This is a genomic window from Streptomyces sp. NPDC051207 (assembly GCF_040682395.1).
In the GTDB taxonomy this organism is placed as follows: Bacteria; Actinomycetota; Actinomycetes; order Streptomycetales; family Streptomycetaceae; genus Streptomyces.
The window spans coordinates 1-112,127 of sequence record NZ_JBFBAX010000010.1 but is presented as its reverse complement, the minus strand read 5'-3'; the positions used below and the strand labels follow the sequence as shown (position 1 = coordinate 112,127).

The window sequence follows — 112,127 nt, the reverse complement described above, 5'->3', positions numbered from 1 at the left end:
GGTCCCCACCACCACAGTGTGCATATCCATATTCAGGAGCGTACGCAGTGAATTCAGTACTGTCACCACCGAGGGCGGGGCTCGCCCCTTACCGGTGCGTCACACACCCCGGCTCACGCGGGGGGCACGCGGCGGCCCCGGAAGCGCCGGCGTTCGCCGCTCCCCTCCCGGGGCGGCGAGTCGGCGAGCCGGACCACCGGATCGTCGGGTCCCTCCCGCCCGGCGACGACCGGCCCGGTGGCCTGCAGGGCCTTGGCCCGGTACTGGGCGGCGTCCGCGAGCCGGAACAGCCGGCGGGCGGAGTGCACCGGCCCGATCGGGTCCCCGGTGGAGGCGACCCCGCAGGCCACGCCCTCGCCGAGTTCCAGCTCGGCGGCGCGGCGGCACAGTTCGCCGGCCACCCTGACGACCTCGTCGGCGGGCGGCCCGACCGCGAGGAGGCAGAACTCGTCGCCGCCGAGCCGGGCCGCGAGCGCGCCCGGCAGTATGGCGCCGCACAGCGACAGCACGGACCCGAAACGTTCCAGCAGGCGGTCGCCGACGGCGTGCCCCTGGGTGTCGTTGACGCGCTTGAGCCCGTTCAGGTCGCAGACGACGAGGCTGACGACCACGCCGTCCGCGCGGTGCCGCTCGACCGCCTCCTCCAGCCGTACGTCGACGGCGCGGCGGTTGGCGAGCCCGGTGAGCGCGTCGGTGAACGCCAGCCGCCTGGCCTCCTCGATCCGCTCGGTCTGCGCGATCCCGGCGGCCACGACGGACGCCAGGACGGTGGCGAAGTCGGCGTCGGACCGGCCGAAGACCGGCCGGCCCGTCGGGCGCGCCACGTACAGCTCGCCCCAGGCCCGGCCGTGCAGCACGATCGGCGCGACCACGCAGCAGCCCCGGCCGCGGCGGCGCAGCGCGGCGACCCGCTCATGGACGTAGCCGGGGCGCCGGTCGGCCGCGGGCCCCTCGACCGTCTCCACCCAGGCGTCGGGCTCGCCGCCCTGCGCCCACCGCTCGTGCAGGAACTCGGTGATCTCCGGGAACTGGTGCACGGGGTAGGTCTCGCCCTCCGGGAACTCCTCCTCGCCCGCCGCGCGCTGCCCAACGTTGACGAGGACGCGCAGCCGGCCCAGCTCCCGTTCCCACACCGACAGCGCCGCGAAGTTCCCGCCCAGCGCGTCGCACGCGCCGAGGGCCGCCGCCCGCCACGCCTCACGCGCGTTGTGCGCGGCGGCCATGCTCTGCGCCAGCGCCACGACGGCCGCGAGCCGCCTGTCCTCACCCATCACTCCAGGCTAGGGACAATCAGGACGGATCGGGATGTCGGCGTTCGCGGGTTGGGCCGTTAGTGCGGGCCGGCCCCGCGCTACTCCCCCGGCCATTGGGGCGCGCGCTTCTCGTTGAACGCGGCCACGCCCTCCGCGCGGTCCCCGGAGAACGCCACCGAGCGCCAGGCCGCGTCCTCGACCTCCAGGCCCGCCCGCAGGTCCAGGCCGTGCCCGAGCCGCAGCGCCCGCTTGGCGGCGCGCAGGCCCACCGGCGAGTTCGCCGCGATACGGGACGCCAGCGCCAGCGCCCGCGTACGGTCCTCGCCCTCCTCCACCAGCTCGTCGACCAGCCCCAGCTCCCGGGCCTCGGCGGCCTCCAGGCGCCGCGCCGAGAAGATCAGCTCCGCCGCGCGGGCCGCGCCCACCCGGCGCGGCAGCAGCTGCGTGCCGCCGCCGCCCGGGATGACGCCCACGGACACCTCGGGCAGCCCCACCACGGCCGTACGGTCGGCCACGATCAGGTCGCAGGACAGCGCCAGCTCGAAGCCGCCGCCCAGCGCGAAGCCGTGCACCGCCGCGAGCGTCGGCATCGGCAGCTCCAGCACGCCGGTGTACGCGGCGCGCGCGACCGGGCGCTGCCGCAGCAGGTCGGCGTCGGTGAAGGAGTTGCGCTCCTTCAGGTCCGCCCCGACGCAGAACGCCCGCTCGTGCGTCGAGGTCAGGACGACGACGCGTACGCTCCTGTCCTCGCCGAGCGCCGCGCACGCCGCGGTGAGGGACCGGGCCATGCCGGTCGAGACGGCGTTCATGGCCTTGGGCCGGTCGAGGGCCAGCTCCGCGACGTACTCGTGCCGCCGCACCAGCACGAACTCCCCGAACCGCTCCTCACTCATGACACCCTCCCGGTTAACGCGGGTTAACAAGTTTCCCCCGATCATCGCAGCCCACCCGGCCGGGCGGAACCCCGGCCCCTTTCGGCGCGGTTGTCACCCCCCGCCCACCCGTTCGAGTGACATCGCAGGGACCTCCGTCCACACCTCCCACCCCCTCCCATAGCGTGCGTCCACCACGGCGCATTGGGGGGCGCGTGAGGTTGGGGAGGGAGCGCGATGACAGTGAATACGCCGGACGGGCCGGGGGCGGCAGCGTCGGACACGCCGGGTGCGGTGAAGCGTCCGGGGACAACAGGGGTCGGACGGGTCGCCGAGGCTGTGAAGGCCCGAAGGGCCGGTGCGAAAGCTGCGAAGGTTGGGGAGACGGGAAGGGCTCCGAGGCCTGATGCGTCCCGGAAGGCCGCGAGGCCTGCGGAAGCGCGGGCGGCTGAGGCGGTGGGGCCTGCGCAGGTCCGGCAGCCGGCGCAGGCCCCACAGCCCGCCGAGGCGGGACAGGCACCACCGCCTGTTGAGGCGCGGGAGACGGCGAAGGCCGCGGGGGCCCCGGAGCCACGGAGGACGACGGAGGCCGCGAAGCCCGCGGAGACCGGGGCGCCGGCAAAGACCCCGAAGCCGTCGACGACACGGAAGGACGCACAGCCTGCGGGAACCCGAGCCGCGACGAAAGCCCCGAGGCCCGCCGGGGCGAGGGAGGCCACCGCCCCCACCGAGGTCCGGCAGACGGCGGAGGCCGCACAGGCAAGCGAGTCGCAGGAGGCCGCAGAAGCCGCCGGGGCCGCCGACCCATCGGAGGCAACCGAGGCCGCCGAGCCTGTCGAGGCCAGGGAAGCCACCGCACCCACCGAGGCCCAGCAAGCCCCGGAGACCGCACGGACACCCGAGCCACCGAAGTCCACACGGGCCGTCAACTCCCCGCAGGCAGCGGAAGCCGCAGAGGCAGCCGAGTCTCGTGAGGCCGAGGAGCCACACGAGGCCAGCGAGTTACACGAAGCCAAGGAGTCCCACGAGACCACTGAAGTCACCCACTCCCAGGCCGCGCAGGCCGCCGATCCGCCAGAGGCAACCGCGGCCGTCCCACTGGAGGCACCCGCGGCCCGCCCACCAGCGAAGCCACCCGCCGCCGCCACCCCCCAGCGGACCCGCGCCGCAGTCACAGCCCCGTCGTCCCAAGACGCCTCCGCCCTCCGAGGCCGTCACCGTCGTCCCCGGCGCCGCACCCGCATGGTGCTCCTCGCCGTCGGGAGTCTCGTCCTGGCGGCCGGTGCGTTGAGCCTCGTACGCCCGGGGGCCGAGTCCGGGGTCGGGGGTGCGGATGTCGCCGAGGCCGCGCCGGGGAGGGGTTCCGTGCCCGCCACCGGCCGGGCCACGCATCCCGTCGGCGCCGCGTCGGACATCCCCCGCGTGGCTCCGTCCGCCCCCTCGGCCCCACTCGGCGGCGCCGGCCCGCGCCCGTTGCCCGACGCGGCCACCACCGCACCCGGCGACACCCCGGCCACCCCGGCCACCCGGTCCGCGGCGGCCCCGCAGGCCTCCCCCACCCCGGACGTGGCTGCTTCCCCCGCCCCGCCCCCGCCCCCGTCCGCGACCGCCGAGCCCTCGCGCCCGAGCCCGAGTCCGACGCCCGAACCTTCCCGGAACACTCCGGCGCCCGAACCGGACCGGCCCGGCCTCTGCGTACCGCTCATCGGTGTCTGCCTGGACCTGGACCTGGACCTGGACCTCGGCGGCGGCTGACCGCGAGAACGCCCGCTATCCCGCCGAAGGCGTCCCGTTCCGCCTGGTCAGGAGCCAGGGCTCGACCACGCCGAGGCCGCGCACCGGGCGCTGCCACATCGGCTGGAGCGCGCAGCGGTAGGCCGGGGGCTCCTTGCCCTCCTTCTCCGCGGCGGCGGCCTCCTCCGCTGCCGCCGCCTCCGAGGCGGGCGCCTCGCCGGTGCGGACGAGTTCCTCGGCGAAGGCGCTGTCGACGAGCACCGCGTCCCGGGGCGCTATCGACGTCAGCCGGGAGGCGAGGTTCACGGTCGTACCGAAGACGTCACCCATCCGGGTGGTGACCGTGCCGAACGCCATGCCCACGCGCAGCTCCGGCATGGTCTCGTCGTGCGCCATGGTCTCGATGAGACGCAGCGCGATCTCCGCGGCCGTGCCGGCGTCGTCGGCGACGTAGAGCACCTCGTCGCCGAGCGTCTTGATGAGCCGTCCGCCGCGGGCGGCCACGAGGTCGGCGGCGGTCGTCTCGAAGGCCTCGACCAGCTCGCCGAGCTCCTCCTCCTCCATGCGGCGGGTCAGCCGCGTGAACCCGACGAGGTCGGCGAAGGCGACGGCGAGCCGCCGGTCGACCATCTCCTCGTCGTCGGCGGCCTGCACGACGCGCCCGGCCGACGCGGCGAGCTGGCGCCGCCACACGTAGACGAGGAACTCCTCCAGCTCGGGCAGGAGCAGCTCGACGATCGGGTACGTCACCTCGGTGCGGGTCATGCCCGGCTCGGGGGGCTCGGTCAGGCCCTCCAGGAAGGAGTCGATCTGCCACTCGGCGAGCCGGCCGGTGGTCTGCCCGGTGGACCGGGCCACCTGCACGGCCATGGCCTCGCTGAGCAGTCCGGCCTCCACGAGACCGGCCAGCCGCCGCAGCGCCAGTACGTCCGCCTCGGTGAGCGCCTTGGCCTGCCCGACGTCGGCGAAGCCCATGGCCCGCCAGAAGCGGGTGGCCAGCTCCATGGTGACGCCCGCGCTGCGCGCCGCCTGGAAGGGGGTGTAGCGGCGCTCGGCGCCCAGGATGAGCTGTTCGAGGCGCAGCGCGAGGGGGTTGTCCTCACCGGAGTCGGCGGGGTCGGGGTCGACCCGGCCGTGTGCGCCGGTGTCGGAGCCCGAGTCGTCGACGGTCACGCCTGTTGCCCTTCCGATCTGCCGCGGTCAGGTATCGACCGGGCTCAACTGTACGGCAGGTGTGGGCCACCTCACTCCTTCGACGACGTCGCCGGTGGGAGGCGTGGTGGCCCTCCCGTCACGCCGGCCGCAGGTGCACGATGTCGCCCGCTCCCACGGGTTCCTGCACGCCGTTCTCGGTGGCCAGCACCAGCCGCCCGTCGCCGTCCACGGCGACGGCCTCGCCGCTGACCGAGCGGTCCCCGGGGAGGTCCGCGCGGACCACCCGTCCGAGGGTCGCGCAGCCGGCCGCGTACGTCTCCTGCAGGCCGCTGGCCGCCGGGTCCCCGCCCGAGCGGCGCCACTTCCCGTACCACTGTTCGAGCGAGCGGAGCACGGCCCTGAGGAGCGGGTCGCGGTCGGTGCCGGTGGCGCCGGCGAGGGCCAGCGACCCGGCCTGCGGCACCGGCAGCTCGTCCGCGCGGAGGGTGACGTTGATGCCGACGCCGATCACCACGCCCTGGTCGCCGGCCCGCTCGGCGAGGATGCCCCCCGCCTTGCGTTCCTCGCCGCCGACGGTCACCAGGAGGTCGTTGGGCCACTTGAGTGCCGTGTCGACGCCCGCCGCCCGGGACAGGCCGGTCGCCACGGCGACGCCGGTGAGCAGCGGCAGCCAGCCCCAGCGGGCCACCGGCACCTCGGCGGGGTTCAGCAGGACGGAGAAGAAGAGGCCGGAGCGGGGCGGCGCGGTCCACTGCCGGTCGAGCCGGCCCCGGCCGGAGGTCTGTTCCTCGGCGATCAGGACGGCGCCCTCGCTGGCCTCGCCCTTCACCGCCCGGTCCACCAGGTCGGAGTTGGTGGAGCCGGTCCGCTGCACCACGTCCACCTGCGACCACAGTCCGCCCTCGCGCATCAGCGCCCGTCGCAGGGCGGCGGCGCCGAGCGGCGGGCGGTCGAGGTCCGACCACCGGTTGTCGTTCGCGTCTGAAGCATCTTGCGGCGTCATGCAAGCCACCCTAGGTGTGGTAAACGCCGCACTGCCGATCGGTAGGGCCCCCGATACGCTACGGATCAGTAACCGTCCCCCTTTTGAGCAGGCAGGGAGCCGCATCCCGATGTCCGAGCCGGAAGAGCTGCAGCAGCCTGACATCCACACGACCGCGGGCAAGCTCGCGGATCTCCAGCGCCGCATCCAGGAGGCCACGCACGCCGGTTCGGAACGCGCTGTCGAGAAGCAGCACGCCAAGGGCAAGCTGACGGCGCGTGAGCGGATCGAACTCCTCATGGACGAGGGCTCCTTCGTCGAACTGGACGAGTTCGCCCGGCACCGGTCCACCAACTTCGGCCTGGACGGCAACCGCCCCTACGGCGACGGCGTGGTCACCGGCTACGGCACGGTCGACGGCCGCCCGGTCGCGGTGTTCTCCCAGGACTTCACCGTCTTCGGCGGCGCGCTGGGCGAGGTGTACGGCCAGAAGATCGTCAAGGTGATGGACTTCGCGCTGAAGACCGGCTGCCCGGTCATCGGCATCAACGACTCCGGGGGCGCCCGCATCCAGGAAGGCGTCGCCTCCCTCGGCGCGTACGGCGAGATCTTCCGCCGCAACACGCACGCGTCGGGCGTCATCCCGCAGATCAGCCTGATCGTCGGCCCGTGCGCGGGCGGCGCGGTCTACTCCCCGGCCATCACCGACTTCACGGTCATGGTCGACCAGACCTCGCACATGTTCATCACCGGCCCGGACGTGATCAAGACCGTCACGGGTGAGGACGTCGGCTTCGAGGAGCTGGGCGGCGCCCGCACGCACAACTCCACCTCGGGCGTGGCGCACCACATGGCCGGCGACGAGAAGGACGCGATCGAGTACGTCAAGCAGCTGCTGTCGTACCTGCCGTCCAACAACCTCTCCGAGCCTCCCGCGTTCCCCGAGGAGGCCGCCCTGGAGGTGACGGACGAGGACCGCGAGCTCGACGTGATCGTGCCGGACTCGGCGAACCAGCCCTACGACATGCACACCGTGGTCGAGCACGTCCTGGACGACGCGGAGTTCTTCGAGACGCAGCCGCTGTTCGCGCCGAACATCCTCACCGGCTTCGGCCGCGTGGAGGGCACCCCGGTCGGTGTCGTCGCCAACCAGCCGATGCAGTTCGCCGGCTGCCTGGACATCAAGGCCTCCGAGAAGGCGGCCCGCTTCGTGCGCACCTGCGACGCGTTCAACATCCCGGTGCTGACCTTCGTCGACGTACCCGGCTTCCTGCCCGGCGTGGACCAGGAGCACGACGGCATCATCCGCCGCGGCGCCAAGCTGATCTACGCCTACGCCGAGGCCACCGTCCCGCTGATCACGGTGATCACCCGCAAGGCGTTCGGCGGCGCCTACGACGTGATGGGCTCCAAGCACCTCGGCGCCGACCTGAACCTGGCGTGGCCCACCGCCCAGATCGCGGTGATGGGCGCGCAGGGCGCGGTCAACATCCTGCACCGCCGCGCCATCGCCGAATCGGACGACCCCGAGGCGGCCCGCGCCCGGCTGATGCAGGAGTACGAGGACGCCCTCCTCAACCCCTACGTCGCCGCCGAGCGCGGCTACGTCGACGCCGTGATCATGCCGTCCGACACCCGCCGGCACGTCGTCCGCGGCCTGCGCCAGCTGCGCACCAAGCGGGAGACCCTCCCGCCCAAGAAGCACGGCAACATCCCCCTGTAGGTCCCGAGCACCTGGGAGCGGACATGACGATCAAGGTCGTACGGGGCAACCCGACGCCGGAGGAGCTGGCCGCCGCACTGGCGGTGGTCCAGGCGCGCGCCGCGGCGGCGACAGCGATACCGCGCACCGCGTCCACGGTCCGTGACTCCTGGTCCGACCCGGCGCGCATCGCGGCCCGCCGCCTGCCCCGGCCGGGCCCGGTGTCGTGGTCGCGGACGTACTGGCCGGGTTAGAGGAGCTTCGCCACAGCCCCGGCCATCACCTCGTACCCCGCGTCGTTGGGGTGCAGGTGGTCGCCGGAGTCGTACGCCGGGTGCAGCCGGTCCGGGTCGTCCGGGCCGGCCATCACCCGCTGGAGGTCGACGACCTCGGCGTACTCCCCGGAGCCGCGGATCCACTCGTTCAGCTCGTGGCTCGTCCTCGCCGCGTGCGCGCCCCAGTGGTCGGAGCCGCCGAACGGCAGCAGGGTCGCGCCGATCACCCGCAGGCCCCGGGCCTGCCGCAGCAGCTCGCGGTGGCCCGCGATGAGGTCGGCGGCCTCCACGACCGGCGCCGGATGGTACGTCGGCTGTTGGGACGTCTCGCTGAAGCCGATGTCGTTGAGGCCGAGCAGGACGACCAGGGTGTCCACGCCGACGTGGTCGAGGACGTCGCGGCGCAGCCGGTGCACGGCCTTCTCGCCGTACCAGGCGGAGTCGTTGAGCAGCAGGTTGCCGCCGATCCCGGCGTTGAGGACGGGCCGCCCGGTGCGGGCGGCGAGCGCGTCGGACCAGCGGCGGTCGGCGCCCGGCGTGGAGCCGAAGCCGTCGGTGATCGAGTCGCCGAGGAGGGCGACGGCGTCGGCGCGCCCGGTGTCCACCTCCAGGGCCGACAGGAAGTACCAGGACTCGCTCGTCGCGTCGAAGCCGTCTCCCGACAGGTCCGTGAGCAGGTCGCCGGGGCCCCGGTGGCTGGTCGTGAAGGCCTGCGCGTGGAAGGTGGCGGGACCGGTGACGGCCTCGAAGTGCAGGGTGACGGTGAGCGGTTCCCGGGCGTGGACGGCGAGTTCGGCCGGGTCGCTCAGCAGCTGCCCGCGCGGCGGTATGTCGGCGCCGTGGTTTCCCCGGAAGGTGAGCCTGCGCAGTGACCGCGGCTCCACGCAGGCGCCTTGCCGCGACCGGGCCACGGTGGCGCCCGCGAGGCGGACGGGCGAGGTGCCGTAGGCGTTCGAGAGGCGGATGCGGAGCCGGTCGCCGCCCGCGCCGGGGCGGACGGTCTGGCGCAGCGACTGGCGCCAGAAGCCCTCGCGCGACCAGTTCGGGGTGAAGCCCTCACTGGGGCGCTGGGGTGACGCGGTCCAGACGGTGGTGAACATGGCACACCTCTCCAAACGGGACTGAAGTCCCTTTAACTGTAGACACACCAGCGCGCCTAATGGAACCCCAGACCCTTTTACCGGAAAGTTGAGTACGCGTACTCAGGCGCCGCACCGGACCCGCGATCGACCATGGAAGGCATGCTGTGGTCCGACCCCGAGAACGAGCCGCCCCAGGAACTGCGGGACACGCAGGAGATGTTGCGGCGGCTGGGCGTTCTCGTGGCGCTCGCCATGGTGCTGGCGATGCTCGTCATCGGGGTGAGATGAGCCCGCCCGGGACCGCCGATACCCTGGCCGCATGACAGATCAGCCGCGCCGCCGACTCGTGCTCGCCTCCCAGTCCCCCGCCCGGCTCGGACTGCTCCGCCAGGCCGGACTCGACCCCGAGGTGATCGTGAGCGGCGTCGACGAGGACGCCGTCACCGCCCCCACCCCCGCCGAGCTGGCGCTCGCCCTCGCCGAGGCCAAGGCCTCCGTGGTCGCGGCGAAGCCCGAGGTCAAGGGCGCGCTGGTGATCGGCTGCGACTCGGTGCTCGAACTGGACGGCCGGGCCCTCGGCAAGCCCGCCGACGCCGAGGAGGCCGCCGCGCGCTGGAAGGCGATGCGCGGCCGGGCCGGCATCCTCCAGACGGGCCACTGCGTCTACGACACGCTCGGCGGGCGGTACGTCTCGGCGACCGCGTCCACCGTGGTCCGCTTCGGCGAGCCCACCGACGAGGAGATCGCCGCGTACGTCGCCTCGGGCGAGCCGCTCCACGTGGCCGGCGCGTTCACCCTGGACGGCCGGTCGGCGCCGTTCATCGACGGCATTGAGGGCGACCACGGCAATGTGATCGGCCTCAGCCTGCCCCTCGTCCGGCGGCTGCTGGCCCGACTGGGCGTCGGCATCACCCAGTTGTGGGCGCCGGCGAAGGGGTGACGGGGGAGCCGTCCGGCCCGCCGTCACCGGGCACGGCGTCGGCGGGCTCCGCGGGCCGGGCGGGACGGTCGTACGTCATCAGCAGCAGGACGACGAGCCCCAGCACCAGGACCATGAACAGGAACGCGTGCCGGCCCACCAGGCCCCAGGTGAAGGCGCCGAGCAGGGCGTGCACCACGGCCACGCTGATCAGCAGGACCCGGCCGAGACCGGCGGGCGGGCGGTCGCGCAGCGCCACGAGCAGGGCGACCAGGCCGCACAGGGCGAAGTAGAGCCCGAAGACCACTGCGCCGATCTTCGACGACGTCGACATCATGTGCGGGTCGAGACCGGCCAGCGACATGTCCTGACGGTCCACGACGACCCCGAGGAACCAGTTCAGCGCCGCGATGCCGACCGCTTCGGCGAAGAGCACGACAGCCACGATCCACGCCACCGGCCTGCGCACCACGAACCCCACCCTCTTTCCACCACCGCTCCAGCGCACCGGATAAGACTGGCGTTACCAGAAGTACGTTCGAGCCGTCCCGAACGCTACTAACGGGTAAACGCCGGGACAAGGGTTCTGTGGAGGGCAAAGAATCGTTGGGCCATTCGTAGGGACTCCACAAAGAAACGGAGTGGGCCGCAGCACGCCCTCACAGAGACCTTGGCCACATCGGAGGGCTAGGGTTTGCCGAAGGAGTCCTGCGTACCGAGGTGCTGCACGGGATCTCGCAGGTCGAGCGAGCCCTGTATCACGCTCCGTGTGGGGAAGCTCACCACTGCGGACGGGTCGAAGTGACGTGTCGGCAGTCCCTAAACTCGGCTTGTTTCAAGGAGGGAGCCTCAATCGTGCGCAAGGTGCTCATCGCCAATCGTGGCGAAATCGCTGTCCGCGTTGCCCGGGCCTGCCGGGACGCCGGGATCGCGAGCGTGGCCGTCTACGCCGACCCGGACCGGGACGCTCTGCATGTCCGCGCCGCGGATGAGGCGTTCGCACTGGGCGGTGACACCCCGGCCACCAGCTATCTGGACATCGGCAAGGTCCTGAAGGCGGCCCGTGAATCCGGCGCGGACGCCATCCACCCCGGCTACGGCTTCCTCTCCGAGAACGCCGACTTCGCCCAGGCCGTCCTCGACGCCGGCCTGATCTGGATCGGCCCCCCGCCGCAGGCCATCCGCGACCTCGGCGACAAGGTCGCCGCCCGGCACATCGCCCAGCGCGCCGGCGCGCCGCTGGTGGCCGGCACGCCCGACCCGGTGTCCGGCGCCGACGAGGTCGTCGCGTTCGCCAAGGAGCACGGCCTGCCCATCGCCATCAAGGCCGCGTTCGGCGGCGGCGGGCGCGGTCTGAAGGTCGCGCGCACCCTCGAAGAGGTCCCCGAGCTGTACGACTCCGCGGTCCGCGAGGCGGTGGCCGCGTTCGGCCGCGGCGAGTGCTTCGTCGAGCGCTACCTCGACAAGCCCCGCCACGTCGAGACCCAGTGCCTGGCCGACCAGCACGGCAACGTCGTCGTCGTCTCCACGCGTGACTGCTCCCTGCAGCGCCGCCACCAGAAGCTGGTCGAGGAGGCCCCGGCGCCGTTCCTGTCCGAGGCGCAGCTCGCCGAGCTGTACTCCGCGTCCAAGGCCATCCTCAAGGAGGCCGGCTACGTCGGCGCCGGCACCGTGGAGTTCCTGGTCGGCGTGGACGGCACGATCTCCTTCCTGGAGGTCAACACCCGCCTCCAGGTCGAGCACCCGGTCACCGAGGAGGTCGCCGGCATCGACCTGGTCCGCGAGATGTTCCGCATCGCCGACGGCGAGGAACTCGGCTACGACGACCCGCCGCTGCGGGGTCACTCCTTCGAGTTCCGCATCAACGGCGAGGACCCCGGCCGCAACTTCCTCCCGGCCCCCGGCACGGTCACCAGGTTCGACCCGCCGTCCGGCCCGGGCGTCCGCCTGGACGCCGGTGTGGAGGCCGGCAGCGTGATCGGCCCGGCGTGGGACTCCCTGCTGGCCAAGCTGATCGTCACCGGCCGCACCCGCGCCGAGGCCCTCCAGCGTGCCGCGCGCGCCCTGGACGAGTTCCAGGTCGAGGGCATGGCCACCGCGATCCCGTTCCACCGCGCGGTCGTCCGTGACCCGGCGTTCGCCCCCGAACTCACCGGCTCCACCGACCCGTTCACGGTCCACACCCGCTGGATCGAGACCGAGTTCGTCAACGAGATCAAGCCCTTCGCCGCCCCCGCCGACGCGGAGGCCGAGGACGAGGCCGGCCGTGAGACGGTCGTCGTCGAGGTCGGCGGCAAGCGTCTGGAGGTCTCCCTGCCCTCCTCGCTCGGCATGAGCCTGGCCCGCACCGGCCTCGCCGCGGGGGCCAAGCCCAAGCGCCGCGCGGCCAAGAAGTCCGGCCCCGCCGCCTCCGGCGACACCCTCACCTCCCCGATGCAGGGCACCATCGTCAAGGTCGCCGTCGAGGAGGGCCAGGAGGTCAAGGAAGGCGACCTGGTCGTCGTCCTGGAGGCCATGAAGATGGAGCAGCCGCTCAACGCGCACAAGTCCGGCACCATCAAGGGCCTGTCCGCCGAGGTCGGCGCCTCCCTCACGTCGGGCGCCGCGATCTGCGAGATCAAGGACTGACACCCGTACGGCGCGGCCACCGCACCGGCACCACGACAGCGCCCGGCGTCCGGCAGGACGACCGGGCGCTGTCGCACGACCGGCGGCCGTGCGACCGGGACAGCCGCAGGCCGGCCGGGGGAAGCCGCACGACCGGCAAGGCCCCCGGACAGCAACCGGCCCGCTGTCCCAGAGCCCTACCGCCGCCGCAGGTCGGCCACCCTCGCGCGGTCCTGCCCGGCGGGCTGCTCACCGAGGACGGTGGCCGCGCTCCGCAGCCCCGCGCCCGGCACCTGGCGGCGTGGCGCGGGGACCGGCGCGTCCCGGCGCTGCTGGCGCGCCGCATCACCCCCCGGGCCCCCGGAACCCGCCGCACCGCCCGGGCCCGAGGCGCCGGTCACGGCGATCTGCACGCCCTGGTCGGCGAGCGCCTGGAGTTCGGTGGCCGCACGGTCGTCGTGGGCGGGCGGTTCGTCGGTGACGAGCCGGGTGATGAGTTCCGTCGGCACGGTCTGGAACATGGTGTCCGTGCCGAGCTTGGTGTGGTCGGCGAGGACGACGACCTCGGCGGCGGCCTGCACCAGCGCTCGGTCCACGGACGCCGACAGCATGTTGGAGGTGGACAGCCCGCGCTCGGCGGTGAGCCCGCTGCCCGACAGGAAGGCCCGCGAGACCCGCAGCCCCTGGAGGGACTGCTCGGCGCCCGAGCCGACGAGGGCGTAGTTCGACCCGCGGAGGGTCCCGCCGGTCATCACGACCTCGACGCGGTTGGCGTGGGCGAGGGCCTGGGCGACGAGGAGGGAGTTGGTGACGACGGTCAGCCCGGGCACCCGGGCCAGTCTGCGCGCCAGCTCCTGGGTGGTGGTGCCCGCCCCTACGACGATGGCCTCGCCCTCTTCGACCATGCCCGCGGCGAGGTCGGCGATGGCCGTCTTCTCGGCGGTCGCGAGATGTGACTTCTGCGGAAAGCCGGACTCCCGCGTGAACCCGCCCGGCAGTACCGCACCGCCGTGCCGGCGGTCGAGGAGTCCTTCTGCCTCCAGTGCGCGCACGTCCCGCCGTACGGTCACTTCGGAGGTCTGGACGACGCGGGCGAGTTCACGGAGCGACACGGCCCCGTTCGCTCGCACCATTTCGAGGATCAATTGGCGACGTTCTGCAGCGAACACGAAACTGACAGTAACCCCAACGACCGTCTGGTTTCAGCAGTTTGCGCCGAATAACAGAAGTTGTTCGCAGTGCCATACCGGAGGTGGTATAAGGCCTACCCATCCCGACTATGCCAGTCGCATGCGCCGTGACGGGCCGTGACCGGTGCCTGGTGGGCGCCGCCGTGCTCAGCCCTCGCCGTTCACCTGACGGGTCTGCAACTGCCGGGCCACCTCGGCGATCGAGCCCGACAGCGAGGGGTAGACGGTGAAGGCGTTGGCGATCTGCTCGACCGTCAGGTTGTTGTCGACGGCGAGCGAGATGGGGTGGATCAGCTCGGAGGCGCGCGGCGCGACGACGCAGCCGCCGACCACGATGCCGGTGCCCGGCCGGCAGAAGATCTTGACGAAGCCGTCCCGGATGCCCTGCATCTTCGCGCGCGGGTTGCGCAGCAGCGGCAGCTTCACCACGCGGGCGTCGATCCTGCCGCTGTCGACGTCGGCCTGGGTGTAGCCGACGGTGGCGATCTCGGGGTCGGTGAAGACGTTCGAGGAGACCGTCTTGAGGTTCAGCGGGGCGACGGCGTCGCCGAGGAAGTGGTACATGGCGATACGGCCCTGCATGGCGGCGACCGAGGCGAGCGCGAAGACGCCGGTCACGTCACCGGCGGCGTACACGCCGGGGGCGGTCGTGCGGGAGACCCTGTCGGTCCAGATGTGCCCGGAGTCGCGCAGTTTCACCCCGGCGTCCTCCAGGCCCATGCCCGCGGTGTTGGGAATGGCGCCGACGGCCATCAGGCAGTGGCTGCCGCTGATGACCCGCCCGTCGGCCAGCGTGACCTCCACCCGGTCGCCGACCCGCTTGGCGGACTGGGCCCGGGAGCGCGCCATGACGTTCATGCCGCGCCGCCGGAAGACGTCCTCCAGCACGGCGGCGGCGTCCGGGTCCTCGCCGGGCAGCACGCGGTCGCGCGAGGACACCAGGGTGACCTTGGAGCCGAGCGCCTGGTAGGCACCGGCGAACTCGGCGCCGGTGACACCGGAACCGACCACGATGAGCTCCTCGGGAAGCTCGTTCAGGTCGTAGACCTGGGTCCAGTTCAGGATGCGCTCGCCGTCGGGCCTGGCGTCGGGCAGCTCGCGGGGGTGGCCGCCGGTCGCGATCAGCACGGCGTCGGCGACGAGCGTCTCCTCGCTGCCGTCGGCGGCGGTCACCACGACCTTGCGCGAGCCGTCGAGGGCCTGCATGCCCTCCAGCCGCCCGCGCCCGCGCAGCACGCGCGCACCGGCGCGCGTCACGGAAGCGGTGATGTCGTGGGACTGCGCCAGCGCGAGGCGCTTCACCCGCCGGTTGACCTTCCCCAGGTCCACACCGACGACGCGGGCGGGCGTGTCGATGTGCGGGGTGTCGTCGGCGACGATGATGCCCAGTTCCTCGTACGACGAGTCGAAGGTGGTCATCACCTCGGCCGTCGCGATGAGGGTCTTGGACGGGACGCAGTCGGTCAGCACCGACGCCCCGCCCAGGCCGTCGCGGTCGACGACGGTCACCTCCGCGCCGAGTTGGGCGCCCACCAGCGCCGCTTCGTATCCGCCGGGTCCGCCACCGATGATCACGATCCGAGTCACGTACTCCATTGTCCCGCACGCCTCGGCGCCGCACCGCCCCGGGGCCCCGACCGACGTACCCCTGTTACCGGAGTGACGCCGCTGCCGCCTGCCGTACGCTCTGAACCATGTCGCTCTACGCCGCGTACGCCGGCAACCTCGACGCGCGGCTGATGTCCCGCCGCGCCCCGCACTCGCCGCTGCGCGCCACCGGCTGGATGAACGGGTGGCGGCTGACGTTCGGCGGCGAGCACCTGGGCTGGGAGGGCGCGCTCGCCACGATCGTCGAGGACCCGATGTCGCAGGTCTTCGTCGCGCTCTACGACATCGCCCCCATGGACGAGGACTCCCTGGACCGCTGGGAGGGCGTCGGCCTGGACATCTACCGCCGCACCCGGGTCCGCGTGCACACCCTGGAGGGCGAGGAACGGGCCTGGTCGTACGTGCTGAACGCCTACGAGGGCGGCCTCCCCTCGGCCCGCTACCTGGGCGAGATGGCCGACGCGGCGGAGTCCGCCGGGGCCCCGCACGACTACGTGATGGAACTGCGCAAGCGCCCCTGCTGACGGCCCCTGCCGTGCGGCCTTTTCGTCGGAAACGACAAGACAACGATCGCCATCCCGTCGGCTCGTTCATCTACGCGCGTAGGCCCTGACCGGTTACTCTCGTCCGCGTGAACGCATCTCTTCTTCCGGACGACATCCAGGGCGACCCCTACGCCGCCGCCGACGCCGCCGCCGCGCGCCTGCGCGAACTCACCGGCGCCGAGACCCACGACGTCGCCCTCGTGATGGGCTCCGGCTGGGCCCCGGCCGTCGACGCCCTCGGCGCTCCCGACGCCGAGTTCCAGGTCACCGAGCTGCCCGGCTTCCCGCCGCCTGCGGCACAGGGCCACGGAGGCAAGATCCGCTCGTACCGGATCGGCGCGAAGCGCGCCCTGGTGTTCCTGGGCCGCACGCACTACTACGAGGGCCGCGGCGTGGCCCCGGTCGCACACGGCGTCCGTACGGCCGTGGCGGCCGGTGCCAAGACGATCGTCCTCACCAACGGCTGCGGCGGCCTCCGCGAGGGCATGCGCCCCGGCCAGGCGGTCCTGATCAGCGACCACATCAACCTCACGGCCACCTCCCCCATCGTCGGCGCCCACTTCGTCGACCTCACGGACCTGTACTCACCCCGCCTGCGCGCCCTGTGCAAGGAGGTCGACCCCACGCTGGAGGAGGGCGTCTACGCCCAGTTCCCCGGCCCGCACTACGAGACGCCGGCCGAGATCCGCATGGCCCGGGCGATCGGGGCGGACCTGGTGGGCATGTCCACGGTCCTGGAGGCGATCGCCGCGCGTGAGGCGGGCGCCGAGGTCCTGGGCATCTCCCTGGTGACGAACCTGGCGGCAGGCATGACGGGCGAGCCCCTCAACCACGAGGAGGTCCTCCAGGCGGGCCGCGACAGCGCCACCCGCATGGGCAGCCTGCTGGCACAGGTACTGGGCCGCCTGTAGGCGAGCCGCGCGAGGGGGAACCCGCGATCCGCAGGGAAGCGGGACCGCAGCCGCGACGGCGGGAGAGCCGCTGCCCGGACGGAAGCGGGGCGTGGTGGTGCGGCGCAGCCCGCCGCTCGGCCGGCTGCCACCCCCGGATCATGTGCAGGCAGGCCCACGGGCCGGACCCGCGGCGGGCTCGCCGCACCACCACGCCCCCGACGCAAGAGACAACGGCCGGCGCACCACACCCCGCCGCCCCACCCGGCACAAGAACGACACGAGAGGTGACACCGACGTGCAAGACGACGCCCTCCTCGCACGGGCCCGCGCGTGGCTGGCCGAGGACCCCGACACGGAGACCCGTACGGAACTCGCCCGCCTCATCGACACCGCGGACGTCACCGAACTCACCGCCCGCTTCAGCGGCACCCTCCAGTTCGGCACCGCCGGGCTCCGCGGCGAACTGGGCGCCGGCCCGATGCGGATGAACCGCTCCGTCGTCATCCGCGCCGCCGCCGGTCTCGCCGCGTACCTCAAGAAGAACGGCCACACCGACGGCCTCGTCGTCATCGGCTACGACGCCCGCCACAAGTCGGCCGACTTCGCCCGCGACACCGCCGCCGTCATGACGGGCGCCGGCCTGCGCGCCGCGGTCCTCCCCCGCCCCCTCCCCACCCCCGTCCTCGCCTTCGCCATCAGGCACCTCGGCGCGGTCGCCGGCGTGGAGGTCACCGCCAGCCACAACCCGCCCCGCGACAACGGCTACAAGGTCTACCTCGGCGACGGCTCCCAGATCGTGCCCCCGGCCGACACCGGCATCGCCGCGGAGATCGACGCCGTCCGCTCCCTCGACGACGTCCTGCGCCCCGACAGCGGCTGGGAGACCCTGGACGACTCCGTCCTGGACGCCTACCTCGCCCGCACGGACGCGGTCCTCGGCGAGGACTCCCCGCGCACCGCCCGCACCGTCTACACGGCGATGCACGGCGTCGGCAAGGACGTCCTCCTCGCCGCCTTCGCCCGCGCGGGCTTCCCGGAACCGGTCCTCGTCGCCGAGCAGGCCGACCCGGACCCGGACTTCCCGACCGTGGCGTTCCCCAACCCGGAGGAGCCCGGCGCGATGGACCTGGCCTTCGCCAAGGCCCGCGAGACGGACCCGGACCTGATCATCGCGAACGACCCGGACGCGGACCGCTGCGCCGCCGCGGTCAAGGACGGCGGCGACTGGCGCATGCTCAGCGGCGACGAGGTGGGAGCCCTCCTCGCCGCCCACCTGGTGAACCGCGGGGCAACGGGCACCTTCGCGGAGTCGATCGTCTCCTCGTCCCTCCTGGGCCGCATCGCGGAGAAGGCCGGCGTCCCCCACGAGGAGACCCTCACCGGCTTCAAGTGGATCGCCCGCGTGGACGGCCTGCGCTACGGCTACGAGGAGGCCCTCGGCTACTGCGTGGACCCGGACGGCGTACGCGACAAGGACGGCATCACGGCGGCGCTCCTGATCACGGAACTGGCCTCCGAACTGAAGGCGCAGCGCCGCACGCTGCTCGACCTGCTGGACGACCTCGCCGTGGAGCACGGCCTGCACGCCACCGATCAGCTGTCGGTCCGGGTGGAGGACCTGTCGGTGATCGCCGCGGCGATGCGCCGCCTGCGCGAGCAGCCCCCGACGGAGCTGGCAGGCCTGCGCATCACGCGCTCCGAGGACCTCACGCGGGGCACGGACCGCCTCCCGCCCACGGACGGCCTGCGCTACACGCTCGACGGCGCCCGGATCGTCGTCCGCCCGAGCGGCACGGAGCCGAAGCTGAAGTGCTACCTGGAGGTGGTGGTCCCGGTGGCCTCGCACGAGGCACTGCCGGAGGCACGGGCGGAGGCGGCGAACCTGCTGTCGGTGCTCAAGCGGGACCTGTCGGCGGCGGCGGGCATCTGACCGAACGCGACGGGGTGCCCGCCCCGGGCACCCCGTCACACCTCGAAGGCGGCCCACCCGCCCTCATCCGATCCCCAGCAGCACCCCCAACAGCACAGCCCCCGCAGCCGCAGGCGCCAGCACCTCGTAGGCCCACCGCACGGTGACCTCCCCCTGCGCGCCCGGGGCATCGGCGCGCGCCTCGTGCAGCTCACGCAGCTCGTCCATGATCCGGTCGGTCGCGGCCCGCACGGGCACCCGTGACGCACCCCCGCCACCACCGCCCCGGGCGGCCTCCCCGGCGGCCCGCATCTCCTCCCGCGCCGCCCGCTTCCGGGCCCGCAGGGAGACGGGAAGGGCCCACAGCTGGTACTTGGCACCGGTGCGGTCGACGACCTCGTTGGAGTATCCGGACCGCAGCGACGCGACCTGCCCCCAGGGCAGCACCACGACGCGGAAGGGATTGCGGACGCGCAGCCGGTCGTCGTTGACGTGGACGGCGGGACGCACGGTGAAGGCGACGACCAGCGGCACGAGGAAAAGCAGCGCGGCGAGGGCGATCCAGGGCGTGCGCCCCGCCCCGGCGACCACGGCGTCGATCCCCAGCCACCCGGCGACGGCGAGCAGCAGGACACCGCCCACGACGGCCGCGTTGGACCGGTGCACCCGGTCCTGGGGTGCGGGCTGCGAGGCGTGCGGGCCTCCCGAGGGCTGGGGCTCTGATGGCTCCGGGATCGTCATGCCTTGATTCTGCACGAACGGCTCCGCACGCATGACTGCGCCCGAACGGCTCTGCACTGCGCCTGCACCTACGGCTCCGCACTGCGCCCGCACGCGCCAGCACCTACGGCTCCGCACGGAGCCCGGCCGGGAGCCGCACCCAGTCCTCTGGGACCGACCCCCAGTCCTCTGGACCCGCCCCGGTCCCCGCCCTCCGATTCCCGCCAGGCCCTGTACAGCCGCTACGCGCGTAGATATGCTCGTCTGGTGACCATGCCCACCAACGCACCCACCGCCGCACGTGCCCTCCCGGACGTCACCGCGTCCGACAGCACGCTGCGCCGCTTCCTCCACGGGCTGCCCGGCGTCGACGCGGTCGGCCTGGAGGCGCGTGCCGCCTCGCTCGGCACCCGTTCCATCAAGACGACCGCCAAGGCGTACGCCATCGACCTCGCCATCTCGATGGTCGACCTGACGACGCTGGAAGGCGCGGACACCCCGGGCAAGGTCCGGGCGCTCGGCGCGAAGGCGGTCCACCCCGACCCGACCGACCGTACGACGCCCGCCACGGCCGCGGTCTGCGTCTACCCCGACATGGTGCCCACCGCCAAGGAGGCCGTCGCCGGCTCCTCCGTGAAGGTCGCCTCGGTCGCCACCGCCTTCCCGGCGGGCCGCGCACCGCTCGCCGTGAAGCTGGCGGACGTGCGCGAGGCGGTCGCCGCGGGCGCCGACGAGATCGACATGGTCATCGACCGCGGGGCGTTCCTCGCGGGCCAGTACATGAAGGTGTACGACGAGATCGCCGCCGTGAAGGAGACCTGCGGCGCGAGCGCGCGCCTGAAGGTCATCTTCGAGACGGGCGAGCTGTCGACGTACGACAACATCCGCCGCGCCAGCTGGCTCGGCATGCTCGCCGGGGCGGACTTCATCAAGACGTCGACGGGCAAGGTCGCGGTGAACGCGACCCCGGCGAACACCCTGCTGATGCTGGAGGCGGTCCGCGACTTCCGCGCGCAGACCGGCGTCCAGGTCGGCGTGAAGCCGGCCGGCGGCATCCGCACCAGCAAGGACGCGATCAAGTTCCTGGTCCTGGTGAACGAGACGGCCGGGCCGGACTGGCTGGACAACCACTGGTTCCGCTTCGGCGCCTCCTCGCTGCTGAACGACCTGCTGATGCAGCGTCAGAAGATGGCCACCGGCCGCTACTCCGGCCCCGACTACGTGACGGTGGACTGATCACCATGGCACCCGCATCCGCATCCGTACCCGCATCCTCCTCCGCGTCCCCGTTCGAGTACGCGCCGGCGCCGGAGTCCCGCGCGGTCGTCGAGCTCGCGCCGTCGTACGGCCTGTTCATCGACGGCGAGTTCACCGAGGCGGCCGACGGCCGGGTCTTCAAGACGGTCTCGCCGTCCACCGAGGAGGTGCTCTCCGAGGTCGCGCAGGCCGGTGAGGCCGACGTCGAGCGCGCCGTGAAGGCCGCCCGCAGGGCGTTCGAGAGGTGGTCCGCCCTGCCCGGCGCGGAGCGCGCGAAGTACCTCTTCCGCATCGCCCGCATCATCCAGGAGCGCAGCCGCGAGCTGGCCGTCCTGGAGACGCTGGACAACGGCAAGCCGATCAGGGAGACAAGGGACGCCGACCTCCCGCTGGTCGCGGCGCACTTCTTCTACTACGCGGGCTGGGCCGACAAGCTCGACCACGCGGGCTTCGGTGCGAACCCTCGACCGCTGGGCGTGGCCGGCCAGGTCATCCCCTGGAACTTCCCGCTGCTGATGCTGGCGTGGAAGATCGCCCCGGCGCTCGCGACGGGCAACACGGTCGTCCTGAAGCCGGCCGAGACGACCCCGCTGTCCGCGCTGTTCTTCGCGGACATCTGCCGCCAGGCCGGACTGCCGAAGGGTGTCGTCAACATCCTTCCGGGCTACGGCGACGCGGGCGCCGCGCTGGTCGCCCACCCGGACGTGAACAAGGTGGCGTTCACCGGTTCGACGGCGGTCGGCAAGGAGATCGCGCGCACGGTCGCGGGCACGCGCAAGAAGCTCACGCTGGAACTGGGCGGCAAGGGCGCCAACATCGTCTTCGACGACGCCCCGATCGACCAGGCCGTCGAGGGCGTCGTGACCGGCATCTTCTTCAACCAGGGCCAGGTCTGCTGCGCGGGCTCGCGTCTGCTGGTGCAGGAGTCGATCCACGACGAGCTGCTGGACTCCCTCAAGCGCCGCCTGTCGACGCTGCGCCTGGGCGACCCGCTCGACAAGAACACCGACATCGGCGCGATCAACTCCGCCGAGCAGCTGGCCCGGATCAGCTCCCTCGCCGAGCAGGGCGAGGCGGAGGGCGCCGAGCGCTGGTCCCCGTCCTGCGAACTGCCCTCGTCGGGCTACTGGTTCGCGCCGACCCTGTTCACCAACGTCACCCAGGCACACACCATCGCCCGTGACGAGATCTTCGGCCCGGTCCTGTCGGTCCTCACCTTCCGCACCCCGGACGAGGCCGTCGCCAAGGCCAACAACACTCCGTACGGCCTGTCCGCCGGCATCTGGACGGAGAAGGGCTCCCGGATCCTGGCCGTGGCGAACAAGCTCCGCGCGGGCGTCGTCTGGTCCAACACGTTCAACAAGTTCGACCCCACCTCGCCGTTCGGCGGTTACAAGGAGTCGGGCTTCGGCCGCGAGGGCGGCCGTCACGGCCTGGAGGCGTACCTCGATGTCTGAGAAGACGGGCAAGTCAGAGAAGACGGAAAAGACGGATCGCATGGACCGCCTGTCGGTCTTCAAGACATACAAGCTGTACGTCGGCGGGAAGTTCCCGCGTTCCGAGAGCGGCCGGGTGTACGAGGTGACCGACTCCGAGGGCAACTGGCTGGCGAACGCACCCCTGTCCTCCCGCAAGGACGCCCGCGACGCGGTGGCCGCCGCCCGCAAGGCGTTCGGCGCCTGGTCGGGCGCGACGGCGTACAACCGCGGTCAGGTCCTGTACCGCGTCGCGGAGATGCTGGAGGGCCGCCGGGACCAGTTCGTCCGCGAGGTCGCCGGCGCGGAGGGCCTGTCGAAGGCGAAGGCCGCCGCGCAGGTGGACGCGGCGATCGACCGGTGGGTCTGGTACGCGGGCTGGACCGACAAGATCGCCCAGGTGGTGGGCGGCGGGAACCCGGTGGCGGGGCCGTTCTTCAACCTCTCCTCCCCCGAACCGACCGGCGTGGTGGCCGTACTGGCCCCGCAGGAGTCGTCGTTCCTGGGCCTGGTGTCGGTTCTCGCCCCGGTGATCGCCACCGGCAACACGGCGGTCGTGGTGGCGAGCGAGAGGTCCCCGCTCCCGGCCCTGTCCCTGGCCGAGGTGCTGGCCACGTCCGACGTCCCGGGCGGCGTGGTCAACGTCCTGTCCGGCCGTACGGCGGAGATTGCGGCGCCGCTCGCCGCGCACCAGGACGTCAACGCGATCGACCTCGCCGGCGCCGACGAGGCCCTGGCGCGGGAGCTGGAGATCGCGGCGGCGGACAACCTCAAGCGCGTGCTCCGTCCACAGCCTGTGGACAACGCCGGCTGGGCGGCGACGCCGGGCATCGACCGCATGACGGCGTTCCTGGAGACGAAGACGGTCTGGCACCCGACGGGCTCCCTGGGCGCGTCCGGCTCGTCGTACTGACGGGAAGGGCCCGGAAGGGCCCCGCCCCGCAAGCTGAAGGGCCGCGCGTTCCCTCCGTCCGGGGAAGGCGCGGCCCTTCGCCTGCGACGCGCGGCTCAGCCGCCGAGCAGCCCCGCCACCTGTCCGACGACCGGGATGCCGTCGACGGACTGCGCCTGCGCGACCGGCCCGGTCAGGGCCGTCGAGGTCAGCGGCTGGAAGTCGGCGAGCTGGGTGCCCACCCCGTTGTCGAGGGGGTCGACCCCGGTACCGGCGAGCGGGTTGGGCTTCAGCCCGGCGACCGGCCCGGTGATGTACCCCACCATGCCGGTGAGCGCCTGGAGACCGGCCTGCGGGTCGATCTTCCCGAGCGAGGTGGGCCGGGTGTGCAGCGTGTCGAGGACGGGCTCGGCGTCCGCCGCGGAGGCCGTCGCCGCACCTGCGCCCAGGGTGACGCCCGCGGTCGCGAGGGCGACCAGGGCGCGCTGTGCTGTCGTGCTCCGGGGGGACACGTGTCGGGCCATCTCTGCTGCCACCTCTGCTTGCGTTCTCAACTGCTCCGGGTAATGCGACAGACACGAAGGGTAATTGAAGTGTGACGCGCGCTTCAAAGCCGACCCGCGGGGTCGTGGGACAGCACAGGGATGCCTCACACTGGTGTCCCGTGAGCTTCCCACCGGCCATACCCGCGCGAGTCGTGCTGCTCTGCGGCCCTTCCGGCTCCGGCAAGTCCCTGCTCGCCGCCCGCTCCGGCCTCCCGGTGCTGCGGCTCGACGACTTCTACAAGGAGCGCGACGACCCGACGCTGCCGCTGGTGGCCGGGAGCCGCGACATCGACTGGGACCACCCGGACTCGTGGGACGCGGACACGGCCGTCGCCGCGATCGAGGAACTGTGCCGCACGGGCCGCACGAACGTTCCCACGTACGACATCGCGCTCAGCGCGCGCACCGGCGAGGAGACCGTCGGCATCGGCCCGGCGCCGGTGTTCATCGCGGAAGGCGTCTTCGCGGCGGACATCGTCGACCGCTGCCGCGAACTGGGCGTCCTGGCGGACGCGCTGTGCCTGAGCCGGGGCCCCCTGCGGACGTTCCGCCGCCGCTTCCTGCGTGACCTCCGAGAGGGCCGCAAGTCGGTCCCCTTCCTCCTGCGCCGGGGCTGGCGCCTGATGCGCCTGGAACGCACGATCATCACCCGTCAAACCTCCCTCGGCGCCCACGCCTGCAACCGGGACGAGGCTTTGAATCGCCTGGCGGCGGCAGCGGACCACGCCACAACCAGGACACCGGCGTAAGCCCCCCGGACCGCGGGACGAGTCCCGGTCCGGCACGCCCGGCGGCGGACCGGACGCCGCCTGCGTTGCGTGCGGAAATGGGCCGGAGGGACGCGCACACGGGCGCAACGGAAAGCGGGACTGGACGGACCCCCGCCCTCCAGTCCCGCTTCCTTTGGTGCTTCCCCCTGCGGTGCCCCCGGGACCCACCCCCATGGGTCCCGGGTTCCTCCCCCGTTTTTCCCCGGTCCCCCCGCTTTCCCCCGTCTCCCCGCGACCCCTCGGGACCCCGTTTCCCCCGTGATCCCCCGCGATCCCCTCGGGGCTCCCTGGTGAGGAGCACCGAAGTCCCCCCTGACGCACCCGGGTTCTGTGAACGTCCCCCGTTCCCGGGCCCCCTGCCCTCAGGCGACCAACTCGCCGAAGGCGTTCTCCTCGTCACGGCCGAAGCTGAGGACCTCGTCCTCGCGCAGCCGGCGGAGGGACCGCCAGATGCTGGACTTCACCGTGCCGACACTGATGCCGAGGATGTCCGCGATCTCCGGGTCCGTGCGGCCCTCGTAGTAGCGCAGGACCAGCATGGTGCGCTGGAGCTCGGGCAGCCGGGCCAGCGCCTGCCACAGGACCGCGCGCAGTTCGGTGCCGCGCATCGCGTCCGTGTCGCCGGCGGTCTCCGGCAGTTCCTCGGTCGGGTACTCGTTGAGCTTGCGGCGCCGCCAGGCGCTGATGTGCAGGTTGGTCATGGTCCGGCGGAGGTAGCCGCCGACCGCCGCCTTGTCGCTGATGCGGTCCCAGGCCCTGTACGTCGAGAACAGCGCGCTCTGCAGCAGGTCCTCGGCCTCGAAGCGGTCACCGGTCAGGTGGTACGCGGTGGCGTACAGGGAGGCGCGGCGCTCCTGGACGTAGGCGGTGAACTCCGCCTCCGTCAGGGAGCGGCGCTCCCCCGGTTCCCCCCCGTACGCGTCCTTGCCGTGCGTCCCCCCCGTGGGCGCGTCGACCACCGCCATGATCACGGTGTGCTGACGCCCGGTGCCGCGGGCGCACCCCCGCCCCCCGCGCTCGAACGCGCTCGCGCGGGAGGGCCCCCCGTCGGCCCCGGACTTCTCGGTGTTCCGGTGCACGTCGTGCAGACGCGTGATCACTGCGCTGGTGCTGATGCCGTGCAGCGTGTTCATCTCGCGCCCCCCGTCGTGGACTTCCGGTCTTCGGCCTGCTGGTGGTGCTGTGGTGCTGTGTCGAAAAGCTTGCCGCCGTCACTTCATGGCGGTGTCCGCCGACTGTCACAGACCTGTCACAGGGGTCCCTCGCGGGAGAGGGGCACGGGGAGGGGCGGCGCGCGGGCGGATCCGATCACTCTGGGGCGCCCCCCGGCTACGCAGACGTACGACGGGCGTTGGTCGGTTGCGGTAAATGTGTGGGAGCGCTCCAGGAGTCGAAACCCCAGCCCGCCATGGGCCAGAATGAGCCCCGTGCCTTCCCTGTTGCTGATCGAGGACGACGACGCCATCCGTACGGCCCTGGAGCTCTCACTGACGCGCCAGGGACACCGGGTGGCGACCGCTGCGAGCGGTGAGGACGGTCTGAAGCTGCTGCGCGAGCAGCGGCCGGATCTGATCGTGCTGGACGTCATGCTGCCCGGCATCGACGGTTTCGAGGTGTGCCGCCGCATCCGGCGCACGGACCAGCTGCCGATCATCCTGCTGACCGCGCGCAGCGACGACATCGACGTGGTCGTCGGTCTGGAGTCCGGTGCGGACGACTACGTCGTCAAGCCGGTGCAGGGCCGGGTGCTGGACGCCCGGATCCGGGCCGTGCTGCGGCGCGGCGAGCGGGAGTCGAGCGACTCGGCGACGTTCGGCAGCCTCGTCATCGACCGCTCCGCGATGACCGTCACGAAGAACGGCGAGGATCTGCAGCTCACGCCGACCGAGCTGCGGCTGCTGCTGGAGCTGAGCCGGCGGCCGGGTCAGGCGCTGTCGCGGCAGCAGTTGCTGCGCCTGGTGTGGGAGCACGACTACCTCGGTGACTCGCGGCTGGTGGACGCCTGTGTCCAGCGGCTGCGCGCCAAGGTCGAGGACGTGCCGTCGTCCCCGACGCTGATCCGTACCGTGCGGGGTGTCGGCTACCGCCTGGATCCGCCTCAGTGACGAAGCGACACGGGGGGTTCCGCGGCTGGGCCGCGGCGCGGAAGGGAGTCTGGTCGCGGCTGCGCTTCACCAGCCTGCGGCTGCGGCTGGTGGTGGTGTTCGCGCTGGTGGCGCTGACGGCGGCGGTGTCGGCGTCGGCGATCGCGTACTGGCTGAACCGGGAGGCGGTGCTCACCCGCACCCAGGACGCGGTGCTGCGCGACTTCCAGCAGGAGATGCAGAACCGGGCGGGGGCGCTGCCGGAGCGGCCGACGCAGGACGAACTACAGCACACCGCGGGGCAGATGGCGAACAGCAGTGAGCGGTTCGGCGTGCTGCTCGTCGCGCGGGACGCCGACGGCCGGACGGTGTACGGCAGTTCGGGCGGGCTCAGCGGCTTCTCGCTGAACGACGTGCCGAAGTCGCTGCGCGAGGCCGTGAACAAGAAGCAGCGGGTCACGTCGGCCAACAAGCACGCCTACCACCTGTTCTGGCAGCGGGTCGTCGAGGACGACACGCCGTATCTGGTGGCCGGGACCCGGGTGATCGGCGGGAACGCGACCGGCTACATGCTCAAGTCGCTCGAACCGGAGGCGAAGGACCTGAACTCGCTGGCCTGGTCGCTGGGCATCGCCACGGCCCTCGCGCTGATCGGTTCGGCGCTGCTCGCGCAGGCCCTGGCGACGACGGTGCTGAAGCCGGTGCACCGGCTCGGGGTGGCCGCGCGGCGGCTCGGCGAGGGCAGGCTGGACACCCGCCTGGAGGTGTCCGGCACCGACGAACTGGCCGATCTGTCCCGCACGTTCAACAGCGCCGCGGAGGCCCTGGAGAAGCGGGTCGAGGACATGGCGGCGCGGGAGTCGGCGTCCCGGCGGTTCGTGGCGGACATGTCGCACGAGCTGCGCACCCCGCTGACCGCGATCACCGCGGTGACCGAGGTGCTGGAGGAGGAGCTGGACTCCGGGAGCGGCAGCGTCGACCCGATGATCGAGCCGGCGGTGCGGCTGGTGGTCAGCGAGACGCGGCGGCTGAACGACCTCGTGGAGAACCTGATGGAGGTCACCCGCTTCGACGCGGGGACGGCCCGGCTGGTGCAGGACGACGTCGACGTCGCCGACCAGATCACCGCGTGCATCGACGCGCGCGCGTGGCTCGACGCCGTGGAGCTGGACGCCGAGCGCGGCATCGTGGCCCGTCTGGACCCCCGCCGCCTGGACGTGATCATGGCGAACCTGATCGGCAACGCCCTCAAGCACGGCGGTTCCCCGGTGCGGGTGTCGGTGCGGGAGGCGGACGACTCGGTGGTCATCGCCGTACGGGACCACGGGCCCGGCATTCCGGAGGACGTCCTGCCGCACGTCTTCGACCGGTTCTACAAGGCGAGCGCGTCCCGGCCGCGCTCCGAGGGCAGCGGCCTCGGCCTGTCCATCGCCCGGGAGAACGCGCACATCCACGGCGGCGAGATCACCGCCGAGAACTGCCCGGAGGGCGGCGCGGTGTTCACGCTGCTGCTGCCCCGGGACACGGCGGACCCGGCGGGCGGCGACGGCAACGGCGGGAGCCACGGGTCCGCCGGGCCCGACGGGAGCAAGGGCGAGGGCCCTGAGGGGGACGCCTGATGAACGTACGCCGGCTGCTCGCGCTGCCCCTGCTCGCCGGGGTACTCGCCGGGTGCGGCATCCGGGCCACGGAGGTGCCGACGGACTTCGGTCCCGCGCCGTCGCGGGCGCGCTGTTCGCTGGCCGAGCCGGACGTCGTGACGCAGAGTTCGCACGGCATGGCGGTGCAGGTGTTCCTGCTGTGCGGCTCGTCGCTGGTGGCCGTGGACCGGGCCGTGCGGGTGCGGGACGGCGCGGCGGACTCCGAGCGGCGCGTGCTGGTGGCGCAGGGCCTGCTCGACCAGCTCGCGGCGACGCCGTCGCGGGCCGAGAAGGAGGCCGGGTACACCACGGACGTGCGGGACGGCATGAAGGTGGCCGGGCCGCGCCCCGGGGACCCGGAGGACACGCTGCGGATCAGCGTCGCGCCCGGCGACCTCACGTCGTACGCCCTCGCCCAGATCGTCTGCACGTTCTCCGACTCGGCCGCGGCCGAGGGCGACGGCTCGGTCATCCTGGGCGGCCCCGGCGCCGAGCGGCCACGCCGCTACGAGTGCACGGACGAGGTGCGGATGCGACCGGGCAGCGCGGAACCCCCGTCGGGCGAGATCGTGAAGGGCTGACGCGGGGGGCGCGGCGCGGGTGGCTGGGGGCGCCTCATGCCCATGCCGGAGGGGGTGGTGCCGGGTCCGCCTCATGCCCGTACCGGGCGGGAGTGCGGTCGGGGGCTCAGGCCGTCCGGACGAGGGTCCGGCCGGGGCCATGGCCGTACCGGCGAGCGTGTGGACCGGGCCTCATACCGGTGACGGACGGGGTGCGGCCGAGACCTCACGGCCCTACCGGCGAGCACGTGTCGCCCGCGCCTCACGGCCGTACCCGACGAGGGGCGGACCCGAGCCCCACGGCCGTACCGGACGCAGGCACGGCCGAGAGGTCATGCCGGTACCGGCGAACACGTGTCGCCCTGGTCTCACGGTGTGCCGGACGCAGGTGTGGCCGAGGCCTCATGGCCGTCCGGGTGGCGGGCCGGAACCGATTCGGCCGGATGCCGCGTCTAGGGGGGCGTGCAGCGTGAAGGATTCGTCGGCGGCAGCGCCGAGCTCCGCATCCGTGCGACGGGAGGTGTCCTCCTCGTCGCGCACCTCGCGTTCGTCGCCTGGTTCGCGCTGCGGCCCCTGGACGTCCCCTGGGTGATGCCCGCCAATCTGCGGCCCTTCGCCGGGATCCGGGCGGACCTGGCGCTCGGCTGGCCGGAGGCGGCCCGCCGGATCGGCGAGGGCCTGGCCCTGCTGGCGCCGCTCGGTGTCCTGCTGCCGATGGCGAACGGCAGGGTGGCCGTGTCGCCGCTGGGTTCCCTGGCCCGTACGGTCGCCGCGGGCGCCCTGCTGTCGCTGGGCATCGAGCTGCTGCAGACCGGGGTGCCGGGGCAGGTCGTGGACGTCGACTCGCTGCTGCTGAACGCGACGGGCGTGGCGCTGGCACATGTGGCGGTGGTGCCCGCCGGGCGGCTGTGGGTCCGCCGCAGGGCGGAGCGGTACGGCGTCACCGCCGTCCGGCAGGACGAGGCGCCTCAGGGTCGGACCCCGACGATTCCCAGGGTCGGGATCGCACCGTAGAGCGATGCTTCATCCCTTTCGTCTCCGTACTGTGGAAGTCATGGGAGGCGGCCGTTCAGGAGCCGCCGCCCGACGCACCGCCGGGTGCGCAACCACGAAGGAGCCGCGATGAACCGCCCCGCCCGCCCGACCGAAGGCCGCGTGATCGGTGGAGTGTGCGCCGCGCTGGCCCGCCGCTTCCACACCTCCCCGACGACCGTGCGGGTCGTCTTCCTGCTGTCCTGCCTGCTGCCCGGCCCGCAGTTCGTGCTGTACATCGCGCTGTGGATCCTGCTGCCGTCGGAGCAGAAGACCCGCACGGCCTGGTGACCTGCCGATACGTACGCCGATGGGCGCACCCCCGCAGCCGGGAGTGCGCCCATCGGCGCGTGACGGTGGTGGCGTGGGCTAGAGCGGCAGACCGTTGAGGCCCGTGCCCTGGCCGGGCAGCGCCTGGCCGACCGGCAGGCCGCCGAAGAGGCCCGCGACCGGCTCGGTCGGGCCGCCGGTGAGGATCTGCTCGACGACCGGCCGGGCGGCGGCGAGGCCGGTGCCGACGGCGCCCTGTCCCTGCGCCAGCGTCTCGCCCACGCCCGGCGCCGGCTGGGCGAGGTCCTGCGCCGGCAGCGTCTTGGTGACGGTGCCCAGCGCCTGGCCCGCGTCCGGAACGGCCGGGGCGGCGTTGGCCGCACCCATGCCGGCGGCGGCGAAGGCGGCGCCGAGCGCGGCGACACCGAGGGTCTTGGCAGCAGACTGCTTCATGAAAGTGCGTCCTCGAAATGGGGTTGCGGGGAACGGAGCGGTAGTCCACGACCGTAAACACGGGACGCCGCCCGCCGCAAACATCGAAATGCGGACGGCCTGTGAAAACCGTCCGCGCTTTCGATCCCGGAAAGGACGCGGATCAGCCGCCCGATCCCGAAGGGTCGCTGGTGGAGGCGGTCTGCTGGAACAGCCATTCGGATTTCAGTTCGGCGTATCCCGGCTTGATCACGTCATTGATCATGGCCAGTCGTTCATCGAAAGGAATGAACGCTGATTTCATCGCATTGACGGAGAACCACTGCATGTCGTCGAGTGTGTAGCCGAATGCCTCGACAAGGTGCTCGAATTCCCGCGACATACTGGTGTGGGACATGAGGCGATTGTCCGTGTTGACCGTGGCACGGAAGTGCAGCCGGCGCAGCAGCCCGATGGGGTGCTCGGCGTACGAGGAGGCGGCCCCGGTCTGGAGGTTGGAGCTGGGGCACAGCTCCAGCGGGATCCGCTTGTCCCGGACGTAGGACGCGAGCCGGCCGAGCTTCACCGAGCCGTCGGCGTGCACCTGGATGTCGTCGATGATCCGCACGCCGTGCCCGAGCCGGTCGGCGCCGCACCACTGCAGGGCCTGCCAGATCGACGGCAGCCCGAAGGCCTCGCCGGCGTGGATGGTGAAGTGGTTGTTCTCCCGCTTGAGGTACTCGAACGCGTCGAGGTGCCGGGTGGGCGGGTAGCCGGCCTCGGCGCCCGCGATGTCGAAGCCGACGACGCCGAGGTCGCGGTAGCGGTTGGCGAGTTCGGCGATCTCCAGGGCACGGGCGGCGTGCCGCATCGCGGTGAGCAGGGCGCCGACGCGGATGCGGCGGCCGTTCTCCCGCGCGCGCCGCTCGCCCTCCCTGAAGCCCTCGTTGACGGCCTCGACGACCTCTTCGAGGCCGAGGCCGCCTTCGAGGTGCTGCTCGGGGGCGTAGCGCACCTCGGCGTAGACGACGCCGTCCTCGGCGAGGTCCTCGGCGCACTCGGCGGCGACCCGGACGAGGGCGTCGCGGGTCTGCATGACGCCGACGGTGTGCGAGAAGGTCTCCAGGTACCGTTCGAGGGAGCCGGAGTCGGCGGCCTCCCTGAACCAGACGCCGAGCGCCTCGGGGTCGGTCTCGGGGAGCTGGGAGTAGCCCGTGGCGCGGGCGAGTTCGACGATCGTGCCGGGGCGCAGCCCGCCGTCGAGGTGGTCGTGCAGCAGAACCTTGGGTGCCCGGCGGATCTGGTCCGGTGTCGGGGTCTTCGCGGTGGTCTGGCTCGTCATTCGCGCACTCTACCTCCTACGCGCGTAGATCGCGCGGGGTGGGAAGGTGTACGAAGTCCGTCGATACGTAACAGTGACCGGGCGGACCGGTGGCGTACACGCCGTCTTCTGACACTGTTCTGTCATGGCACAGCAAGTGACGCCGGTTCGCAGGGCCCGGCTGGGAAGGGCACTTGGCCCGGAGCCGACGGCGGTGGGCGGGGTGGTGCTGCTGCTCCCGGGCGGCGACGAGGTCTCCAGCCGCAGGCCGTCCCCGCTCCTGGCCACCGCGTCCGTACGCGCGCTGGGGCGCCGCCTGGCCCGCGCGGGCCGGGAGGAGGGCCTCGCCGCGCACGTGGTGCACTACCGCTACCGCGGCTGGAACGGCAGTTCGGCGCATCTGGCGAGCGACGCGGAGTGGGCCGCCGACGAGGCCGTACGGCGCTACGGGGACGTCCCCGTGTGCCTGGCCGGCGTGGACATGGGCGGGCGGGCCGCGCTGCGCGCGGGCGGGCACGAGGCGGTCACGTCCGTGCTGGCGATGGCGCCGTGGCTGCCGGACGAGGACGTGGCCGCGCCCGCCGAGCCGGTGAAGCAGCTCGTGGGGCGGCGGGTGCTGATCGTGCACGGCACGAACGACGAGCGCATCGACCCGGAGTTGTCGTTCCGGCTGGCGGCGCGGGCGAAGAAGGCCAACCGGGACGTGTGCCGGTTCGAGGCGCACTCCGACCGGCACGGGCTGCACCAGTACCGGGACGAAGTGCTGGCGCTGGCCGAGGACTTCGTGATGGGGGCGCTGTTCGGGCGGCCGTTCTCCCGGCCGGTCGAGGACGCGCTGGCGGCTCCGCCGCCGCTGGGGCTGCGGATGCCGCTGGCCGTGGGGTTCGGGTCGACGCTGCGGCGGTAGGCCCGTGCGGTCCGCGGGTGCGGGCCGGCCGCCGCCTGCCGCGCCGCCCGGTGGCGTGGTCCCCTAGTCCGGCAGCAGGTTGCCCCTCCTGGACAGGAGGAACTTCTTGAACGCCGCCACCGGGGGCGTGTCCGGGTGGCCGTCCAGCCAGGCCACGCCGATCTCCCGTGCCGCCCGCGGGGCCGTGACCGTCAGTTCGGCAACTCCCGGGCGGGGCACGGCCGGTGGGGGCAGGAGGGCGACGCCCAGGCCGGCCGCCACCAGGCCGCGCAGGGTTTCCGCCTCCTCGCCCTCGAAGGCCACCCGGGGTGTGAAGCCCGCCTCCTTGCAGAGGTCGTCGGTGATGCGGCGCAGGCCGTAGCCGGGCTCCAGGGTCACGAAGGCCTCCTCGGCGGCCTCCGCGAGCCGGACGCGCCTGCGGGAGGCGAGGCGGTGGTCCGCGGGGACGACCAGGCGCAGCTTCTGCTCGTCCAGGCGGCGGGCGACGAGGTCGGGGGCGTCCGGGACCGGGGAGGTCAGGCACAGGTCGAGTTCGCCCGCGCGCAGGCGCTCCAGCATCGCCTCGCCGTAGTTCTGGACGAGGCTGAAGCGGACGCGGGGGTGGTCGGCGCGGAAGGCGTGGATGAGGCCGGGGACCGTTTCGGCGCCCATGGTGTGCAGGAAGCCGAACGCGACCTTGCCGGTGGTGGGGTCGGCGTCGGCGCGGACCTTCTCGGCGGCGCGTTCGATCTCGGCGAGGGCCCGCTCGACGGAGGTGAGGAAGGTGCGTCCGGCGGGCGTCAGGGAGACGGTGCGGCCGCGGCGGGCGAACAGGTCGACGCCCAGGTCCTGTTCCAGGCGGACCATGGCGCGCGACAGCGTGGACTGCGGGACCTGCATCTGGCGGGCGGCACGCGTGACGTGCTCGGTGCGGGCCACGCCCGCGAAGTAGGCGAGGCGCGGCGCCAGCAGCCGCGACATGTCCGTCGTGTCTTCTGTGTCACTGGACTGTGACAGGCGGGGCCGTGACCTCTGCTGATGCACCATGGGAACGATTATGACCAATTCATGCATTGGACGGATCAGTGGAGGGCTTCGTACGTTCGATGCATGACTCCCGCCAGTACCGGGGCGTCCACCACCGTGGGCGCCGTGCCTTCCGTCCCCTCCTCCCCCTCGTCCGATTCCCGTGTGACCCCCGGCGGGCCCGGCTACCGCCGGATGAGCCTCGCCCTCTTCCTGGCGGGCGTGGCGACCTTCGCCCTGCTGTACTCCACCCAGGCGCTGCTGCCGCTGATCTCCGGCGGGTTCGGCGTGAGCGCGAGCGACGCGAGCTGGACGGTGGCGGCGGCCACGGGCGGCCTCGCGGTGTTCGTCCTGCCGATGAGCGCCCTGTCCGAGCGGTACGGACGGCGTACGGTCATGACGGCGTCCCTCGCGGTCGCGGTGACCGTCGGGCTGCTGGTGCCGTTCGCGCCCTCGCTCACCGCGCTGGTGGCGCTGCGGGCGGTGCAGGGCGCGGCGCTGGCCGGGCTGCCGGCGTCGGCGACCGCGTACCTCGCGGAGGAGGTCACGCCGAAGGCCCTGGTCACCGCCATCGGCCTGTTCGTGGCCGGCAACAGCGTCGGCGGGATGAGCGGCCGGGTCGTCACCGGCTGGGTGGCGCAGGAGTGGGGCTGGCGGGTCGCCCTCGGCGTGATCGGCGCCGTCGCGGTGGTGTGCGCGGTGGCCTTCCGCGTGCTGCTGCCCGCCCCGCGGCACTTCCGGCCGGGCTCGCCGCGCCCGCGCGTGCTGGCCCGCACGGTCCGCGGGCACCTGTCGAACCCGCTGCTGCGCCGCCTGTACGCGATCGGCGCCCTGTTCATGACGGTGTTCGGCGGCGTCTACACGGTGATCGGCTACCGCCTGACCGGGGCCCCGTTCGGGCTGGGGCAGGGCATCGTCGGCTCGATCTTCCTGGTGTACCTGGTCGGCACGGTGTCGGCCTCGACCGCGGGACGCCTGGTGGGCCGCCTGGGCCGCCGGGGCGCGCTGTACGCGGCGGGCGGCACCACGGCGGCGGGTCTGCTGCTGTCCCTGGCGGACTCGCTGCCGCTGGTCCTGGCGGGGCTGGTGCTCATCACGGCCGGCTTCTTCGCGGGCCACGCGGTGGCGTCGTCGGCGGTCAGCAAGACGGCCACCCACGGCCGCGCCCAGGCGTCGGCGCTGTACCAGTCGGCGTACTACGTCGGCTCCAGCGCGGGCAGCACGGCCGGCGCGGTGGCCTTCCACGGCGGCGGCTGGGCCGGGACGGTCGGCGTCGGCCTGCTGGCGGTGCTCGGCGTCGTGGCGATCACGGTGTGCGGGACGCGGGCGGCGCGGCTGCGGAGCCGGCTGGCGACGGCCGCCTGAGTCCGCCGCTCTCGGCGCGGACCGGCGCAGGCCGGCGCAGGGATGGGACGTACTGTGCCGCCCGCGCCCGCGCGCGGACCGGGCCTGCCGGGCCGACCTGGCCGACCGCGTCCGGATCGGGCGTGCCCTGCCTGCCGTGCCCGAACCGGGCGTGCCCTGCCTGCCGCGCCTGATCCGGCTGTGCGTGCCGTGCCGGCCAGGTCTGATCCGGGCGGGCCGTGTCGGCCTCCCCGCCCCTGACCAGGCGCTTTCTGCGGAGCGGAGGCCGTTGTCAGTGCCCTGCGGTAGCTTCCGAAGTGCTGGGCGCGAAGACGCGACAGAACGGCCAGGGGTGGGTGGACCATGACGAACAGCACGGCGACACCAGAGCTCGACGTGGCGCTGGAACAACACCGGACCGAACTCACCGGGTACTGCTACCGCATGCTCGGCTCGTCCTTCGAGGCCGAGGACGCGGTGCAGGACACCCTGGTGCGGGCCTGGCGGAGCTACGACACGTTCGAGGGCCGCTCCAGCCTGCGCTCCTGGCTCTACCGCATCGCGACGAACGTGTGCCTGGACATGCTGAGCGCGGGCAACAAGCGCGCCAGGCCCATGGACCTCACCGAGGCGTCGCCGCTCGCCCGGGCCGCCCTCACCCCCCGCCCCGACCACACCTGGCTGGAACCCATGCCCGACGCGCGCGTGCTGCCCACGGTCGAGGACCCGGCGGAGGCCACGGTCGCCAAGGAGTCCGTCCGGCTCGCCTTCATGGCCGCCCTCCAGCAGCTGCCGCCCAAGCAGCGGGCCGTGCTGATCCTGCGCGAGGTGCTGGCCTGGCGGGCGAGCGAGGTGGCCGAGCTGCTCGGCACGACGGTCGCGTCGGTCAACAGCGCCCTCCAGCGCGCCCGCGCCACGCTCGCCGAGCGGGAGCGCGACCAGGGCGCCGACGCGGCCGTGTCCGACCCGCTCGACGACGAGCAGCGCAAGCTCCTGGAGCGCTATGTCGCCGCCTTCGAGGGCTACGACATGACGGCGCTGACGGCGCTGCTGCACGAGGACGCGGTCATGACGATGCCGCCGTTCGACCTGTGGCTGACCGGCCCGGCGGACATCACCGGTTTCATGACGACGATGGGCGCCCCCTGCGCCGGGTCGCGGCTGCTGCCCGTGGAGGTCAACGGCCTGCCGGGCTTCGCGCAGTACAAGCCGGACCCGGACAAGGGCGGCTTCGCGCCGTGGGCGGTCCAGGTGCTGGAGATCTCAGACGGGCGGATCACCGGTTTCCACTGCTTCCTCGACACCCAGCGGTGGTTCCCGCTGTTCGGGCTGCCCCTCCACCTCGAAGGAGAGGCCGACGAGCTGGAGGAGAGCCGGTAGCGCGGGGTCGGGAGAGCGCAGCCTGATCCGCCCGCCGGCCCGCCGGGCGGCGAGCTGGAGCCGCGCCAGCAGGTCGACGTGGGCGAGCCCCGGCGGACCGAGCCCGCCGACGTCGCAGACCACGACACCGGCCCCGGTGTCCTCCAGCCGCGCGCGCACCTCGGCACACAGCCGGGGCAGCTCCGTCCGGGAGACGGGGCCGGGCAGCACGAGTACGGGGGGTGTCATGGCGTCCACGTACCGTAGACCGGCGCCGCACCCGTAACTCATCGCGCCCGGTCGGCCCCGCGCCTCCGTCCCCGGCCGCCGTGCGCGTCGGTCCCGCCCCGGCCGTCCGCTGCCGGCCCAGCCCGTCGTCTCACCTGCCCGCCCCCGCCGTGAGGATCACATTGACCCGTGTCCGGGGTTGCCCGGAGGGTTGGGTGTATGGCCCATAGATCATGTCCGTCCGCGTCAGGCCGCGTCACCCCGCTCCCCGCCGAGGGGGCGCCGTGCAGGGCGTGCTGAGCGGGTTCGCGGTCATCGCCGTCGTGATCGGTGTCGGCCTCGCCATCGGGCGGCGGGGATATCTCGGCGTCCACGGCCACGAGGTGCTGACGAAGCTCGCCTTCCACGTGGCGTCCCCCGCGCTGCTGTTCACGATGCTCGCCGGGGCGGACCTGTCGGTGATCTTCTCCAGCCGGCTGCTGGTGACGGCGATCAGCACGGCAGCGGCGGCGGGCGTGTTCGTCGCGGTCGGTGCCGTACGCGGCTGGGGCGTGGGCCGCACCACCATCGGCGCGCTGTGCTCCAGCTACGTCAACTCCGGCAACCTCGGCATCCCGATCGCCGTGTACGTGCTCGGCGACGCGTCCCTCGTGGCGCCCGTGCTGCTGTTCCAGCTGATCGTCGTGACGCCCGTCGCGCTCACGGTGCTGGACCTGTCGGGCAGGGGCGGCGAGGGCCCGCTGTGGCGCCGGTTGCTCACCCCGCTCGGCAACCCGATAGCCGTCGCGTCGCTGGCCGGTGTGGTGGTCTCGGCGACCGGCGTGGAGATACCGGGTCCGGTGATGGACCCGCTGACCCTGATCGGCAACATGTCCGTCCCGGCGGTGCTCCTGGCCTTCGGGATCTCCCTGCACGGCAGCACCGCACCCGGCCGGGGCGCCGACCGCGGACCCGTGCTCCTGTCGGTCGCCCTGAAGGCGGTCGGCCAGCCCCTTGCCGCCTGGGCCCTGGCGGCCCACGCGTTCGGCCTGCACGGCGCGGCCCTGCTCGACGTGGTGGTCACCTCGGCGCTCCCCGCCGCGCAGAACATCTACACGTACGCCGTCCGCCACCGCGTCGCGGAAACGCTGGCCCGCGACGCGATCCTGCTGTCGACGGCGGCCTCGGTACCGGTCCTGGTGGTCGTGGCGACGCTGCTGGGGTGAAGCACACCCCTCACCGGCTCCGCGGCGCCGCCCTCCGCGCGCGGCTCAGGCGATGCGCTCCAGTACGACCGGCGACGCCGTGAACTCCGTGCCCGGTGCGGCGATGTCGTACGAGCCCTCGAGCGCCTCCAGCGCGTAGTCGAAACGCTCGGGGGTGTCCGTGTGCAGGGTCAGGAGCGGCCGGCCCTCGGTCACCGTGTCGCCCGGCTTGGCGTGCAGTTCGACACCGGCCGCCGCCTGCACCGGGTCCTCCTTGCGGGCGCGGCCCGCACCGAGGCGCCAGGCGGCGATGCCGATGTCGTAGGCGTCGAGGCGGGTCAGGACGCCGGAGGCGCCCGCCTTGACGACGTGCTGTTCCTTCGACGTCGGCAGGGGCGCGTCCGGGTCGCCGCCCTGGGCCGCGATCATGCGGCGCCAGACGTCCATCGCCGAGCCGTCGGCCAGGGCCCTGGCCGGGTCGGCGTCCTTCACTCCCGCCGCGTCCAGCATTTCGCGGGCCAGGGCGAGGGTCAGCTCGACCACGTCGGCGGGGCCGCCGCCGGCCAGGACCTCCACCGACTCGCGGACCTCCAGGGCGTTGCCCGCGGTCAGGCCCAGCGGCGTGGACATGTCCGTCAGCAGCGCCACCGTGTTCACGCCGTGGTCGGTGCCCAGGCCGACCATGGTGGAGGCCAGTTCGCGGGCGTCCTCCAGGGTCTTCATGAAGGCGCCGGTGCCGACCTTGACGTCCAGGACGAGGGAGCCGGTGCCCTCCGCGATCTTCTTCGACATGATGGAGGAGGCGATCAGCGGGATCGCTTCGACCGTGCCGGTGACGTCCCTGAGGGCGTACAGCTTCTTGTCGGCGGGGGCGAGGCCGTCGCCCGCCGCGCAGATCACCGCGCCCACGCCGTCCAGGACGCTCAGCATCTCCTCGTTGGACAGCAGCGCGCGCCAGCCCGGGACGGACTCGAGCTTGTCCAGCGTGCCGCCGGTGTGGCCGAGGCCGCGGCCCGACAGCTGCGGGACGGCCGCGCCGCAGGCCGCGACGAGCGGGGCCAGCGGCAGGGTGATCTTGTCGCCGACGCCGCCCGTCGAGTGCTTGTCGGCGGTCGGCCGGGACAGCGAGGAGAAGTCCATGCGCTCGCCGGAGGCGATCATCGCCGCGGTCCAGCGGGCGATCTCCCGGCGGTTCATGCCGTTGAGCAGGATGGCCATGGCGAGGGCCGACATCTGCTCGTCGGCCACCTCCCCGCGGGTGTAGGCGTCGATGACCCAGTCGATCTGCTCGTCGCTGAGCTCGCCGCGGTCCCGCTTGGCGCGGATGACGGAGATGGCGTCCATGGCCATGACTTCCTTCCGGGGTACGAAAAGGGGTGCGGCCCCTCCGGGCGCCTGACCGGCTCGGAGGGGCCGCCGTTGCGCTACTCGGCGAGGTGGTCGGGCCCGAAGGCCTGCGGCAGCATCCGGGACAGCGGCAGGATGCCCTCCGGGGTCTCCAGCAGCAGGTCCGCGCCGCCGAACTCGTACAGCAGCTGGCGGCAGCGGCCGCACGGGACGAGGACCTCGCCGCGGCCGTCGACGCAGGTGAAGTGCGTCAGTCGGCCGCCGCCGGTGCGGACCAGCTCCGAGACCAGCCCGCACTCGGCGCACAGGCCGATGCCGTAGGAGGCGTTCTCGACGTTGCAGCCGGTCACCGTGCGGCCGTCGTCGGCCAGGGCGGCGGCGCCGACCGGGTAGCCCGAGTACGGGGCGTACGCGCGGGACATGGCGTCCCGGGCGGCGGCCCGCAGGCCCGCCCAGTCGACGTCGGTCACTTGCCCTGCCCCTTCCGGTACGGCATGCCGTTCGCCCTCGGCATCCGCAGGCGCTGCGCGGACAGCGCGAGCACGACCAGCGTGATGACGTACGGCGTGGCGGAGACGACCTGGTTGGGGACCTCGTTGGTGCCGGCGTACCAGGCGAACACCAGGGCGCCGACGACCGCGGTGATGGCGGCCTGGACGTACTTCTTGCGGATCAGCAGCCAGATCGCGCCGACGACCAGCAGGATCGCGCCGAGCAGCAGCAGGGCGTGCACGTTGGCGGAGCCGCCGCGCAGGTTGAGGCTGTCGGTGTAGCCGAACAGGCCGGCGCCGATGGCGAGGCCGCCCGGCATCCAGTTGCCGAAGATCATCGCGGCGAGGCCGATGAAGCCGCGTCCGCTGACCTGGCCCTCCAGGTAGAAGGGGTTGGCGACGAGGGAGAGGAAGGCGCCGCCGAGGCCGGCCAGTCCGCCGGAGATGATCACGGCGAGGTACTTGTACTTGTAGACGTTGACGCCGAGGGACTCGGCCGCGACCGGGTTCTCGCCGCAGGAGCGCAGCCGCAGGCCGAAGGCGGTGCGCCACAGGATCCACCAGCTGGCGGGCACGAGCGCGACCGCGACCAGGGTCAGCCAGGAGACGTTGGTGACCAGGCCGCCGAGCAGGCCGGCGATGTCGGAGACCAGGAACCAGCCCTTGGCGTTGAGGTCGCGCAGCGCGTCCGAGAGCCCGGGGACGGTGAAGTGGCCGAGGGACTCCACCGCCGGGGACTGCTTGGCGGAACCGCCCTGGTGGCCGACGAAGGCGAGGGGGGCCAGGTAGCGGGTGGCGCCGAGGGCGAGGATGTTGATGGCCACGCCGGAGACGATGTGGTTGACGTTGAAGGTGACGGTGACGAGGGCGTGCAGCAGGCCGCCGATCGCGCCGCCGGCGATGCCGACGAGCACGCCGGTCCAGGGGCCCCACTGGAAGCCGGCCCAGGCACCGAACCAGGTGCCGAGGATCATCATGCCTTCGAGGCCGATGTTGACGACGCCCGCGCGCTCGGCCCACAGGCCGCCGAGGCCGGCGAGGCCGATGGGCACGGCGAGCTGGAGCGCGGTGGACATCTGGCTGACGTTGGTGATGCCGTCCGCGCCGGTGATGATGCGGACGATCGAGGTCAGCGCCAGGGCTCCGGCGATGATCAGCAGCAGGACGGGCAGCGACAGGCGGCGGCCGGACGGCGCCGCGGGCTGCAGCGAGGGCTGGTTGACATCGGTCGCCGAGGTCGGGGACGTGGTCATCGGCCAGCCACCTCCTTCTGGGTGTTGTCGGTGGCGCCGAGGACGTGACCGGCGGCCAGTTCGGCGCCGACCCGGCGCTGCTGGCGGCGCAGGCCCCACTCGCGGACGGCCTCGTAGGAGACGACGACCGAGAGCACGATCAGGCCCTGCATGATGACCGCGATCTCCTTGTCGTAGCCGTGGAAGTCGAGTTCGGGCGAGGCCTTGTCGAGCCAGGCCCACAGCAGGGCGGCGAACGCGATGCCGACCGGGCTGTTGCGGCCGAGCAGGGCGATGCCGATGCCGAGGAAGCCGATACCGGTGGGGAAGTTGAGGCTGAAGGTGTGGGTGTCGCCCATCAGGATGGGCAGGCCCGCGAGACCGGCGATGGCGCCGGAGATCAGCATGGCGGTGAGCACCATGCGCCGGGGGTCCACGCCGCTGGCCGCCGCGGCGGTCTCCGAGGCGCCCGAGGCGCGCAGGTCGAAGCCGAAGCGGGTGCGGTTGAGGACGACCCAGTAGCCGATGCCGAGGACGACCGCGAGGAGGACCAGGCCGTAGATCTCGCCGGCCGCGCCCATGTCGATGCCGGGCACCCAGCCGGACTCGTGCATCTCGCCGGTGGTGTTGTTGTTGCCGACCTTCACGCCGAAGACGTCCGGCAGCCACAGGTAGGCGATGACGGAGGTGGCGATCGCGTTGAGCATGATCGTGGCGACGACCTCGCTGACGCCGCGGGTGACCTTCAGCAGGCCGGCGATGCCGGCCCAGAAGGCGCCGGTGCACACGGCGGTGAGGAGCAGCAGCGGGATCTGCACGACGGCGGGCAGGTCGGCGTGGGCGCCGACGATCGCGGCCGCCATGGCGGCGAGCTGGTACTGGCCGTCGACACCGATGTTGAACAGGTTCATGCGGAAGCCGATGGCGACCGCGAGCGCCGCGATGTAGTACATCGAGGCCTGGTTGACGATCAGGACCTGGATGTCGGAGAACGACGCCTGCTCGAACATCAGGGCGAACGGCTCGACGGGGTTCTTGCCCGAGGCGATCAGCACGATCGCGCTCAGGACGAAGGCCACGGCGAGCGCGATGACCGGGCCGGCCACCGCGAGGAGCACGCGCTCCTTGTCGAACTTCTTCATCAGCGGGCCTCGTCTTCCGGAGACTCGGGAGACGTGCGGGCCTGGGAGGTCTCCGGTGTCTCGGGGGTCTCTTCGTGTTCCAGGTGTCCGGTGGCGGCACCGGTCATCGCCGAGCCGAGTTCCTCGGGCGTGATGGCGGCCGGGTCGGCGTCGGCGACCAGCTTGCCGTTGTAGATCACGCGGAGGGTGTCGGACAGGCCGATCAGCTCGTCGAGGTCGGCGGAGATCAGCAGCACGGCCAGGCCTTCGCGGCGGGCCGCGCGGATGTGGTCCCAGATCGCGGCCTGCGCGCCGACGTCCACACCGCGGGTGGGGTGCGCGGCGATGAGGAAGCGCGGCTTGTGGCTCATCTCACGGCCGACGATCAGCTTCTGCTGGTTGCCGCCGGACAGGGATGCGGCGGTGACGTCGATGCCGGGGGTGCGGACGTCGTACGTGGTGACGATCCGGCGGGTGTCCTCCTGGGCGGCCTTCGGGTCGATCCAGATGCCCTTGGCGTTGGGCTTCTCGGTGACGTGACCGAGGATGCGGTTCTCCCACAGGGGCGCCTCCAGCAGCAGGCCGTGGCGGTGGCGGTCCTCGGGGATGTAGCCGATGCCCTCCTCGCGGCGCCTGCGGGTGGGCCAGGCGGTGATCTCGTCGCCGGCCAGCCGGATGGTGCCGGAGTCGGCGGCCCGCAGGCCGATGAGCGCGTCGACCAGTTCGGTCTGGCCGTTGCCCTCGACGCCGGCGATGCCCAGGACCTCGCCGGCGTGGATGGTGAAGGTGATGTCGTCCAGCAGGGCCTTGCCGCCGGGCGCCTCGAGGCGCAGCTTCTCGACGGTGATGACGGGCCGGTCGGTCACCGTCGACTCGGCGGTCTCCGGTGTGGGCAGCTCGCTGCCGACCATCATCTCGGCGAGCTGACGGGGCGTCGTCTCGGCGGGTACGGCCGTGCCGACGGTCGTGCCGCGCCGGATGACGGTGATGTCGTCGGCGACGGAGAGGACCTCGCCGAGCTTGTGCGAGATGAAGATGACCGACAGGCCCTCGGAGCGCAGTTCGCGCAGGTTGGCGAAGAGCGCGTCGACCTCCTGCGGGACGAGCACGGCGGTCGGCTCGTCGAGGATGAGCGTGCGGGCGCCGCGGTAGAGGACCTTGAGGATCTCCACGCGCTGACGGGCGGCGACGCCGAGTTCCTCCACGAGGGCGTCGGGGCGCACGTCGAGGCCGTAGCGCTCGGAGATCTCCTTGATGCGGCGGCGGGCGCGGGCCCCGATGCCGTGGAGCTTCTCGCTGCCGAGGACGACGTTCTCGAGCACGGTGAGGTTGTCGGCGAGCATGAAGTGCTGGTGCACCATGCCGATGCCGCGGGAGATGGCGTCGGCCGGGGACGAGAAGGAGACCTGCTCGCCGTCGACGGTGATGGTGCCCTCGTCCGGTTTCTGCATGCCGTAGAGGATCTTCATCAGCGTCGACTTGCCGGCGCCGTTCTCGCCGACGAGGGCGTGGACGGTGCCCTTGCGGACGGTGAGGTGGATGTCGTGGTTGGCCACGACGCCGGGGAATCGCTTGGTGATCCCGGCGAGCTCGACGGCGGTCGTACCACCTGCCGCCGCTCCGGCCGGAGGGCTGCTGGACGCGTTGATGGCGCACTCTCCTGGGGACGGGGGTCGTCTACGCGCGTAGCGCCCCTACGGCATCGAATGGGGTGACGACCGGGACAACGGGGCACAGGAGGGTGAGCCTCCCCGTACCCCGTTGAGCGGACGTAACCCCGGGGTTACACGCTGCTCGGAGTCGTGATGTCAGCTGCTCTTGACCTTGATCTCGCCGCTGATGATCTTCTTCTTGGCGTCTGCGACCGCCTTCTGGAGTTCGGCGTTCTCCTTGAACCCGGGGTGGGAGTCGGAGAGGCCGACCTCGCCGGTCTTCAGATCGCCCCTGACGATACCGGTCTGGGGCCTGCCGTCCTCGACCGACTTCGCCAGGTTGTGGACCGCCCTGGCGACGTCCTTCATCGCCGAGGTGAGGATCGCGTCCCTGAACTCGGCGAGGGCTTCCTGCCGGTACTGGTCGGAGTCGACGCCGATCGCCCACACCTTGTTGGCGGCGGCGGCCTCGATCACGCCCTGGCCGGACAGACCGGCCGCGGCGTACACCACGTCGGCCTTCTTCTCTATCTGGCCCTCGGCGGCGGCCCTGCCCTTGTCGGGGCTGGAGAAGCCGCCCTCCTCGGCCGTCTGCGTGAGGTACTGCGAAAGCACCCTGGCCTTGGGGTCGGTGTCCTTGACGCCCTGCGCGAAGCCCGCCCGGAACTTGTGGATCAGCGGGATGTCCACACCGCCGACGAAGCCCACGACGCCGGTCTTCGTGGACTTGGCGGCGGCCACGCCGGCCAGGTACGAGGCCTCCTCCTCGGAGAACACGAGGTCGGCGACGTTCTTCGCCCGGACGGTGGAGTCGTCCACGATGCCGAAGGTGGTGCCGGGGAGCTTCTCCGCCGCGCCCTTGATCGCGGCGGCGTAGGCGTAGCCCACCCCGATCACCGGGTTGTGGCCCTGCCTGGCCAGCGACTCCAGGCGCTGCTGCTTGTCGGCGTCGGTCTCGCCCTCGGTGGGCTCGATGTCCGCCGTCTGGTAACCGAACTCCTTCGCCGCCCGCTCCAGACCCGCGTACGCGGCGTCGTTGAAGGACTGGTCGCCCTTGCCGCCCACGTCGTACGCGATGGCCAGGCCCTTGTCGCCCTTCGCCGCCGATGAACCGGCGGAGGTGGAGGTGGAGCCGCAGGCGGACAGTGCGAGGGCCAGGGAGGCGGTCGCTGCGCCTGCGACCGTGATCCGGGACATCCGGCGCATGGTGTGGTGCTCCTGTCGTACAAGCGCCGGGACGATTCGGCTGCGGCGCTGGCTTCCGCCGCAGATTAACGCGCGTAGACCTACCTGAAAACCCCTTCTGTCCACCTTGTTATGCGGCCGTGGCCTGGGTGGGGGCGAGCGAGTCGGGGGCGTTGCCGAACGCAAACGAGGGGTGGCTTTGGGTGACAGCCGCGGGCGTACGCGAAGCGGGCGGCGCCGTTCGGCGTCCGCCCGCTCCGTCGGGTTGATCAGGTGCTGCTCTACTCGGTCTTCACCTTGATCGAGCCGTCGATGATGCCCTTCTTCGCCTTGGCGACCGCGTCCGTGAGGCCCTCGATCTTGGCGAACTCGGGGTTGCTCTCGGACAGGCCGACGCCGTTCTTCTTCAGGTCGAAGGTCTGCGTGCCGGTCAGCGGCTTGCCGTCCTCCACGGACTTGGCGAGCGCGTAGACCGCGCCGCCGACGTCCTTGAGGGCGGAGGTGAGGATGTGGCTCTTGTACGCCGACAGCGCCGCCTGCTGGTACTGGTCGGAGTCGACGCCGATCGCCCAGACCTTCGCCTTGGCCGCGGCCTCGATCACGCCCTGGCCGGACAGGCCGGCCGCCTGGTAGACGACGTCGGCCTTCTTCTCGATCTGGCCCTCGGCGGCGGCCTTGCCCTTGTCGGGGCTGGAGAAGCCGCCCTCCTCGGCCGTCTGGGTCAGGTACTGCGAGACGACCTTGACCTTGCCGCCGCTGGTGTCCTGCACGCCCTGCTTGTAGCCGGCCTCGAACTTGTGGATCAGCGGGATGTCCACACCGCCGACGAAGCCCACGGTGTTGGTCTTGGTGGCCTTGGCCGCGGCGACACCGGCGAGGTAGGAGGCCTGCTCCTCGGCGAAGACGAGGGACGCGACGTTCTCGCCCTCGACGACGGAGTCGACGATGCCGAAGGTCGTCTTCGGGTACTTCTTGGCCACGGCCTCCATGGCGGGACCGTAGGCGAAGCCGACGCCGATGACCGGGTTGTAGCCCTGCTTGGCGAGCGACGCGAGGCGCTGCTCCTTGTCGGCGTCGGTCTCGCCCTCGGTGGGCTCGATGTCGGCGGTCTTGTAGCCGAACTCCTTCTGGGCCTTCTGCAGGCCCGCGTACGCCGCGTCGTTGAAGGACTGGTCGCCCTTGCCGCCGATGTCGTACGCGATGGCGAGGCCCTTGTCGTCCTTGGTCTCGTCGCCGCCGCTGCCACTGTCACTGCTGGTTCCGCCGCAGGCCGTGGCAGCCAGCGCGAGCGACGCGACCCCCACCGCGACGCGGGTCAGTTTGGATATCCGACGCATTGTGAAGTACCCCATTCTCCAAGCCCCGCCATGGGTGCTAGTTCGGCGCAGATTAACGCGCGTAGACACTTCTGGGAACGGGGTTCCGGCGGGCCGTTACGCATTCGTGCCGATGGCTGGTTACGCCCTTGTGAACCACCGTAATCAACGGGCGCGCCCGGGACAAACGTGCGCCCGCTCGACCCCGCACGCTCGTCAGGCTCTCCCGCCCCCGTCCCGGCCGCAACCGGAGCGGGCTCATCCGGTGACGGCCGGGAGGGTCCCGCGACCGGCGCCTACTGGGACGCGTCGAGGAACGCCGCGGCCGTGAACAGCTCCACTCCCACGCCGATCGCCGACTCGTCGGCGTCGAAGTCGCCCTGGTGGAGGTCGCGCACCAGGCGCTCCCCGGGGGTGCGCACGCCGAGCCGCGCCATGGCGCCCGGCACGTGCTCCAGGTACCAGGAGAAGTCCTCGCCGCCCAGGCTCTGTTCGGTCCCCTCGACGGACTGCACGCCGCGCCGGGCGATCATGGCGTCCCGCAGCAGGTCGGCGACGTCGGGGTCGTTGACCACGGGCGGCACGCCGCGGACGTAGTCGATCTGCGACTTGGCCCCGTGCAGGTTGGCGACCTCGTCGATCGCGGCGACCAGCAGGTCGGGCGCCTGCCGCCAGGCCTCCAGGTCCAGGCAGCGCACGGTCCCGGACAGCTCGGCGTGCTGCGGGATGACGTTGGGGGCGTGCCCGGACTCGATGCGGCCCCAGGTCAGGGCGAGCCCGCTGCGGCTGTCGATGCGCCGCGCGACGAGGGCGGGCACGTCGACGGCGACCCGGGCGGCGGCCGTGACCAGGTCGGTCGTCAGGTGCGGCCGGGCGGTGTGGCCGCCGGGGCCGTCCAGGGCGACTTCGAGGCGGTCGCAGGCCGAGGTGATCGCGCCGTGCCGCAGACCGATCTTCCCGGCGTCCAGGCGGGGGTCGCAGTGCACGGCGACGATCCGGGCGACCCCGTCGAGGACACCGCCCGCGATGGCGTCGCCGGCGCCGCCCGGCAGGACCTCCTCGGCGGGCTGGAAGACCAGCCGCACCGGCCGCGGCAGCAGCCCTTCGCGGTGCAGGCCGGCCAGCACGAGACCGGTGCCCAGCACCACCGTGGTGTGCACGTCGTGCCCGCAGGCGTGCGCCCGGTCCGGCACGGTCGACCGGTACGGGCACTCACTCTTCGTGTCCGGGATGGGCAGGCCGTCGATGTCGGCCCGCAGCGCGAGCATGCCGGGGCCCGGGTCGAGCCCCTCGCCGATGTCGCACACGAGTCCGGTCCCGCCGGGCAGCACGCGCGGCCGGAGGCCGACCTGCTCCAGCCGTGCCTTGATCGCTGCGGTGGTACGGAACTCCTGGTTGCCGAGCTCGGGGTGCATGTGCAGATCGCGCCGGAACGCCACGAGCTCGGCACGCAGCGCCTCGGGGAGGGCACCGGGAAGCACGGCTCCCGCGGGGAGGTCGGCCTCGGACTCTGGAGACATCAGTTGCTTCACCCTCTGAAGGGTAGGACGCCGGGGAGGTCGACCGACCCGCGATCAACAAAACTTCAACCCGTTCGGGAAGAAAACTTGACCGGCCGACGCATAGCTGTCGAGTGACGCGGGTAAACTGCCCGGCTTTCTCACGGCTTGGCTGATGATCGCGACGGAGAGTCACCCACTTCTTTCCACAGGTACCACGCCCCGCGCGCCCCATCCCGGCGATGTTCACCCATTGGACACCGCCGCCCCAGCGGGGAGGGCCGTCGGGCGGCTCAGCCCGCGCTGACCGCCGCCAGCCGGTCCACGCCCCGGGCCGTGCCCGTGACGCCCTTGAGGAAGCCGCGGGCCCGCGGGGACGCGCCCTGGGTCAGCCAGGCGGGGTCGATGTCACACACGGCGACCCGGACCTCGGTGCCGGCGAGCGCCAGCGGCAGGGTGTGGACCACGGTCGACGGGAAGCTGAGGACGGTCCGGCCGATCGGGCCGCGGCGGGCTATCAGTTCCAGGGGCAGGTCGGGGCGGACCACCTCCAGGCCCGTGTCCACGGCCAGCCGGTGCAGTTTCTCGGCGCTCTCCCTGCGGTGGGCGAAGTAGCGCGTCGCGCCGTGCGTCTTGGCGAGCGTCCGCACGGCGTCCAGGTACCGCTCGCCGTCCACGACGCCGGTCTCCACCAGGGAGGTGCCCACCATGTCGGCGCCCTTGGTGATGCGGGGCGGGCCGAACCGGGCGCGGGTCCAGCCGAAGTCGTTCGCGGCGACGGACACACCGGGCGGCGTCTCCTCGATCGGCATGGAGGAGAAGATCTGCACGCTGCGCCGCTCGCCGGGGGTGAGGCGGCGCCGGGCGGTGGCCGACACCGGCGCGAACACCAGGTCCCTGGGGCCCGGCCGGCCGCCCTTGCGGTGCCAGCGCACGAGGCGTTCGCCGCGGGCGAGCTGGCCGACGAACTCCATGGTCGCGGTGCCGTCGTCGACGACGACCAGTTCACTCGCCCCGGTGATGGTCAGCAGCAGCTGCACGTACCGCGAGAACGGGTCACCCAGGACGACGCGGCCGGCCCGGCGCAGCATCCCCGCCAGGCCGCCGACCGTCCGGAACGGTGCCGCCGGGCCGCCGCGCGCCTCCTCCCAGCGGACCTCGTAGCCCTCGCGCCGGGCCAGCTCCGCCATCCGCCGCAGCTGGCCGCGGGTCATCGGGTCGTTCGGCGAGAGCACCACGAGGGTGACCCCCGCGCGCGAGGCCGCACCCCCGCCCCCGCCGTCCCCCGCGTCCGGGGCGTGCGCGTGCGCCCACTCCAGCACGTTCAGCAGCTGTACCGGGCTCTCGACGAAGGCGAGCGTGTGGGGGCCGGCATTCCCGGCGCGGGGGCTCATCGGCGTACGACCGTCCCGTCAGGGCGTGGGGTGTGGTGGGGTGGCGGGGCTCAGACCGCGACCGGCTCGCCCGCGGCGTCGGCGATCTCCGCCTCGGCGACGACGCCGGCGACGCGGCGCAGCTTCTTCATCGGGCCCAGCTCGGACTCGTAGACCTTCTTCACGCCGTCGCCGAGGGAGGCCTCGATGGTGCGGATGTCGCGCACGAGGCGGGTGAGGCCCTGCGGTTCGACGGAGGCGGCCTGGTCGGAGCCCCACATGGCGCGGTCCAGGGTGATGTGGCGCTCGACGAAGACGGCGCCGAGGGCGACGGCGGCGAGCGTGGTCTGCAGACCGGTCTCGTGGCCGGAGTAGCCGATCGGGACGTTCGGGTACTCCCGCTCCAGGGTGTTGATGACGCGGAGGTTCAGCTCCTCGGCCTTCGCCGGGTAGGTGGAGGTGGCGTGGCACAGCAGGATGTTGTCGCTGCCGAGCACCTCGACGGCGTGCCGGATCTGCTTCGGCGTCGACATGCCGGTGGAGAGGATGATCGTCTTGCCGGTGGCGCGCAGGGCGCGCAGCAGCTCGTCGTCGGTCAGCGAGGCGGAGGCCACCTTGTGGGCCGGGACGTCGAACTTCTCCAGGAAGGCGACGGCCTCGGTGTCCCACGGGGAGGCGAACCAGTCGATGCCGCGCTTCTTGCAGTGCTCGTCGATCTGGCGGTACTCGTCCTCGCCGAACTCCACGCGGTGGCGGTAGTCGATGTACGTCATCCGACCCCACGGCGTGTCGCGCTCGATGTCCCACTGGTCGCGCGGGGTGCAGATCTCCGGCGTGCGCTTCTGGAACTTGACCGCGTCGCAGCCGGCCTCGGCGGCCACGTCGATCAGCTTGAAGGCGTTGTCGAGGTCGCCGTTGTGGTTGATGCCGACCTCACCGGTGACGTAGACGGGGCGGCCGGGGCCGGCCTCGCGCGAACCGAGCTGACGGATGCGGGAGTTGGTGCTCATGGCAGGAGATGTCCTTACTTGGTGAGGGAATCGAGAGAGTCGAGCGAGGGTCCGAGAATCCAGCCGGCGATCTCTCGGATCGCGCCGTCGCCACCGGGAACGGTGGTGACCGCGCGTGCGGCGCCGCGCACGACGTCGTGGGCACTTGCGACCGCCACGGGCCAGCCGACGAGGGCGAAGCACGGCAGGTCGTTGACGTCGTTGCCGACGTAGAGCACGCGCTCCGGCGCGATGCCCTGCTCCTCGCACCACTGCTTCAGCGCGAGGTCCTTGCGGTCGATGCCGTGCAGGACCGGTATCTGCAGCTTCCGGGCCCGCGCGGCGACGACCGGGTTCACTTCCGTGGACAGGATCAGCATCTTCAGCCCGCTCTTGCGCAGGGCCGCGATGCCGAGTCCGTCCCCGCGGTGCACGGTGACGAACTCCCGTCCATCGGCGTCGATCAGCACCCGGTCGTCCGTCTGGGTGCCGTCGAAGTCCAGTACGACCGCGTCGATGTCGCCGGCGGTCGGAAGGGCGCCGGGCCGCGCCGCGTCGAACAGCGGCGCGAGCGCGCGGGCCCGGGCGAGGTCGTGCGGGTCGTCGATCTCCAGCACCCGCGCCGGGTCGGTGCGCACCAGCTCGGTGCGGCCGAAGAAGCGGTGCCGGTGCTTGCGGAAGCCCGCCGCGTCCATCGCGTAGGCGGCGCCGGTCTCCAGCAGGTCCTGGGGGCGGTCCTGGCGGCGCGGGCGGAACGACTTGTCGTGGTTGACGCCGTGACCGCCGCTCGCCGGGGCGCCCTCCGGGAGGGCCGCGTTCTCGGCGTTCTCGGGGTTGTCGGCGTTCTCGGGGTTCTGGGCGTTTTCGGCGTCCCGCCAGATGAAGCCGTGGAACGGCGCGACGGTCAGCGCCGTGTCCGCGCCGTCCTCCACGACGGCCGCCGCGACGCCGTCCACGTCCTCCCGGACGATGAACGGGCTGGTGCACTGCACGAGGAGCACCGCGTCGACGGCGGCGCCGTGCAGCGCCTCGTGCGCGTCCATCGCGTGCAGGACGGCCGCCTCGGAGGTGGCCGTGTCCCCGGCGATGGCGGCGGGCCGCAGCACCACCTCGGCGCCCGCCTCCCGCGCCGCCGCCGCGATGGCCCGGTCGTCGGTGGAGACCACGACGTCCGTCACGAGCCGGGCGGCCAGGCACTCGCGCACGGCGCGGGCCACCAGGGGCACCCCGCCGACGGGGGCGAGGTTCTTCGCGGGCACGCCCTTGGAGCCGCCGCGCGCGGGAATCACCGCGAGCACGCGGCGCACCGAAGCGCCGTGTCCCGCTTCCGGGTTGGACATGGGCTGTACTCCTTGGGCTCCTGGGGAGGAATCGCGGGGGCGGGGGCGGGGGCGGCTCACAGCTCCCCCATCCGCCGGATCACCGGAGCGACGCGCTGCACCCCGTGCCGGTAGGCCCCGCGGGCGGCGCGGCGCACGATCTGCCGGACCGGTCCCGGGTCCTTGTCGGCGGCCGGCGCACCCGGCAGCGGGGTGCCGTCGGGGCCGAGGTGGTGGCGGGCGAGGATGCGGGGCAGATAGCCGGGCGCGGTGCCGGGCGTGTAGTACGGGGTCAGCGGGGGCAGGCCGCCGGGCCGGTCGAGCAGCTTGGCGACGCGCTCCCGTGCGGCGTCGAACGCGGTGGCGTACGAACCTGCCCCGGAGGGGGTGCCCCCGGCGGCGACGCCCTGCCGGGCCACCCACTCCTCGTCGGGCTCGGGCAGGTGGCCCTCGTCCAGCTGGTCCCAGGAGGCGAGGCAGCCGGAGCCGACGAAGTGGTGGTTGCCGAGGTTCTCGCGGATGCCGAGGTCGGTGAGGACGACGGTCGGGATGCGGCGGTGCAGCGACTCCAGGGCGGCCGTGGAGCTGACGGTGACCAGCAGGTCGGTCCGGTCGAGCACCTCGCCCATGTGGCCGTACACCAGGCGGAGGTTGTCGGGCAGGTCCAGCTTCTGCGCCAGCTTCTGGTACGGCAGTTCCTCGATGTGGGTGGTGTGCTCGCCGGGGCGGGAGCGCAGCTTGAGCAGCACCTCGCGCTCGGGGTGCCTGCGGGCGTGCCGGACGAGGCGCTCCAGCAGGTAGGCGCGGTCCGTGCGGTTGTCCGGGACGGAGGGCTGCGCGGCGAAGGTGACGGTGTACGGGTCGTGTTCGCCCGCGTAGGGCGCGCCGCCGAGGAACGGCAGGGCGACCTCGGTCACGCACGAGGAGTCGGCGCCGACGCCGTCGTACACGGCGCGGAAACGGTCCGCGTCCTGGCGGGAGTTGGCGAGGACGAGGTCGGCGCCGTGCCGCAGCAGCAGCCCGTCGGTGAGCTTCTCGTAGACGACGCCGACGTAGCCGGTGACGACGGCGGGCCGTGCGGTGCGGTCCTCCCAGACGCGCTTGAGGCCGTGCAGCATGGCCTGGACGCCGCCGCCGACCAGGGCGAGCACGAGGACGTCGTAGGACTCGGCGGCCATGGTCCGCAGGAACTCGACGGCGGTCACCTCGCGCAGCCGGTCGGCGCGGACGCCGACCTCCTGGAGCTGACGGGCCGTCGGAGTGGCGCGTCCGCGCAGCAGGTACCCGTCCAGCACGGCGTCCGCACCCGCCGCCGGCACCGGGGCGATACGGTGCGCGGTGAGCGCACCCCACTTCCACCGGGTGTCGGAGTCGGCGAGGACGGCGATCCTCGGGGCCTTGGCGGCGTTCGTTGTACTTGCTGGCACGCCCCAGACGCTAGGAAGCGATTCCGAGGAACCGCCCAACCCGAACACAACAAACGGTTAACAGCACATCGCCGAATGGCGAATCCGCTCGTGGACGGCCCGTAAATGCGTTCGCTTCACGGCTTCGCCACGCGTCGTTCACCTCTCATCAAGGTGTGGGTAAAGACGAATGACGGGCCGCCGCCTAACGTCACGTGCGTGCCCAAGCTCTCCGTCATCGTGCCGTTCTACAACGTGCAGCAATATGCCCCCGAGACCCTGCGAAGCCTGCGCGCGAACGCGCGTGACGACTTCGAATTCATCCTCGTCGACGACTGCTCGACCGACGGGACCCCCGGCATTCTCGCGCGCGCGGAGCGTGAGCTGCCGGGCGCGGTGCTGGTCCAGCACGAGCGCAACGGCGGTCTGGCGACCGCCCGCAACACCGGTATCGACGCCGCGCGCGGCGAATACCTGACCTTCCTGGACGGTGACGACTGGCTGGCCCCCGGCTACTACGCCAAGTTGGTCGGCGTCATCGAGGAACTGGGCTGCGACTTCGTGCGCACCGACCACGTGCAGTGCACCGCGCGCGCCCGGTCCGTGCACCGTGTGCCGCACGGCAGGCGGAACGTCGTGCTGGACCCGCGCGACGCGATCCTGCCCGCCCACCGCTCCACGTCCGTCGACTACGCGTACGCGTGGGCGGGCGTCTACCACCGCCGGCTGGTCGACCGCGGCCTGCTGCACTTCACCGACGGGCTGCGCACGGCCGAGGACCGGCCGTGGATCTGGAAGCTGCACCGGGAGGCGGAATCCTTCGCGGTCTGCGGGCTGCTGGGCGTTTTCTACCGGCGCGGAGTGGCCTCGTCGCTGACCCAGATCGGAGATGCCAGGCAGCTCGATTTCATTCGCGCCTTCGACCAGGTGGTGGCCGAAACCGCCCAGGACCCGGAGGCCGAAAAGCTACTCCCGAAGGCCGTGCGCACCTATTGCGCCATCATTTCCCACCATCTTGGATCCATCGAAAGGTTCGAGCCTCCCGTGGCCCGGAAACTGAAGGCGATGAGTACCGCCGCGCTGCGCCGCATGCCGCAGGACGCGCTGGAGGAGGTGCTCGACTCGATGGACACCGAGCGCGCCACACGGCTGCGCCGGCTGCGCCGCCGTCCGATGCCGGCCGCGGAGGTGGCGGCGTGACCACGCAGATCTTCATGGCGTCGACGCTGTACGGCACGGCCACGCTGGCCGCCGCCCTGGACTCCGGCTGCTTCGACGCCGCCGACCGGCGGATACTGCTGGTGTCCAACAACGCGGCGAACCCGGAGACCGCGCCCGCCGTGGACGCGATGCCCGGCTTCGAGCAGCTGCGGACCCGGTTCGACGACGTCGTGTCGTGGAACGAGGCCGTCTTCCCGTTCCACCCGGGCGGCTGGGCGCCGCGCGTCGAGGACGCCCCCGTGTGGGAGCGCTATCTGCGGCTGGCCTGGGGGCTCGGGGACGACGACGTGGCCCTCGCCGTCGAGTCGATCCAGGTCCAGCCCGCCCTCGGGGTGGCGCAGATGTTCCCGGACGCGCCGCTGACCGTCTACGCGGACGGCCTGATGAGCTACGGCCCCACCCGCAACAAGCTCGACCCGCTGGTCGGCACGCGCGTGGAGCGGCTGCTGCACCTGGACCTCGTGCCGGGCCTGAAGCCGCTGCTGCTCACGGAGTTCGGCGTGGAGCCGGAGGTCGTGCCGACGGCCGCGTTCACCAAGGTGCTCGCCGAGCTGGTCGACACCGGCGCCGGGCTGCCCGAGGTGGAGGAACCGGCGCTGCTGCTCGGGCAGTACCTGTCCGCGCTGAACATCCTCTCCCCCGACGAGGAGGAGGACCTGCACGTACGGATGCTGAAGGGCGCCGTCGAACTCGGCCACTCCCGCGTGGTGTTCAAGCCGCACCCCTCGGCCCCGGACCGCTTCACGCGCAGGCTGGAGGAGGAGGCCGAGCGGCTCGGCGCCGGTCTCACCGTGCTCGACACGCCGGTGCTCGCCGAGGTGCTGTACCAGCGGATGCGCCCGGCGCTGGTCGTCGGCTGCTTCTCCACGGGCCTGCTCACCGCGTCCGCGCTGTACGGCCTGCCGGTCGCCCGGGTCGGCACGGGGACCCTGCTGGAGCGGCTGACGCCGTACGAGAACAGCAACCGCGTGCCCGTCACGGTGGTCGACGCGCTGCTGCCGGAGCTGACCGACAGGAGTGCGGTCGCCGCGCAGCGCGGCGGCATGGACACCGAGGCGCTGGCCGCGCTGGTGCGGACGGTCGGCTTCGCGATGCAGCCGAAGATCCTCCCGGAGCTGCGCGCCGAGGCCGAGCGGTACCTGACGGACAACCTGAACGCCCACCTGTGGCGGTACTTCAAGAAGAGGCGCCTCACCTCGCTGGCCCTGCCGGGCGGCGTGCCGAGGCAGCTGGCGTTCCTGCCGCGCAACGCGGCCGTGCGCCGGGCGGTGCGCAAGGCGCGCAGCCTGCAGCGGGCCGTGCGGCGCTGAGCCGCCGGGTGCGTCCCCGCGGCCGTCACGGCGGCGGGGACGGGAGCCGCCGCGCCGATGGCGGCGGCGGACCGCCACGGCGGGGTCTCCCGCGGAACGGGGGACGCCGGGCCATTCAGGAAACCCACAGGAAGGACCTCCCGTGACCAGCACTGCCGTCCGTCCCGCCGTCGAAGTGCCCGTGGGACCGGCGCGTACCCGGCCACCGCGCCAGGACCGGCTGCGTGCCCTGGACGGGCTGCGCCTGGTCGCCGCGCTGATGGTGGCGGCGTACCACTACGGCGGCCGGGGCGGCGAGGTCACCGAGGCCTGGGGCAGCTCGCCCAAGCGGCAGTTCCCGACGCTGCACGAGTTCTTCGCCTACGGCTGCCTCGGCGTGCAGGTGTTCTTCGTGATCAGCGGTTTCGTGATCTGCATGAGCGGCTGGGGACGCCCCCTGAAGTCGTTCTTCGCCTCCCGCGCGTCCCGGCTGCTGCCCGCCTACTGGGCGGCCGTGATCCTGGTGACGGCGGTGTTCGCGCTGCCGGTGGTCGCCTACGAGGCGGTCTCCCCGAGCGACGCGCTGGTCAACCTGACCATGCTGCAGCAGCCGCTGGGCGCGGACCGGGTGCTCGGGGTGTGCTGGACGCTGTGGGCGGAGGTCCGGTTCTACGCGCTGTTCGCCCTGTGCGTCGTGCTGCCCGGCGCCGGCAGGCAGCGCGTGATCATGTTCTGCGCGGGCTGGACCCTGGCCGCGGTGATCGCGGAAGCCGCGAACGAGCCGCTGCTCGACCTGGTGCTGATGCCCGAGTACGCGCCGTTCTTCATCGGCGGCATCGGCCTGTACCTCGTCCACCGCGACCGGCGGGACGCCTACGCCTGGGGCATCGTGGGCGTCAGCTGGCTGATCGGCCAGCACTACGCGGTGCAGGAGCTGTGGCACGCCCCGGACGCGGGCGGTTTCTCCTACCGCTCCTCGCTCGGCATCGCCGCCGTCGTGACGTTCGGCTTCGTGGCCGTCGCGGCGATCGCGCTGGGCCGGCTGCACTGGGCGAACTGGCGCCGGCTGACGGTGGCCGGGGCGCTGACCTACCCGTTCTACCTGGTGCACGAGCACCTCGGCTGGGTCGTGATCCACGCCCTGCACCGGGGCCTGGGTCTGCCGTCGGCGGTGACGTTCACGCTGACGGTGGCGGCGATGCTGCTGCTGGCCTGGCTGCTCAACCGGTTCGTCGAAAAGCCGCTCACCCCCCGGCTGCGCACCGCTCTGGCCAAGAATCGCTGAGGTGTTCACATGACGTTCAGCGGAAGGTCAGTTCGCACACCGGGAAGTGAGCAGGATCACTCCATGGCCAACGCACAAGCAACCCACACGCTGCCGGGCGAGCTGAACGACGTACCTGGCTGGTTCCCGCCCCTCGACCAGATGCTGTTCACCTGGTTCCTCGACCGCCAGGAGGCCGGCGGCGTCCGCGGCGACCTGCTGGAACTCGGCGTGTACCTCGGCAAGAGCGCGATCCTGCTGGGCGCGCACCTGCGCCACGGCGAGCGCTTCACCGTCTGCGACCTGTTCGAGAGCGACGCCCCGGACGGGGCCAACCAGGCGGAGACCACGAAGTCGTACGCCTCGCTCACCCGGCAGGCCTTCGAGCGGAACTACCTCTCCTTCCACGACGAGCTGCCCCGGGTGCTCCAGGCGCCCAGCTCCGTCATCTCCGGCGAGGTCGAGCCCGGCACCTGCCGCTTCGTCCACATCGACGCCTCGCACCTGTACGAGCACGTCCACGGCGACATCGGCGCCGCCCGCGACATCCTGCGGCCCGACGGCATCGTGGTCCTCGACGACTTCCGCTCCGAGCACACGCCGGGCGTCGCGGTCGCCGTCTGGGAGGCCGTCCTCAACCGCGGCCTGAAGCCGATCTGCCTGAGCACCCAGAAGCTGTACGGCACCTGGGGCGACCCCGAGCCGGTCCAGGAGGAGCTGCTGGCGATGCTGCGGGAGCGGAACGACTGCGGGCTGAGTGTCCAGCACGCGGCGGGGCACCGGCTGGTGCGGGCGCGGTCCCGGGGCGTGCAGCCGCCGCCGTTCCCGCGCTCGAGGCACTACGTGACGCCCGAACCGGCACCTCCCGCGGCCACCCCCGCGCCTGCGGTCACCGCGTCGCGCCCCCCGCGCTCCCGGGTGCGCAGACTCGCCGTGGACCTGCTGCCCCCGCTGCTGGTGCGCGGCCTGCGCCGGGCACGCGCCCGGCGCGCGTGATCCCCGACTCCTGCTACGCGCCCGCCAGCGACAGCTTCACGGCGAAGCCCAGGAACAGCGCTCCCGCCGCCGAGGTCGCCCCGGCCGTCAGACGCCGGCGGCGGCGGAAGGCGGCGGCCAGCTTCGTGCCGCTGAATATCAGCGCGGTGAGGTAGAGGAAGCTGGCGAGCTGGGCGAGCGTGCCGAGGACGACGAACGACAGGGCGGGGTAGGCGTACCCGGGGTCGACGAACTGCACGAAGAACGCGACGAAGAACAGGATCGCCTTCGGGTTCAAGAGGCTGATGGCCAGGGCACGGCGGAACGGCCGTTCGTCGGTGGCCGCGGGCTGCGCCCCGGCGGGCTCCGGCTCCTCCCGCCGCGTCCGCCACATGGCCCAGGCGGCCCGCAGCAGGCCGACCGCGAGCCAGGTCAGATACCCGGCCCCGGCGAACTTCACGATCCCGAACAGCACGGCGTTGGCCTGGAGCAGCGAGGCGACGCCGGCCGCGGACAGCGTCATCAGCACCGCGTCGCCGCACCACACGCCGGCCGCGGCGGTGTACCCGGCGCGCACTCCGCGCCGGGCGGCGACGGACAGCACGTACAGCGAGTTGGGACCGGGCATCAGGACGATGAGGATCAGACCTGCCAGGTAGGTGGGGAGATCGATGACACCGAACATGGACAGGAGTGTCGCACGGGGGTACGACACTCGGGAGCGGTCCTGCGGGGTCGCACCGGGCCCCGCCCGGACCGCCCGCGCGGGGCTGCGCCGAGGCCCCGGTCAGAACGCGTCCGAGGGCACGTACGTCCCCCAGACCTCCCGCAGCGCGTTGCACACCTCGCCCACCGTCGCGCGGGCCCGCAGGGCGTCCTTCATCGGGTACAGGACGTTGTCCTCGCCCTCGGCGGCCTTCCTCAGCGCCGCCAGCGCGGCGTCCACCGCCCGCTGGTCGCGCCCGGCGCGCAGCTTCGCCAGCCGCTCCGCCTGCTGCGCCTCGATGGCGGGGTCGACGCGCAGCGGCTCGTACGGCTCCTCCTCGTCGAGCTGGAAGCGGTTGACGCCGACGACCACCCGCTCGCCGGAGTCGGTCTCCTGCGCGATGCGGTAGGCGCTGCGCTCGATCTCGCCCTTCTGGAAGCCGTGTTCGATGGCGCTGACCGCGCCGCCCAGCTCCTCGACCTTCTCCATCAGCTCCAGCGCCGCCGCCTCGACGTCGTCGGTCATCTTCTCGATGACGTAGGACCCGGCGAAGGGGTCGACGGTCGCGGTCACGTCCGTCTCGTAGGCGAGGACCTGCTGGGTGCGCAGGGCCAGGCGCGCGGACTTGTCGGTGGGCAGCGCGATGGCCTCGTCGAAGGAGTTGGTGTGCAGCGACTGCGTGCCGCCGAGCACCGCCGCCAGGCCCTGCACGGCGACGCGCACCAGGTTCACCTCGGGCTGCTGGGCCGTCAGCTGGACCCCGGCCGTCTGGGTGTGGAAGCGCAGCATCAGCGACTTGGGGTTCCGCGCGCCGAACTCCTCGCGCATCACCCGCGCCCAGATGCGCCGCGCCGCGCGGAACTTGGCGACCTCCTCCAGGATCGTCGTACGGGCGACGAAGAAGAAGGACAGCCGGGGCGCGAAGTCGTCGACGTCCATGCCGGCCGCGACGGCCGTGCGCACGTACTCGATGCCGTCGGCCAGCGTGAACGCGATCTCCTGCGCGGGCGAGGCGCCCGCCTCGGCCATGTGGTAGCCGGAGATCGAGATGGTGTTCCACTTCGGGATCTCGGCCCTGCAGTACTTGAAGATGTCCGCGATCAGGCGCAGCGAGGGCTTGGGCGGGAAGATGTACGTGCCCCGGGCGATGTACTCCTTCAGCACGTCGTTCTGAATCGTGCCGGTGAGCTTGTCCGCGCTGACGCCCTGCTCCTCCGCGACGAGTTGGTACAGCAGCAGGAGCAGTGCCGCCGGGGCGTTGATCGTCATCGACGTGGAGACCTTGTCCAGCGGGATGCCGTCGAACAGCACCCGCATGTCGTCGATCGAGTCGATGGCGACGCCCACCTTGCCGACCTCGCCGGACGCGATCGGGGCGTCGGAGTCGTGGCCCATCTGGGTCGGCAGGTCGAAGGCCACGGACAGGCCCATGGTGCCGTTGGCGATCAGCTGCTTGTAGCGGGCGTTGGACTCGGTCGCGGTGCCGAAGCCGGCGTACTGCCGCATGGTCCACGGGCGGCCCGTGTACATGGTCGGGTACACGCCGCGGGTGAAGGGGTACCGGCCCGGCTCGCCCAGTTTCTCGGCGGGGTCCCAGCCCTCAAGGGTCTCCGGCCCGTAGACCGGCTCAATGGGCAGTCCGGACTCCGACTCGCGCGCCATGGTGTTGATGCCTCCCGCTGAGCGTTGTTTCGGGTTACCCGCCGGTTACCTGCCAGTACGGCGACCCTTCGACGGACTGTAGCGGCGGGCGTGCACCCCGTGGAGGGGCGCCCGCTGGGACCTTCCTCACAGCCATCTTGCGGCACCGGTCACATCGCTGTCGCGCGCCCGGCGCGGGGCGGTCCGTGTCGTTCGGCCGGTGCCGCTCGGCCGATGTCGCTCGCCTGCGTCGCTCGGCCGGTGTCGTTCTGTTCACGGCCGTCGCGTCCGGGGAACATCACAGTGACGCCGGGTCGGTCCGGCGGGCCGTGAGACGTGGAGGGGGCCGAGTGCGGATCAGGGGCATGGGCAGGAGTGCCGCGGCGCTCGTGGCGCTGGCCGCGGTGGGCGGCGCGGGCGCGCTGAGCGGTTGCAGGGTGGAGCCCGCGCACGGGGCGGGCGGACAGGGCCCGCCGGTACGCGTCGAGCTGCCGGACAGCGCCTCGTCCGCCCCCGGTTCCGCCCCCGCAGCCCCGCGGGACGACGGCAGACCGGAGGCGTCGGCTCCGGCCCCGGTGCTGTGGTCCCGCGGCGCCGACGGCCCGGACGTCCGCGAACTCCAGGCGCGGCTGCGCCAGGTGGAGTGGCTGCACGACGGGCCGACCGGGACGTACGACGACCTCACCGAGCGGGCGGTGCGCGGCTTCCAGGGCAAGCGCGGGCTGCCGCAGACCGGTGCCACGGACCGGGTCACCTGGCAGCGACTGCTCGGGATGACGCGCGAGCCGGGCAAGTGGGAGCTGTACCTGATGGGCGGCCAGCCGCCCGACGCGCCGGACCCGCGCTGCCTGAGCGGCCGGGTGCTGTGCATCAGCAAGACGAGCCGCACCCTGCGCTGGATGGTCGACGGGCGGACGGTGTCCACGATGGAGGTCCGGTTCGGCTCGCAGTACACGCCGACCCGCGAGGGCGTGTTCCGGGTGTACTGGAAGTCGCGCGAGCACTGGTCGACGCTGTACGACTCGCCGATGCCGTACGCGATGTTCTTCAGCGGCGGCCAGGCCGTGCACTTCTCCGCCGACTTCGCCGCCCGCGGTTACGCCGGTGCCTCGCACGGCTGCGTCAACGTACGGGACGAGGCGGCCGTCGCGGCGCTGTTCGCGCAGGTGAGGAGCGGCGACAAGGTCGTCGTGCACTGGTGAGTGAGGCGCGGGCGGGACCGGGGGAACGTGTCCCGCCCGCGCAGGTGCACGAGCCGTGGGTACGGGGGGAACCCCGGCTCCGTGCGACGGCCGATGACCAGTCGGCTCACTCAGTACTGCGCGCGAACGGCCGAAAGTGTCACACCCTTGGCGCAGAAAAATCCATGAACCGCGAAATCGCAGGTGAAAGGGGGGGCGCGGGCCGGAACCGGGTACCGGACGCCGGGGGCGCCTGGGGCTCCAGGGGGCGGCGGGCGCGGTCACCGACGTCGGCACGGCGGACGCGCGCCCGGCACGACGGCGACACCCCGACGCCCGGACGGCCACGAGTTGCGCCAGGATGCGTACGGGCCCACGGGGACGGTGCACGGGGACACCGGCATCGGCACGGGGACACGCCCGGCAGGACGGCGGCGCCCCGGCGTCCGGGACCCCTACGGCTCCCCAGAGACGGCGAGCGCGGCAAGCGAGGTCGGCGCGGCGGACGCGCCCGGCACGACGGTGGCGGCGCCCCGTCGCCCAGGACGCCCGCGACTCCACAGGCCCCACGGCTCACCTGGACGCGTACGCCTCCACGGACGGGAACCCCTACGGCTCCACAGGGACGGTCACCGGCGTCGGCGCGCCGGACGTGTCCGGCAGGACGCCCGCGCCGTCGGTTCGGCGAGCGTCGTCCGCCGCCGAGCCGTGGCCCGCTTCGCCACCGCCCTTGCCGCCCTGTCCGCCCGAGCCGCTGCGGTCGCCGCGGCCCTTGCCGCCGCCGCCCTGCCCGGACCCGCCGCCCTCGCCGGAGCCGCCCTGGCCCTCGCCCTCCGCGGCACCGGAGCCGGTGTCGGCCAGCACGCCCTCGCAGTACGTCCAGACCCGCGTCGAACTGCCCGCCGCGCTCTCCAGCACACGCTCGTTGTCGGCGCTGAGGTCCTTGCCGTCCCGGACGTCGCGGCAGGCGGACGCGATCCGCTCGACCCGCTCGGCGGCGTCGGCGGAGTCCCGCCCCTGCTCGCCGGGCGCGCTGCCGCGGCCGGTGTCCCGGCCGTCGCCGCCCGCCCCGCCGTCCCGGCCGCCGCCGCCCTTGCCGGGCGCCGCGCCCTCCGGGGAATCGCCGGGGGTGGCCTGTCCGCGCGCGGAGCCGTCCGGTGACGGGGAGACCGGCGGTCGCTCGGTCTCGGCGACCGACACCGAGGCCGCGGGTTCCGGTTCGTCCCCGCGGAACGGTGACGGCAGGGCTCCGGTGCCCGCCGCGACCGCGACACCGCCGACCATCCCGGCGGTCAGCACGGCGGCCAGGGCGAGCCGCGCGGGCCTGCCCCAGCGGCGGCGCTCCCGCTCGCCGAGGCGTGCCGCACCGGCGTCCGCGCCGCGCCGGCCCACGGGGGCGCAGGCCGCGTCCCGCTCGGCGCGGACCTTGCGGAACGCGGCCAGCGCGGCGGCCTCTCCGGGGAGTTCGTCGCTGGTCAGCGGGGGTGGCGCGGACAGCGCACCCAGGGTTTCGGCAAGCTGCTCGACCTGCTCACGGGCGGCGGCGTCGACAGCTTCGAGGGGCTCTCCGCTCAGCAAACGCTCCGCCGTTCCGCGGTCCAGCCACCGGTACTGCTCGTCGGCCATCACATGTCCTTCTGCGTCCGCGCGCGCGTATCCGTCACACTTGCGGACGTCACCGGACGGGCGCGCGGTTGTCGCTGAGGAGGCAGGGCGCCGAGGCCGTCGGCCGATTCCGGATCGCCGGAGAGGAGTTCGGCGAGCCGCTTCAGACCGCGGTGCGCGGCCGTACGGACGGCGCCGGGCCGCTTGCCGAGCGTCTCGGCGGCGGACTTGGCGTCCAGGCCGACGACCACGCGCAGCACGACCGCCTCGGCCTGGTCCTGCGGCAGCCGGGCGATGAGGGAGAACGCGCTGTCGGTGGCCAGCGCCTCCATGGCCTCGACCGCCGTGTCGGACTCGGCGGCCCGCCCGGCCAGTTCGGTCTCGTCGCCGCCCACGGCGGGGCGGCGGCCACGCATCCGGATGTGGTCCAGGGCGCGGTTGCGGGCGATGCGCGCGGCCCAGCCGCGGAACCGGTCGGCGTCGCCGCTGAACCTGTCCAGGTCGCGGGCGATCTGCAGCCAGGCCTCGGACGTGACGTCCTCGGCGTCCGGGTCGCCGACGAGTGTCCGTACGTACCCGAGCAGCCTCGGGTGCACGGCGCGGTACACAGTCCGGAACGCGGTCTCGTCCCCGCCCTGTGCCGCATGCACCGCGGCCGTCAGCTCCGCGTCGTCCCCCAGCACCGCGCCCCTCTTGCGCCTGAGCCGGCGCCGCTCTCGCGGACCGGGTTCTCGCCGTCGTGGTTCCTCGATGATTGATGTGCGGTCAAGCCGCAGGTGGTGGCGGTGGTCGGTCCGCCTCCGCACCGGCGCGCGAAGGGCACGTTACGGCGTGAAACCGCCCCCCGTCCACGTTGGTACAAGACGCAACCAACCCGTGACGCGGGGGGTGTGACACAAAACGCGCCCGCGCCGCTGTAGAGAGTACGGGCCGCCGCGCGGCCCGTACCGCGCGACGGCCGGGGCCTCTCCTGTGGGGGGTGGCGGCCCCGGCCGTTGCCTTGGCTCGCCTGTCCCGACCTGCGGCGATGCCGGGCGTTGCCTGCCGCTGCGGCCAGTCGGTCAGGCGCCTCCCGCCCTGCGGCCCGGGCCTCTAGCCGTTCCCGGCACCGCCCCTGCCCGTGTCCGCGTCCGCGTCCGGGCGGCTGTCGCCCGTGTCCTTGGGGTTTCCCGTGTCGGCGCCCCGGTCCGGGGCCGCCGGTGTGGTGGGGGCCCCGGCGCTCGGGGCCGCCGGGGCGCGTGTCGTGGCGTCGGCCGGGGTGTCCGGAGTCGGAGGCGTGGCCGGGGCGCGGGAGCCGCCCGGCGCCGCCCCGGGACCGGACCCGGAATCGGACCCAGAACCGGCATCGGAGCCGGAGTCGGACCCGGAGCCGGAATCGGAGCCGGAGTCGGACCCGGAGCCCAGTACCGCCTCGGACAGTTCGCGGGCGCAGAAGCCGTCGACCTCCTTCTCGCCGCCCGCCGCCTGCACGAGCCGCTTCCAGGCCGTCGCCTCCAGGCTCTTGCCGCGCTGCTTGACCTGCTCGTAGGCCCGGCAGTGGGTCTCGGTGTCCCGGGTGGTTCCCGGGCGGTCCGGCGCGGCGGACGCGGAGGGCGACGCCGGGCCGGCGGAGCCGGTGTCCCGCTGCCCGGAGCCGTCCGCGGGGGAACCGGCCGGGCGTCGTTCGTCGCCGGTGCCCTGCGCGGAGGAGTCCGTGCCGCCGATCGCCGCGAACGCGACCCCGCCCAGGGTGAAGCCCGCCAGCAGCACCGACAGGGCCGTCTTGAGGGAGCGCCCGGCACCGCGCCGCCCCCGGGGCCGCCAGTCGTCCCGGCGCCGGGTGCGGGCCCGGTGCGCACCGGCGTCCCGGGCCTCGCGGAACGCGTGCACGGCGCGCCGTTCGGCCTCGGCGTCCACCTGGCCGGCGCGCAGCGCCGCCCCGAGCAGGGCCTCGAAGGCGGCGTCGGGCACGGGGTCGCCGGGGTGCGCGCGCCGACGGCCGGTGCGCCCGCCGTCGCTGTGCTGTTCACCCATGTCCGTACCCGTCCTCGTCTGTTCCGCCCGCGCTGCCGCCGGTGCCGTGTCTCCGTCCGGGCCCGTCACCGGTCCGCGTCGCACGAACGCCCGTCCGCCCCGTGCCACGGGGGGATCCGTCCTGCCCGTTCAGCCCGCCCGGCGCCGGGCCGGGGCCGCCGCTCGCGGCGAAGTTCATGTCGACTCCCCCAGCGTCCGGGGAGCCTCATCCGTCACACTCTCCGCGCCGAGCTGTTTGGCGAGGCGCTTCAGCCCCCGGTAGGCGGCCGTCCGTACCGCGCCCGGCCGCTTGCCGAGGACGCGGGCGGCGGCCGGGCCGTCGAGGCCGATGACCACCCGCAGCAGCACGGCCTCGGCCTGGTCGCGCGGCAGGGCGCGGACCAGGCTCAGGGCCTGCTCGGTGGACAGGGTCTCCAGCACCTGCTCGTGGGTGCTGTGCGGGCCGGGCAGGTCCAGGACGTCCTGTTCGAGCGTGGTCGCCTGGGGCCGCACCCGCCTGCGGCGCAGGTGGTCCAGTGCCCGGTGCCGGGCGATCGTCGCGGTCCAGCCGCGGAACCCGGCGCCGTCGCCCTTGAAGCGCCCCAGGTCCCGGGCGATCTCCAGCCAGGCGTCGGACGCCACGTCCTCGGCCTCGTCCCCGACCAGTCCGCGCAGATAGCCGAGCAGTCCGGGCTGCACGAGCCGGTAGGCGACCGCGAAAGCGGCCTCGTCGCCTTCCTGGGCCCGCGCGACGGCCGCGCCCAACTCCCCGTCGTACGCCTGTGTGCGGCGGGATTCCCCTCCGTGGCCCAAGAATTGTCCTCGTCCGTACCGAGTGAGTGGCGATTCCGCGTCGTGCGGCACGTTCGGCCGTGCCCGCACCCCCCACGGTCATCAGCGCCGGACACCGCGGAAGTGTCACAGGTCACCCCGTGCACCCGGGCAGCTCGGACCCCGTGGCTCACACGGCGGCGGGTGGGGCGCGCCGGGCCCTGCCGTGCAGCGTCAGGTAGAAGGTCTGCAGCGAGTCCTGCGGATCGCCGGCCCGGAAGCGGTTGTGGACCTTGCCGAGCGGGTTCCAGACCCGCCCGTCGGGCATCCGTACGCCGACCGGCTGGCCGAAGTAGGCCCGCTGCTCGGCGTCGAAGTCCACCCACACCGCGCCCGCCCGGCGGACGAGGACCTCGCCGACGTACGCGCCGAGCCCGAACAGCGCGGCCCGGGCCCGCTCCTGGTCGGCGCCGCCCTTGCGCAGGCCGTCGACGAGGAAGTCGACGACGCGCAGGCTGGCCGTGGAGTAGTCGAGGGGGAGCCGGTTGCCGGCGGTGACACGTGTGACGAAGGCTCTGGCGCAGGCGCGCATGTCGGCCGCGCCGGGCGTGCGTTCGTGGACCTGCGTCATGGGACCCCACCCCTTTGCCTCCGGTGGGGAAACACCCGCCGCTCCCCCTGACGTCCAGCGCCACGAGGCCCGCGAACATCACTGGTCACGGACGTGTGCATGAACACACCGCCGTGTCGCGTTCCCTGGACAACCACGTGCCGCCTGTACGGCACGTCGACCGGGTTTCAGCCACGGCCGGCATGAAGGTCCTCCACCAGGACAGGACGTCCGTGCCTGGCGGCAACGAGTCCGGTGACGCGCTGGGCACCTGGGTGTCTGCCGAGCAACAGCACGGGCCTCGGCCACTCCGAGGCGGTCATCTGCGGCAGGACGACCCTCGGCACCCCGACGGACGCCCCCCGGGCCAGACCCTGACGCCGTAACCCACCGGCACCGGCCGTCTCCGTTCGCCGCCGTGGCGTCCCGGCCCATGGCCGGCCCGCTACGGCTGGAGGGCGGCCCCGTCCGTCGTCTGCGTCGCGTCCCGGCACAGCAGCCGCAGGGAGCCGTCCCCGGCGTAGCACCGCCGGGCCTCGTCCATCGGGTCCCACAGCCGCCCGTCCGGCGTCCGCACCCAGTACTCGCCGCCCGACGCCCACCACTCGCCGCCGGTCTGCCGGACGATCACCTCACCGGCGTACGCGCCGAATCCCCGCAGCACCAGGTCCACGGCGGCGGGAGGCGGTTCCTCCCGTCGAATGCCGTCGATCATCCGGTCGACGCTCCACAGACTCTGCGCCGAGTAGTCGAGCCGCAGCCGCGCCCCCTCCCGCATCGTCGCCACCGTGTCGGCCGCCCAGCGGGCCGGCTTCGACGCGGCGGAGGGCCTGGATTCGTGCTGTGTCGTCACAGTCGTCACATGGGGAGCAGCGCGGCCCGGCGGCGAAACGTCACTCCGGCCAGGCCGGATCCCCCGGACCGGCACAGGACCACCGCGACGCGCCCTCATCCACCGCACACCACCTACAGGAAGGTCACACGACTTCCCCACGGATGAGGTTTGCCGTCCCGACGCGCACGGCCCGTCCGGCGCAGGGCGCGCCGCCCCGTCAGCTCCGGGCCCGCGCCCGCCGCGACACCACCGCGCGCAGCACGCGCCGCCCCTCCGTCGCGACCTCCAGCGCGGGACGCAGCCCGGCCCCGCCGTGCCCGGCGAGCAGTTCCAGGACGGCGACCTGGCGGCGCAGTTCGGCGGCGACGAGCGGCGACATGCCGTCCGTACGGCCCTCGCGCCGCGCGTCGACCGAGTCCTCGTCGTCGGCGGGGTCGAGCAGCCGGTGGATCCGCAGCGAGGCGACCGAGCAGGCGTCGGCCCACGCGCGGACCCCCGCGGGGCTCCGGTCGGCCGGGGCCTGGGCGAGCATGCGGCGGGCCAGCAGCACGGCCTCGTCGCCGGCCGCGTCCTCGCCCTCGGGCGGCGCGTCCAGCTTGCCGCGGGCCTGCTCCAGGCAGGCGGCCCAGTCGTCGCCGACGTCGTCGGTGAGGCTCGCCCACAGCGGGCGCAGCACCTCGTCGTCGCCGCCGAGCAGGGGCACGCACCGATCCAAACAAGCCAGCCCGCTTGCGGCCAGGCCGCGTTCGTCGGCCCGTGCGATCAGTTCCACCAGGCTCATCCACGCCTCCCTCTGCGGGGTCCGCCGGGGACTCCACTGGCCTCCACAGGCCCTCACCGGGCGCCCTTCTCACGGAGCCCGCCACTTTGCCGTACTGCGTGCGACGGCCCGGGAGTGTCACAGCGGCACCACGCCGGGCCGTCGTGCAGGTGCACGACATGTTTTCGGCCAAAGGGTCGAGGTCGGCGGCCGGTACGTCAAGGAGTCGGCCGCGGTGCGCGGGGCGGGGAGGCGGGGCCCCGCTCAGCCGAGGCGGTCCGCCAGCGCTGTGAACTCGGCCCAGGACAGCTCGGGCCGGTCCGGGTCCCACAGCTTCTGGACGGTCGCCCGCAGCGGCATCCGGATGCCGGCCGCGACCTGCGCCTGCGTCTGGGAGTTCGCCAGGTCGCACCAGACGGCGAGGCTGCCGCCGAGGATCTGGTCGTCGTACCGCGCGGGCACGGCGGTGCTGCCGCGCAGCACGCGCGGCGTCCACTGCTCGTAGATCCGCTCGCCCGTGGGGTAGACGAAGGTCTGCGGCTCGCCGAGGACGTAGTACAGGTACTCGTCGTTGTAGTTGAGGACCTTTCGGCCCGCGCTCAGGTACTCCACCGGCTGCCGGGCGCCGATCTCCTTGCCCGTCCAGTAGGCGACCTCGATGCCCTTGTCCGCCGTCACGGACGTGTCCCGGAAGAAGCCGTCGTTCCAGGCGCGGGGCGTGCGGTCGTGCGCGCGGACGGTGCGGGCGCGGTCGTTGAGCCAGCCGGTCGCCAGGTCGGCGACGCCGGCCCCGGCCCCGTACGTCCGGCGGGCGGCGGCGGCGAGCTGCGGGAAGGACGCCTGCGGGTCGGAGACGACCAGCGCCTGGTACTCGTCGGCGCCGAGGTGCCAGCGGCTGCCGGGGAACAGGCCGGCGTACTCGTTCAGCAGGTCGTCGACGATGTCGGCGGCGGCGCGCCGGGAGATGTCGATGGCGCCGCGGGTCGGCACGCCGTTCACGTTGCGCAGCTGGAGCTCGGGGTGGGCGGCGAGGACGGCGCCGAGGTGTCCGGGCGAGTCGATCTCGGGCACGACCGTGATGTGCCGCTCGGCCGCGAGGGCGACGATCTTCTTCACCTGCGCCTTGGTCAGGTGGTCCCGTGAGACGACCTCGGGGTGCGTGTCGGACTCGATGCGGAAGGCCTGGTCGTCGGAGAAGTGCAGGCCCAGCTCGTTGAACTTCAGGTCGCCGAGCTCGCGGACCCGGTCCTCGATCCAGTCGGCGGTGAAGTGCTTGCGCGCGATGTCCAGCATGAACCCGCGCCGCGGCTTGGCCGGTTCGTCCCGCACGACGCCCTCGGGGGCGGTGCCGCCGCCGCGCACCGTCTGCTTGAGGGTGCGGGTGCCGTAGAAGACGCCCGCGTCGGCGGGCCCGCTGATGGTGACCCGCCCGCCGCGCACGGTCATGGTGTACGACTCCGGGTTCGCGCCCTCGTCGCCGCTCAGCGCGAGCCGCAGGTCGCCCTCGCGCACGTCGTCCTTCTCGCCCGCGTAACCGAGCCCCAGCTCACGGGCGATGAGCCGGCCCTCGTCGGCCAGGTCGGCGTCGGCCACCACCACGCGGTTGCCGCGCTCGGGGCGCCAGCCGGGGCCGCGCGCCGGGGTGTGGTCGCGCACCGCGGGGATGGTGCGGGGCGCGGTGGACAGCGGGTAGGAGCGGGTGGGGCTCGGGCTGCTGCGCGGGGCCTCGCGGGCCGGGGCGGCGCCGGTGGAGCGTCCCGCCGGGTCGCCGTCGTCGCCGCCGGCCGCCCAGAGGCCGACGCCGAGACCGGCGGCGGCGAGGACCCCGGCGACCGCTGCCGCCACGATCCGCCGCTGCTTCACCTTGCGCGCCGGTGGCCGGCGCCTGTGCTGGCTCATCGCGCCCACCGTAAGCAGAGAACCGTCCACCACACGTTCCTGAACTCTCCCGTCCGGGTGAAATTCGGGCATCTGTCGGACACGCCGTGACCACTCTGGATACCGTGACGGCACATCTCTCACACATCCCCTGCCGACACGCACGCGACGCCCACGAGGACCCACGCTGCCCGCGCACCGTCTCCCAGACCTCCCCGGCCGGGTCGCCGTACCGGAGCAGCAGCGCGGCACGCCTTCCCCGCTGGCGCACTTCAACACGGCACCGGCCGACACCGTACGGCGGCTGCTGCTCGCCTGCCTCGGCAGCCTCGGCTGGGCCGAGAGCGTCGCGGCCCACCGCCCGTACCCGGACACGGGCGCCCTGCTCGCCGCCGCGGACGAGGCCGCCTACGACCTGACCCCGGCGGACCTCGCGCAGGCCCTGGCCGCCGAGTCGCTGCCCGCGCTGCCGGCCGGCACCTACTCCGCCGCGCACACCGCCCTCAGCGCCGCGCACGCCGCCTACGAGGCCAAATTCGGTCATGTGTTCGTCATCTATCTCGGCGACACGCCCGTCGGCGAAATACCGGACCGGGTGCTGGAGGGCATCGGGTCACGATTGGCGAACGATCCGGAGGAGGAACGGATCGTGGCGGCCGAGCATCTGCGCCGTCTGGCCAGGAAACGCTTGCTGGACGCGCTGAGGGGCGCGGGGAACCGCGCGGGGGACCACGGCGATCCCGCCCCAGGGACATAGCGGGGCACCCCGGCACAGAAGCCGCACACGGTACCCCGAACGCGTGCCACATTGATCACACCGGCAGGCCCCCCGTCAGCCCCGCGGCGGCGCATCGCTACGATGCTGGGGGCCGGTGGACCGTACCCGGCCGGGCCCGACCGACACAGAAGCCGGCGCGGCCCCAATCCCCGCTCCCGGAGGAAACTTCCGTGCCGGCTGGAACGCTGTACCGCGGCCGGGAAGGAATGTGGTCCTGGGTGGCTCACCGAGTCACCGGCGTCCTCATCTTCTTCTTCCTGTTCGTGCACGTCCTGGACACCGCTCTCGTCCGTGTCTCTCCCGAGGCCTACGACAGGGTCGTGGCGACGTACAAGACGCCGATCGTCGCGCTGCTGGAGTACGGCCTCGTCGCCGCCATCCTCTTCCACGCGCTCAACGGTCTGCGTGTCATCGCCGTCGACTTCTGGTCGAAGGGCTCGCGCTACCAGAAGCAGATGCTCTGGTCCGTCGTCGGCCTGTGGGTCGTGCTGATGATCGGGGCGATCTACCCCGTCCTCGGCCACGCCGCTCGTGAACTGTTCGGGAGCTGACGCCCATGTCCACCACTGAAACCACCGCTTCCGGTGTCGGCCCCGTGGAGGGCGCTGAAGGCGCTTCCCTCTACAGCGTCGACAACCCCGCGCCCCTCATCGAGGCCCCGCGCAAGCGCACCACCAAGTCGCCGAAGTCCACCCGCGGCAACTTCGAGCTGTACGGCTGGCTGTTCATGCGGCTGTCCGGCGTGGTGCTGGTCGTCCTGGTCATCGGCCACCTGCTGATCCAGCTCGTGCTGGACGGCGGTGTCTCCAAGATCGGCTTCGCCTTCGTGGCCGGCCGCTGGGCGTCCCCCTTCTGGCAGGTCTGGGACCTGCTGATGCTGTGGCTCGCGATGCTGCACGGCACCATCGGACTGCGCACGGTCATCAACGACTACGCGGAGCGCGCGAACACCCGGCTGTGGCTCAAGGGCCTGCTCTACACCGCCACGGTGTTCACCATCCTGCTGGGCACGCTGGTGATCTTCACCTTCGACCCGAACATCCGCTAGGCACGGGGCTGCGAGAATCATGAAGATCCACAAGTACGACACCGTCATCGTCGGCGCCGGTGGCGCCGGTATGCGCGCCGCCATCGAGTCGACGAAGCGCAGCCGCACCGCCGTGCTGACCAAGCTCTACCCCACCCGCTCCCACACGGGCGCCGCGCAGGGCGGCATGGCCGCCGCGCTGGCCAACGTGGAGGAGGACAACTGGGAGTGGCACACCTTCGACACGGTCAAGGGCGGTGACTACCTGGTCGACCAGGACGCCGCCGAGATCCTGGCGAAGGAGGCCATCGACTCCGTCCTCGACCTGGAGAAGATGGGCCTGCCGTTCAACCGCACCCCGGACGGCACCATCGACCAGCGCCGCTTCGGCGGGCACTCCCGCAACCACGGCGAGGCCCCGGTCCGCCGGTCCTGCTACGCCGCGGACCGCACCGGCCACATGATCCTCCAGACGCTGTACCAGAACTGCGTCAAGGAGGGCGTGGAGTTCTTCAACGAGTTCTACGTCCTGGACCAGCTGATCACCGAGGTCGACGGCGTCAAGAAGTCGGCCGGTGTCGTGGCGTACGAGCTGGCCACCGGTGAGATCCACGTCTTCCACGCGAAGGCCGTGATCTACGCGTCCGGCGGCTGCGGCAAGTTCTTCAAGGTGACCTCCAACGCGCACACGCTGACCGGTGACGGCCAGGCCGCCGTGTACCGGCGGGGCATCCCGCTGGAGGACATGGAGTTCTTCCAGTTCCACCCGACCGGCATCTGGCGCATGGGCATCCTGCTGACGGAGGGCGCCCGCGGTGAGGGCGGCATCCTCCGCAACAAGGACGGCGAGCGCTTCATGGAGAAGTACGCGCCGGTCATGAAGGACCTCGCGTCCCGTGACGTCGTCTCCCGCTCCATCTACACCGAGATCCGCGAGGGCCGCGGCTGCGGTCCCGAGGGCGACCACGTCTTCCTCGACCTCACGCACCTCCCGCCGGAGCAGCTCGACGCGAAGCTGCCCGACATCACGGAGTTCGCGCGGACCTACCTGGGCATCGAGCCGTACACGGACCCGATCCCGATCCAGCCCACCGCGCACTACGCCATGGGCGGCATCCCGACGAACGTCGAGGGTGAGGTCCTGGCGGACAACACCACCGTCGTGCCGGGCCTGTACGCCGCCGGCGAGGTCGCCTGCGTGTCCGTGCACGGCGCCAACCGGCTCGGCACCAACTCGCTGCTGGACATCAACGTGTTCGGCAAGCGCGCGGGCATCGCCGCCGCCGACTACTCGCAGCGCGCGTACTTCGTGGAGCTGCCCGAGGCGCCCGAGGCCTTCGTCCTGGAGCAGATCGAGCGGCTGCGCACGTCCACCGGCAACGAGCGGGTGTCCACCCTGCGCCGCGAGCTGCAGGAGACCATGGACGCCAACGTCATGGTGTTCCGCACCGAGCAGACCATCAAGACGGCGGTCGAGAAGATCGCCGAGCTGCGCGAGCGGTACAAGAACGTGGCGATCCAGGACAAGGGCAAGCGGTTCAACACCGACCTGCTGGAGGCCATCGAGCTGGGCAACCTGCTCGACCTGGCCGAGGTCATGGCCGTCTCCGCGCTGGCCCGCAAGGAATCCCGCGGCGGCCACTACCGCGAGGACTACCCGAACCGCGACGACGTCAACTTCATGCGTCACACCATGGCGTACCGCGAGGTGGGCGCCGACGGCACCGAGTCCGTCCGTCTCGACTACAAGCCGGTCGTCCAGACCCGCTACCAGCCGATGGAGCGTAAGTACTGATGGCAACCCCTGTTCTGGACAAGGCCGAGACCCCGGACCCCGCGTCGGCGGCCTCCCCGTACATCACCGTCACCTTCCGGGTCCGCCGCTTCAACCCGGAGGTCTCGGCGGAGGCGACCTGGGAGGACTTCCGGCTGGAGATCGATCCCAAGGAACGCGTCCTGGACGGTCTCCACAAGATCAAGTGGGACCTGGACGGCTCGCTGACCTTCCGTCGCTCCTGCGCGCACGGCATCTGCGGCTCGGACGCCATGCGGATCAACGGCAGGAACCGCCTGGCCTGCAAGACGCTGATCAAGGACATCAACCCGGAGAAGCCGATCACGATCGAGCCCATCAAGGGCCTGACGGTCCTGAAGGACCTCGTGGTCGACATGGAGCCGTTCTTCCAGGCGTACCGGGACGTGATGCCCTTCCTGATCACGAAGGACACCAACGAGCCCACGCGCGAGCGGCTCCAGTCCGCCGAGGACCGCGAGCGCTTCGACGACACGACGAAGTGCATCCTGTGCGCCGCCTGCACCTCCTCGTGCCCGGTGTTCTGGAACGACGGGCAGTACTTCGGCCCGGCGGCCATCGTCAACGCGCACCGCTTCATCTTCGACTCGCGCGACGAGGCCGGCGAGCAGCGCCTGGAGATCCTCAACGACCGCGACGGCGTGTGGCGCTGCCGCACGACCTTCAACTGCACGGACGCCTGTCCGCGCGGTATCGAGGTCACCAAGGCGATCGCGGAGGTGAAGCGGGCGCTGATCACGCGCCGCTTCTGACCTTCTCGTCGCCGTGCCGCCCGGGGCCCCGTCCGCGTGCGGGCGGGGCCCCGGGCGCGGTCACAGCTGGCTGAGGACCGTCGGGTCGGTGATCTTCGTGTCGTCGGCCAGCATCAGGGCCTTGCTGAGGATCACGGCCAGCATGCGGTCGCCCTCGTAGGGCAGGTAGCCGGTCCCCGGGGCGGCCGGGTCCGCCTTCGGGACGATGCACAGGTACTGGTCGTTCGGGCTCATCAGGATGTTGCCCGAGCCCAGGTGGATCTTGTACGTGTGCCGCTCGCCCCGCACGTGCAGGAACCGGCCCTCCAGGGTGCACCGGCCGGCAATGGCGAGCCTCGGTATCAGGCGTTCCAGCAGCGCGCGGCGGGTCTCGGCGCTCTGGTTCAGCTCCCCGAAGCCGTACGACGTCCAGTACTCGCGGAAGCGTCCGCCGGGGCCGCCGTCCTGCCAGGTCGGGTCGTTGCCGACGCTGGACACGCCGACGAACAGGTCGACGTCGCGCAGGACTTCGGACAGTACCAGGGGCGGGACGTCCTCCAGCGGGACCGGCTCGACCGGGTCGGCGCCGTCGCGCAGCCACATGCGGTACGGGCCGCCGCAGCAGTGCGCCGAGTTCTCCGGGGCGCCGGCCGGGTAGAAGCGGACCTGGTCGGTGCGCAGCCGCAGGAAGGTGCCCGAGTCGGTGAGGTCCTGGTGGCCGGCGTCGCCGTCGCCCGCGATCCAGTACTCGGCGCGCAGGCCCCACTGGGGCAGTTCGCGGGTGGCGGGCGGCGCCTCGTCGTCGACGCTCAGGCGGAGCTTGTTGCGCCAGCCGCGGATCGCGGTCAGGGAGTGGAACTGGTGCTGGCGCAGCACGTGCGCCGCGAAGCGGTTGGAGTACGTGCGGGTGGCGCGCTCGGCGTCGGTGAGCAGGTACACCTCGCGGTGGGCCTGCTTGAACGGCTGGGTGATGCCGTGCCGTTCCAGCCAGTCGCGCCAGGCGACGATCTCGGCCGGGTCGTGGCCGACGGGGTGCCACAGCTCGACGGTGGTGCCCTCGGTGACGGGGGTGCCGGTGAGGGTGCGCAGGGCGCCGTCCGCGAAGCCGGCCGTCGTGCCGTCGACCGTCCACAGCAGGCGGCGGGCGAGGGTGCCGACCAGCGGATGGTCGAGGTAGCGCTCGCGCCAGGCCGCGTAGGCCCAGGTGCGGCGGGCCAGGAACTGGCGGTCCAGGCGCTCGCTCTGCGCCGACAGCATCCTGTCGAGGTCCTTGACGGTGGCCTTGAGCCCTGTCAACTCCTCGGCGTGGTCGCGCTTCACGGCCGCGGGGACGCTCTTGACGGCCTTGCCGCTCGCGTTGCGCCAGGTCAGCACCGCCTTCGTGCCGCGGATGTCGAGCAGGGCGGTGACGTCTGCGAGGGTGCGCTCGGCGCGGCCGACCTCCGTCAGCCCGTACGCGGGCACGGCCAGCTCCTCGATCTCCTCGCGGCTCAGGCCGAGCGCGGCGGCCCGCGCCTGAAGGGCGCCGTCGATGAGCCTGGCGGTGCTCTTGTACGTCACCCGGGCGGCGAGCCGGGCCAGTTCGGCGAGGGCGGCCTCGCTGTCGACGCGGGCGAGCGCGACGACGCCGGCGTTGGCGATTTTCGGGTTGCGCGGGCCGTGGCCGGCGATCTTCTTCAGGGACGTCTCCACCAGGGCGCCGAGCGCGCGGGCCGTGTCCGGGTGCGGGGGCAGCAGCGACAGCAGCCAGGCGAGACCGCGCAGCGCGGTCGCGTTGTACGGGTCGTAGACGCTGTTGAGGTGCGTCGCGTAGGTGTCCACCTCCAGCGGCAGGGTGCGCGGGCGTCCGACGAGGCCGAGCCAGGTCAGGACGGTGGTGCGGACGCGGTCGGTGCCGAGGGCGTCGGCGAGGGCCTGGGCCTGCCTGTCCCACTTGGCGGTCGGTCTGGAGGCGGTGGCGGTGAGCGCGTGGGCGAGCAGGGCCCGCCAGCCGCCGCCGGCGTCCTCGATGGCCCGGTCGGCCCATGCCTCGCCGACGTTGAGGACGGGCTCGGTGAGCTGTTCGGCCAGCCCGGTCAGTTCGTCCGCGCGGTAGGCCTCCAGCGCGGAGCGGCGGACGACGGCGACGACGGACGGCGGCAGCTCCCGGCCCGCGGCGCGTTCGGCGCGGGCCAGCACGTCGAACCGGGACGCGTGCCAGAAGGAGTGGCGCCGCCCGAGGTCCTCCAGTGCCCTGCGCCGCTCCCCGGCCAGCGGGTCCTCGTCCAGGCCCCTGGCGACGAAGGAGTACAGCGCGAGCGCGCTGCACCGCTGCTCGGTGTCCTCGCCGACCAGCGGGAAGCGGTCCGCGAGGGCGTGCACCAGTCGGCGGCGCTGCTCCCCGGACAGCTTCCGCAGGGCGTCGAGCAGCCCGTCCCAGGCGCCGCCCCAGTAGCCCTCGGGGTCGGTCATCGCCTTCAGCGCCGCGTCGGCGGCTTTGCCCATGTCCCCGGTGAGGATGCCGTCGCGGACCCGCGTGGTGTGCGCACCGGTGCCGGTCATCAGCCACCCACCAGCGGGACGAGCTTCAGGAAGGTGACCTCCGTGCCGAGCGGCAGGTCGATCTCCTCGTCCGGGTCGGTGACCTGACGGTCCCCCACCAGTACCAGGAAGCCGTTGCCCGCGAAGGCCCTCAGGGCCAGCGCGGTCTGTGCCTCGGGGTCTATCCGGCGGGGTGTGCGCAGCGCGTAGCCGTTGAGCACCCGCTCGGTGTCCGCGGGCCGCACCAGTCCCTGGAACACCTCCGGTGTGCGCGCGTTGAACTCGGCGACCTCCTGGAACACCCGGCGCCGGATCAGCTCCCGGGCGCTCAGCCGCTCCTCGGCGATCTCCAGCCCCCGGGCCGGGCGCCGCTCCCCCGTAGTCGTCTCGTCGACGAACCTCACGATTGCCATGCCGCCGACAGTACGAGCCAGCACTGACAATCACCGGCCAATCACCGGCCGCGGGCGATCATCGGCCTACATTGACGGTATGTCAGATGAGGAGTCGTACGAACTGCTCGGGTTCGACAACGTGCTGGTGCCCGTCGGGGATCTCGGCCGGGCCGTGGAGTTCTACGGGCGGGCCGGGTTCCCGGTGGCCTTCCGGCTGGACGAGGCCGGCATCGCGCTGCTCAAGGTCGGCGGCGAGACGCCCGGCATCCTGCTGCGCGCCGAGGACGGCCTGGGGCACCGCCCGCCGCCGTGGCCCGCCACGCGCGTGTGGCTGGAGGTGCCCGACGCCCGGGCGGCCTGCCGTGCGGTGCGCGCGGCGGGCATCCCGCCGCTGGACGAGCCGTTCCCGACCGCGACCGGCTGGACCGCCGAGTTCGCCGACCCGTGGGGCAACGTCGTCGGGTTCACGGACTACTCGCGGCGCCCGGAACTCGGGCGCCGGCCGTAGCCCACGGGCGGCGTGGACGCCCGGAACCGCGGGGCCCAAGGGCGCGTGGCGCGGGCAGCGGGACCGGTCAGGCCTGACGCGACGCCAGTTCGATCACCGTGATGTCCGACGGGGCGCCCACGCGGGTCGGCGGGCCCCAGGCGCCCGCGCCCCGGCTGACGTACAGCTGGGTGTCGCCGTAGCGTTCCAGGCCCGCGAGGGTCGGGTTGGCGGCGGCGGCGACGAGGTTGCCGGGCCAGAGCTGGCCGCCGTGGGTGTGGCCGGACAGCTGGAGGTCGACGCCGTGCTCGACGGCCTCGTGGATCTGCACCGGCTGGTGGGCGAGCAGCACGCACGCGCGTGCCGGGTCCCGGTCGCCGAGCGCCCTGGCGTGGTCCGGGCCCTGCCCCTCGGCCTCACCGCGGACGTCGTTCACGCCGGCCAGGTCGAAGTGCGCCAGCTCACGGCGGGCGTTCTCCAGGGGGTGCAGGCCGAGCCGCCGCACCTCCTCGACCCACTGCTCGGCGCCGGAGAAGTACTCGTGGTTGCCGGTCACGAAGTACGCGCCGTGCCGCGCCCGCAACTGGGCGAGGGGGGCCGCCGCGGGGCCGAGGTCCTCGACCATGCCGTCCACCAGGTCGCCGACCACGGCGATGAGGTCGGGCTGCGTGCCGTTGATCGTGTCGACGACCTTCTGTGCGAAGCCCCGGCCGAGCACCGGGCCGAGGTGGACGTCGCTGACCACCGCGATGCGGTAACCGTGCGCCGCGCGCGGCAGCTTGGCCAGTGGGACGGTCACCCGCTTCACCTTCGGACCGCGCAGCACGCCGTAGGTGCCGTAGCCCACGGTCCCGACGGCCGCTGCCGCCGCCGCGCCGCCGACGACCCGGGAGACGAACAGCCGCCGTGAGGGCACGGCCAAGGTCCGGGAGGTGCCGGTACCGCCCCCCGGACCGGCCTCGGGCCCGGGCCCGCTGTCCGGATGCGGCGCTGCGGCGCCCGGCGCGCCCGCCGCCGCGGGCACCGGCGTCTGCGCGCGTGTGCCGGACTCGGCGGCCGGCGCGCGCCGCTCCAGGAACCGCCGCAGCAGCGGTCGTACCAGCTCGCCCGCCCCCACCGCGAGCAGCAGGTAGATCGACAGGGCCAGCCACAGGAAGCCCGGCCAGGCGAGCACCTGCTGGAGCCGGAACGGCGCGCCGGAGCGCTCGGCGACGAACGCGGCGACCGTGAGGACCCAGCCGCCCGCGACCAGCACCGCGCCGGCCCGGCGCACCGGGCCGGGGCCGCGGGTGGTGTCGCGGAACAGGCGCCGCCACACGTACCAGTTGCCGACCGCCATGACGGCCAGCACCAGCAGCGCGACGAGCACGAAGACGATGACCACGCTGTTGTGTCCCCTCAGCCGCTATGACGCGCGGCGCAGTGCGCGGATTCCGCGCAACCCGATGACCCCGATGACCGTCCCCCATACGAAGGACACGACGGCGAGCAGGAGATGGACCCAGAAGTACCCCGTCGGGTCCCCGTCGTCGAACGCGAGCCCGCTGCTGTCCTTGACCAGGTTTTTGACGAAAGTGACCCAGATGACCCAGCTCCACACCCCGAAGGCGAGCAGGAACCAGGAGACGGGGCGGCTGAGCTTCATACGCCCAGTATCGCCGTCGCGTGTCCGGTTCCGTGGCCGGGGTGGGGCGTGCGGCAGGACATCCCTGGCCGGTGCAGGTACCTTCTCGGTCGTGCCCGCACCCAAGAAGAGCGCCCGCCGGTCGTCGCTGGTCGCCTGTGCCGTCGTTGTGTCCACCGCGCTGACCGCGCCCGTCGTCTCGGCGGCCCCGAAACCGTCACCGTCCGCCAGCCCGTCGGCCACTCCCCCGGCCACCATGTCGAGCGTGGGCGGGGCCCTGCTCGGGCGGCCCGGCACACAGGTGAGCCTGGCGGGCGACGCGCCCGTGCTGCCGAAGGACGTGTCCGCCCGCTCGTGGATCGTCGCCGACGCCGAGTCCGGCGAGGTGCTCGCCGCGCACAACGCGCACTGGCGGCTGGCCCCGGCGAGCACGCTGAAGATGCTGTTCGCGGACACGCTGCTGCCGAAGTTCCCGAAGACGCGCAAGCACAAGGTCGCCCCCTCCGACCTGGACGGCATCGGTCCGGGCTCCAGCATGGTCGGCATAAAGGAGGACGAGACCTACACCGTCCACGACCTGTGGCTCGGGGTGTTCCTGCGCTCCGGGAACGACGCCGTGCGGGTGCTGTCCGCGATGAACAACGGCATCGGGAACACCGTCCGGGAGATGAACGAGCACGCCGAGGAGCTCCAGGCCCTCGACACGCACGTGGTCTCCCCGGACGGCTACGACGCGGACGGGCAGGTCTCCTCCGCGTACGACCTGACGCTGATCGCGCGGTCCGGGCTGCAGAAGAAGGACTTCCGCGAGTACTGCTCCACGCTGTCGGCGAAGTTCCCCGGCCGGACGAAGAAGGGCAAGAAGGGCAAGCAGGTCCGGGAGACCTACGAGATCCAGAACACCAACCGGCTGCTGACCGGCGACTACGACATCTCCCAGTACACGGGCATCGCGGGCGTCAAGAACGGCAACACCACCAACGCGGGCGCCACCTTCACGGGCGTCGCCGAACGCGACGGCAAGGTGCTGCTGGTGACGGTGATGCACCCGGAGAAGGACGGGCACAACCAGGTCTACAAGGAGACCGCCCGCCTCCTCGACTGGGGCTTCAAGGCGGCGGGCAAGGTGCGTCCGGTGGGAGAGCTGGTGCCGCCCAGGGGCGCCGCGCAGCCCAGCCCGCAGCCGAGCCCGCAGCCGGTCGCCGGCACCCCGGGCGAGGCCGGCGGGACGGGCGGGGGCGCCGGGGGCACCAAGCCGGTGGCCGGCGCCGCGCAGGACGACTCCGGCGGCGTCGGCATCGCGCTGGGCATCACCGCCGGGCTGCTGGTGCTGCTCTCGGGCGCCGGGTTCCTGGTCAACCGCCGCTGGCCGCTGCCGGATCTGGTCCGCCGCCGGACGCGTCCGTGACGTCCTTCCGCGCGGCCTCGCTGCCCGTCGCGGTCCAGGCGGCGCAGAACAGCACCAGCTTGGACGTGAAGTTGATCCACAGCAGCAGGGCGACCGGCACCCCGAAGGCGCCGTACATGCTCTTCGCGGCCACGCCCTGCATGTAGCCGCTCAGCAGCAGCTTGAGCAGTTCGAAGCCGATCGCGCCGGTCAGCGCCGCCACCAGCAGGCGGCGGCGCGGCGGCTGGACGCCGGGCAGCAGTGTCAGGACGTACAGCAGGAGCAGGAAGTCGGCGAGCACGGCGACGGCGAAGGCGGCGAGGTAGAGCAGGACGCTGCCGAGGCCGCCCTCGTCGATGCCGAGCCACCGGGTGAGCCAGCCGACCATCGCGGAGGCGACGGCGGAGGCGGCGATGGTGACGAGGAGGGCGCCGCCGAGCCCGACGAGGATGCCCGCGTCCTTGGCCTTGCGCAGGACCGGGTTCTCGTCCTCCTCGGGCAGTTCCCACACGGCGCGCAGGCACTCGTGCGTGGAGCCGGCCCACCCTATGCCGGTGAACAGCAGGGCGGCCGCCGCGATGAGGCCGACGGTGCCGGCGTTCTCCACCAGGCCGGCGATGTTCAGCTGGTCGGAGATGCCGGGCACCTGCTCGGCGAGCTTGTCCTGGAGGGTGTCCTGCTGCTTGCCGCTGAGGGTGGCGGCGGCGATCGTGGCGACCACGGTCAGCAGCGGGAACAGCGCGACGAAGCTGGTGAACGTCATCGCCGCGGCGAGCCGGTACCACTTGACGCGGTCCAGCCGCTCGAACGACCGCCACGCGTGCGTGCGCATCATCCGGGCGGCGAGCGGCCCGACGACAGGGAGCTTCTTCAGCCAGTCCACGCTCTGCTTGTGCCCCCGGGCAGCGCCGCGACGCGTCCCGGGACCGACTCGGGAGGCGGCATACCATTAATCACCCATTTCGGCTACATACCGAAGGTAACGGGACCAAATGTCCGTACAGCGGCGATACGGTCACCGGACATGTCTGCCGGCAACCCCCAGGAGCTGTCGTGAAGGACGCCTTCGGCCTCCCCCGGTCCCTGCTCGTCCTCGGCGGTACGTCCGAGGTCGCGCTGGCCACCGCACGCCGCCTGATCGCCCGCCGCACCCGCACCGTCTGGCTCGCGGGCCGCCCGGCGCCCGCCCTGGACGGGGCCGCGGCCGAGCTGCGGAGCCTGGGCGCCCAGGTGCACACGGTCGCGTTCGACGCGCTCGACCCCGGGTCGCACGAGGCGGTGCTCGGCAAGATCTTCGCCGAGGGCGACATCGACATGGTGCTGCTCGCCTTCGGCGTCCTCGGCGACCAGGCGCAGGACGAGCGGCAGCCGGTGAACGCGGTGCGGGTCGTGCAGACCAACTACACGGGCGCGGTGTCGGCGGGCCTGGTGTGCGCGGGCGCGCTCCAGGCGCAGGGCCACGGCTCCCTCGTCGTGCTGTCGTCGGTGGCCGGTGAGCGGGCCCGGCGCGCCGACTTCATCTACGGCTCCAGCAAGGCCGGGCTGGACACCTTCACGCAGGGCCTGGGCGACGCGCTGCACGGCACGGGCGTGCACGTCATGGTCGTACGGCCCGGGTTCGTCCGCTCCCGGGCGACGGCCGGGCTGCCCGAGGCGCCGCTCGCGACGACGCCGGAGGCGGTGGCGACGGCCGTCGAGCTGGGCCTGAGGCGCCGCTCGGAGACGGTGTGGGTGCCGGGCTCGCTGCGCGTGGTGATGTCGGTCCTGCGCCACCTGCCGCGGTCGGTGTTCCGCCGCCTGCCCCTCTAGGGCCGAAACGACCCGCTAGCGCGCGGGCAGCGGGCCGCGCTGGGTGTGTCCGGCCTGCGGGGGCACCACCGTGCTGCCGAAGGTGAACTCGCGCAGCTTGCGCCACACGCCGTCGGCGCCCTGCTCGTAGAGCGCGAAGCCGGTGCAGGGCCACTGGGCCTCGTAGTCGGCCAGCTCCTCGTAGGCGCGGTCCATGGCGGCCTCGTCGATGCCGTGCGCCACGGTGACGTGCGGGTGGTACGGGAACTGCAGGTCGCGGGCCACGGGGCCGGAGGCGTCCCGGACCTGCTTCTGCAGCCAGGTGCACGCCTCGGCGCCCTCCGCCACCTGCACGAACACCACCGGCGACAGCGGGCGGAAGGTGCCGGTCCCGGACAGCCGCATCGGGAACGGCCGGCCGGCCGCCGCGACCTCGCCGAGGTGCGCCTCGATCGCCGGGAGGGCGGCGGCGTCGACCTCGGTCGGCGGCAGCAGTGTGACGTGCGTGGGGATCCCGTGAGCCGCGGCGTCGCCGAAGCCCGCGCGCAGCTGCTGGAGCTCGCTGCCGTGAGGCTCCGGGACCGCGATCGACACACCGATCGTTACGGTCCCCACGTCGTCTCCTGTCGTCCTCGTCGGGTGCTCGCCGTCCGGCGAGCGGGTCCGGCCGCCCGTGCGGTCGCCCGGTTATCGACTGTACGGCCACGACCGTGCCGCGGGCAGGCGCAACCGACGTGATGTGCGGCGCTGTCCGGTGGTACAGGCGTGTGCCAGGTGCGATTCAGTGCTTGGCGGGCAGGAAGCCCACCTTGTCGTACGTCTGGGAGAGGGTCTCCGCGGCGACGGCGCGTGCCTTCTCCGCGCCCTTGGCCAGGATCGAGTCCAGCGTCTCCGGGTCGTCCAGGTACTGCCGGGTCCGCTCCCGGAACGGCGTCACGAACTCGGTCATGACCTCGGCGAGGTCCGTCTTGAGCGCACCGTAGCCCTTGCCGGCGTACTTCTGCTCGAGTTCGGCGACACCCGTACCGGTGAGGGTCGCGTAGATGGTGAGGAGGTTGCTGACGCCGGGCTTGGCGGCCGGGTCGTGGCGGATCACCGTGTCCGTGTCGGTGACCGCGCTCTTGACCTTCTTCGCGGTGGCCCTGGGCTCGTCCAGCAGGTTGATCAGGCCCTTCGAGGTGGACGCCGACTTGCTCATCTTGACCGTCGGGTCCTGAAGGTCGTAGATCTTCGCCGTCTCCTTGAGGATGTACGGCTTGGGGAGCGTGAAGGTCTCGCCGAAGCGGCCGTTGAAGCGGTCGGCGAGGTCGCGGGTCAGCTCGATGTGCTGGCGCTGGTCCTCGCCGACCGGGACCTCGTCGGCCTGGTAGAGCAGGATGTCCGCGACCTGGAGGATCGGGTACGTGAAGAGGCCGACGCTCGCGCGGTCGGCGCCCTGCCGGGCGGACTTGTCCTTGAACTGGGTCATGCGGGAGGCCTCGCCGAAACCGGTGAGGCAGTTCATGATCCAGGCGAGCTGGGCGTGCTCGGGGACGTGGCTCTGCACGAACAGCGTGCAGCGCTCCGGGTCGAGGCCTGCCGCGAGGAGCTGGGCGGCGGCCAGGCGCGTGTTCGCCCGCAGGTCCCGCGGGTCCTGCGGAACCGTGATCGCGTGCAGGTCCACGACCATGTAGAACGCGTCGTGGGTCTCCTGGAGGGCCACCCACTGCCGGACGGCGCCGAGGTAGTTGCCGAGGTGGAACGAGCCTGCGGTGGGCTGGATTCCGGAGAGCACGCGCGGTCGGTCATTCGCCATGCCCCCATTCTCTCAGAGAGCCCGCGGGGGTCCGTGCACGGGGAACTGCGGACCGTGGCGGGCCGGTCGCGCGGCTCCCCGTGCCGGGACGGGGCGGGTCAGCCCAGGTCGATGTCCGGGTAGAGGGGGAAGCCCGCCACCAGGTCCGTGGCGCGCTGGGCGATCTCCTGCGAAACCTTCCCGTCCAGGGCGTGGGACGCCTTGGAGGGGGCGCCCGACTTCGTCGTGCCCGCTTCCGTGGCGGTCAGCACGCGGTCGATCAGGCCCGCCACCTCGTCCATCTCCGCCGTGCCGAGGCCGCGTGTGGTGAGCGCCGGGGTGCCGATGCGGATGCCGGAGGTGTACCAGGCGCCGTTCGGGTCGGCCGGGATGGCGTTGCGGTTGGTGACGATGCCCGAGTCGAGCAGGGCCGCCTCGGCCTGGCGGCCGGTGAGGCCGTAGGACGTGGCGACGTCGATCAGGTTGAGGTGGTTGTCCGTGCCGCCGGTGACGAGGGTGGCGCCGCGGCGCGTCAGGCCCTCGGCGAGCGCGCGGGAGTTGTCCACGATGCGCTGCGCGTAGTCCTGGAAGGACGGCTGCCGGGCCTCGGCGAGGGCGACGGCCTTGGCGGCCATGACGTGCGGGAGCGGGCCGCCGAGGACCATTGGGCAGCCGCGGTCCACCTGGTCCTTGAGGGAGTCGTCGCACAGGACCATGCCGCCGCGCGGGCCGCGCAGCGACTTGTGGGTGGTGGTGGTGACGATCTGGGCGTGCGGGACCGGGTCGAAGTCCCCGGTGAGGACCTTGCCGGCGACGAGGCCGGCGAAGTGCGCCATGTCGACCATGAGCGTGGCGCCCACCTCGTCGGCGATCTCGCGCATGATCCGGAAGTTCACCAGCCGGGGGTAGGCGGAGTAGCCCGCCACGATGATCAGCGGCTGGAAGTCGCGGGCCTGGGCGCGCAGGGCGTCGTAGTCGATGAGGCCGGTCGACGGGTCGGTGCCGTAGGAGCGCTGGTCGAACATCTTGCCGGAGATGTTCGGGCGGAAGCCGTGGGTGAGGTGGCCGCCGGCGTCGAGGGACATGCCGAGCATGCGCTGGTTGCCGAAGGCGCGGCGCAGCTCGGCCCAGTCGGCGTCGGTCAGCTCGTTGATCTGGCGGACGCCGGTCTTCGCCAGGAAGGGCGCTTCGACGCGGTCGGCGAGGACGGCCCAGAAGGCGACGAGGTTGGCGTCGATGCCGGAGTGCGGCTGGACGTAGGCGTGGCGGGCGCCGAACAGTTCGCGGGCGTGTTCGGCGGCGAGGGACTCGACGGTGTCGACGTTGCGGCAGCCGGCGTAGAAGCGGCGGCCGACGGTGCCCTCGGCGTACTTGTCGCTGAACCAGTTGCCCATGGCGAGGAGGGTGGCCGGGGAGGCGTAGTTCTCGGAGGCGATCAGCTTGAGCATCTCGCGCTGGTCGGCGACCTCCTGGCCGATGGCGTCGGCGACGCGCGGCTCGACGGCGCGGATCACGTCGAGGGCGGCGCGGAAGGCGGTGGACTCGGTGGACAGGGGCTGCTGGTCGGGCATGTCGGCCTCCGGGCGTGGCTGTCGGCGGTCACGGTTCACGGTTCGGCCCAGGCGCACGGCACTCGCACGGCCACCCGTCGCCGGGTTTCCGGGGCCGCTTCCCGATGGTCGGTCCCATCCCAGCACGCCAGTCACGGCCCGTGGCCAGCGTACCGGCCGGGGGCCGCGGGCCGGGCGGGGAGTCCGCCATGCGGGCGGGGCGCGGCCCGCTACAGGATCACGTGGGGCAGGAAGCGGGCGTACGCGTCGGTGACGAGCCCGGAGGACTCGCGGATGCCGAGCCCGGCCGACGCGTCCTCGACCGTCCAGGCGCCGAGGACGACCCGGTTGCCGTCGAAGGACGGCAGGGGCGCGAGCTCCTGGTAGCAGCAGGGTTCGTCGCGGACGGCGGGGGCGGCGCCGGGTTCGTGGACGGTGACGCCGGCGCCTTCCCTGCCGAGCAGGGGCTTGGCGACGTAGCCGGTGGTGGCGGCGAGGTCGCGGGGGCCGTCGAGGTGGGCGGGCAGCAGGTTGGGGTGGCCGGGGTACAGCTCCCACAGGACGGCGAGCAGGGCCTTGTTGCTGAGCAGCATCTTCCAGGCCGGTTCGATCCACAGGGTGCTGCCGGTGCCGCCGCCGTTGTCGAGGGTGTCGAGGACGTGCCCGGCGAAGCGGTCGGTGGTGAGCCATTCCCAGGGGTAGAGCTTGAAGCAGCTGCGGATGAAGCGGAGCCGGTGGTCGACGAAGCGGCGGGAGAGCCGGTCCCAGCCGATCTCCTCCATCGTGATCCAGCCGGTGTCCAGGCCGGCCTGTTCGGCGGTCTCCTTGAGGTAGGCGACCGTCATCAGGTCCTCGCCGCACTCGTCGGCGTCGGAGTACGCGAAGTACAGGGGGCTGCCGGGCGGGAGCAGGGGGGCCTGTTTCCTCCAGGCGGCGACGAGGCGTTCGTGGAGGGAGTTCCACTGGTCGGCGCCGGGGAAGCGTTCCTCCATCCAGAACCACTGGGGGGAGGCGGCCTCCACCAGGGAGGTGGGGGTGTCGGCGTTGTACTCCAGCAGCTTGGCGGGGCCGGTGCCGTCGTAGCGCAGGTCGAAGCGGCCGTAGAGGGAGGGGAGTTCGGCGCGGCGGTGCCAGGCCTCGGTGACGGCGCGGACCAGGCGCGGGTCGGTGATGCCGAGGTCGGTGAAGCGGTCCTCGGCGACGATGTGGGCCGCCGCGGCGAGGCACATGCGGTGCAGTTCCTCGACGGTCTCCTCCAGCGCCTCGATCTCGGGCAGGCTGAAGACGTAGTAGGCGCTCTCGTCCCAGTAGGGGCGCAGGGAGCCGTCGGGGTGGCGGGTGAGCGGGTAGATCAGCCCTTGTTCCTCGACGGTCTGCTGCCAGCCGGGGCGGGGCTCGGCGGTGCGGCGTTCCATGTCCGGCCGGTCCGCTCAGCCGCCGCCGCTGCCGGCCGAGCAGCCGAAGCCGCCGCGGTCGACGGCCTCGCTGCGGCTGAAGGAGCCGTCGTCGCCGGTGCGGCCGTTGCGGGTCCGGCCGCCGTAGTACCAGGAGGCGTTGGTGCCGGAGCCGTAGGAGGAGCCGCCGGATTCGCCGGACTCGCAGTACTTGTCGTCGATGATCTCGTAGCCCCCGTAGGGGTCGTAGTCGTCGCGGTCCACGCAGCGGCGGTCGGGGTCCGATCCGCAGGAGGTCAGGGCCGCCGCGACGACTCCCATGCCGCCGAGTACGACCGTGCTCGAGCGCAGCCGGCGCCGTGTCTGAGCCATGTCCTGGTCTCCCCCATGTGGTGCGTGGCCGAGGCCGGCCGACCGGTTTCCGGCCGCAAGCCTAGGGAGGGGGGCGGGCGGGTGTGCGGGCGGCCGGTGGTTACCGGCGCCTGCGAGCGGGGTTTCGGGGCGGTTTGCCCCGCATCGGACGGTCGTGAAGTGGTCACGCCCAGGTCGGCGGCGAGCACCCGGAACGAGGGCAGCCGGGTGCCGGGGGCCGGCCGGCCGGTGCGCACGGCCTCGCGCAGGGCATCAGGCCGCGTCACGTTCGGGCCCCGTCTCCAGGAGCGGGCCGCGCAGGCGCTGCGCGGCATCGCGGACACCCTGGGGCGGTGAGGGTCAGGACAGCCATGCCCGCCACGTGGACTCGTGGCTGTCCACCCACTTCTCCGCCGCCTCCTCGGGCGACAGCTTCTGTTCGGCGATCATCAGGGAGACCTCGTTCTGGTCCTCGGTCGTCCACCTGAACTTCCGCAGGAACTCCGCCGCCCTGCCGCCGTTCCTCGCGAAGTCCGCGTTGAGGTACTTCTGCAGCGGCGTGTGCGGATAGGCGCAGGCCACCTTCTCCGGGTCGGCGTCGCAGCCCTCCTTGTACGGCGGCAGCCTCACCTCGGTCATGGGGACCTTCTCGAACAGCCACTGCGGGGTGTACCAGTAGGTGAGGAAGGGCTTCTTCTCCTTGGCGAACTGCTTGATCTGCGTGATCTGCGCCGCCTCGGACCCGGCGAACACCACCTCGTAGTCCAGCTTCAGGTTCTTCACCAGGGCCTTGTCGTTGGTGACGTAGGACGGGGAGCCGTCCATCAGCTGGCCCTTGCCGCCGCTCTCGGCGGTGCGGAACCGCTCGGCGTACTTGTTGAGGTTCTTCCAGTCGGTGACGTCCGGGTGCCGCTCGGCGAAGTACGTGGGGACGTACCAGCCGATGTGCCCGGTGACCCCGAGGTCGCCGCCGCGCGCGACGGTCCTCTTGTCCTGGACGTACCGCTTCTCCTGGTCGGGGTGGCCCCAGTCCTCCAGGATCGCGTCGACGCGGCCCTGGCTGAGCGCGTCCCACGCGGGGACCTCGTCGACCTGGACGGTGTCGACGCGGTAGCCCAGCTCGTGCTCCAGCAGGTACTGGGCGACGGCCACGTTGGACTGGGCGCCCACCCAGGACTGGACGGACAGGGTGACCGTCCCGGCGCCCCGGGCGTTGGCGAACGGCGAGGCCTGCCGGGTCATGTCGGCGGCGCCGCAGCCGGTCAGCAGCGCCAGGGAGGCCATCACGGCCGTGGTACGCAGGCGCATGTCACGCTCCCTTCTTCGTGCGGCGTCCGGTCGGCTGCGTCACCCGGTCCAGCATCAGGCCCAGGCAGACGATGGCGGCACCGGCCACCAGACCGGTCGCCAGGTCGCCCTGGGCGAGGCCGAAGACGACGTCGTAGCCGAGGGCGCCGCCGCCGACCAGGCCGCCGATGATGACGACGGCGAGGACGAGGACCACGCCCTGGTTGACGGCGAGCAGCAGCGCCGGGCGGGCCAGCGGCAGTTGCACCTGCGTCAGCTGCTGGGCGCCGGTCGCGCCGAGCGAGCGGGCCGACTCCAGGGCGGCCGGGTCGACCTGGCGCAGGCCCTGCGCGGTGATGCGGACGACGGCGGGCAGCGCGTACACGACGGCCGCCGCGACGGCCGGGGCGCGACCGACGCCGAACAGGGCGACGACCGGGATCAGGTACACGAACTGCGGCATCGTCTGGAACACGTCCAGCACCGGCCGCAGCAGCCGTTCGAAGCGGTCGCTGCGGGCGGCGGCGACGCCGGTGGCGAAGCCGAGCAGCAGGGTGACGGCGACGGCCGCCAGCACCTGGGACAGCGTGTCCAGGGACGGCTTCCACACGCCGAGCACACCGGTCGCGGCCATGGCGAGCACGGCGGTCAGCGCGGTGCGCCAGGTGCCGATCAGCCAGGCCGGCACGGCGACGGCGAGCAGCACGGCCCACCAGGGCAGCCACAGCAGGCCGTCCCGCAGCGGGTCCAGGACCCAGGTGGTGAAGCCGCCCGCCCAGTCGGCGGTGCCGCCGACGACGGGCACACCCGAGTACAGGTGGCCGGTCATCCAGTCGACGGCCCGGTTGACGGGCTCGGCGATGTCGACGCTCCACGCGCCGGGCCATTCCAGGCGGCCCGTCAGGCGCCCGGCGACCGCGACGGCCACGGCACCCGCCAGGGCGAGCACCCCGTGCAGGCGCGGCTTCGGGTCCTCGCCGAGTCCGGCGCCGGCCGCGGCGGTCACCCGGTCCAGGACGACGGCCAGCAGCACGATCGGGATGCCGGCGGCGAGCGCCGCGCCCACGTCGACGGAGGCGAGCGCCTGGTAGACGCGGTCGCCGAGGCCGCCCGCGCCGATCACGGAGGCGATGACCGCCATGGACAGCGCCATCATGATCGCCTGGTTGACGCCGAGCAGGAGTTCCTTGCGGGCCAGCGGGATGCGCGCGGTCAGCAGGCGCTGCCACGCGGTCGAGCCGAGCGACTCGACGGCCTCCAGCACCTCCTTGTCGGCGCCGCGCAGGCCGAGCGCGGTGAGCCGGGCCATGGGCGGGGCGGCGTAGACGACGGTGGCCAGGACGGCGGCGGGGACGCCGATGCCGAAGACCAGCACGACGGGCAGCAGGTAGGCGAAGGCCGGGAGCACCTGCATGGTGTCCAGCACCGGTCGCAGCGCCCGGTCCATCCGGTCGGACAGCCCGGCGGCGAGCCCCAGCAGGGCGCCGGCGGCGACGGACACGGTGACCGCGACGGCCATCAGCGCGAGGGTCTGCATGGTCGGCACCCACATGCCGAGCGCCCCGCACGTGAGGAACGCGAGGGCGGTGCCGGCGGCCAGGCGGACGCCCGCGACGCGCCAGGCGATCAGGGCGCCGATCGCGGTGACCCCGGCCCAGCCCACGGCGAGCAGGCCGAGGTAGACGGCGCGTACGGAGACGACGACCGCGTTGCTGACGTGGCCGAAGAAGTGGAGGAACAGCGGGTGGCTGTCGCGGTGGTCGATGATCCAGTCGCTGGTGCGGCCGAGCGGCCCGGTGAGGTCGACCGTGAGGGCGGCGGGCCAGATGGCGCCGCCCCACGTGGCGGTGGCCGGGGGGACGAGGACCGCCGCGAGCACGGCGAGGGCGAGCAGCTTGCGTGCGGCCGGGCCGGTGAGGATGCCCGGCGGTGACGTCCTGGGCGTCGGCGCGGTGATCGTCGCCATCACACCGGCTCCTCGGTGGCGCCGGCCGGGCGCTTGCGTGTCCTGCGCGGCAGCGGCAGCGCCGGGACGGTCCCCACGGCGGCGGGGCGGGCCGGGGCGACGCCCGCGACCACGTCCAGCAGGGCGTCGGAGTCGACCACGCCCAGGCACCGGCCGCCGTCCATCACCCGGGCGGAGGTGCCCGCCCGCGCCACGGCCTCGATGGCCTCGGAGACCGTCGCGTCCGGGGCCACCGCGGGGCCGTTGCCCGCCTCCTCGGCGGAGGCCGCCCGCATCGCGGTGCGGACCGTCATGACCTGTTCGCGCGGGACGTCCCGGACGAACGCGCGGACGTAGTCGTCGGCGGGCGAGCCGACGATCTCCTCGGGCGTGCCGAGCTGCACGATCCGGCCGTCGCGCATCAGGGCGATGCGGTCACCGAGGCGGAGGGCCTCGTTCAGGTCGTGGGTGATGAAGACCATCGTGCGGCCCTCCTCGCGGTGCAGCCGGATCACCTCCTCCTGCATGTCGCGCCGGATCAGCGGGTCGAGCGCGCTGAACGGCTCGTCGAACAGCAGCACTTCGGGGTCGACGGCGAGCGCGCGGGCCAGCCCGACGCGCTGGCGCTGGCCGCCGGACAGCTGGGCGGGCCTGCGGTGCTCCATGCCCTCCAGGCCGACCTTGGCGACGACCTCGGCGGCCCGGGCGCGCCGCTCGGCCCGGCCGAGGCCCTGGATCTCCAGGCCGTACGCCACGTTGTCCAGGACGGTGCGGTGCGGGAGCAGGCCGAAGTGCTGGAAGACCATCGCGGCGCGGTGCCTGCGCAGTGCGCGCAGCCGGGACCCGTCCATGGCGCGGACGTCCTCGCCGTCGATGGCGATACGGCCCGCCGTCGGCTCGACGAGCCGGGTCAGGCAGCGCACCAGGGTGGACTTGCCGGAGCCGGACAGGCCCATGACGACGAAGACCTCGCCCTTGCGGACGTCGAAGGTCACGTCACGGACGGCGGCCGTGCAGCCGGTGCGGGTGCGCAGCTCGGCGGCGTCCAGTCCGGCCAGTTCGGGGTCGGCGGGTATCCGGTGGGCCTTGGGGCCGAAGACCTTCCACAGGCCCTCGACGGAGAAGACGGGGTTCTGGGCGTTCTCGCGGGCGTGGGTCGTCGTACTCATCACGCACCACCTCCGATCAGGTCGACGGCCCGCTCACCGACCATGAGCACGCCGATCATGGGGTTCACCGCGGTCATGGTCGGGAAGACGGACGCGTCGGCGACACGGATGCCCTCCAGGCCGCGGATGCGCAACTCCGGGTCCACGACGGCGAGTTCGTCGGCCGCGGCGCCCATGCGGCAGGTGCCCGCGGGGTGGTACACGGTGTGCGCGGCCCTGCGGGCGTACTCGCCGAGTTCCTCGTCGCCGGTGACGTCCGGGCCCGGGCAGACCTCCCGCTTGAGCCACTGCGCCAGCGGTTCGGTCCTCGCTATCTCGCGGGCGATGCGGATGCCGTCGACCAGGGTGCGGCCGTCGTAGTCGTCCTCGTCGGTGAAGTACCGGAAGTCCAGGGCGGGCTTCACGGACGGGTCGGCGCTGGTCAGGTACAGCCTGCCGCGGCTTCGGGGCTTGGGGATGTTCGGCGTCATGGAGACGCCGAACTCGGGCCGCCCGTAGCCCAGTCGCTCCGGGTTGTCCGTGAACGGGATCTGGTAGAAGTGGAACATCAGGTCCGGGCCCGGGTGCTCGGGGTCGCGGCGCACGAACAGGCCCGCGTCGGAGTCCATCGCGGAGTTCTCGGGTATCGGCCCGTGGGTCTCCCAGACGATGACCGACTCGGGGTGGTCGAGCAGGTTCTCGCCGACGCCCGGCAGGTCGTGGACGACGGGGATGTCCAGCGCCTCCAGCTGCTCCCCGGGGCCGATGCCGGAGTGCAGCAGCAGCCGCGGCGAGTCGACGGCGCCCGCGCACAGCAGGACCTCGCTGCGGGCGCGGACCAGGAACTCGGTGCCGTCCTTGGCGCGCACGTGCACGCCCTCGACGCGGGTGCCGTTCAGCTCCAGCCGGTACGCCCAGGTCTCCAGCAGGATCGTCAGGTTGGCGCGTTCGTCCATCACCGGGTGCAGGTACGCCACCGATGCCGAGGACCGCTTGTTGTTCTCCGGGTGGTAGGCGAGGTCGAAGAAGCCGGCGCCCTCGGTGAACGGCTTCTTGTTGAAGCCCTCGACGCGCGGCACGCCGAGCGCGGCCTGGGCGGCGTCCACGAAGTCGCGGGCGATGGCGTTGCGGTCCTTCTCGTCCACCGGGACGATGTTGTTCTTCAGGCGCGCGTAGTACGCCTCCATCTGGACGGCGCCCCAGCCCTTGGCGCCCGCGGCCTCCCACTCGTCCCAGTCGGAGGGGAGCGGCTTGAACGCGATGAGCGTGTTGTGGGAGGAGCAGCCGCCGAGCACGCGGGCGCGGCTGTGCCGGATGTGCGAATTGCCGCGTGGCTGCTCGGTGGTGGGGTAGTCGTAGTCCAGTTCGCCGCCGAGCAGGCCCATCCAGCGGCGCAGCGTCAGCACGTCGTCGCGGCCGACGTCGCTGGGGCCGCCCTCGATGACGGCGACGGTGACGTCGGGGTTCTCGGTCAGCCGGGAGGCTATGACGGACCCGGCGGTGCCGCCGCCGATGACGACGTAGTCGTAGACGTGGGTGGTCTCGGCCATGGGAGGTACTGCTCCAGAGGCGTGCGGAGCCCGGTGGGCTCGGAAAGGGGGGACGGGCGGAGTCGGGGCGCGGCGCGGTCAGCCCGCGAACCAGCGCACCGGCTTGGGGGCGAGGTTCTGGTAGACGTGCTTGGTCTCGCGGTACTCGGCGAGCCCGGCCGGTCCGAGTTCGCGGCCCGTTCCGCTCTTGCCGAAGCCGCCCCATTCCGCCTGCGGGAGGTAGGGGTGGAAGTCGTTGATCCAGACGGTGCCGTGCCGCAGCCGGCCGGCGACCCGGCGGGCGCGGCCCGCGTCGGCGGTCCACACGGCGCCCGCGAGGCCGTACTCGGTGTCGTTGGCGAGGGCGACGGCCTCGTCCTCGGTGCGGAAGGTCTCGACGGTGAGGACCGGCCCGAAGACCTCCTCGCGTACGACGCGCATCTCGCGGTGGCAGTGGTCGAGGACGGTCGGCTCGTAGAAGTAGCCGGTGGCGGGCCGCGTCCCGGACGGCTCGGGGCGCTTGCCGCCGCAGCGCAGCACGGCCCCTTCGGCCAGGGCGGAGGCGACGTACTCCTCGGTCTTCGCGCGCTGCTGCTCGGAGACCAGCGGGCCGCACTCGACGCCCTCGGCGGTGCCGCGGCCGAGGCGGATCCGCTCGGCGCGGCGGGCGAGTTCGGCGACGAACCGGTCGCGGACGCTCTCCTCGACGATCAGGCGGGAGCCGGCCGAGCAGACCTGGCCGCTGTGGAGGAACGCGGCGTTGAGGGCCTGGTCGACGGTGGTGTCGAAGCCGTCGTCGGTGGCGCAGGCGTCGGCGAAGACGACGTTGGGGTTCTTGCCGCCGAGTTCGAGGGCGACCTTCTTCACGCCCGGGGCGGCGGCCTGGGCGACCTTGGTGCCGCTGGCCAGCCCGCCGGTGAAGGACACCAGGTCGACGTCGGGGTGCTCGGCGAGCCGGGCTCCGACGGTGTGGCCGAGTCCGGTGACGATGTTGGCGACGCCCTCCGGGAGGCCCGCCTCGACGAGCAGCTCGATCAGGGCGACGGTCGTCAGCGGGGTGATCTCGCTGGGCTTGATCACGAAGGTGTTGCCGGCGGCGAGAGCGGGTGCGATCTTCCAGCTGGCCTGGAGCAGCGGGTAGTTCCAGGGCGTGATCAGGGCGCAGACGCCGACGGGCTCGTGCACGACGACGCTGTGGATGTCGGGCGACCCGGCGTCCACGACCCGGCCGGGCGCCTCGGCGGCGACGAGGCCGGCGAAATACCGGAAGGCGTCGGCCACGCAGTCGACGTCGACGCGGCCCTCTTCGAGGGTCTTCCCGGCGTCGCGGCTCTCCAGCAGGCCGAGCCTCTCCCGGTCGCGCACGAGGAGTTCGGCGACGCGGCGCAGCAGGGCGGCGCGTTCGGCGACCGGGGTGTGCGGCCAGGCGCCCTCGTCGAAGGCGTGCCGGGCTGCCGCGACCGCGAGGTCGGCGTCCTTCTCGTCGCCCTCGGCGACCACGGCGAACGGCGTGGCGTCCGCGGGGTCGAGGATCTCGCGCGTGGCACCGGAGACCGCCTCCCGCCACTCGCCCCCCGCGTGAATGGTTCTGCGCACGTCCAGCGCGTTGTGTTCCGTTCTGTCCGCCATGGTCGACATTGCCTTCCGTTCCTGTTCAGCACCCGTGTGTCGCGCGTGGAGTCGCACACGGGACCGGGTGCGCCTGCCCCCGGCCCCGGATTGCATGCGCGATCCGTGGCCGAAGTGCGCTGTGTCACGGCGGGCGGTGAACGGAGGCGAAGGGAGCGGGGGCCGGGTCAGTCCTGGCCGGTGACGCGGTCGCAGGTGGTGCCCGGGGGGCAGAAGTGCGCCAGGGCCGTCAGTACGAGGTCGAGTTCGGGGTCGGTGCCGTCGGTGGGCGGGCCGTAGGCGGCGATCGCGTACAGCTTGCCGTCGGCGGGTGAGCGGAAGCGCACGTCCTGGACGTGCCAGCTGCCGACGTCCGGTTCGCTCCGGAAGGAGTCGGCGCGGTACTCCAGCCGCATGCCGGTGACGTCGCCCTCTTCGAGCGGTTCCAGGGCGACCTTGTCGAAGCCCTTGGCCTTCGGTGTCTCGTCGGAGAGGAACAGCTCGAAGGACTCCTCGGGCGAGGACTCCGCCACCTCGTACACCTGGAGGCGGTGGTGCCCGTCGGCGCTGCGGTAGTTGACGACGTCCATGCCGTGCTGGGAGGCCGCCGCCTCGCGCGTCCAGCCGAGCGGGCGGGCGATCGTGAAGCCCTCGGTGTCGGTGTGCAGCTCGTAGTCGGCGGGGAGTTCGGGCGCCGTGCCGGACGGGGAGGCGGAGCCGTCGGTGGGTCGGCCGCCGGTCGGTGCGGCGGTGTCCGTGCCGGACGCCGCGCCGCCGGTGGGCGAGGCGCTCACGGAGGCGGCGGACGTGCCGTCGCGGGTGCTGTCCCCGCCGTCGTCGCCGACGACCAGCGTCAGCACCAGGGCGAGGGCGACCCCGGCCGCGGCGGCGCCGCCGAGGACGCCCCACACGAGGCGGCGGTCCGGCCCCCGGGTGACGGGCGGCGCCGGGTCGGCGGGCGGCCACGTGCCGCTGCCCGGCGGTTCGGGCCCGGACCAGCCGCCGGGCCCGGTCCCGGTGTCCGGCGCCCCGCCCGCCCCCGCGTCCGGTGCCGGGGCCTCACCGGGCTGCCCGTCCGGCAGCGGCGGAAGGAACTCCGGGCGCGGCGGGGGCGGTGGGGTGACCGGGGTGGCGCCGCCGGTGCCGTCCTCCCAGCGCTGGGTGTCCTCGTTCCAGTACCGCGCTCCCCCGTTCATCGCCGCCCTCTCACATCCCCAGCATTCCGGCGACGGCCGCGGCCGACGCGAACAGCGTCACGATGTTCTGGGCGTCCGTGAGGGCCTCCCGCAGCCGCTGCAGGCGCCCCTCCCCCGCCGCGCCGGTGCGGGTGATCTCGCCCTCGGTGTCCGCGAGGGCCTCGTCGAGCTGCGCGGTCTGCTCGCTCTGCTGGAGCCGGGTGAGGTCGGCGCGCAGTTCCCGTACGGCCTTCAGCAGTTCCTCGGCGGCCTCGTCGCGGCCGGCGCCCGTGTTGCGGGTCTCGGCGCGGGCGTGGGCGCCGAACGCGAAGGAGGAGTTGTCGGCCCGGCCGATGCGGATGTTCGGCTCGTCGGCTGCCATCGCTAGTCGGATCCCTTCTGCGGCGCGGGGCCGTCGGTCGTGGTCTGGGCTCGGGCGCTGTCGCCGAAGGCGAAGGCGGAGTGGTCGGCGCGGCCGATGTGGATGCCGCCGTTGCTGATGTTGATGATCTTCTGCACGAACTCGCCGGTCTCGTAGCCCGCCTCGGCGAGGGCCAGCCGCACCCCGTGCCCGATGCGGTCCTGGATGCTCCGCAGGTACCGGGCGACGTCCATCTCCTGGAAGGTGGACCCGGTGGGCGCCGAGGCCAGTTCCCGCACCGACAGGGCCGGGCCGTCGGGCAGCGCGCCCGCGTGACCGCCGGTCAGCACCCGCCAGGCGTACACCGCGCCCCGGCCGAGCGAGAACAGCGAGCGGCCCGCGGACCCCGGCACCAGGACGGCCGCCGCGGCCACCTTGCCGAGCAGGTTGCTGGAGCGCAGGTGGTGCGAGGTGCGGTCGGCGTCCTTGAAGTCGGCGCGGACCGGCGTCAGCACGTGCGGGGCGATCTCCAGCATGAGCATCCGGCCCTGCGTGTGAAGGCGTACGAAGACGGTGACGACCAGTTCCTCCTCCCAGCCGCCGACGCGGACGCGCAGGAAGTGCCGGCGCTTCTCGCCGCCCTCCTCGACGGCGCGCGCCCGGTGGTGCTCGAACGCCTCCGGGGTGTACGGCGCCTGGTCGCGCGAGAGGAGGCCCTCGACGGGCAGGAACACGCACTCGTCGATCTCCAGGCGGCGCAGCCGGTCGCGCACGCCGGGACCGGCGTACTCGGCGGGCACCCGCAGCTGTTCCAGCAGCGGCCGGATCCGCTCGAGGATCAGGCGGTTGCTGAGCGGCTGCTGCTCCTCGTCCTCGTCCGGCCGCAGTTCCACGGCGAGCACCCACGTCTCGTGCTCGATGCCGGCCCCGCAGAACGGATGTGCCTCGTTGTACATGATCAGCGGCGCGTGCTGTTCCAGCCGGATGCGGTGCATCAGCCGCTGGAACCGCGGCCCGTCGGCCTGCTCGGCGGGGTCGCCCGCGGCGTCCGGGAAGCGCTGCGGGGACAGCTCGGAGGCGAGGGCGCGGGCGAACTGGCCGCGCTGCGCCGACGCGCAGAACCCGACGGCCACCAACACGCCGATGCCCAGCCAGGCCTGCCACGCCTCGACCGAACCGCCGAGCCCGCCGTCGCCCGGGAACAGCACATCGGTGACCTCCTGCGGGCCGGAGGAGTCGTAGGAGTCGTACGAGGACCCGTACCCGGAGTCGTCGTCCGAGCCGCCGCCGAACGCGGCACCGAGGATGAGGAACACGGCCGCGACCATCAGGACGCGGCCGGCCACACGCACCAGGAAGGCGGGGATCCGCCGGTACAGGGGCGGCCGGGTGCCGTGGCCGCGGATCCACGGCGCGAGGGCGAGCAGCAGGCTCGGGCCCACGAACCCGGCGAGCAGCCAGCCGCTGAGCGGCATGCCCACCACCCACAGGCCGATGATGGCCGCCGACCACAGCAGCTCCTGGCGCCGGGCGCGCAACGCGTGGGCGAGGACGCGGGCCGCGTCGAAGCCGAGCGACGGGGCGACGATGCGCTGTTCGTTGAGGTAGAGCTGGTCGATGACCCGGTCGCGGTAGCCGGAGTCGAGGTAGGCGCCCGCGCACAGCAGCCGGGTGGCCTCGCTGGCGTGCGGCGGCGTGGGCGGCAGGTCGGGCGGCGGCGCGCCCGTGTGCTGTGGTTGCTGCGGCACGTGTGTGGTGCTCACGCCACTCCCCCGATGCTCGAAATGCCGCTGGTGCCAGGGCAATTGAAGACCCATCAGCATAGGGGACCGGCATCTTCCGGCAGAACCGGTTTGCCAGGGGTCGGCCCGGGAAGCGCCCGCGCACCGGCCGTAAGGGTGACTTTCGGCCACGCAGGTGACGGCGGGCGCGCGGCACGCGCAGGGCCCCGCGCCGGACGGAACCGGTGCGGGGCCCTGGGGACGGCGCGGGAGCGCGGGAGACCGAGTCGGCTCAGATGAGGCCGAGACCGCGGACCGCCTCGCGCTCCTCGGCGAGCTCCTGCACGGAGGCGTCGATGCGGGTGCGGGAGAACTCGTTGATCTCCAGGCCCTGGACGATCTCGTACGTGCCGTCCTTGCAGGTGACCGGGAAGGACGAGATGAGGCCCTCGGGCACGCCGTAGGAGCCGTCGGACGGGATGCCCATGGAGACCCAGTCGCCCTCCGGGGTGCCGTTGACCCAGGAGTGGATGTGGTCGACGGCGGCGTTGGCGGCGGAGGCCGCGGAGGACGCGCCGCGGGCCTCGATGATCGCGGCGCCGCGCTTGGCGACGGTCGGGATGAAGTCCTCGGCCAGCCACTTCTCGTCGTTGACGACCTCGGCGGCGTTCTTGCCGCCGACGGTGGCGTGGAAGATGTCCGGGTACTGGGTGGCGGAGTGGTTGCCCCAGATGGTCAGGCGCTTGATGTCGGCGACCGTCGAGCCCGTCTTCTTCGCGAGCTGGGTCAGCGCGCGGTTGTGGTCCAGGCGGGTCATCGCGGTGAACCGCTCGGCCGGTACGTCGGGGGCGGCGGCCTGGGCGATCAGGGCGTTGGTGTTGGCCGGGTTGCCGACCACCAGGACCTTGACGTCGTCGGCGGCGTGGTCGTTGATGGCCTTGCCCTGCGGCTTGAAGATGCCGCCGTTGGCCTCCAGCAGGTCGCCGCGCTCCATGCCCTTGGTGCGGGGGCGGGCGCCGACGAGGAGGGCGACGTTGGCGCCGTCGAACGCGACGTTCGGGTCGTCCGTGATGTCGATGCCCCGAAGGAGCGGGAACGCGCAGTCGTCCAGCTCCATCGCCGTGCCCTCGGCCGCCTTCAGGGCGGGAGTGATCTCGAGCAGGCGCAGCTTGACCGGCACGTCCGCGCCGAGCAGCTGGCCGGAGGCGATGCGGAAGAGCAGGGCGTAACCGATCTGGCCGGCCGCGCCGGTGACGGTGACGTTCACGGGAGTGCGGGTCATGGCGTTCTCCGTATGACAGCTGGCGGTGGGGCGTCGCTGCCCCGGGGGTTTGCGGGATCCCCGCCGCCGGCCTCCCGGTTCGCGGGGGTCGGCGCCCTCGGCCGCGATGATCGATCACCGGTTCGAATGATCGATCTCTTGGCGTCAAGAGAGATCCAGCGGTCAGGCTATCGCGCATCCGCGACGGCGCACGGCCGGGTCGGTGTGGCCCACCCCACAGAGTCACGGGCGCGTACGCGCCGCGACATCAAGCGGCGGCCGCCCGTCCGGGAGAGGGGGACGGGCGACCGCCGAGGGGGGAAACCGACCGTGCCGGACTCCCGTGGGGGTACCGTTCGCGTGCCCGGTGCGGGGGCCGCCCATGCCTGCCGAACCGGAATTCCTTGCGCGGGCTCTGTCAGGGGCCTACCGCGTGCAGCCCTTCTCGCCGGTTGCCGCCAGGGTGACGCAGGCCTTGGCCCGGGCCGCGTCCTTCACGGCGACCATCGGGGTGTACGCGCCGGTGTCACCGGCCTGCGTGATGCTGTCCGACTGCTCGGCCCCGCCCGCCGCCACGCTGACCTCGTCGCCCTGGGCGGCCTGGGTGACGCGGCCCCACGCGGTGCCGCAGGTCTTGCTGTGGCGGACCTCGACGACGGTCGTGCCGACGGTCGCGGACGCGGCGGTGGTCACGTGCGCACCGCTGCACCCCATGGTCTCCGCGTCCTTGCCGGTGCAGTCGGCGCCGCTGCACTTCACGCCGGGCGGCAGCGCGGCCTCGGTGGTGGCGGACGGCGACGGGGCGGGGCCCGCGCCCTCGTCCCCCTCGCCGCCGCCGATGTCCAGGAAGAAGAACGCCCCCGCGGCCACCACGAGCACGCCGACGACGCCCGCGAGGAGCGTCGTCAGCCGCCGTCTGCCGCCGCCTGCGGCGGAACCCGCGCCGCCGGGCCGGGAAGCGCGCGGCAGTTCACCGTACGTCGCCCCGGTCGCCGGGGCCGTACCGGGACCGCCCACCGGGCGGCCACCCACGGCCGGGCGGCCGGTCGCGGGCCATCCGCCGGGTGCGCCGCCCGGGGGGCGTCCGCCCGGCCGGGGCCGGTGGGCGGGGGCGACGCCCCAGGAGTTGACGGGGCGCGCGTCGGCGACACCGCCCGGCGCGTCCCCGCCACCGTCGACGGAAGGCACCCTGGCCGATCCGGCCGCCCCGGGCGTTCCCGTCGCCCCGGCTCGTCCTGGCGCCCCGGGTGTCCCGGTCCGCCCTGCCGCCCCGTGCGTTCCCGCCGCCCCGGTCCGCCCTGCCGCCCCGGGCGTTCCCGCCGTCCTGGCCGGTGCGGCCGCCCCGGCCGGTCCGGGCGTGCCGGGCGAGGCCGTGGCGCTGTCGCCCTTGCGGGCCGTCCTGCCGCTGTCCCTGCGGCCACCGCTCCCGCCACCGTTCGCGTCGCCCGCGGGGGGTCCGCCGAACTCGCCGGGCGCCGCCCGCGCCTGCGAGATCCGGATCGCTTCCATGGTCGTGTCGTGACGCGTCTCCGAACGGCTCCAGGCGCGTTCGGCCAGCTCCCACATGGTGGTGAGGTGGACGGGACGGGTGCCGGTGACCTCGGCCAGTGCCACGACGGCGCCCTTGGGCGCGAGCAGCCGGCCGTTCAGGTAACGCTCCCAGGACGTCTCGCTGTAGCCCGTGCCGTCGGCGACCGCCGCGATGCTCAGCCCACTGCGGTCCACGAGCCGCCGCAGCCGGCTCGTGAACTCCTTCATCTGCGGATCGAGTTCCTCCGGCAAGGCCTCCCAACGAGGCATTGCTCCCCCCTTCTCTTCCCCCGGTCGTGCTGGTCGTTCCCCCCGCGCGCCGGGCCAGTGTCCCACCGGCGGCTGCCCCCGCCGGCCCTCCGGGAACGGGCGTGCGCGGGACGTAGCGGAACCGTCACCTCCGTGCCACAGCGCGCGGACAGGCGTTGAACAGGCGCTTCCGGGTGCACGAGTCTGGAGCACGGCGGCGGCCCGCCCTTGCTCGGGGGAGAGGACGGGCCGCCGTTTCGTCCCGCGGACGACGGGCCGGGCGTCAGCTGACCGTGAAGTGCAGGGTGTCCTTCAGGAACGGGATCTCCAGCCAGGGATCGGGCTGGGCCATCATCGCCAGCAGCACGATCACCAGGCCGAGCCCGCCGTACGTGGCGATGTCCGTGAAGCGGGACCGCACGGCGAGCATGCCGACGCCGGGCAGCAGCCAGCGCAGTACGGCACCGGTCAGCAGGGCCGCCCCGATCAGCAGCGTGCCGTAGCGGAACACGTCCAGGGCGGTCAGCAGCAGGCCGAGCCCGACAAGGAACAGCACCGCGAGTATCGGCCACTGCCGGGCCGGGGCCGGGGCGTCGCTCGACGCCGCCCGGCCGCCGCCCTCGGGGCGTGCGGTGTCCCGGGTGAACAGCGGGAAGCGCCGGGTGGTGCGCCGCGGCCTGCCCTCGGCGTCGGGCGCGCTGACGGCGTCGCGGACCATGACGTCCTCGGGCGCCCGGTCCTCGCTGCGCGCGGCGCTCCGCGAGCCCTCGCCGGCCCCGGCGTCCCCGGCAGCCGCGAGGTCGTCGGTGCTCCCGGCGTCCCGAGGGCTTCCGGCGTCCCCGGGGGTCCCGGTGCTTCCGGCGTCCCGGGTGTCCCGCTCAGCCGACACTGCGCTCCGCCGCCTCGACCACGTTGACGAGCAGCTGTGCCCGGGTCATCGGGCCGACGCCGCCGGGGTTCGGGGAGATCCAGCCGGCCACCTCGGCGACGCCCGGGTGGACGTCGCCCACGATCCTGCCCTCGGCGTTGCGGGAGACACCGACGTCGAGGACGGCCGCGCCCGGCTTGACGTCCTCGGGCCGGATCAGGTGGGCGGAACCGGCGGCGGCGACGATGATGTCGGCGCGCTTCAGGTGCGCGGACAGGTCGCGGGTGCCGGTGTGGCACTGGGTCACGGTGGCGTTCTCGCTGCGCCGGGTGAGGAGCAGCGGCATCGGCCGGCCGATGGTCACACCGCGGCCGACGACGACGACCTCGGCGCCCTTGATCTCCACCCCGTGACGGCGCAGCAGGGTGAGGATGCCGTTGGGGGTGCAGGGCAGCGGGGCCGGCTCGTTCAGGACGAGGCGGCCGAGGTTCATCGGGTGCAGGCCGTCGGCGTCCTTGTCCGGGTCCATCAGTTCGAGGATGCGGTTCTCGTCGATGCCCCTGGGCAGCGGCAGCTGGACGATGTAGCCGGTGCAGGCCGGGTCCTCGTTCAGCTCGCGGACGACCGCCTCGATCTCCTCCTGCGTGGCCGTGGCGGGCAGCTCGCGCTGGATGGACGCGATGCCGACCTGGGCGCAGTCGCGGTGCTTTCCGGCGACGTATTTCTGGCTGCCGGGGTCCTCGCCGACCAGGATCGTGCCGAGGCCGGGCGTGACGCCCTTCTCCTTCAGCGCCGCCACGCGGGCGGTCAGGTCGGACTTGATCGCGGCTGCGGTGGCCTTGCCATCGAGAATCTGGGCGGTCATGGCCCCATCCTCGCGGATGACCGCCCTCGGGTTCCAATCCGGCCGCCGATCCGACCACGGAGCGGACACCGCGCCGTCCGTCCCCCTGTGTCCGGGCATGATCAGCGATGTTGCACTTGCACAACACCTGGTGAATACGCCTGGACGAGGCTGGACAAGAAAGTACCGGTCAAGAACGATGAGCGGACAGTGCCGCGGGCAGAACCGGGGGGACGGACCGCATCTGTAGACATTCCTCCGAGGCCGTGCCGCGCGTCCCCGCACAGCAGCACCTCCGAGGAAGGACCGCCATGAGCTACGGCGACCCGAACAACCCCTACGGGCCCCCGCCCGGACAGCAGCCGCACAACCAGGGTTACGGCTACCCGCAGCAGCCCCAGCACCCCCAGCAGGGGTACGGCTATCCGTCGGCCCCGCCGGTCGGCCCCTACCACGGCGCCCCCGCGCCGACGTCCATGCCGGGCACGGTGAGCACGGCGCGCGTACTGCTGTGGGTCATCGTGGGGCTCCAGCTCATAGGCGTGGCCCTGTTCGCGTTCAGCGCCGCGAGCGTGGAGGCCGCGAAGGACGACGCGACGCTGCGTGACGAGCCCGCGTTCCAGCAGCTCGCCGACTACTCGTCCGGCATGCTATGGGCGCTGACCGCGTTCGCGCTGGCGTGGGGGGTGTTCGCGCTCGTGCTGGCCGTCAAGTTCGGCAAGGGCGGCAACGGCCTGCGCATCACCACGCTGGTCTTCGGCATCATCACCGCCATCCTCGGCCTCTACCCGTTCATCCTGGTGGGCCTGGTCCACACGGTGCTGGCCATCCTGATCGCGGTGTTCGTCGGCAACGCGGCGGGCAGCGCGTGGTTCAACCGCCCGCGCTACTGACTCCGTCGCCGCGCAGTCCAAGGGCCGTGTCTCCCCGGACGAGGGGGACACGGCCCTGGCGCGTTCAGAGGGACGCGACGAAGAGGGACCAGGCGCGGTCAGGAAACACCAGCACCGGGCCCTCGGGGGACTTGGAGTCGCGGACGGGTATGACGCCGGGGGGGTTGTCGGCCACCTCGACGCACTCACCGCCGGTTCCGCTGCTGTAACTGCTCTTGCGCCACTGCACGGAGCTCAGGTCAGTGGTCCTGTTGGGCTTCATTCCGGCATTCCTCCGCTGCTGCCTCGATCATGGCCAGGGACGCCTCCGGCGGCAGTGCGGCGGCCCTGAGCAGATCGTACGACTCGCGGTACTCCATCACGAGGGCGGGAAAGTCGATGACTTGGCCGCTGTGCAGTCCTTCGGTGTACACCAGGGGAGGGGCGTCGAAGAACGTCATGATGCGCGTCAACCCCATCATGAACGGATGGGCCGGGACGTTTTGCGGGACGATCTGCACAATGGACCTCGTGGTCCTGATCACCTCGGCGATGTGACCCAGCAGTTCGGCCATTCCCGCAGGGGGCAACACCCGTCGCCGGATCACCGATTCGTCGAGCACCGCCCAGAACTTCGGCGGCGCCTCGCTGGTGAAGAGGCTCGCCCGGTCCAGACGAGCCTTTACGACCGCCTCGATATCGCTTTCCGAGGCTCGCGGCATCGCCGACCGAGCGATCGCCTCAGCGTACGCCCTCGTCTGCAACAGCCCGGGGACCAGGATCGGAGCCCAGTCCTCGATGGTCCGCGTCAGCTTTTCCAGTTCGGCGACATCCGCGAAGTGGGCGGCGATACCCGACCGCCGTGCCTTGGCCGCGTCTTCACACCTCCGCTCGAAGAACCCGTCCGTCCCCAGCCGCTCGTCCACGTGCCGGGCGAAGTCCAGCGGCATCCCCCGCTCGCCGCGCTCGATCTGACTGAGGAACGAGATCCCCCGGAAACTCCCCTCCACCAACTGCTCCAGCGTCAGCCCCGCCTGCTCCCTCCGATAGCGCAACTCGGCGCCGTAGAAGCACGGGACACTCGTGGACGCGTCGGGGTCCTTCTTCGCGGGCACCAGCCACCACCGCCGTTTCTCACTTGCTCATGCGCACCCGAAACCCCTTCCACGGTAAGGGACCCGGCGTCACTCTGTGAGCGGTTCATCACGGAACGCACATGCCGCAGAAAGGCGTACCCCCATGCACCCCCACGACGTCACGACGGCCTGCGTCGAACAACTTCGCGCCGCCCTCGCGGCGAACGGCATCACGCTCCCCTCGCTCGGCGTGGACCTGCCGACCTTCGCGTCCTCGTACCCCACGCCGCCCCTCGTCGCGCTCGGCAACTGCAACGCGGAGACGGCCCGCGCCCTGACCGCCGCCCTGCGCAAGGCGGCCGGCCAGTGACCCCACCGCTCACCCTGGAACTGCCGGCGCTGCCGAAGGCGGTGTCCGAGGTGCGCCGCGCCGTACGCGAGCACCTGGGCGTGCCCTGCCCCGAGGTGCAGCTCTGCGCCAGTGAGTTGCTCAGCAACGTGATCAGGCACGTCGGTGAGGGGACCCCGGTGACCGTCCGCCTGCTGCGCACCTCGGACGGCCTGGTCCGCCTGGAGGTCAGCGATCCCGACGCGCACGCCTGGCTCGTCGCACGTCACCCCGCTGAGGACGACGAGAGCGGCCGGGGCCTGCTGCTCCTCGACGCGGTCGCCCTGCGCTGGGGCGTGTGGCTGACGGCCGCGGGCAAGACCGTGTGGGCCGAGCTGCCCTGGCCGCCCGGCCGTTGAACGCATGGTGGTACGGCACGGGGGCCCGCCGGTCATGAACCGGCGGGCCCCCGTGCCGTACCGCTCAGTGGAAGAAGTGCCGCGTCCCCGTGAAGTACATCGTCACGCCCGCCTTCCGCGCGGCCTCCACGACCAGTTCGTCGCGGACCGAACCGCCCGGCTGGACCACGGCCTTCACGCCGGCCCCGGTCAGGATCTCCAGGCCGTCGGGGAACGGGAAGAACGCGTCCGAGGCCGCGTACGCGCCCCGGGCGCGCTCGGCGCCCGCCCGCTCGACGGCCAGCTTCGCGGAGTCGACGCGGTTGACCTGGCCCATGCCGACGCCGACCGAGGCGCCGTCCTTGGCGAGCAGGATCGCGTTGGACTTGACGGCCCGGCAGGCCTTCCAGGCGAAGGCGAGGTCGGACAGTTCCGCGGCGGAGAGCGCCTCGCCCGTCGCCAGGGTCCAGTGGGCCGGGTCGTCGCCGTCGGCCTGGAGGCGGTCGGTGACCTGGAGCAGCGCGCCGCCGTCGATCGGCTTGACCTCGACCGGCGCGGCCGGGCCCTCGGGGCAGCGCAGCACGCGGATGTTCTTCTTCTTGGTGAGGGCTTCGAGGGCGCCGTCCTCGTAGTCCGGCGCGACGATCACCTCGGTGAAGATCTCCGCGACCTGCTCGGCCATCTCCCGCGACACAGGGCGGTTGACCGCGATCACGCCGCCGAAGGCCGACAGCGGGTCGCAGGCGTGCGCCTTGCGGTGCGCCTCGGCGACGTCCGCGCCGATGGCGATGCCGCACGGGTTGGCGTGCTTGATGATCGCCACGCACGGCTCGTCGTGGTCGTACGCGGCACGGCGCGCGGCGTCCGTGTCCGTGTAGTTGTTGTACGACATCTCCTTGCCGTGCAGCTGCTCGGCCTCGGCGAGGCCGCCGGTCCCGGAGACGTACAGGGCGGCGGGCTGGTGCGGGTTCTCGCCGTAGCGCAGGGTGTGCTCGCGCTCCCAGGTGGCGCCGAGGAAGTCGGGGAACCGCGAGTCGTCCGCAGGCGCGTACTCGGAGGCGAACCAGGAGGCGACCGCCACGTCGTACGCGGCCGTGTGCCGGAAGGCCTCCGCGGCGAGCCGCTTGCGGGTGACGAGGTCGAAGCCACCGCCGGCGACCGCGGCGAGGACGTCGCCGTACCGGGCGGGGCTGGTGACGACCGCGACCGACGGGTGGTTCTTGGCGGCGGCGCGGACCATCGACGGGCCGCCGATGTCGATCTGCTCCACGCACTCGTCGGGCGAGGCGCCGGAGGCGACGGTCTCCCGGAACGGGTACAGGTTGACGACCACCAGGTCGAACGGCTCGACGCCGAGGTCGCCGAGCTGCTGCCGGTGGTCGGCCAGCCGCAGGTCGGCGAGGATGCCCGCGTGCACCTTCGGGTGCAGGGTCTTGACCCGGCCGTCCAGGCACTCGGGGAAGCCGGTGAGTTCCTCGACCTTGGTGACGGGGACGCCCGCGGCGGCGATGCGGGAGGCGGTGGACCCGGTGGAGACCAGCTCGACGCCGGCCTCGTGGAGCCCGCGCGCGAGGTCCTCGAGACCGGTCTTGTCGTAGACGCTGACCAGCGCGCGACGGATGGGCCGCTTGGTGCTCTCGGCGGTGGCGGTCACTGGATAACTACCTTTCGTCCCTCAATGCGATAGCCGTTGCGGGCGAGCCGCCCCACGACATCGACGAGCAGCCTTCGCTCGACTTCCTTGATGCGCTCGTGCAGAGCGCTCTCGTCGTCCTCGTCCCGGACCTCCACCACGCCCTGCGCGATGATCGGCCCGGTGTCGACGCCGTCGTCGACGAAGTGGACGGTGCAGCCGGTGACCTTGGCGCCGTACGCGAGCGCGTCCCGTACACCGTGGGCCCCCGGGAAACTGGGCAGCAGGGCGGGGTGGGTGTTGACGAACCGCCCGCCGAAACGCGCGAGGAACCGCTTGCCCACGATCTTCATGAACCCGGCCGACACGACGAGGTCGGGCTCGTGGGCGGCGACGGCCTCGGTGAGCGCCGCGTCCCACTCGTCCCGCGTCGCGTGGTCCCCGACCCGGCACACGAAGGTCGGCACCCCGGCGCGCTCGGCGCGGGCGAGCCCTTCGATGCCGGCGCGGTCGGCGCCGACGGCGACCACCTCGGCTCCGTACGCCCCGGCACCGGCGGCGGCGATCTCGTCCAGCAGCGCCTGGAGGTTGGAGCCTGATCCGGAGACCAGCACGACGAGGCGCTTGGCACGCTCGGCCACGGGCTTGGCGGCCACGGTGGGGCCCTTTCTCGGGGAGCGTCCGTACGGGTCGGCTCGCACAGCGCTCTGTATATTCATACGAATGCTTCGGGGTTCCGGATACGGGGAAGCCTACGAAGCGGCCGACCGTCAGCAACGATACCGGCACACCGGGCCGCCCCCGTGGGACGGGGGGATGGCCGGAAGGTAGCGTCTGGGAGGAGCCGGTCCGGGAACGCCGTCGGGACGCGAGGCGTTCTCGGAGGGACGACCCCGGCCGGGAGAGCCGGCGGAACAGCTCCGGCTCGGTCGTCCGCCAGTCGTATCGATCAGTCGTGGTTCACCACGTCACCAAGGGGAAGACGCTCACTTGATGCCGGACCGCAGCCCGCGACTCCTCACGCTCCCCCGGCCGTCGGCGCAGGGAGGGGAGCGCAGCGGCGTTTTCCTGCGGGAACGCCCCGCCTCGCCGCCGGACGCGCCCTCGGGCGGGCAGGGCGGCGACGAGCAGGGCCGCACCCAGGACGACAACCCGTTCGCACCGCCGCCGGAGGGCACGCCCGACCGCCCCTGGCAGCCCCGGCACCCGTCGGACGACAGCGAGGGCGGCGACGGCTCCCGGGACGGCGGTGGCCGCAACCCCTGGGGCCGGCAGTGGAGCGACCGCCAGCCCGGCCGCTCCGGCGGCGGCTTCGGCGAGCGCCCCGGCACGTCCGGCCAGGACGGCCCGGGCGGCGGCCCCGCCGCGGGGCCGCGCTGGGACCCGACCGACCCCGTCCAGCGGCGCGCCCGCTACGCGCTGCTGTGCGGCATGTGGGCCTTCTTCTTCGCCCTGTTCAGCTGGCCGTACGTGGCGCTGCTGCTCGGCGCGCTCGCCCTGTACTGGGGCATCAGCACGCTGCGCGCCAAGCCGCGCACGCCCGACCCGGACCGCGCGGCGCCGGACCAGCAGTCCGGCCGCCCCCAGACCACGGCCGCGATCAGCGGCCTGGTCACGGGCTCCCTGGCGCTCGCCCTGGTCGCCGCGTCGTTCACGGCCCAGCTGGTCTACAGCGACTACTACACGTGCACGAACGACGCCCTCACGAACCAGGCGAAGGAGGAGTGCGCCGACCTTCTGCCGAAGGAACTGCGGGGGTTCCTGGGGACGAGCGACTGAGACCGGGGCCGAGCCGCGGTTCTCAGGGCCCCTTGTCACCGGGGTCCACGTGGTCCGGGCCGGCTGAAGCCGGGGGGCCGGGTGCCGTCTCCCCCGTCGGGCGGGCGGGACGGGGGTCCGGGTCGCGGGGCGGGTCGTGCGGGAGGAAGTCGTACGGCTGGAAGAGATCGCCCTCGCCCTCGCCGTCGCCGTCGTGGGTGTCCCTGCCGCTGTCGCTGTCGAGCGGGCCGTACGTGTCGAGCTGGCCGTAGGGCGCGTACGGGGTCAGGCCGTCCTGGTCGTAGGGCTCGTACGGGGTGAGGTCGTCCCGTGCCGGCGTCCCGGTGCCCGCCGCGCCTGTTCCCGCCGCCCCTCGGCGCGGGAACCGGCCGCGCAGGGCGAGCCGCCACCCGTGTCGGTGCCGCCCCGCCCGCGTCCCGGTGTCACCGGACTCCTGCGTGCCCTGCCGGGGCACCGCGGGCTGCTGCACCCGCTCGCGGCGCCGCCAGGCCCGTACCCCCACCGCCGTGGGCACGGCGGTGGCCGCGACCCACAGCAGCGCCGCGCCGCCCGTCTGCCACCACACCGGCCCGAACCGGGCGAGGGTGGCATGGCCCAGCGCGCCACCCGCGAGGGCGGCGAGGGCGGCGAGCACGACCGCGCACAGCAGCGCGGCGAGCCCGGCAGCGGCGGCGGTCCGCCCGGGTGACCAGGGACCGGCGTCCGGCGCGTCACCGCGCGTAAGACCACTCGCCGGATGGGCGCCGCCCCGGCCCACCCCGGCCGCCGTACCGGAACCACCCCGGCCGGGCCCGGCCGCCGTACCGGTGGCGCCCCGGCCCGCCCCGGCCGCCGTACCGGAACCACCCCGGCCCATCCCGGTCGCCGTATCGGGTTCGGTCCGTAGGCCGCTCGCCGCGAGTGCCGTGCGCCGGCCGGTCGTCGGGCCGGTTCCGCCCCGGCCGGCCCCGGTCGCCGTACCGGGTTCGGCCCGGCCCGCCCCGGAGCCGTCCGGTGGCCCGCCCCCCGCCGTCCCGGCCGCCGCCGTGAACCAGCCCACCGTCATGCCCGCCAGGATCGGCACCACCGCGGTCGCCCAGGTCAGGGGTGTCCCCCGGCCCGCGTCCGGTACGGCTGCCAGGAGCGGGAACGGGGGCAGGAGCGGGGCCGGGGCCGTGATGAGGGGGGTCACGAGATGGCCGGTGCCCAGGAGGAAGCCGGGGCCGAGGGCGAACGCCGCAGCCCACACCGCCGCGTTCGGCACCAGCGCCAGCCCCAGCAGCAGTACCGCGAACCGCCCAGACCACCCCTCCGTGAGCTGGAGGAACGACGCCCGGGCCGCCCCGCCGTGCCACACCAGTGACACCGCGAGCAGCAGCGCCCCGCCGCCGACCAGCACCGCCGTACCGGCCGCCGCGGCGCGGGCCGCCACGCCGGAGCGGCCGTCGGGCCCGATCAGCAGGCCCCGCAGCACGGACGGGAGCACGCCGAGCGCGCGTTCCACCGGCCTGTGCGGCCGGCCGTACGCCGTCCACACCCCGGACCCGGCCGAGGCCGCGACGAGCAGCGGCAGGCACACGCACGTCCAGGGCCACGCCGGCCGCAGCGGGCCCCCGGCCGCGTAGGCCGCGGTGGCGGCGGCGACGGCGAGGTAACCGAGCACGACGCCCGCCCAGGCAGAGCGGGCGGGCAGCAGCGGCCCGCCGTCGCCGCTGTCGGTGGCGTCGCGCGCCGCGCGGTGCACCAGCCACACCGGCAGCGCCAGCAGCAGCAACGGCGTGACGCCCATCGGGGCGGGCGCACCGGAGAGCGTGTCGACGCGGACCAGTTCCGCGCCGTGCGCCAGCAGCCACAGCGCGGCGGCGACGTGCAGCGCGCCGTCGGGCCCGCTGTCGGGGTAGGGGGAGCTGATCCACAGCACCATCACCGGCACAGCGGACGAACCGAGCCCAAGACCCGCGGCGAGCGCCCCGCCCAGCAGGCCCGCGGTCAGTCCGGGGGAACGGTCGCGCAGCCGGGCGCGCAGGGACGGCAGCGATGGTCGGCGAGCGGTCGTCTCGGTCACGCCCGCCATGCTGCCAACGACACGCGCTTTTCCGACGTATCAGGCGATACTCGGATGTGTCGCTCAATATAAGTTTATGTTCTTTTTCGTGCGAAGGGGTGACCTGTGACGCGGAGCTCTGCCATCCCGCTCCCCTCGGCCAGGGAACGCCGACGCCTGCGCGAGGCCGCTTCCCTGACGCGGACTCAGCTCGCCGCGCGGCTCGGCGTCCCGCGCGAGACCGTGCGCGCGTGGGAGACCGGCCGCACCAAGCCGCGCGGCCGGAAACGGGAGGCGTACGCGGAACTGCTGCGCGGCCTGGCCGCCGCCGAGGCCGAGGCTCGGGTCCAGGCGACGTCCCGTCAGGAGCCTGAGGCCGAGGCGGTGCCGGCGGACCCGCCGCCCGGGCTCGCCCCGGCCGCCACGGCCGCAGCCGACACCGTCACGGCCGCCGCCCCCGCCGCCGTACGGGCCGAGGAGCCGCCGCCCGTCGCGGCCGAGGCGGACCCCGAACCGGACCCCGGCCCGGACGCCCCACCGCCGCTGACGCCCGCTCAGGCCTTCGACGCGCTGTACGCGTTCTGCGCGCCGCCTCTCGTGCGGCAGGCGTACCTGCTGACCGGCCGCCGCGAACTGGCGCGCGAGTCGGTCGAGCGGGCCTTCCAGGTCGCCTGGGAACGCTGGCCCGAAGTGGCCCGCGACCGCGACCCGGCGGGCTGGGTGCGCGCGACGGCGTACGAGTACGCGCTGTCCCCCTGGCACCGCTACCGCCCCCGCCACCGGCACCCCGAACCGCCGCCCGCCGACCCGGCGGCCCGCGTGCTCCTGGACATCCTGCTCACCCTCCCGCCCCCGTACCGCCGCACGCTCCTGCTGTACGACGGGGTCGGCCTCGGCCTGCCCGAGACGGCGGCGGAGACGGAGGCGACCACGCTCGCGGCAGCCAACCGGCTGTTGTACGCGCGCGAGGCCGTCGCCGCGCGGCTGCCGGAACTGTCCGACCCCGACCTGCTGCACCAGCGGCTCGCCGAACTGGCCTCCGCGGAGCGGCTGCGCGCCGCCAAGCCGCCGCGCGTGCGCTGGAGCAGCGAGCGCCGGGCCCAGTTCTGGACGCGCGCCGCGATCGCGTTCACGGTCGCCCTGATCGGCACGACGGCGCTCACGCTGCGGACGGCCCCGACCCGGTACGAGCCGCCGGTGCCGCCCGGCGCGACGGTGCGCGGGGTGCCGCCGCGGGTCGCGCCGGGCCCGCTGTCGCAGGCGGAACTGGAACTGCGCGGCCGGCTGCGGGCGCAGCTGACGAACGGGCCGGAACGGCTGACGCCGCTGCCCGGCTGACCCGTACCGACCCGACCGTGCGGACACGACGACGGGCCCGTCCCCAGGTGTGGGACGCTGTTGGTTAATCCGGGCCGAGCGTGACGTCGGTCTTCACGATCCAGTTGTGGTCGTGGAGACCGACGTTGTCGTGTGGGGCGGGGTATC

106 protein-coding genes (1 of these 106 running past the window's edge) are annotated in these 112,127 nt (G+C 73.0%); 41 read left to right on the top strand and 65 right to left on the bottom strand.

What is annotated here, in order from left to right; translation table 11 throughout:
- The 3 genes from hutH to AB0M97_RS13005 form a co-directional block, all read right to left on the bottom strand.
- A protein-coding gene (gene hutH, locus AB0M97_RS13015; protein ID WP_365960981.1) for a histidine ammonia-lyase crosses the window boundary here: on the bottom strand, positions 1-24 show its start. Its footprint begins 1,515 nt before the window's first position; the window shows 24 of its 1,539 coding nt (coding positions 1-24); its start codon is at positions 22-24; the stop codon falls past the left edge of the window.
- Between the two features lie 89 nt (positions 25-113).
- Positions 114-1,271 carry a sensor domain-containing diguanylate cyclase gene (locus AB0M97_RS13010; RefSeq protein ID WP_365960879.1) on the bottom strand — a complete coding sequence of 386 codons (1,158 nt, stop codon included), beginning with the start codon at positions 1,269-1,271 and terminating at the stop codon, positions 114-116.
- Between the two features lie 80 nt (positions 1,272-1,351).
- A complete protein-coding gene (locus AB0M97_RS13005) occupies positions 1,352-2,146 on the bottom strand; it encodes an enoyl-CoA hydratase-related protein (RefSeq protein WP_365960878.1) in 795 nt (264 codons plus the stop codon).
- A 1,344-nt stretch (positions 2,147-3,490) separates the two neighbouring features.
- Here AB0M97_RS13005 and AB0M97_RS13000 point away from each other — a divergent pair.
- Positions 3,491-3,880: a hypothetical protein gene (locus AB0M97_RS13000; RefSeq protein WP_365960877.1), complete on the top strand. Its 390-nt coding sequence runs from the start codon at positions 3,491-3,493 to the stop codon at positions 3,878-3,880.
- 15 nt (positions 3,881-3,895) lie between these two features.
- Here AB0M97_RS13000 and AB0M97_RS12995 read toward each other — a convergent pair whose 3' ends face one another.
- Both AB0M97_RS12995 and AB0M97_RS12990 read right to left on the bottom strand, forming a co-directional pair.
- On the bottom strand, positions 3,896-5,032 hold the full coding sequence (locus AB0M97_RS12995) for an adenylate/guanylate cyclase domain-containing protein (protein WP_365960876.1): 1,137 nt from the start codon (positions 5,030-5,032) through the stop codon (positions 3,896-3,898).
- 118 nt (positions 5,033-5,150) lie between these two features.
- Positions 5,151-6,017, bottom strand: coding sequence for a biotin--[acetyl-CoA-carboxylase] ligase (locus AB0M97_RS12990; protein ID WP_365960875.1), 867 nt, complete (start codon positions 6,015-6,017; stop codon positions 5,151-5,153).
- Positions 6,018-6,126: 109 nt separating this feature from the next.
- Between AB0M97_RS12990 and AB0M97_RS12985 the strand changes: the two genes are divergently transcribed.
- Both AB0M97_RS12985 and AB0M97_RS12980 read left to right on the top strand, forming a co-directional pair.
- Positions 6,127-7,719, top strand: coding sequence for an acyl-CoA carboxylase subunit beta (locus AB0M97_RS12985; RefSeq protein ID WP_365960874.1), 1,593 nt, complete (start codon positions 6,127-6,129; stop codon positions 7,717-7,719).
- Between the two features lie 23 nt (positions 7,720-7,742).
- Positions 7,743-7,952, top strand: coding sequence for an acyl-CoA carboxylase epsilon subunit (locus tag AB0M97_RS12980; RefSeq protein ID WP_365960873.1), 210 nt, complete (start codon positions 7,743-7,745; stop codon positions 7,950-7,952).
- Here AB0M97_RS12980 and AB0M97_RS12975 read toward each other — a convergent pair.
- Positions 7,949-9,073, bottom strand: coding sequence for an SGNH/GDSL hydrolase family protein (locus AB0M97_RS12975; RefSeq protein ID WP_365960871.1), 1,125 nt, complete (start codon positions 9,071-9,073; stop codon positions 7,949-7,951). The genes AB0M97_RS12980 and AB0M97_RS12975 overlap by 4 nt on opposite strands.
- A gap of 141 nt (positions 9,074-9,214) precedes the next feature.
- Between AB0M97_RS12975 and AB0M97_RS12970 the strand changes: the two genes are divergently transcribed.
- Positions 9,215-9,343 (top strand): hypothetical protein, encoded by a 129-nt coding sequence (locus tag AB0M97_RS12970; protein ID WP_358659044.1) that lies wholly within the window; start codon positions 9,215-9,217, stop codon positions 9,341-9,343.
- Positions 9,344-9,374: 31 nt separating this feature from the next.
- Entirely contained in the window at positions 9,375-9,995 is a 621-nt protein-coding gene (locus AB0M97_RS12965; protein WP_365960870.1) for a nucleoside triphosphate pyrophosphatase, read from the top strand.
- Here AB0M97_RS12965 and AB0M97_RS12960 read toward each other — a convergent pair.
- Entirely contained in the window at positions 9,964-10,446 is a 483-nt protein-coding gene (locus AB0M97_RS12960; RefSeq protein ID WP_365960869.1) for a hypothetical protein, read from the bottom strand. The genes AB0M97_RS12965 and AB0M97_RS12960 overlap by 32 nt on opposite strands.
- Positions 10,447-10,829: 383 nt before the next feature.
- Between AB0M97_RS12960 and AB0M97_RS12955 the strand changes: the two genes are divergently transcribed.
- Positions 10,830-12,602 (top strand): biotin carboxylase N-terminal domain-containing protein, encoded by a 1,773-nt coding sequence (locus AB0M97_RS12955; protein WP_365960868.1) that lies wholly within the window; start codon positions 10,830-10,832, stop codon positions 12,600-12,602.
- Between the two features lie 176 nt (positions 12,603-12,778).
- Here AB0M97_RS12955 and AB0M97_RS12950 read toward each other — a convergent pair whose 3' ends face one another.
- Both AB0M97_RS12950 and AB0M97_RS12945 read right to left on the bottom strand, forming a co-directional pair.
- Positions 12,779-13,750, bottom strand: a complete 972-nt coding sequence (locus tag AB0M97_RS12950; protein WP_365960867.1) for a DeoR/GlpR family DNA-binding transcription regulator — start codon at positions 13,748-13,750, stop codon at positions 12,779-12,781.
- A gap of 168 nt (positions 13,751-13,918) precedes the next feature.
- Positions 13,919-15,367, bottom strand: coding sequence for an NAD(P)H-quinone dehydrogenase (locus tag AB0M97_RS12945; RefSeq protein WP_365960866.1), 1,449 nt, complete (start codon positions 15,365-15,367; stop codon positions 13,919-13,921).
- A gap of 98 nt (positions 15,368-15,465) precedes the next feature.
- Between AB0M97_RS12945 and AB0M97_RS12940 the strand changes: the two genes are divergently transcribed.
- The 3 genes from AB0M97_RS12940 to AB0M97_RS12930 all read left to right on the top strand — a co-directional run bounded on the left by AB0M97_RS12940 (position 15,466) and on the right by AB0M97_RS12930 (position 18,747).
- Positions 15,466-15,903, top strand: a complete 438-nt coding sequence (locus AB0M97_RS12940; protein WP_365960865.1) for a gamma-glutamylcyclotransferase — start codon at positions 15,466-15,468, stop codon at positions 15,901-15,903.
- A 107-nt stretch (positions 15,904-16,010) separates the two neighbouring features.
- Positions 16,011-16,835: a purine-nucleoside phosphorylase gene (locus AB0M97_RS12935; protein WP_365960864.1), complete on the top strand. Its 825-nt coding sequence runs from the start codon at positions 16,011-16,013 to the stop codon at positions 16,833-16,835.
- 277 nt (positions 16,836-17,112) lie between these two features.
- The gene (locus AB0M97_RS12930) at positions 17,113-18,747 is read left to right on the top strand and encodes a phospho-sugar mutase (RefSeq protein WP_365960863.1); all 1,635 of its coding nucleotides are present in this window, start codon (positions 17,113-17,115) and stop codon (positions 18,745-18,747) included.
- Positions 18,748-18,810: 63 nt separating this feature from the next.
- Here the strand turns inward: AB0M97_RS12930 and AB0M97_RS12925 are convergent, their stop codons facing one another.
- Positions 18,811-19,467 (bottom strand): PH domain-containing protein, encoded by a 657-nt coding sequence (locus AB0M97_RS12925; protein WP_365960862.1) that lies wholly within the window; start codon positions 19,465-19,467, stop codon positions 18,811-18,813.
- A gap of 252 nt (positions 19,468-19,719) precedes the next feature.
- Between AB0M97_RS12925 and deoC the strand changes: the two genes are divergently transcribed.
- Genes deoC through AB0M97_RS12910 form a run of 3 tightly spaced genes read left to right on the top strand, consistent with a single transcriptional unit; the run spans position 19,720 to position 23,091 of the window.
- Entirely contained in the window at positions 19,720-20,682 is a 963-nt protein-coding gene (gene deoC / locus AB0M97_RS12920; RefSeq protein WP_365960980.1) for a deoxyribose-phosphate aldolase, read from the top strand.
- 5 nt (positions 20,683-20,687) lie between these two features.
- Positions 20,688-22,160 (top strand): aldehyde dehydrogenase family protein, encoded by a 1,473-nt coding sequence (locus AB0M97_RS12915; protein WP_365960861.1) that lies wholly within the window; start codon positions 20,688-20,690, stop codon positions 22,158-22,160.
- The gene (locus AB0M97_RS12910; protein WP_365960860.1) at positions 22,153-23,091 is read left to right on the top strand and encodes an aldehyde dehydrogenase family protein; all 939 of its coding nucleotides are present in this window, start codon (positions 22,153-22,155) and stop codon (positions 23,089-23,091) included. Before AB0M97_RS12915 ends, AB0M97_RS12910 begins: the two co-directional genes overlap by 8 nt.
- 95 nt (positions 23,092-23,186) lie before the next feature.
- On the opposite strand, the gene AB0M97_RS12905 is transcribed toward AB0M97_RS12910, so the two are convergent.
- Positions 23,187-23,594, bottom strand: coding sequence for a hypothetical protein (locus AB0M97_RS12905; protein ID WP_365960859.1), 408 nt, complete (start codon positions 23,592-23,594; stop codon positions 23,187-23,189).
- A gap of 71 nt (positions 23,595-23,665) precedes the next feature.
- On the opposite strand from AB0M97_RS12905, the gene AB0M97_RS12900 reads away from it, so the two are divergent.
- Positions 23,666-24,364 (top strand): uridine kinase, encoded by a 699-nt coding sequence (locus AB0M97_RS12900; protein ID WP_365960858.1) that lies wholly within the window; start codon positions 23,666-23,668, stop codon positions 24,362-24,364.
- A 383-nt stretch (positions 24,365-24,747) separates the two neighbouring features.
- Here AB0M97_RS12900 and AB0M97_RS12895 read toward each other — a convergent pair whose 3' ends face one another.
- A complete protein-coding gene (locus AB0M97_RS12895; RefSeq protein ID WP_365960857.1) occupies positions 24,748-25,518 on the bottom strand; it encodes a SigE family RNA polymerase sigma factor in 771 nt (256 codons plus the stop codon).
- A 294-nt stretch (positions 25,519-25,812) separates the two neighbouring features.
- Between AB0M97_RS12895 and afsQ1 the strand changes: the two genes are divergently transcribed.
- From afsQ1 to AB0M97_RS12870, 5 genes are all read left to right on the top strand, one after another.
- On the top strand, positions 25,813-26,490 hold the full coding sequence (afsQ1, locus tag AB0M97_RS12890) for a two-component system response regulator AfsQ1 (RefSeq protein WP_033272295.1): 678 nt from the start codon (positions 25,813-25,815) through the stop codon (positions 26,488-26,490).
- Positions 26,487-28,088 (top strand): HAMP domain-containing sensor histidine kinase, encoded by a 1,602-nt coding sequence (locus AB0M97_RS12885; RefSeq protein ID WP_365960856.1) that lies wholly within the window; start codon positions 26,487-26,489, stop codon positions 28,086-28,088. Before afsQ1 ends, AB0M97_RS12885 begins: the two co-directional genes overlap by 4 nt.
- Entirely contained in the window at positions 28,088-28,690 is a 603-nt protein-coding gene (locus AB0M97_RS12880; protein WP_365960855.1) for a hypothetical protein, read from the top strand. The genes AB0M97_RS12885 and AB0M97_RS12880 overlap by 1 nt, the downstream gene beginning before the upstream one ends.
- 441 nt (positions 28,691-29,131) lie before the next feature.
- Positions 29,132-29,683 carry a VanZ family protein gene (locus AB0M97_RS12875; protein ID WP_365960854.1) on the top strand — a complete coding sequence of 184 codons (552 nt, stop codon included), beginning with the start codon at positions 29,132-29,134 and terminating at the stop codon, positions 29,681-29,683.
- Between the two features lie 108 nt (positions 29,684-29,791).
- Complete coding sequence (locus AB0M97_RS12870; protein WP_365960853.1) at positions 29,792-29,992, top strand: PspC domain-containing protein; 201 nt, start codon at positions 29,792-29,794, stop codon at positions 29,990-29,992.
- 78 nt (positions 29,993-30,070) lie between these two features.
- On the opposite strand, the gene AB0M97_RS12865 is transcribed toward AB0M97_RS12870, so the two are convergent.
- Positions 30,071-30,424 (bottom strand): ATP-binding protein, encoded by a 354-nt coding sequence (locus tag AB0M97_RS12865; RefSeq protein WP_365960852.1) that lies wholly within the window; start codon positions 30,422-30,424, stop codon positions 30,071-30,073.
- Positions 30,425-30,566: 142 nt separating this feature from the next.
- Positions 30,567-31,724, bottom strand: coding sequence for an adenosine deaminase (locus AB0M97_RS12860; RefSeq protein ID WP_365960851.1), 1,158 nt, complete (start codon positions 31,722-31,724; stop codon positions 30,567-30,569).
- Positions 31,725-31,848: 124 nt separating this feature from the next.
- On the opposite strand from AB0M97_RS12860, the gene AB0M97_RS12855 reads away from it, so the two are divergent.
- Positions 31,849-32,610 carry an alpha/beta hydrolase gene (locus AB0M97_RS12855; protein WP_365960850.1) on the top strand — a complete coding sequence of 254 codons (762 nt, stop codon included), beginning with the start codon at positions 31,849-31,851 and terminating at the stop codon, positions 32,608-32,610.
- Positions 32,611-32,673: 63 nt separating this feature from the next.
- On the opposite strand, the gene AB0M97_RS12850 is transcribed toward AB0M97_RS12855, so the two are convergent.
- The gene (locus AB0M97_RS12850) at positions 32,674-33,636 is read right to left on the bottom strand and encodes a LysR substrate-binding domain-containing protein (RefSeq protein ID WP_365960849.1); all 963 of its coding nucleotides are present in this window, start codon (positions 33,634-33,636) and stop codon (positions 32,674-32,676) included.
- Between the two features lie 63 nt (positions 33,637-33,699).
- Between AB0M97_RS12850 and AB0M97_RS12845 the strand changes: the two genes are divergently transcribed.
- Both AB0M97_RS12845 and AB0M97_RS12840 read left to right on the top strand, forming a co-directional pair.
- Positions 33,700-34,980, top strand: coding sequence for an MFS transporter (locus AB0M97_RS12845; protein WP_365960848.1), 1,281 nt, complete (start codon positions 33,700-33,702; stop codon positions 34,978-34,980).
- 342 nt (positions 34,981-35,322) lie between these two features.
- Positions 35,323-36,339, top strand: a complete 1,017-nt coding sequence (locus tag AB0M97_RS12840) for a sigma-70 family RNA polymerase sigma factor (RefSeq protein ID WP_365960847.1) — start codon at positions 35,323-35,325, stop codon at positions 36,337-36,339.
- On the opposite strand, the gene AB0M97_RS12835 is transcribed toward AB0M97_RS12840, so the two are convergent.
- Positions 36,223-36,567: an STAS domain-containing protein gene (locus tag AB0M97_RS12835; protein ID WP_365960846.1), complete on the bottom strand. Its 345-nt coding sequence runs from the start codon at positions 36,565-36,567 to the stop codon at positions 36,223-36,225. The two genes, AB0M97_RS12840 and AB0M97_RS12835, sit on opposite strands and share 117 nt — an antisense overlap.
- Before the next feature lie 263 nt (positions 36,568-36,830).
- On the opposite strand from AB0M97_RS12835, the gene AB0M97_RS12830 reads away from it, so the two are divergent.
- The gene (locus AB0M97_RS12830) at positions 36,831-37,751 is read left to right on the top strand and encodes an AEC family transporter (RefSeq protein WP_365960845.1); all 921 of its coding nucleotides are present in this window, start codon (positions 36,831-36,833) and stop codon (positions 37,749-37,751) included.
- Between the two features lie 45 nt (positions 37,752-37,796).
- Here the strand turns inward: AB0M97_RS12830 and AB0M97_RS12825 are convergent, their stop codons facing one another.
- From AB0M97_RS12825 to AB0M97_RS12770, 12 genes are all read right to left on the bottom strand, one after another.
- Positions 37,797-39,080 (bottom strand): thymidine phosphorylase, encoded by a 1,284-nt coding sequence (locus AB0M97_RS12825; RefSeq protein WP_365960844.1) that lies wholly within the window; start codon positions 39,078-39,080, stop codon positions 37,797-37,799.
- 74 nt (positions 39,081-39,154) lie between these two features.
- A complete protein-coding gene (locus AB0M97_RS12820) occupies positions 39,155-39,547 on the bottom strand; it encodes a cytidine deaminase (RefSeq protein ID WP_365960843.1) in 393 nt (130 codons plus the stop codon).
- A complete protein-coding gene (locus AB0M97_RS12815) occupies positions 39,544-40,821 on the bottom strand; it encodes an ABC transporter permease (RefSeq protein ID WP_365960842.1) in 1,278 nt (425 codons plus the stop codon). Before AB0M97_RS12815 ends, AB0M97_RS12820 begins: the two co-directional genes overlap by 4 nt.
- Positions 40,818-41,942, bottom strand: coding sequence for an ABC transporter permease (locus tag AB0M97_RS12810; RefSeq protein WP_365960841.1), 1,125 nt, complete (start codon positions 41,940-41,942; stop codon positions 40,818-40,820). Before AB0M97_RS12810 ends, AB0M97_RS12815 begins: the two co-directional genes overlap by 4 nt.
- Positions 41,942-43,570, bottom strand: a complete 1,629-nt coding sequence (locus AB0M97_RS12805; RefSeq protein ID WP_365960979.1) for an ABC transporter ATP-binding protein — start codon at positions 43,568-43,570, stop codon at positions 41,942-41,944. The genes AB0M97_RS12810 and AB0M97_RS12805 overlap by 1 nt, the downstream gene beginning before the upstream one ends.
- Before the next feature lie 159 nt (positions 43,571-43,729).
- The gene (locus tag AB0M97_RS12800) at positions 43,730-44,779 is read right to left on the bottom strand and encodes a BMP family ABC transporter substrate-binding protein (RefSeq protein WP_365960840.1); all 1,050 of its coding nucleotides are present in this window, start codon (positions 44,777-44,779) and stop codon (positions 43,730-43,732) included.
- A 260-nt stretch (positions 44,780-45,039) separates the two neighbouring features.
- The gene (locus tag AB0M97_RS12795; RefSeq protein ID WP_365960839.1) at positions 45,040-46,095 is read right to left on the bottom strand and encodes a BMP family ABC transporter substrate-binding protein; all 1,056 of its coding nucleotides are present in this window, start codon (positions 46,093-46,095) and stop codon (positions 45,040-45,042) included.
- Positions 46,096-46,370: 275 nt separating this feature from the next.
- On the bottom strand, positions 46,371-47,594 hold the full coding sequence (locus AB0M97_RS12790) for an amidohydrolase (RefSeq protein ID WP_365960838.1): 1,224 nt from the start codon (positions 47,592-47,594) through the stop codon (positions 46,371-46,373).
- 272 nt (positions 47,595-47,866) lie between these two features.
- Positions 47,867-48,967, bottom strand: a complete 1,101-nt coding sequence (locus AB0M97_RS12785) for a hypothetical protein (RefSeq protein ID WP_365960837.1) — start codon at positions 48,965-48,967, stop codon at positions 47,867-47,869.
- Positions 48,968-49,017: 50 nt separating this feature from the next.
- The gene (locus AB0M97_RS12780) at positions 49,018-49,956 is read right to left on the bottom strand and encodes an N-acetylneuraminate synthase family protein (RefSeq protein WP_365960836.1); all 939 of its coding nucleotides are present in this window, start codon (positions 49,954-49,956) and stop codon (positions 49,018-49,020) included.
- 14 nt (positions 49,957-49,970) lie between these two features.
- Positions 49,971-51,275 (bottom strand): N-acylneuraminate cytidylyltransferase, encoded by a 1,305-nt coding sequence (locus AB0M97_RS12775; protein WP_365960835.1) that lies wholly within the window; start codon positions 51,273-51,275, stop codon positions 49,971-49,973.
- 56 nt (positions 51,276-51,331) lie between these two features.
- Entirely contained in the window at positions 51,332-52,681 is a 1,350-nt protein-coding gene (locus tag AB0M97_RS12770; RefSeq protein ID WP_365960834.1) for a DUF6716 putative glycosyltransferase, read from the bottom strand.
- A 198-nt stretch (positions 52,682-52,879) separates the two neighbouring features.
- On the opposite strand from AB0M97_RS12770, the gene AB0M97_RS12765 reads away from it, so the two are divergent.
- The 4 genes from AB0M97_RS12765 (at position 52,880) to AB0M97_RS12750 (ending at position 57,430) form a co-directional block, all read left to right on the top strand.
- Positions 52,880-53,860 carry a glycosyltransferase family 2 protein gene (locus AB0M97_RS12765; RefSeq protein ID WP_365960978.1) on the top strand — a complete coding sequence of 327 codons (981 nt, stop codon included), beginning with the start codon at positions 52,880-52,882 and terminating at the stop codon, positions 53,858-53,860.
- Positions 53,857-55,191 carry a polysialyltransferase family glycosyltransferase gene (locus AB0M97_RS12760; protein ID WP_365960833.1) on the top strand — a complete coding sequence of 445 codons (1,335 nt, stop codon included), beginning with the start codon at positions 53,857-53,859 and terminating at the stop codon, positions 55,189-55,191. Before AB0M97_RS12765 ends, AB0M97_RS12760 begins: the two co-directional genes overlap by 4 nt.
- 175 nt (positions 55,192-55,366) lie before the next feature.
- On the top strand, positions 55,367-56,455 hold the full coding sequence (locus AB0M97_RS12755) for an acyltransferase (RefSeq protein ID WP_365960977.1): 1,089 nt from the start codon (positions 55,367-55,369) through the stop codon (positions 56,453-56,455).
- Between the two features lie 63 nt (positions 56,456-56,518).
- On the top strand, positions 56,519-57,430 hold the full coding sequence (locus AB0M97_RS12750; RefSeq protein ID WP_365960832.1) for a class I SAM-dependent methyltransferase: 912 nt from the start codon (positions 56,519-56,521) through the stop codon (positions 57,428-57,430).
- Between the two features lie 13 nt (positions 57,431-57,443).
- Here AB0M97_RS12750 and leuE read toward each other — a convergent pair whose 3' ends face one another.
- Both leuE and AB0M97_RS12740 read right to left on the bottom strand, forming a co-directional pair.
- On the bottom strand, positions 57,444-58,094 hold the full coding sequence (leuE, locus tag AB0M97_RS12745) for a leucine efflux protein LeuE (protein ID WP_365960831.1): 651 nt from the start codon (positions 58,092-58,094) through the stop codon (positions 57,444-57,446).
- Positions 58,095-58,196: 102 nt separating this feature from the next.
- Positions 58,197-59,777 carry a methylmalonyl-CoA mutase family protein gene (locus tag AB0M97_RS12740; RefSeq protein ID WP_365960830.1) on the bottom strand — a complete coding sequence of 527 codons (1,581 nt, stop codon included), beginning with the start codon at positions 59,775-59,777 and terminating at the stop codon, positions 58,197-58,199.
- Positions 59,778-60,121: 344 nt separating this feature from the next.
- Here AB0M97_RS12740 and AB0M97_RS12735 point away from each other — a divergent pair, with 344 nt between their 5' ends.
- On the top strand, positions 60,122-60,958 hold the full coding sequence (locus AB0M97_RS12735; protein WP_365960829.1) for a L,D-transpeptidase family protein: 837 nt from the start codon (positions 60,122-60,124) through the stop codon (positions 60,956-60,958).
- 588 nt (positions 60,959-61,546) lie between these two features.
- On the opposite strand, the gene AB0M97_RS12730 is transcribed toward AB0M97_RS12735, so the two are convergent.
- The 8 genes from AB0M97_RS12730 to AB0M97_RS12695 form a co-directional block, all read right to left on the bottom strand.
- The gene (locus tag AB0M97_RS12730) at positions 61,547-62,563 is read right to left on the bottom strand and encodes a hypothetical protein (protein ID WP_365960828.1); all 1,017 of its coding nucleotides are present in this window, start codon (positions 62,561-62,563) and stop codon (positions 61,547-61,549) included.
- On the bottom strand, positions 62,563-63,225 hold the full coding sequence (locus AB0M97_RS12725) for an RNA polymerase sigma factor (protein ID WP_365960827.1): 663 nt from the start codon (positions 63,223-63,225) through the stop codon (positions 62,563-62,565). The genes AB0M97_RS12730 and AB0M97_RS12725 overlap by 1 nt, the downstream gene beginning before the upstream one ends.
- A 409-nt stretch (positions 63,226-63,634) precedes the next feature.
- Positions 63,635-64,555, bottom strand: coding sequence for a hypothetical protein (locus AB0M97_RS12720; RefSeq protein WP_365960826.1), 921 nt, complete (start codon positions 64,553-64,555; stop codon positions 63,635-63,637).
- 174 nt (positions 64,556-64,729) lie between these two features.
- Positions 64,730-65,347, bottom strand: coding sequence for an RNA polymerase sigma factor (locus AB0M97_RS12715; protein ID WP_365960824.1), 618 nt, complete (start codon positions 65,345-65,347; stop codon positions 64,730-64,732).
- 148 nt (positions 65,348-65,495) lie between these two features.
- On the bottom strand, positions 65,496-65,936 hold the full coding sequence (locus AB0M97_RS12710; protein ID WP_365960823.1) for a hypothetical protein: 441 nt from the start codon (positions 65,934-65,936) through the stop codon (positions 65,496-65,498).
- Positions 65,937-66,360: 424 nt separating this feature from the next.
- Positions 66,361-66,768, bottom strand: coding sequence for a hypothetical protein (locus tag AB0M97_RS12705; RefSeq protein WP_365960822.1), 408 nt, complete (start codon positions 66,766-66,768; stop codon positions 66,361-66,363).
- Positions 66,769-66,967: 199 nt separating this feature from the next.
- Complete coding sequence (locus AB0M97_RS12700; RefSeq protein WP_365960821.1) at positions 66,968-67,531, bottom strand: hypothetical protein; 564 nt, start codon at positions 67,529-67,531, stop codon at positions 66,968-66,970.
- 243 nt (positions 67,532-67,774) lie between these two features.
- Positions 67,775-69,409 carry a glycoside hydrolase family 20 protein gene (locus tag AB0M97_RS12695; protein ID WP_365960820.1) on the bottom strand — a complete coding sequence of 545 codons (1,635 nt, stop codon included), beginning with the start codon at positions 69,407-69,409 and terminating at the stop codon, positions 67,775-67,777.
- A gap of 241 nt (positions 69,410-69,650) precedes the next feature.
- Between AB0M97_RS12695 and AB0M97_RS12690 the strand changes: the two genes are divergently transcribed.
- From AB0M97_RS12690 to AB0M97_RS12670, 5 genes are all read left to right on the top strand, one after another.
- Positions 69,651-70,145 (top strand): 2-oxo-4-hydroxy-4-carboxy-5-ureidoimidazoline decarboxylase, encoded by a 495-nt coding sequence (locus tag AB0M97_RS12690; RefSeq protein WP_365960976.1) that lies wholly within the window; start codon positions 69,651-69,653, stop codon positions 70,143-70,145.
- 191 nt (positions 70,146-70,336) lie between these two features.
- Positions 70,337-70,717, top strand: coding sequence for a succinate dehydrogenase, cytochrome b556 subunit (gene sdhC, locus AB0M97_RS12685; RefSeq protein ID WP_365960819.1), 381 nt, complete (start codon positions 70,337-70,339; stop codon positions 70,715-70,717).
- Positions 70,718-70,722: 5 nt separating this feature from the next.
- Positions 70,723-71,214, top strand: coding sequence for a succinate dehydrogenase, hydrophobic membrane anchor protein (gene sdhD, locus AB0M97_RS12680; RefSeq protein WP_365960818.1), 492 nt, complete (start codon positions 70,723-70,725; stop codon positions 71,212-71,214).
- Positions 71,215-71,233: 19 nt separating this feature from the next.
- Positions 71,234-72,988, top strand: coding sequence for a succinate dehydrogenase flavoprotein subunit (sdhA, locus tag AB0M97_RS12675; protein ID WP_365960816.1), 1,755 nt, complete (start codon positions 71,234-71,236; stop codon positions 72,986-72,988).
- On the top strand, positions 72,988-73,758 hold the full coding sequence (locus AB0M97_RS12670) for a succinate dehydrogenase iron-sulfur subunit (RefSeq protein WP_365960815.1): 771 nt from the start codon (positions 72,988-72,990) through the stop codon (positions 73,756-73,758). Before sdhA ends, AB0M97_RS12670 begins: the two co-directional genes overlap by 1 nt.
- 60 nt (positions 73,759-73,818) lie before the next feature.
- Here AB0M97_RS12670 and AB0M97_RS12665 read toward each other — a convergent pair whose 3' ends face one another.
- Positions 73,819-76,278 carry a DUF4132 domain-containing protein gene (locus tag AB0M97_RS12665; protein ID WP_365960814.1) on the bottom strand — a complete coding sequence of 820 codons (2,460 nt, stop codon included), beginning with the start codon at positions 76,276-76,278 and terminating at the stop codon, positions 73,819-73,821.
- Positions 76,278-76,670, bottom strand: a complete 393-nt coding sequence (locus AB0M97_RS12660; RefSeq protein ID WP_365960813.1) for a hypothetical protein — start codon at positions 76,668-76,670, stop codon at positions 76,278-76,280. Before AB0M97_RS12660 ends, AB0M97_RS12665 begins: the two co-directional genes overlap by 1 nt.
- Positions 76,671-76,749: 79 nt before the next feature.
- On the opposite strand from AB0M97_RS12660, the gene AB0M97_RS12655 reads away from it, so the two are divergent.
- Positions 76,750-77,160, top strand: coding sequence for a VOC family protein (locus AB0M97_RS12655; protein WP_365960812.1), 411 nt, complete (start codon positions 76,750-76,752; stop codon positions 77,158-77,160).
- Positions 77,161-77,227: 67 nt separating this feature from the next.
- On the opposite strand, the gene AB0M97_RS12650 is transcribed toward AB0M97_RS12655, so the two are convergent.
- Both AB0M97_RS12650 and AB0M97_RS12645 read right to left on the bottom strand, forming a co-directional pair.
- A complete protein-coding gene (locus AB0M97_RS12650; protein WP_365960811.1) occupies positions 77,228-78,523 on the bottom strand; it encodes a metallophosphoesterase in 1,296 nt (431 codons plus the stop codon).
- 21 nt (positions 78,524-78,544) lie between these two features.
- Positions 78,545-78,784, bottom strand: a complete 240-nt coding sequence (locus AB0M97_RS12645; protein WP_365960810.1) for a hypothetical protein — start codon at positions 78,782-78,784, stop codon at positions 78,545-78,547.
- A 91-nt stretch (positions 78,785-78,875) separates the two neighbouring features.
- On the opposite strand from AB0M97_RS12645, the gene AB0M97_RS12640 reads away from it, so the two are divergent.
- The gene (locus AB0M97_RS12640; RefSeq protein WP_365960809.1) at positions 78,876-80,171 is read left to right on the top strand and encodes a D-alanyl-D-alanine carboxypeptidase; all 1,296 of its coding nucleotides are present in this window, start codon (positions 78,876-78,878) and stop codon (positions 80,169-80,171) included.
- On the opposite strand, the gene AB0M97_RS12635 is transcribed toward AB0M97_RS12640, so the two are convergent.
- Positions 80,119-81,033, bottom strand: coding sequence for a YihY/virulence factor BrkB family protein (locus AB0M97_RS12635; RefSeq protein ID WP_365960808.1), 915 nt, complete (start codon positions 81,031-81,033; stop codon positions 80,119-80,121). The two genes, AB0M97_RS12640 and AB0M97_RS12635, sit on opposite strands and share 53 nt — an antisense overlap.
- 170 nt (positions 81,034-81,203) lie before the next feature.
- On the opposite strand from AB0M97_RS12635, the gene AB0M97_RS12630 reads away from it, so the two are divergent.
- Positions 81,204-81,959, top strand: a complete 756-nt coding sequence (locus AB0M97_RS12630; RefSeq protein ID WP_365960807.1) for a decaprenylphospho-beta-D-erythro-pentofuranosid-2-ulose 2-reductase — start codon at positions 81,204-81,206, stop codon at positions 81,957-81,959.
- Between the two features lie 15 nt (positions 81,960-81,974).
- Here the strand turns inward: AB0M97_RS12630 and AB0M97_RS12625 are convergent, their stop codons facing one another.
- The 5 genes from AB0M97_RS12625 to AB0M97_RS12605 all read right to left on the bottom strand — a co-directional run bounded on the left by AB0M97_RS12625 (position 81,975) and on the right by AB0M97_RS12605 (position 87,028).
- Positions 81,975-82,553, bottom strand: a complete 579-nt coding sequence (locus AB0M97_RS12625; RefSeq protein WP_365960806.1) for a 2'-5' RNA ligase family protein — start codon at positions 82,551-82,553, stop codon at positions 81,975-81,977.
- 166 nt (positions 82,554-82,719) lie between these two features.
- The gene (gene trpS, locus AB0M97_RS12620) at positions 82,720-83,733 is read right to left on the bottom strand and encodes a tryptophan--tRNA ligase (RefSeq protein ID WP_365960805.1); all 1,014 of its coding nucleotides are present in this window, start codon (positions 83,731-83,733) and stop codon (positions 82,720-82,722) included.
- A 98-nt stretch (positions 83,734-83,831) separates the two neighbouring features.
- Positions 83,832-85,283, bottom strand: a complete 1,452-nt coding sequence (locus tag AB0M97_RS12615; protein WP_365960804.1) for a glycine hydroxymethyltransferase — start codon at positions 85,281-85,283, stop codon at positions 83,832-83,834.
- A 209-nt stretch (positions 85,284-85,492) separates the two neighbouring features.
- Positions 85,493-86,677, bottom strand: a complete 1,185-nt coding sequence (locus tag AB0M97_RS12610) for a glutathionylspermidine synthase family protein (RefSeq protein ID WP_365960802.1) — start codon at positions 86,675-86,677, stop codon at positions 85,493-85,495.
- 15 nt (positions 86,678-86,692) lie between these two features.
- Positions 86,693-87,028, bottom strand: coding sequence for a hypothetical protein (locus AB0M97_RS12605; protein ID WP_365960801.1), 336 nt, complete (start codon positions 87,026-87,028; stop codon positions 86,693-86,695).
- Between the two features lie 159 nt (positions 87,029-87,187).
- Here AB0M97_RS12605 and AB0M97_RS12600 point away from each other — a divergent pair, with 159 nt between their 5' ends.
- Positions 87,188-87,364 carry a hypothetical protein gene (locus tag AB0M97_RS12600; protein ID WP_365960988.1) on the top strand — a complete coding sequence of 59 codons (177 nt, stop codon included), beginning with the start codon at positions 87,188-87,190 and terminating at the stop codon, positions 87,362-87,364.
- A 3-nt stretch (positions 87,365-87,367) separates the two neighbouring features.
- Here AB0M97_RS12600 and AB0M97_RS12595 read toward each other — a convergent pair whose 3' ends face one another.
- The 12 genes from AB0M97_RS12595 to AB0M97_RS12540 form a co-directional block, all read right to left on the bottom strand.
- Positions 87,368-88,315, bottom strand: a complete 948-nt coding sequence (locus tag AB0M97_RS12595; RefSeq protein WP_365960800.1) for an ABC transporter substrate-binding protein — start codon at positions 88,313-88,315, stop codon at positions 87,368-87,370.
- A gap of 1 nt (position 88,316) precedes the next feature.
- On the bottom strand, positions 88,317-90,260 hold the full coding sequence (locus AB0M97_RS12590) for an ABC transporter permease subunit (protein WP_365960799.1): 1,944 nt from the start codon (positions 90,258-90,260) through the stop codon (positions 88,317-88,319).
- Positions 90,260-91,408, bottom strand: coding sequence for a glycine betaine/L-proline ABC transporter ATP-binding protein (locus AB0M97_RS12585; RefSeq protein WP_365960798.1), 1,149 nt, complete (start codon positions 91,406-91,408; stop codon positions 90,260-90,262). The genes AB0M97_RS12590 and AB0M97_RS12585 overlap by 1 nt, the downstream gene beginning before the upstream one ends.
- Entirely contained in the window at positions 91,408-92,937 is a 1,530-nt protein-coding gene (locus AB0M97_RS12580; RefSeq protein WP_365960797.1) for a GMC oxidoreductase, read from the bottom strand. The genes AB0M97_RS12585 and AB0M97_RS12580 overlap by 1 nt, the downstream gene beginning before the upstream one ends.
- A 78-nt stretch (positions 92,938-93,015) precedes the next feature.
- A complete protein-coding gene (locus AB0M97_RS12575; RefSeq protein ID WP_365960796.1) occupies positions 93,016-94,545 on the bottom strand; it encodes an aldehyde dehydrogenase family protein in 1,530 nt (509 codons plus the stop codon).
- A 167-nt stretch (positions 94,546-94,712) separates the two neighbouring features.
- Positions 94,713-95,720, bottom strand: a complete 1,008-nt coding sequence (locus AB0M97_RS12570; protein ID WP_365960795.1) for a hypothetical protein — start codon at positions 95,718-95,720, stop codon at positions 94,713-94,715.
- A gap of 10 nt (positions 95,721-95,730) precedes the next feature.
- A complete protein-coding gene (locus AB0M97_RS12565; RefSeq protein ID WP_365960794.1) occupies positions 95,731-96,081 on the bottom strand; it encodes a hypothetical protein in 351 nt (116 codons plus the stop codon).
- Between the two features lie 2 nt (positions 96,082-96,083).
- Complete coding sequence (locus tag AB0M97_RS12560) at positions 96,084-97,823, bottom strand: hypothetical protein (protein WP_365960793.1); 1,740 nt, start codon at positions 97,821-97,823, stop codon at positions 96,084-96,086.
- Between the two features lie 250 nt (positions 97,824-98,073).
- Entirely contained in the window at positions 98,074-99,063 is a 990-nt protein-coding gene (locus tag AB0M97_RS12555) for a malate dehydrogenase (RefSeq protein ID WP_365960792.1), read from the bottom strand.
- 405 nt (positions 99,064-99,468) lie between these two features.
- Complete coding sequence (locus tag AB0M97_RS12550) at positions 99,469-100,842, bottom strand: DUF2690 domain-containing protein (protein WP_365960791.1); 1,374 nt, start codon at positions 100,840-100,842, stop codon at positions 99,469-99,471.
- A 262-nt stretch (positions 100,843-101,104) separates the two neighbouring features.
- Positions 101,105-101,539 carry a DUF3017 domain-containing protein gene (locus AB0M97_RS12545; RefSeq protein ID WP_365960975.1) on the bottom strand — a complete coding sequence of 145 codons (435 nt, stop codon included), beginning with the start codon at positions 101,537-101,539 and terminating at the stop codon, positions 101,105-101,107.
- Between the two features lie 160 nt (positions 101,540-101,699).
- Positions 101,700-102,554: a bifunctional methylenetetrahydrofolate dehydrogenase/methenyltetrahydrofolate cyclohydrolase gene (locus AB0M97_RS12540; protein ID WP_365960790.1), complete on the bottom strand. Its 855-nt coding sequence runs from the start codon at positions 102,552-102,554 to the stop codon at positions 101,700-101,702.
- A gap of 290 nt (positions 102,555-102,844) precedes the next feature.
- Here AB0M97_RS12540 and AB0M97_RS12535 point away from each other — a divergent pair, with 290 nt between their 5' ends.
- Positions 102,845-103,426, top strand: coding sequence for a hypothetical protein (locus AB0M97_RS12535; protein ID WP_365960789.1), 582 nt, complete (start codon positions 102,845-102,847; stop codon positions 103,424-103,426).
- A 64-nt stretch (positions 103,427-103,490) separates the two neighbouring features.
- Here AB0M97_RS12535 and AB0M97_RS12530 read toward each other — a convergent pair whose 3' ends face one another.
- Together AB0M97_RS12530 and AB0M97_RS12525 are read right to left on the bottom strand one after the other, a co-directional pair.
- Entirely contained in the window at positions 103,491-103,688 is a 198-nt protein-coding gene (locus AB0M97_RS12530) for a DUF397 domain-containing protein (protein ID WP_365960788.1), read from the bottom strand.
- Complete coding sequence (locus tag AB0M97_RS12525; protein WP_365960787.1) at positions 103,666-104,520, bottom strand: helix-turn-helix transcriptional regulator; 855 nt, start codon at positions 104,518-104,520, stop codon at positions 103,666-103,668. The genes AB0M97_RS12530 and AB0M97_RS12525 overlap by 23 nt, the downstream gene beginning before the upstream one ends.
- 124 nt (positions 104,521-104,644) lie before the next feature.
- Here AB0M97_RS12525 and AB0M97_RS12520 point away from each other — a divergent pair, with 124 nt between their 5' ends.
- Positions 104,645-104,851, top strand: coding sequence for a hypothetical protein (locus AB0M97_RS12520; RefSeq protein WP_365960786.1), 207 nt, complete (start codon positions 104,645-104,647; stop codon positions 104,849-104,851).
- Complete coding sequence (locus AB0M97_RS12515; RefSeq protein WP_365960785.1) at positions 104,848-105,228, top strand: ATP-binding protein; 381 nt, start codon at positions 104,848-104,850, stop codon at positions 105,226-105,228. Before AB0M97_RS12520 ends, AB0M97_RS12515 begins: the two co-directional genes overlap by 4 nt.
- A gap of 64 nt (positions 105,229-105,292) precedes the next feature.
- On the opposite strand, the gene purH is transcribed toward AB0M97_RS12515, so the two are convergent.
- Both purH and purN read right to left on the bottom strand, forming a co-directional pair.
- Positions 105,293-106,861, bottom strand: a complete 1,569-nt coding sequence (purH, locus tag AB0M97_RS12510) for a bifunctional phosphoribosylaminoimidazolecarboxamide formyltransferase/IMP cyclohydrolase (protein WP_365960784.1) — start codon at positions 106,859-106,861, stop codon at positions 105,293-105,295.
- Positions 106,858-107,496, bottom strand: coding sequence for a phosphoribosylglycinamide formyltransferase (gene purN, locus AB0M97_RS12505; protein WP_365960783.1), 639 nt, complete (start codon positions 107,494-107,496; stop codon positions 106,858-106,860). The genes purH and purN overlap by 4 nt, the downstream gene beginning before the upstream one ends.
- Positions 107,497-107,833: 337 nt before the next feature.
- On the opposite strand from purN, the gene AB0M97_RS12500 reads away from it, so the two are divergent.
- Complete coding sequence (locus tag AB0M97_RS12500) at positions 107,834-108,619, top strand: hypothetical protein (protein ID WP_365960782.1); 786 nt, start codon at positions 107,834-107,836, stop codon at positions 108,617-108,619.
- Between the two features lie 22 nt (positions 108,620-108,641).
- Here AB0M97_RS12500 and AB0M97_RS12495 read toward each other — a convergent pair whose 3' ends face one another.
- Positions 108,642-110,672 carry a DUF6350 family protein gene (locus tag AB0M97_RS12495; protein WP_365960781.1) on the bottom strand — a complete coding sequence of 677 codons (2,031 nt, stop codon included), beginning with the start codon at positions 110,670-110,672 and terminating at the stop codon, positions 108,642-108,644.
- Positions 110,673-110,768: 96 nt separating this feature from the next.
- On the opposite strand from AB0M97_RS12495, the gene AB0M97_RS12490 reads away from it, so the two are divergent.
- Positions 110,769-111,980 (top strand): helix-turn-helix domain-containing protein, encoded by a 1,212-nt coding sequence (locus AB0M97_RS12490; RefSeq protein ID WP_365960780.1) that lies wholly within the window; start codon positions 110,769-110,771, stop codon positions 111,978-111,980.
- The last annotated feature ends 147 nt before the right edge of the window (positions 111,981-112,127 follow it).

What these genes read in the sequence shown, in the direction of transcription:
- AB0M97_RS13010 (WP_365960879.1), bottom strand. Translation starts at nt 1,271, where the DNA reads ATGGGTGAGGACAGGCGGCTCGCGGCCGTCGTGGCGCTGGCGCAGAGC.
- AB0M97_RS13005 (WP_365960878.1), bottom strand. Translation starts at nt 2,146, where the DNA reads ATGAGTGAGGAGCGGTTCGGGGAGTTCGTGCTGGTGCGGCGGCACGAG.
- AB0M97_RS12990 (WP_365960875.1), bottom strand. Translation starts at nt 6,017, where the DNA reads ATGACGCCGCAAGATGCTTCAGACGCGAACGACAACCGGTGGTCGGAC.
- AB0M97_RS12985 (WP_365960874.1), top strand. Translation starts at nt 6,127, where the DNA reads ATGTCCGAGCCGGAAGAGCTGCAGCAGCCTGACATCCACACGACCGCG.
- AB0M97_RS12980 (WP_365960873.1), top strand. Translation starts at nt 7,743, where the DNA reads ATGACGATCAAGGTCGTACGGGGCAACCCGACGCCGGAGGAGCTGGCC.
- AB0M97_RS12975 (WP_365960871.1), bottom strand. Translation starts at nt 9,073, where the DNA reads ATGTTCACCACCGTCTGGACCGCGTCACCCCAGCGCCCCAGTGAGGGC.
- AB0M97_RS12970 (WP_358659044.1), top strand. Translation starts at nt 9,215, where the DNA reads ATGCTGTGGTCCGACCCCGAGAACGAGCCGCCCCAGGAACTGCGGGAC.
- AB0M97_RS12965 (WP_365960870.1), top strand. Translation starts at nt 9,375, where the DNA reads ATGACAGATCAGCCGCGCCGCCGACTCGTGCTCGCCTCCCAGTCCCCC.
- AB0M97_RS12945 (WP_365960866.1), bottom strand. Translation starts at nt 15,367, where the DNA reads ATGGAGTACGTGACTCGGATCGTGATCATCGGTGGCGGACCCGGCGGA.
- AB0M97_RS12940 (WP_365960865.1), top strand. Translation starts at nt 15,466, where the DNA reads ATGTCGCTCTACGCCGCGTACGCCGGCAACCTCGACGCGCGGCTGATG.
- AB0M97_RS12925 (WP_365960862.1), bottom strand. Translation starts at nt 19,467, where the DNA reads ATGACGATCCCGGAGCCATCAGAGCCCCAGCCCTCGGGAGGCCCGCAC.
- deoC (WP_365960980.1), top strand. Translation starts at nt 19,720, where the DNA reads ATGCCCACCAACGCACCCACCGCCGCACGTGCCCTCCCGGACGTCACC.
- AB0M97_RS12915 (WP_365960861.1), top strand. Translation starts at nt 20,688, where the DNA reads ATGGCACCCGCATCCGCATCCGTACCCGCATCCTCCTCCGCGTCCCCG.
- AB0M97_RS12910 (WP_365960860.1), top strand. Translation starts at nt 22,153, where the DNA reads ATGTCTGAGAAGACGGGCAAGTCAGAGAAGACGGAAAAGACGGATCGC.
- AB0M97_RS12905 (WP_365960859.1), bottom strand. Translation starts at nt 23,594, where the DNA reads ATGGCCCGACACGTGTCCCCCCGGAGCACGACAGCACAGCGCGCCCTG.
- AB0M97_RS12895 (WP_365960857.1), bottom strand. Translation starts at nt 25,518, where the DNA reads ATGAACACGCTGCACGGCATCAGCACCAGCGCAGTGATCACGCGTCTG.
- AB0M97_RS12880 (WP_365960855.1), top strand. Translation starts at nt 28,088, where the DNA reads ATGAACGTACGCCGGCTGCTCGCGCTGCCCCTGCTCGCCGGGGTACTC.
- AB0M97_RS12870 (WP_365960853.1), top strand. Translation starts at nt 29,792, where the DNA reads ATGAACCGCCCCGCCCGCCCGACCGAAGGCCGCGTGATCGGTGGAGTG.
- AB0M97_RS12865 (WP_365960852.1), bottom strand. Translation starts at nt 30,424, where the DNA reads ATGAAGCAGTCTGCTGCCAAGACCCTCGGTGTCGCCGCGCTCGGCGCC.
- AB0M97_RS12860 (WP_365960851.1), bottom strand. Translation starts at nt 31,724, where the DNA reads ATGACGAGCCAGACCACCGCGAAGACCCCGACACCGGACCAGATCCGC.
- AB0M97_RS12855 (WP_365960850.1), top strand. Translation starts at nt 31,849, where the DNA reads ATGGCACAGCAAGTGACGCCGGTTCGCAGGGCCCGGCTGGGAAGGGCA.
- AB0M97_RS12850 (WP_365960849.1), bottom strand. Translation starts at nt 33,636, where the DNA reads ATGGTGCATCAGCAGAGGTCACGGCCCCGCCTGTCACAGTCCAGTGAC.
- AB0M97_RS12845 (WP_365960848.1), top strand. Translation starts at nt 33,700, where the DNA reads ATGACTCCCGCCAGTACCGGGGCGTCCACCACCGTGGGCGCCGTGCCT.
- AB0M97_RS12840 (WP_365960847.1), top strand. Translation starts at nt 35,323, where the DNA reads ATGACGAACAGCACGGCGACACCAGAGCTCGACGTGGCGCTGGAACAA.
- AB0M97_RS12835 (WP_365960846.1), bottom strand. Translation starts at nt 36,567, where the DNA reads ATGACACCCCCCGTACTCGTGCTGCCCGGCCCCGTCTCCCGGACGGAG.
- AB0M97_RS12825 (WP_365960844.1), bottom strand. Translation starts at nt 39,080, where the DNA reads ATGGCCATGGACGCCATCTCCGTCATCCGCGCCAAGCGGGACCGCGGC.
- AB0M97_RS12815 (WP_365960842.1), bottom strand. Translation starts at nt 40,821, where the DNA reads ATGACCACGTCCCCGACCTCGGCGACCGATGTCAACCAGCCCTCGCTG.
- AB0M97_RS12810 (WP_365960841.1), bottom strand. Translation starts at nt 41,942, where the DNA reads ATGAAGAAGTTCGACAAGGAGCGCGTGCTCCTCGCGGTGGCCGGCCCG.
- AB0M97_RS12800 (WP_365960840.1), bottom strand. Translation starts at nt 44,779, where the DNA reads ATGCGCCGGATGTCCCGGATCACGGTCGCAGGCGCAGCGACCGCCTCC.
- AB0M97_RS12795 (WP_365960839.1), bottom strand. Translation starts at nt 46,095, where the DNA reads ATGCGTCGGATATCCAAACTGACCCGCGTCGCGGTGGGGGTCGCGTCG.
- AB0M97_RS12790 (WP_365960838.1), bottom strand. Translation starts at nt 47,594, where the DNA reads ATGTCTCCAGAGTCCGAGGCCGACCTCCCCGCGGGAGCCGTGCTTCCC.
- AB0M97_RS12785 (WP_365960837.1), bottom strand. Translation starts at nt 48,967, where the DNA reads ATGAGCCCCCGCGCCGGGAATGCCGGCCCCCACACGCTCGCCTTCGTC.
- AB0M97_RS12780 (WP_365960836.1), bottom strand. Translation starts at nt 49,956, where the DNA reads ATGAGCACCAACTCCCGCATCCGTCAGCTCGGTTCGCGCGAGGCCGGC.
- AB0M97_RS12775 (WP_365960835.1), bottom strand. Translation starts at nt 51,275, where the DNA reads ATGTCCAACCCGGAAGCGGGACACGGCGCTTCGGTGCGCCGCGTGCTC.
- AB0M97_RS12750 (WP_365960832.1), top strand. Translation starts at nt 56,519, where the DNA reads ATGGCCAACGCACAAGCAACCCACACGCTGCCGGGCGAGCTGAACGAC.
- leuE (WP_365960831.1), bottom strand. Translation starts at nt 58,094, where the DNA reads ATGTTCGGTGTCATCGATCTCCCCACCTACCTGGCAGGTCTGATCCTC.
- AB0M97_RS12740 (WP_365960830.1), bottom strand. Translation starts at nt 59,777, where the DNA reads ATGGCGCGCGAGTCGGAGTCCGGACTGCCCATTGAGCCGGTCTACGGG.
- AB0M97_RS12735 (WP_365960829.1), top strand. Translation starts at nt 60,122, where the DNA reads ATGGGCAGGAGTGCCGCGGCGCTCGTGGCGCTGGCCGCGGTGGGCGGC.
- AB0M97_RS12730 (WP_365960828.1), bottom strand. Translation starts at nt 62,563, where the DNA reads ATGGCCGACGAGCAGTACCGGTGGCTGGACCGCGGAACGGCGGAGCGT.
- AB0M97_RS12720 (WP_365960826.1), bottom strand. Translation starts at nt 64,555, where the DNA reads ATGGGTGAACAGCACAGCGACGGCGGGCGCACCGGCCGTCGGCGCGCG.
- AB0M97_RS12710 (WP_365960823.1), bottom strand. Translation starts at nt 65,936, where the DNA reads ATGACGCAGGTCCACGAACGCACGCCCGGCGCGGCCGACATGCGCGCC.
- AB0M97_RS12700 (WP_365960821.1), bottom strand. Translation starts at nt 67,531, where the DNA reads ATGAGCCTGGTGGAACTGATCGCACGGGCCGACGAACGCGGCCTGGCC.
- AB0M97_RS12695 (WP_365960820.1), bottom strand. Translation starts at nt 69,409, where the DNA reads ATGAGCCAGCACAGGCGCCGGCCACCGGCGCGCAAGGTGAAGCAGCGG.
- sdhD (WP_365960818.1), top strand. Translation starts at nt 70,723, where the DNA reads ATGTCCACCACTGAAACCACCGCTTCCGGTGTCGGCCCCGTGGAGGGC.
- sdhA (WP_365960816.1), top strand. Translation starts at nt 71,234, where the DNA reads ATGAAGATCCACAAGTACGACACCGTCATCGTCGGCGCCGGTGGCGCC.
- AB0M97_RS12670 (WP_365960815.1), top strand. Translation starts at nt 72,988, where the DNA reads ATGGCAACCCCTGTTCTGGACAAGGCCGAGACCCCGGACCCCGCGTCG.
- AB0M97_RS12665 (WP_365960814.1), bottom strand. Translation starts at nt 76,278, where the DNA reads ATGACCGGCACCGGTGCGCACACCACGCGGGTCCGCGACGGCATCCTC.
- AB0M97_RS12660 (WP_365960813.1), bottom strand. Translation starts at nt 76,670, where the DNA reads ATGGCAATCGTGAGGTTCGTCGACGAGACGACTACGGGGGAGCGGCGC.
- AB0M97_RS12655 (WP_365960812.1), top strand. Translation starts at nt 76,750, where the DNA reads ATGTCAGATGAGGAGTCGTACGAACTGCTCGGGTTCGACAACGTGCTG.
- AB0M97_RS12645 (WP_365960810.1), bottom strand. Translation starts at nt 78,784, where the DNA reads ATGAAGCTCAGCCGCCCCGTCTCCTGGTTCCTGCTCGCCTTCGGGGTG.
- trpS (WP_365960805.1), bottom strand. Translation starts at nt 83,733, where the DNA reads ATGGCGAATGACCGACCGCGCGTGCTCTCCGGAATCCAGCCCACCGCA.
- AB0M97_RS12615 (WP_365960804.1), bottom strand. Translation starts at nt 85,283, where the DNA reads ATGCCCGACCAGCAGCCCCTGTCCACCGAGTCCACCGCCTTCCGCGCC.
- AB0M97_RS12610 (WP_365960802.1), bottom strand. Translation starts at nt 86,677, where the DNA reads ATGGAACGCCGCACCGCCGAGCCCCGCCCCGGCTGGCAGCAGACCGTC.
- AB0M97_RS12605 (WP_365960801.1), bottom strand. Translation starts at nt 87,028, where the DNA reads ATGGCTCAGACACGGCGCCGGCTGCGCTCGAGCACGGTCGTACTCGGC.
- AB0M97_RS12595 (WP_365960800.1), bottom strand. Translation starts at nt 88,315, where the DNA reads ATGCGCCTGCGTACCACGGCCGTGATGGCCTCCCTGGCGCTGCTGACC.
- AB0M97_RS12590 (WP_365960799.1), bottom strand. Translation starts at nt 90,260, where the DNA reads ATGGCGACGATCACCGCGCCGACGCCCAGGACGTCACCGCCGGGCATC.
- AB0M97_RS12585 (WP_365960798.1), bottom strand. Translation starts at nt 91,408, where the DNA reads ATGAGTACGACGACCCACGCCCGCGAGAACGCCCAGAACCCCGTCTTC.
- AB0M97_RS12580 (WP_365960797.1), bottom strand. Translation starts at nt 92,937, where the DNA reads ATGGCCGAGACCACCCACGTCTACGACTACGTCGTCATCGGCGGCGGC.
- AB0M97_RS12575 (WP_365960796.1), bottom strand. Translation starts at nt 94,545, where the DNA reads ATGGCGGACAGAACGGAACACAACGCGCTGGACGTGCGCAGAACCATT.
- AB0M97_RS12570 (WP_365960795.1), bottom strand. Translation starts at nt 95,720, where the DNA reads ATGAACGGGGGAGCGCGGTACTGGAACGAGGACACCCAGCGCTGGGAG.
- AB0M97_RS12565 (WP_365960794.1), bottom strand. Translation starts at nt 96,081, where the DNA reads ATGGCAGCCGACGAGCCGAACATCCGCATCGGCCGGGCCGACAACTCC.
- AB0M97_RS12555 (WP_365960792.1), bottom strand. Translation starts at nt 99,063, where the DNA reads ATGACCCGCACTCCCGTGAACGTCACCGTCACCGGCGCGGCCGGCCAG.
- AB0M97_RS12550 (WP_365960791.1), bottom strand. Translation starts at nt 100,842, where the DNA reads ATGCCTCGTTGGGAGGCCTTGCCGGAGGAACTCGATCCGCAGATGAAG.
- AB0M97_RS12545 (WP_365960975.1), bottom strand. Translation starts at nt 101,539, where the DNA reads ATGGTCCGCGACGCCGTCAGCGCGCCCGACGCCGAGGGCAGGCCGCGG.
- AB0M97_RS12540 (WP_365960790.1), bottom strand. Translation starts at nt 102,554, where the DNA reads ATGACCGCCCAGATTCTCGATGGCAAGGCCACCGCAGCCGCGATCAAG.
- AB0M97_RS12535 (WP_365960789.1), top strand. Translation starts at nt 102,845, where the DNA reads ATGAGCTACGGCGACCCGAACAACCCCTACGGGCCCCCGCCCGGACAG.
- AB0M97_RS12530 (WP_365960788.1), bottom strand. Translation starts at nt 103,688, where the DNA reads ATGAAGCCCAACAGGACCACTGACCTGAGCTCCGTGCAGTGGCGCAAG.
- AB0M97_RS12520 (WP_365960786.1), top strand. Translation starts at nt 104,645, where the DNA reads ATGCACCCCCACGACGTCACGACGGCCTGCGTCGAACAACTTCGCGCC.
- AB0M97_RS12500 (WP_365960782.1), top strand. Translation starts at nt 107,834, where the DNA reads ATGCCGGACCGCAGCCCGCGACTCCTCACGCTCCCCCGGCCGTCGGCG.
- AB0M97_RS12495 (WP_365960781.1), bottom strand. Translation starts at nt 110,672, where the DNA reads ATGGCGGGCGTGACCGAGACGACCGCTCGCCGACCATCGCTGCCGTCC.